The organism is Streptomyces sp. NPDC020996, from assembly GCF_040641355.1.
GTDB lineage: Bacteria > Actinomycetota > Actinomycetes > Streptomycetales > Streptomycetaceae > Streptomyces.
Genome location: NZ_JBFADM010000015.1, coordinates 1 through 115,343, shown reverse-complemented (window position 1 = coordinate 115,343; position 115,343 = coordinate 1). Strand labels below are relative to the sequence as shown.

77 protein-coding genes and 2 pseudogenes (1 of these 79 running past the window's edge) are annotated in these 115,343 nt (G+C 72.1%); 50 read left to right on the top strand and 29 right to left on the bottom strand.

Annotation, left to right across the window (positions count from 1 at the left end; genetic code table 11):
• On the top strand, positions 1-2 hold a 2-nt sliver of the coding sequence (rpsI, locus tag AB0G63_RS13865; protein ID WP_030173946.1) for a 30S ribosomal protein S9. Its footprint begins 511 nt before the window's first position; only 2 of the gene's 513 nt are visible here; its start codon lies beyond the left edge, outside the window; only part of the stop codon is in view: it crosses the left edge, with 2 bases visible at positions 1-2.
• Between the two features lie 184 nt (positions 3-186).
• Complete coding sequence (glmM, locus tag AB0G63_RS13860; protein WP_360749204.1) at positions 187-1,545, top strand: phosphoglucosamine mutase; 1,359 nt, start codon at positions 187-189, stop codon at positions 1,543-1,545.
• A 37-nt stretch (positions 1,546-1,582) separates the two neighbouring features.
• Here the strand turns inward: glmM and AB0G63_RS13855 are convergent, their stop codons facing one another.
• Together AB0G63_RS13855 and coaA are read right to left on the bottom strand one after the other, a co-directional pair.
• Positions 1,583-2,530 carry a DUF389 domain-containing protein gene (locus AB0G63_RS13855; protein ID WP_360749201.1) on the bottom strand — a complete coding sequence of 316 codons (948 nt, stop codon included), beginning with the start codon at positions 2,528-2,530 and terminating at the stop codon, positions 1,583-1,585.
• Between the two features lie 16 nt (positions 2,531-2,546).
• Positions 2,547-3,515, bottom strand: coding sequence for a type I pantothenate kinase (gene coaA / locus AB0G63_RS13850; RefSeq protein WP_360749198.1), 969 nt, complete (start codon positions 3,513-3,515; stop codon positions 2,547-2,549).
• A gap of 312 nt (positions 3,516-3,827) precedes the next feature.
• Here coaA and glmS point away from each other — a divergent pair, with 312 nt between their 5' ends.
• On the top strand, positions 3,828-5,675 hold the full coding sequence (gene glmS, locus AB0G63_RS13845) for a glutamine--fructose-6-phosphate transaminase (isomerizing) (protein WP_360749195.1): 1,848 nt from the start codon (positions 3,828-3,830) through the stop codon (positions 5,673-5,675).
• Here the strand turns inward: glmS and AB0G63_RS13840 are convergent.
• Together AB0G63_RS13840 and AB0G63_RS13835 are read right to left on the bottom strand one after the other, a co-directional pair.
• Complete coding sequence (locus AB0G63_RS13840; RefSeq protein ID WP_360749192.1) at positions 5,636-5,860, bottom strand: DUF397 domain-containing protein; 225 nt, start codon at positions 5,858-5,860, stop codon at positions 5,636-5,638. The two genes, glmS and AB0G63_RS13840, sit on opposite strands and share 40 nt — an antisense overlap.
• 7 nt (positions 5,861-5,867) lie before the next feature.
• Entirely contained in the window at positions 5,868-6,719 is an 852-nt protein-coding gene (locus tag AB0G63_RS13835) for a helix-turn-helix transcriptional regulator (RefSeq protein ID WP_360749190.1), read from the bottom strand.
• 225 nt (positions 6,720-6,944) lie between these two features.
• Between AB0G63_RS13835 and AB0G63_RS13830 the strand changes: the two genes are divergently transcribed.
• The 8 genes from AB0G63_RS13830 to AB0G63_RS13795 all read left to right on the top strand — a co-directional run bounded on the left by AB0G63_RS13830 (position 6,945) and on the right by AB0G63_RS13795 (position 14,243).
• Complete coding sequence (locus AB0G63_RS13830; protein WP_360749187.1) at positions 6,945-7,352, top strand: ATP-binding protein; 408 nt, start codon at positions 6,945-6,947, stop codon at positions 7,350-7,352.
• Positions 7,353-7,432: 80 nt separating this feature from the next.
• The gene (locus tag AB0G63_RS13825; RefSeq protein WP_360749184.1) at positions 7,433-8,362 is read left to right on the top strand and encodes a hypothetical protein; all 930 of its coding nucleotides are present in this window, start codon (positions 7,433-7,435) and stop codon (positions 8,360-8,362) included.
• 25 nt (positions 8,363-8,387) lie between these two features.
• Positions 8,388-8,759, top strand: coding sequence for a holo-ACP synthase (locus AB0G63_RS13820; protein ID WP_324789161.1), 372 nt, complete (start codon positions 8,388-8,390; stop codon positions 8,757-8,759).
• Between the two features lie 58 nt (positions 8,760-8,817).
• Positions 8,818-10,254 (top strand): NAD(P)H-hydrate dehydratase, encoded by a 1,437-nt coding sequence (locus tag AB0G63_RS13815; RefSeq protein ID WP_360749181.1) that lies wholly within the window; start codon positions 8,818-8,820, stop codon positions 10,252-10,254.
• Between the two features lie 479 nt (positions 10,255-10,733).
• Positions 10,734-11,927, top strand: a complete 1,194-nt coding sequence (gene alr, locus AB0G63_RS13810; protein ID WP_360749178.1) for an alanine racemase — start codon at positions 10,734-10,736, stop codon at positions 11,925-11,927.
• Positions 11,928-12,024: 97 nt separating this feature from the next.
• On the top strand, positions 12,025-13,323 hold the full coding sequence (locus AB0G63_RS13805; RefSeq protein ID WP_360749175.1) for an alpha/beta hydrolase: 1,299 nt from the start codon (positions 12,025-12,027) through the stop codon (positions 13,321-13,323).
• Positions 13,289-13,801 carry a tRNA (adenosine(37)-N6)-threonylcarbamoyltransferase complex ATPase subunit type 1 TsaE gene (tsaE, locus tag AB0G63_RS13800; protein WP_360749172.1) on the top strand — a complete coding sequence of 171 codons (513 nt, stop codon included), beginning with the start codon at positions 13,289-13,291 and terminating at the stop codon, positions 13,799-13,801. The genes AB0G63_RS13805 and tsaE overlap by 35 nt, the downstream gene beginning before the upstream one ends.
• Positions 13,802-14,009: 208 nt before the next feature.
• Positions 14,010-14,243 (top strand): hypothetical protein, encoded by a 234-nt coding sequence (locus AB0G63_RS13795; protein ID WP_360749169.1) that lies wholly within the window; start codon positions 14,010-14,012, stop codon positions 14,241-14,243.
• A gap of 184 nt (positions 14,244-14,427) precedes the next feature.
• On the opposite strand, the gene AB0G63_RS13790 is transcribed toward AB0G63_RS13795, so the two are convergent.
• Entirely contained in the window at positions 14,428-14,982 is a 555-nt protein-coding gene (locus AB0G63_RS13790; protein ID WP_360749166.1) for a hypothetical protein, read from the bottom strand.
• 114 nt (positions 14,983-15,096) lie between these two features.
• On the opposite strand from AB0G63_RS13790, the gene tsaB reads away from it, so the two are divergent.
• The 4 genes from tsaB to AB0G63_RS13770 are packed head-to-tail and all read left to right on the top strand — an operon-like array spanning position 15,097 to position 17,636.
• Positions 15,097-15,753 carry a tRNA (adenosine(37)-N6)-threonylcarbamoyltransferase complex dimerization subunit type 1 TsaB gene (tsaB, locus tag AB0G63_RS13785; protein WP_360749163.1) on the top strand — a complete coding sequence of 219 codons (657 nt, stop codon included), beginning with the start codon at positions 15,097-15,099 and terminating at the stop codon, positions 15,751-15,753.
• Complete coding sequence (gene rimI, locus AB0G63_RS13780) at positions 15,750-16,256, top strand: ribosomal protein S18-alanine N-acetyltransferase (RefSeq protein ID WP_360749160.1); 507 nt, start codon at positions 15,750-15,752, stop codon at positions 16,254-16,256. Before tsaB ends, rimI begins: the two co-directional genes overlap by 4 nt.
• Entirely contained in the window at positions 16,249-17,376 is a 1,128-nt protein-coding gene (gene tsaD, locus AB0G63_RS13775) for a tRNA (adenosine(37)-N6)-threonylcarbamoyltransferase complex transferase subunit TsaD (RefSeq protein WP_360749157.1), read from the top strand. Before rimI ends, tsaD begins: the two co-directional genes overlap by 8 nt.
• On the top strand, positions 17,373-17,636 hold the full coding sequence (locus AB0G63_RS13770) for a hypothetical protein (protein WP_360749154.1): 264 nt from the start codon (positions 17,373-17,375) through the stop codon (positions 17,634-17,636). The genes tsaD and AB0G63_RS13770 overlap by 4 nt, the downstream gene beginning before the upstream one ends.
• Positions 17,637-17,749: 113 nt before the next feature.
• On the opposite strand, the gene AB0G63_RS13765 is transcribed toward AB0G63_RS13770, so the two are convergent.
• Positions 17,750-20,056 (bottom strand): glycoside hydrolase family 3 N-terminal domain-containing protein, encoded by a 2,307-nt coding sequence (locus AB0G63_RS13765; protein ID WP_360749151.1) that lies wholly within the window; start codon positions 20,054-20,056, stop codon positions 17,750-17,752.
• Between the two features lie 131 nt (positions 20,057-20,187).
• On the opposite strand from AB0G63_RS13765, the gene AB0G63_RS13760 reads away from it, so the two are divergent.
• From AB0G63_RS13760 to AB0G63_RS13740, 5 genes are all read left to right on the top strand, one after another.
• The gene (locus tag AB0G63_RS13760; RefSeq protein WP_360749148.1) at positions 20,188-21,240 is read left to right on the top strand and encodes a LacI family DNA-binding transcriptional regulator; all 1,053 of its coding nucleotides are present in this window, start codon (positions 20,188-20,190) and stop codon (positions 21,238-21,240) included.
• Positions 21,241-21,353: 113 nt separating this feature from the next.
• Positions 21,354-22,700 (top strand): endo-1,4-beta-xylanase, encoded by a 1,347-nt coding sequence (locus tag AB0G63_RS13755; RefSeq protein ID WP_360749145.1) that lies wholly within the window; start codon positions 21,354-21,356, stop codon positions 22,698-22,700.
• A 93-nt stretch (positions 22,701-22,793) separates the two neighbouring features.
• Complete coding sequence (locus AB0G63_RS13750) at positions 22,794-23,852, top strand: LCP family protein (protein WP_360749142.1); 1,059 nt, start codon at positions 22,794-22,796, stop codon at positions 23,850-23,852.
• Positions 23,853-24,021: 169 nt separating this feature from the next.
• Positions 24,022-24,378: a YciI family protein gene (locus tag AB0G63_RS13745; RefSeq protein ID WP_360749139.1), complete on the top strand. Its 357-nt coding sequence runs from the start codon at positions 24,022-24,024 to the stop codon at positions 24,376-24,378.
• Positions 24,379-24,500: 122 nt separating this feature from the next.
• The gene (locus tag AB0G63_RS13740; RefSeq protein ID WP_360749281.1) at positions 24,501-25,733 is read left to right on the top strand and encodes an RNA polymerase sigma factor; all 1,233 of its coding nucleotides are present in this window, start codon (positions 24,501-24,503) and stop codon (positions 25,731-25,733) included.
• A gap of 4 nt (positions 25,734-25,737) precedes the next feature.
• On the opposite strand, the gene AB0G63_RS13735 is transcribed toward AB0G63_RS13740, so the two are convergent.
• Positions 25,738-26,913, bottom strand: a complete 1,176-nt coding sequence (locus AB0G63_RS13735) for a class I SAM-dependent methyltransferase (protein WP_360749136.1) — start codon at positions 26,911-26,913, stop codon at positions 25,738-25,740.
• Positions 26,914-27,003: 90 nt separating this feature from the next.
• Here AB0G63_RS13735 and AB0G63_RS13730 point away from each other — a divergent pair, with 90 nt between their 5' ends.
• From AB0G63_RS13730 to groL, 5 genes and pseudogenes are all read left to right on the top strand, one after another.
• Positions 27,004-27,945: a polysaccharide deacetylase family protein gene (locus tag AB0G63_RS13730; RefSeq protein WP_360749133.1), complete on the top strand. Its 942-nt coding sequence runs from the start codon at positions 27,004-27,006 to the stop codon at positions 27,943-27,945.
• Positions 27,942-28,055, top strand: a pseudogene (locus AB0G63_RS13725) (polysaccharide deacetylase family protein); the annotation flags it as partial. The gene AB0G63_RS13730 and the pseudogene AB0G63_RS13725, both read left to right, overlap by 4 nt.
• 585 nt (positions 28,056-28,640) lie before the next feature.
• Positions 28,641-29,348 carry a polysaccharide deacetylase family protein gene (locus AB0G63_RS13720; RefSeq protein ID WP_360749278.1) on the top strand — a complete coding sequence of 236 codons (708 nt, stop codon included), beginning with the start codon at positions 28,641-28,643 and terminating at the stop codon, positions 29,346-29,348.
• 312 nt (positions 29,349-29,660) lie between these two features.
• Positions 29,661-29,969 (top strand): co-chaperone GroES, encoded by a 309-nt coding sequence (gene groES / locus AB0G63_RS13715; RefSeq protein ID WP_055493212.1) that lies wholly within the window; start codon positions 29,661-29,663, stop codon positions 29,967-29,969.
• Positions 29,970-30,085: 116 nt separating this feature from the next.
• Complete coding sequence (gene groL / locus AB0G63_RS13710; protein WP_360749129.1) at positions 30,086-31,711, top strand: chaperonin GroEL; 1,626 nt, start codon at positions 30,086-30,088, stop codon at positions 31,709-31,711.
• Between the two features lie 97 nt (positions 31,712-31,808).
• Here groL and AB0G63_RS13705 read toward each other — a convergent pair whose 3' ends face one another.
• The 8 genes from AB0G63_RS13705 to AB0G63_RS13670 all read right to left on the bottom strand — a co-directional run bounded on the left by AB0G63_RS13705 (position 31,809) and on the right by AB0G63_RS13670 (position 46,153).
• The gene (locus AB0G63_RS13705; RefSeq protein ID WP_360749126.1) at positions 31,809-34,169 is read right to left on the bottom strand and encodes a DEAD/DEAH box helicase; all 2,361 of its coding nucleotides are present in this window, start codon (positions 34,167-34,169) and stop codon (positions 31,809-31,811) included.
• Positions 34,166-35,515: a BREX system ATP-binding protein BrxD gene (gene brxD / locus AB0G63_RS13700; protein ID WP_360749123.1), complete on the bottom strand. Its 1,350-nt coding sequence runs from the start codon at positions 35,513-35,515 to the stop codon at positions 34,166-34,168. The genes AB0G63_RS13705 and brxD overlap by 4 nt, the downstream gene beginning before the upstream one ends.
• On the bottom strand, positions 35,512-38,241 hold the full coding sequence (gene pglZ, locus AB0G63_RS13695) for a BREX-2 system phosphatase PglZ (protein ID WP_360749120.1): 2,730 nt from the start codon (positions 38,239-38,241) through the stop codon (positions 35,512-35,514). The genes brxD and pglZ overlap by 4 nt, the downstream gene beginning before the upstream one ends.
• Positions 38,241-42,146 (bottom strand): hypothetical protein, encoded by a 3,906-nt coding sequence (locus AB0G63_RS13690; RefSeq protein ID WP_360749117.1) that lies wholly within the window; start codon positions 42,144-42,146, stop codon positions 38,241-38,243. The genes pglZ and AB0G63_RS13690 overlap by 1 nt, the downstream gene beginning before the upstream one ends.
• Positions 42,147-42,422: 276 nt before the next feature.
• Positions 42,423-42,893: an ATP-binding protein gene (locus AB0G63_RS13685; protein WP_360749114.1), complete on the bottom strand. Its 471-nt coding sequence runs from the start codon at positions 42,891-42,893 to the stop codon at positions 42,423-42,425.
• Positions 42,894-43,024: 131 nt separating this feature from the next.
• Positions 43,025-43,378 carry a class I SAM-dependent methyltransferase gene (locus AB0G63_RS13680; RefSeq protein WP_360749111.1) on the bottom strand — a complete coding sequence of 118 codons (354 nt, stop codon included), beginning with the start codon at positions 43,376-43,378 and terminating at the stop codon, positions 43,025-43,027.
• A gap of 425 nt (positions 43,379-43,803) precedes the next feature.
• Positions 43,804-44,760, bottom strand: coding sequence for an XRE family transcriptional regulator (locus AB0G63_RS13675; protein ID WP_360749108.1), 957 nt, complete (start codon positions 44,758-44,760; stop codon positions 43,804-43,806).
• A 157-nt stretch (positions 44,761-44,917) separates the two neighbouring features.
• Positions 44,918-46,153 (bottom strand): alpha-lytic protease prodomain-containing protein, encoded by a 1,236-nt coding sequence (locus AB0G63_RS13670; RefSeq protein ID WP_360749105.1) that lies wholly within the window; start codon positions 46,151-46,153, stop codon positions 44,918-44,920.
• Positions 46,154-46,572: 419 nt separating this feature from the next.
• Between AB0G63_RS13670 and AB0G63_RS13665 the strand changes: the two are divergent.
• Positions 46,573-46,797 (top strand): annotated as a pseudogene (locus tag AB0G63_RS13665) (ISAs1 family transposase); the annotation flags it as partial.
• A 130-nt stretch (positions 46,798-46,927) separates the two neighbouring features.
• On the opposite strand, the gene AB0G63_RS13660 reads toward AB0G63_RS13665, so the two are convergent.
• A complete protein-coding gene (locus AB0G63_RS13660) occupies positions 46,928-47,374 on the bottom strand; it encodes a hypothetical protein (protein ID WP_360749102.1) in 447 nt (148 codons plus the stop codon).
• Positions 47,375-47,411: 37 nt separating this feature from the next.
• Positions 47,412-48,509 (bottom strand): hypothetical protein, encoded by a 1,098-nt coding sequence (locus AB0G63_RS13655; protein WP_360749099.1) that lies wholly within the window; start codon positions 48,507-48,509, stop codon positions 47,412-47,414.
• Between the two features lie 245 nt (positions 48,510-48,754).
• On the opposite strand from AB0G63_RS13655, the gene AB0G63_RS13650 reads away from it, so the two are divergent.
• Both AB0G63_RS13650 and AB0G63_RS13645 read left to right on the top strand, forming a co-directional pair.
• Positions 48,755-49,597, top strand: a complete 843-nt coding sequence (locus tag AB0G63_RS13650) for a helix-turn-helix transcriptional regulator (protein ID WP_360749096.1) — start codon at positions 48,755-48,757, stop codon at positions 49,595-49,597.
• A complete protein-coding gene (locus tag AB0G63_RS13645) occupies positions 49,594-49,797 on the top strand; it encodes a DUF397 domain-containing protein (protein ID WP_360749093.1) in 204 nt (67 codons plus the stop codon). The genes AB0G63_RS13650 and AB0G63_RS13645 overlap by 4 nt, the downstream gene beginning before the upstream one ends.
• A gap of 49 nt (positions 49,798-49,846) precedes the next feature.
• On the opposite strand, the gene pglX is transcribed toward AB0G63_RS13645, so the two are convergent.
• Positions 49,847-53,578: a BREX-2 system adenine-specific DNA-methyltransferase PglX gene (pglX, locus tag AB0G63_RS13640; protein ID WP_360749090.1), complete on the bottom strand. Its 3,732-nt coding sequence runs from the start codon at positions 53,576-53,578 to the stop codon at positions 49,847-49,849.
• Between the two features lie 354 nt (positions 53,579-53,932).
• Here pglX and AB0G63_RS13635 point away from each other — a divergent pair, with 354 nt between their 5' ends.
• The gene (locus AB0G63_RS13635; RefSeq protein WP_360749087.1) at positions 53,933-54,373 is read left to right on the top strand and encodes a hypothetical protein; all 441 of its coding nucleotides are present in this window, start codon (positions 53,933-53,935) and stop codon (positions 54,371-54,373) included.
• 3 nt (positions 54,374-54,376) lie between these two features.
• On the opposite strand, the gene AB0G63_RS13630 is transcribed toward AB0G63_RS13635, so the two are convergent.
• On the bottom strand, positions 54,377-56,599 hold the full coding sequence (locus tag AB0G63_RS13630; protein ID WP_360749084.1) for a tetratricopeptide repeat protein: 2,223 nt from the start codon (positions 56,597-56,599) through the stop codon (positions 54,377-54,379).
• Positions 56,600-56,938: 339 nt separating this feature from the next.
• On the opposite strand from AB0G63_RS13630, the gene AB0G63_RS13625 reads away from it, so the two are divergent.
• On the top strand, positions 56,939-59,839 hold the full coding sequence (locus AB0G63_RS13625; protein ID WP_360749081.1) for a putative dsRNA-binding protein: 2,901 nt from the start codon (positions 56,939-56,941) through the stop codon (positions 59,837-59,839).
• 500 nt (positions 59,840-60,339) lie between these two features.
• On the opposite strand, the gene AB0G63_RS13620 is transcribed toward AB0G63_RS13625, so the two are convergent.
• Entirely contained in the window at positions 60,340-61,302 is a 963-nt protein-coding gene (locus AB0G63_RS13620; RefSeq protein WP_360749078.1) for an AAA family ATPase, read from the bottom strand.
• 267 nt (positions 61,303-61,569) lie between these two features.
• The gene (pglW, locus tag AB0G63_RS13615) at positions 61,570-65,982 is read right to left on the bottom strand and encodes a BREX system serine/threonine kinase PglW (protein ID WP_360749075.1); all 4,413 of its coding nucleotides are present in this window, start codon (positions 65,980-65,982) and stop codon (positions 61,570-61,572) included.
• A 442-nt stretch (positions 65,983-66,424) separates the two neighbouring features.
• Here pglW and AB0G63_RS13610 point away from each other — a divergent pair, with 442 nt between their 5' ends.
• Entirely contained in the window at positions 66,425-67,354 is a 930-nt protein-coding gene (locus tag AB0G63_RS13610; RefSeq protein WP_360749072.1) for an AraC family transcriptional regulator, read from the top strand.
• Between the two features lie 190 nt (positions 67,355-67,544).
• Here the strand turns inward: AB0G63_RS13610 and AB0G63_RS13605 are convergent, their stop codons facing one another.
• The 3 genes from AB0G63_RS13605 to AB0G63_RS13595 all read right to left on the bottom strand — a co-directional run bounded on the left by AB0G63_RS13605 (position 67,545) and on the right by AB0G63_RS13595 (position 69,914).
• A complete protein-coding gene (locus tag AB0G63_RS13605) occupies positions 67,545-68,234 on the bottom strand; it encodes an ester cyclase (RefSeq protein WP_360749070.1) in 690 nt (229 codons plus the stop codon).
• A 140-nt stretch (positions 68,235-68,374) separates the two neighbouring features.
• Positions 68,375-69,148 carry an SDR family oxidoreductase gene (locus AB0G63_RS13600; RefSeq protein WP_360749067.1) on the bottom strand — a complete coding sequence of 258 codons (774 nt, stop codon included), beginning with the start codon at positions 69,146-69,148 and terminating at the stop codon, positions 68,375-68,377.
• Between the two features lie 97 nt (positions 69,149-69,245).
• Positions 69,246-69,914, bottom strand: a complete 669-nt coding sequence (locus tag AB0G63_RS13595) for an MOSC domain-containing protein (RefSeq protein ID WP_360749064.1) — start codon at positions 69,912-69,914, stop codon at positions 69,246-69,248.
• A gap of 81 nt (positions 69,915-69,995) precedes the next feature.
• On the opposite strand from AB0G63_RS13595, the gene AB0G63_RS13590 reads away from it, so the two are divergent.
• Entirely contained in the window at positions 69,996-70,892 is an 897-nt protein-coding gene (locus AB0G63_RS13590; protein WP_351893961.1) for a LysR family transcriptional regulator, read from the top strand.
• Positions 70,893-71,102: 210 nt separating this feature from the next.
• Here the strand turns inward: AB0G63_RS13590 and AB0G63_RS13585 are convergent, their stop codons facing one another.
• Positions 71,103-71,432 (bottom strand): WhiB family transcriptional regulator, encoded by a 330-nt coding sequence (locus tag AB0G63_RS13585; protein ID WP_351893959.1) that lies wholly within the window; start codon positions 71,430-71,432, stop codon positions 71,103-71,105.
• A gap of 380 nt (positions 71,433-71,812) precedes the next feature.
• Here AB0G63_RS13585 and AB0G63_RS13580 point away from each other — a divergent pair, with 380 nt between their 5' ends.
• The 4 genes from AB0G63_RS13580 (at position 71,813) to AB0G63_RS13565 (ending at position 76,437) form a co-directional block, all read left to right on the top strand.
• Complete coding sequence (locus tag AB0G63_RS13580) at positions 71,813-72,424, top strand: response regulator transcription factor (protein WP_003948568.1); 612 nt, start codon at positions 71,813-71,815, stop codon at positions 72,422-72,424.
• 505 nt (positions 72,425-72,929) lie between these two features.
• Positions 72,930-73,517, top strand: a complete 588-nt coding sequence (locus tag AB0G63_RS13575; protein ID WP_108013267.1) for a sigma-70 family RNA polymerase sigma factor — start codon at positions 72,930-72,932, stop codon at positions 73,515-73,517.
• Between the two features lie 173 nt (positions 73,518-73,690).
• A complete protein-coding gene (gene guaB / locus AB0G63_RS13570) occupies positions 73,691-75,196 on the top strand; it encodes an IMP dehydrogenase (RefSeq protein WP_360749059.1) in 1,506 nt (501 codons plus the stop codon).
• A gap of 116 nt (positions 75,197-75,312) precedes the next feature.
• The gene (locus AB0G63_RS13565; RefSeq protein WP_360749056.1) at positions 75,313-76,437 is read left to right on the top strand and encodes a GuaB3 family IMP dehydrogenase-related protein; all 1,125 of its coding nucleotides are present in this window, start codon (positions 75,313-75,315) and stop codon (positions 76,435-76,437) included.
• Positions 76,438-76,978: 541 nt separating this feature from the next.
• On the opposite strand, the gene AB0G63_RS13560 is transcribed toward AB0G63_RS13565, so the two are convergent.
• A complete protein-coding gene (locus AB0G63_RS13560) occupies positions 76,979-78,187 on the bottom strand; it encodes a nucleotide sugar dehydrogenase (protein WP_360749053.1) in 1,209 nt (402 codons plus the stop codon).
• A gap of 309 nt (positions 78,188-78,496) precedes the next feature.
• On the opposite strand from AB0G63_RS13560, the gene AB0G63_RS13555 reads away from it, so the two are divergent.
• Positions 78,497-80,203, top strand: a complete 1,707-nt coding sequence (locus AB0G63_RS13555) for a glycerol-3-phosphate dehydrogenase/oxidase (RefSeq protein ID WP_360749050.1) — start codon at positions 78,497-78,499, stop codon at positions 80,201-80,203.
• A 483-nt stretch (positions 80,204-80,686) separates the two neighbouring features.
• Here the strand turns inward: AB0G63_RS13555 and AB0G63_RS13550 are convergent, their stop codons facing one another.
• The gene (locus AB0G63_RS13550; protein ID WP_360749047.1) at positions 80,687-81,730 is read right to left on the bottom strand and encodes a serine hydrolase domain-containing protein; all 1,044 of its coding nucleotides are present in this window, start codon (positions 81,728-81,730) and stop codon (positions 80,687-80,689) included.
• A gap of 241 nt (positions 81,731-81,971) precedes the next feature.
• Between AB0G63_RS13550 and AB0G63_RS13545 the strand changes: the two genes are divergently transcribed.
• The 5 genes from AB0G63_RS13545 to AB0G63_RS13525 all read left to right on the top strand — a co-directional run bounded on the left by AB0G63_RS13545 (position 81,972) and on the right by AB0G63_RS13525 (position 92,278).
• Complete coding sequence (locus AB0G63_RS13545; RefSeq protein ID WP_360749045.1) at positions 81,972-83,987, top strand: serine/threonine-protein kinase; 2,016 nt, start codon at positions 81,972-81,974, stop codon at positions 83,985-83,987.
• 163 nt (positions 83,988-84,150) lie between these two features.
• Positions 84,151-86,766, top strand: a complete 2,616-nt coding sequence (locus AB0G63_RS13540) for a protein kinase (RefSeq protein ID WP_360749042.1) — start codon at positions 84,151-84,153, stop codon at positions 86,764-86,766.
• 162 nt (positions 86,767-86,928) lie between these two features.
• Positions 86,929-88,689, top strand: coding sequence for a protein kinase (locus AB0G63_RS13535; protein ID WP_360749275.1), 1,761 nt, complete (start codon positions 86,929-86,931; stop codon positions 88,687-88,689).
• 72 nt (positions 88,690-88,761) lie between these two features.
• Entirely contained in the window at positions 88,762-90,408 is a 1,647-nt protein-coding gene (locus tag AB0G63_RS13530; RefSeq protein ID WP_360749039.1) for a protein kinase, read from the top strand.
• Positions 90,409-90,529: 121 nt separating this feature from the next.
• Complete coding sequence (locus AB0G63_RS13525; protein ID WP_360749036.1) at positions 90,530-92,278, top strand: serine/threonine-protein kinase; 1,749 nt, start codon at positions 90,530-90,532, stop codon at positions 92,276-92,278.
• A gap of 22 nt (positions 92,279-92,300) precedes the next feature.
• On the opposite strand, the gene AB0G63_RS13520 is transcribed toward AB0G63_RS13525, so the two are convergent.
• Positions 92,301-94,292 (bottom strand): glycosyltransferase, encoded by a 1,992-nt coding sequence (locus AB0G63_RS13520; protein ID WP_360749272.1) that lies wholly within the window; start codon positions 94,290-94,292, stop codon positions 92,301-92,303.
• A gap of 432 nt (positions 94,293-94,724) precedes the next feature.
• Between AB0G63_RS13520 and AB0G63_RS13515 the strand changes: the two genes are divergently transcribed.
• The 8 genes from AB0G63_RS13515 to AB0G63_RS13480 all read left to right on the top strand — a co-directional run bounded on the left by AB0G63_RS13515 (position 94,725) and on the right by AB0G63_RS13480 (position 113,602).
• Positions 94,725-96,269 carry an integrin alpha gene (locus tag AB0G63_RS13515; protein ID WP_360749034.1) on the top strand — a complete coding sequence of 515 codons (1,545 nt, stop codon included), beginning with the start codon at positions 94,725-94,727 and terminating at the stop codon, positions 96,267-96,269.
• Between the two features lie 32 nt (positions 96,270-96,301).
• Positions 96,302-99,937, top strand: coding sequence for a LamG-like jellyroll fold domain-containing protein (locus AB0G63_RS13510; protein WP_360749031.1), 3,636 nt, complete (start codon positions 96,302-96,304; stop codon positions 99,935-99,937).
• A gap of 95 nt (positions 99,938-100,032) precedes the next feature.
• Positions 100,033-106,977: a polymorphic toxin-type HINT domain-containing protein gene (locus AB0G63_RS13505; protein ID WP_360749028.1), complete on the top strand. Its 6,945-nt coding sequence runs from the start codon at positions 100,033-100,035 to the stop codon at positions 106,975-106,977.
• Between the two features lies 1 nt (position 106,978).
• Positions 106,979-107,320, top strand: a complete 342-nt coding sequence (locus AB0G63_RS13500; protein WP_360749025.1) for a hypothetical protein — start codon at positions 106,979-106,981, stop codon at positions 107,318-107,320.
• Between the two features lie 64 nt (positions 107,321-107,384).
• A complete protein-coding gene (locus tag AB0G63_RS13495; RefSeq protein ID WP_360749022.1) occupies positions 107,385-108,164 on the top strand; it encodes a hypothetical protein in 780 nt (259 codons plus the stop codon).
• A 43-nt stretch (positions 108,165-108,207) separates the two neighbouring features.
• A complete protein-coding gene (locus tag AB0G63_RS13490; RefSeq protein WP_360749020.1) occupies positions 108,208-109,992 on the top strand; it encodes a protein kinase in 1,785 nt (594 codons plus the stop codon).
• A gap of 104 nt (positions 109,993-110,096) precedes the next feature.
• Positions 110,097-111,710 (top strand): succinic semialdehyde dehydrogenase, encoded by a 1,614-nt coding sequence (locus tag AB0G63_RS13485; protein ID WP_360749017.1) that lies wholly within the window; start codon positions 110,097-110,099, stop codon positions 111,708-111,710.
• An 83-nt stretch (positions 111,711-111,793) separates the two neighbouring features.
• Complete coding sequence (locus AB0G63_RS13480; protein WP_360749014.1) at positions 111,794-113,602, top strand: GMC family oxidoreductase; 1,809 nt, start codon at positions 111,794-111,796, stop codon at positions 113,600-113,602.
• A 189-nt stretch (positions 113,603-113,791) separates the two neighbouring features.
• Here AB0G63_RS13480 and AB0G63_RS13475 read toward each other — a convergent pair whose 3' ends face one another.
• The gene (locus AB0G63_RS13475) at positions 113,792-114,826 is read right to left on the bottom strand and encodes a cell wall protein (protein ID WP_360749011.1); all 1,035 of its coding nucleotides are present in this window, start codon (positions 114,824-114,826) and stop codon (positions 113,792-113,794) included.
• Between the last annotated feature and the right edge of the window lie 517 nt (positions 114,827-115,343).

Below are 115,343 nucleotides of genomic sequence, written 5' to 3'. Positions count from 1 at the left end.
AAACGCGGCTGCTTCGCAGCTGCCTGCTCGTACGAACGCCCCGGCGGCACGCCACTGTGCTGTCGGGGCGTTCGTTTATCGCCATCGGGGGCGTATAACGGCACAAGATGCTCAACGGCTTGTGTGATCGGATGCTTGTCATCCATCGTCAGGCGCTTCCGAAACTGACGCTTCTCAGGAGGACAAGTGGGACGACTCTTCGGCACGGACGGCGTGCGCGGCGTCGCCAACGCGGACCTGACGGCGGAGATGGCGCTCGGCCTCTCCGTGGCCGCGGCGCACGTACTGGCCGAGGCGGGCACCTTCGAGGGCCACCGCCCGACGGCGGTCGTCGGACGGGACCCGCGCGCGTCCGGGGAGTTCCTGGAGGCGGCCGTGGTCGCGGGCCTGGCGAGCGCGGGCGTGGACGTGCTGCGGGTCGGCGTGCTGCCGACGCCGGCGGTGGCGTACCTGACCGGCGTGCTCGGCGCCGACCTCGGCGTGATGCTCTCCGCCAGCCACAACGCCATGCCCGACAACGGCATCAAGTTCTTCGCGCGCGGCGGCCACAAGCTCGCCGACGACCTGGAGGACCGCATCGAGGCCGTGTACGACGCGCACCGGCACGGTGAGCCCTGGGAGCGGCCCACCGGCGCGGGCGTCGGACGCGTGCGGGACTACGAGGAGGGCTTCGACAAGTACGTCGCCCACCTGGTCGCCGTACTGCCCAACCGCCTCGACGGGCTGAAGATCGTCCTCGACGAGGCGCACGGCGCCGCCGCCCGGGTCTCGCCCGAGGCGTTCTCGCGGGCCGGCGCCGAGGTGATCACGATCGGCGCCGAGCCGGACGGGCTCAACATCAACGACGGCTGCGGCTCCACCCACCTCGACAAGCTGAAGGCGGCCGTCGTCGAGCACGGCGCCGCCCTCGGCATCGCCCACGACGGCGACGCCGACCGCTGCCTCGCCGTCGACCACACCGGCGAGGAGGTGGACGGCGACCAGATCCTGGCCGTGCTCGCGCTGGCGATGCGGGAGCGTTCCGCACTGCGCTCCGGCACCGTCGTCGCGACGGTCATGTCGAACCTCGGCTTCAAGCTGGCGCTGGAGCGGGAGGGGCTGAAGCTCGTCCAGACCGCGGTCGGCGACCGCTATGTGCTGGAGGAGATGAAGCAGCACGGGTACGCGCTCGGCGGCGAGCAGTCCGGGCACGTGATCATCCTGGACCACGCGACGACCGGCGACGGCACGCTGACCGGCCTGATGCTGGCCGCCCGGGTCACGGAGACCGGGCGCTCGCTGAAGGACCTCGCGTCCGTCATGGAGCGGCTGCCGCAGGTGCTGATCAACGTGCCGGACGTGGACAAGTCCCGGGTGAACACGTCGGCGGAACTGGCGGCCGCCGTCGCCGAGGCCGAGCGGGAGCTGGGCGCGACCGGACGGGTGCTGCTGCGCTCGTCGGGGACCGAGCCGCTGGTCCGCGTGATGGTCGAGGCCGCGGACATCGAGCAGGCGCGGTCGGTGGCCGGGCGGCTCGCCGACGCGGTGAAGTCGGCGCTGGGCTAGGAGCCGCGGACCACGTCCCCGCAGGGGGTGCCCGGGGTCACTGCCCCGGGCGCCTGCTGAGACGTTCGCGCTGCTTGCTCCAGAACCACTTCTGGGACAGCAGCGTCAGCGTGCCGGCCATCACGATGCCCAGCAGGTTCAGCAGCAGCTGCTCCGTGGAGCCCCAGGTCTGCTTCGTGTCGCCGTAGCTCAGCGCGATGGCCGCGTTGGCGGCGGCGGGGACGGTGGTGACCGAGATCGCCACGCCCACCAGGGCGCCGGACTTGGCCGAGGTCAGGGAGAGCGTGCCGGCCGCGCCGGCCAGGACCGCCACGATGAAGCTGAAGGCGTCGGGCGCGTAGACGAACTTCGTCTGGGGGCGGTCGCCCTCCAGCATCCCCTTCGAGAACAGGCCGAGCGCGTCCATGAAGAGGCTGAAGCCCACCGTCGCCGCCATCGCCAGGGCGAACCCCACCAGCAGCGCGACCGCGGAGCGCAGCGCGAGGCGCGGGGCCCGCTGCACGATCGAGGTGGAGATGCCGGCCAGCGGGCCGAACTCCGGGCCCACCGCCATGGCGCCCACGATCAGGATGGCGTTGTCCAGCACGACACCGCAGGCCGCGATCATCGTCGCGAGGACGATGAAGGACACGTAGGTGACGGAGAGCGTCGACTCCTCGTGCGTGGCGTCGGTGAGGTGCTCCCACAGGACCGCGTCCGCTGCCTCGCCGGGCGCCTCCTCCTCGGCCTTCTCGGCGCGCTTGGACAGCGACAGGTCGATGTTCTCGACGGCGATCGAGCCCTCGCGGTCCAGGCCCAGCTCCTGCAGCTCGGACAGGAGCCCGTCGCCGGCCTCCCGGGCGACGTCGCACAGCACCACGTCCCCGGCCGGGTTGCGCGCGGCACCCGGCAGCACGACCAGGTGGGCGGTGCCCACCGTCTTCTCTATGAGGCGGACCACGTCGTCGGTCCTCCCGGACGGCGTGATCAGGCGCACATGCAGCATGGCCGCAGCGTAGCGGTCACAGCTTGCGCAGACGCAGGCGCTGCACCTTGTGGTCCGGGCCCTTGCGCAGGACCAGGGTGGCGCGGCCCCGGGTGGGCGCGATGTTCTCGGTGAGGTTCGGCTTGTTGATGGTGCGCCACAGCATGCGGGCGTAGTCCAGGGCCTCCTCCTCCGACACCTGCGTGTACTTGCGGAAGTAGGAGGACGGGTTCTGGAAGGCCGTCTGGCGCAGTTTCCTGAACCGGCTGAGGTACCAGCGCTCGATGTCGTCGGCGCTCGCGTCGACGTACACGCTGAAGTCGAAGTAGTCGGCGAGACCGACCCGGGTGCGGCCGTCGGTGCCGGGCAGGGCGGGCTGCAGGACGTTGAGTCCCTCGACGATCAGGACGTCGGGGCGGCGGACGGTGTACCTCTCGCCCGGGACGATGTCGTAGATCAGGTGGGAGTAGACGGGCGCGGCCACCTCGGCCTTGCCCGCCTTGACGTCGGCGACGAAGCGGGTGAGCGCGCGGCGGTCGTAGGACTCGGGGAAACCTTTCCGCGACATCAGGCCGCGGGCCTGGAGTTCCCTGGTGGGCAGCAGGAAGCCGTCCGTGGTGACGAGTTCGACGCGCGGGTGCTCGGGCCAGCGCGACAGCAGCGCCTGCAGCAGACGGGCGACGGTCGACTTGCCGACCGCCACCGAACCGGCGACCCCTATGACGAAGGGGGTGCCGGACTGGGACCCCTGCTCGCCGAGGAAGGTGTTCAGGGCGCCCCGGAGGCCGTCCGTGGCGCCGACGTAGAGGTTGAGGAGCCTGGACAGCGGAAGGTAGATGTCCCGCACCTCGTCGAGGTCGATGACGTCGCCGAGGCCGCGCAGCTTCTCGACCTCCTCGGCGGTGAGCGGCAGCGGCGTCTTGTCGCGCAGCGCGCTCCACTCGGCTCGGGTGAGGTCGACGTAGGGAGTCGCCTCCGGCCGCTGCCGGTGGGCGCTCCGGGGCATCGAGGGGACCGGAGAGATCACAGTCCATTGTTAACGGAGTTTGAACAACTCGGTGGGTGGGGTCCGTCACGCTGTCCGCGACCACGCTCGCTGCGCGTGGTCGCGTGCGGCGGCGTGGGCGCTCCGTATGACGCCGTGTGCGCGCTCGCACCGCGCCGTGTGCGCGCCCGATAGGACGCCGTGCGTGCGCCTGTAGGACGCCGTGCGTGCGCCCGTATCACTCCGTCAGTGCGCTCGTACGACAGTGGGAATTTCCGATTTCGGGCACGCGACGGCTCTTTTCGCCGGGTGCCGGCCCGTAGGCTGCCGCGCATGTGCGGAATCGTGGGATACGTGGGGGCGCAGTCGGCGCTCGATGTCGTGATGGCCGGACTGCGGCGGCTGGAGTACCGGGGCTACGACTCGGCGGGCGTGGCCGTGGCGGTGGACGGCGGGCTCGCCGCCGCGAAGAAGGCCGGGAAGCTGGTCAACCTGGAGAAGGAGCTGGCCGACCGGCCCCTGCCGACGGGGCAGACGGGCATCGGGCACACCCGCTGGGCCACGCACGGGGGTCCGACGGACGCGAACGCGCACCCGCACCTGGACAACGCGGGCCGCGTCGCCGTCGTCCACAACGGCATCATCGAGAACTTCGCTTCGCTGCGGGCCGAGTTGGCGGAGCGGGGCCACGAACTGGCCTCCGAGACCGACACCGAGGTCGTCGCGCACCTGCTGGCCGAGGAGTTCTCCTCCTGCGCCGACCTCGCGGAGGCGATGCGGCTGGTGTGCCGGCGGCTGGAGGGCGCGTTCACGCTGGTCGCGGTGCACGCCGACGAGCCGGACGTCGTCGTGGGCGCGCGCCGCAACTCCCCGCTCGTGGTGGGCGTCGGCGAGGGCGAGGCGTTCCTCGCCTCGGACGTCGCCGCGTTCATCGCGCACACCCGGTCGGCGATCGAGCTGGGGCAGGACCAGGTGGTGGAGCTGCGCCGGGACGGTGTGACGGTCACCGGCTTCGACGGGCGGCCCGCCGAGGTGCGTTCGTACCACGTCGACTGGGACGCGTCCGCGGCGGAGAAGGGCGGCTACGACTACTTCATGCTCAAGGAGATCGCCGAGCAGCCGAAGGCGGTCGCCGACACGCTGCTGGGGCGCATCGACGCGTCCGGCGCGCTGACCCTGGACGAGGTGCGGATCTCCGCCTCCGAGCTGCGCGAGGTGGACAAGGTCGTCATCGTCGCGTGCGGCACGGCCTTCCACGCCGGGCTGATCGCCAAGTACGCGATCGAGCACTGGACCCGCATCCCGTGCGAGGTGGAGCTGGCGAGCGAGTTCCGCTACCGCGATCCGATCCTGGACGCCCGGTCGCTGGTGATCGCCATCTCGCAGTCCGGCGAGACCATGGACACGCTGATGGCGCTGCGGCACGCCCGTGAGCAGGGCTCCAGGGTGCTGGCGATCTGCAACACCAACGGCTCGACGATCCCGCGCGAGTCGGACGCGGTGCTGTACACGCACGCCGGGCCGGAGGTCGCGGTCGCGTCGACGAAGGCGTTCCTCACCCAGCTCGTGGCGTGCTACCTGGTGGCGCTGTACCTGGGCCAGGTCCGGGGCACCAAGTGGGGCGACGAGATCTCCGCCGTCATCCGGGACCTGTCGCACATCTCCGGCGAGGTGGAGCAGGTGCTGGAGACCATGGAGCCGGTGCGGGAGCTGGCCCGGTCCCTGGCGGACAAGGACACGGTGCTTTTCCTGGGGCGGCACGTGGGCTACCCGGTGGCGCTGGAGGGCGCGCTGAAGCTGAAGGAACTCGCGTACATGCACGCGGAGGGCTTCGCGGCGGGTGAACTGAAGCACGGGCCGATCGCGCTGATCGAGGACGATCTGCCGGTCGTCGTGGTGGTGCCCTCGCCGCGGGGCCGGTCCGTGCTCCACGACAAGATCGTCTCCAACATCCAGGAGATCCGGGCGCGCGGCGCGCGGACGATCGTCATCGCGGAGGAGGGCGACGAGGCGGTGGTCCCCTACGCGGACCATCTCGTCCGCATCCCCGCCACGCCGACCCTGCTCCAGCCGCTGGTGGCCACGGTGCCGTTGCAGGTCTTCGCCTGCGAGCTGGCGACCGCCCGCGGCAACGAGGTGGATCAGCCGCGCAACCTGGCCAAGTCGGTGACGGTGGAGTAGGCGTCGTCCTGCAGCGCGCCCACGAAGGCGGCGAAGGCCTCGGCCGGGAAGGTGAGGGTGGCCCTGGCCGGGGTCTTGGAGTCGCGGACGGATATGCGGGCGGGGCCGGTGGCTATCTCGACGCAGGAGTCGCCGTCGCCGGGGCCTGAGTAGGACGACTTCCGCCAGTTATCGGGCGTGTCCATGGGTGCCTCACAGCTCTTTCGCCAGCCTGTGGATGAAGTCACGCGACCGCTCGGGGGTGAGCGAGACGGCCTCCACCTTACGGAAGAGCGTTCGAAAGGCGTCGAGCTGGGCGGCGGAATCGATGAACGTCGCACCGTGCGGTCCGTCCCGGACGACGGTGTCCAGCCTGGGTACCGATCCTCCCGCATACGTCATGGCGCTCGCGGCGCCGGCGAAGCCCGGCAGGTCGAAGGGGATGACGCGCACGGTGACGTGGTCTGCCTCGGACAGCTCCAGCACGCGCCGGAGCTGGGCTCGCGAGGCAGCGCGGTCGCTGACCATGATGCGCAGTGCCGCTTCGTGAATGACCGCTTCGTACGGCTTGGGCGCGGGGCCTTCCAGGATCACCTTCCGCCGCATGCGGTGCTGGACACGCAACTCCAGTTCCTCGTCGGGAAGCTCGGGAACTCGGTAGGCGTAGACGGCGCGAGCGTAGTCCTCCGTCTGGAGAGGACCGGGGACGTACAGGAACTGAGCCTCCCGCAGGAACGTCGCGTGGTGCTCCAGTTCGGCCAGATCGAGGAACGGCGTGGGCAGGGACCCGCGGTACTCCTCCCACCAGCCGCGCGTCCGGTCGGTCGCCATGGCCGCGAGGGCTTCGACCAACTCGACATCGGAACAGGAGTAGTTCGCGGCAAGGCGACGCAGACGCTGCTCGCTCACACCCGAAGTGCCCGACTCGATCTGGCTGATCTGCACGGAGTTCACCCCGAGCAGTGCCGCTGCCTCGCGTGCGCTGAGGCCTGCCGCCTCGCGGAGCCTGCGAAGTTCGACCGCCAGGCGCATCTGCCGAGCCGTGGGCTCGCGCTTGGTCCCCATCGACGACTCCTTGGCTCAACGTGTTTGCCGGCGCGACTCGTTCGTGGGCAGATTACGCGATCGGCTTGTCGTTTCTTAAATTTAAGGTCAACCGTCGGTGACGCGTCGCACACGCTGCGAAACGCCGGGACACCGGAAGCGCACCGCTTCGTCCTGCCGTGACGGACGCGGCAACGACACCGGAGCCCGATCTCGAACCCCCCTTCCCGTCAACGGAGTCGACCCATGCCCGAAAGCGAACCGTGGGAGTACTGCCTCTACATCCCGAACGACCCCCGCGCCGTCACCGTCAGCCGCCGCACCCTCCGCCTGATCCTCACCCTGCACGGACTGATCCGTCTGGTCGACGTCGCCGAGCTCCTCGCGGCCGAACTCGTCACGAACGCCGTGTCCCACACCAAGGGGCCCGCCGCGCTGAGGGTGCGCTGTGCGGCCGGGGTGCTGCGGATCGGGGCGTGGGACGCCGACCCGGAGCCGCCCGAGCCGCCGCGGCCCCCGGGCCAACCCGCCGACCTGGAGAACGGCCGCGGTCTCGCCCTCGTCCGCGCCTGCGCCGACCTGTGGGGCTGGCATCCGCTGGCCCGGCACGGCAACCGGGGCAAATTCGTGTGGTGCGAACTGGCGGCGGCGTGAACGTTTCCTCGCCGCCCGAAAGGGTGAACGCATTCAGATCGCCCGGACAGCCCATCCCTTGATCCATTTAGGTTGCGCACATGGTCACATCGGCTCACGAGGGCATGCACCGCATCTTCCAGGAGCGGCCCGAGGTACTGGCTCCTGTTTTCGGGGTGCTGGGTTTTCCGTTCTCCGCGAAGGCGACGGTGGATGCTGTCACCACGGACGTGACAGAGGCCCGGCCGCTGGAACGGCGCGTGGACACCGTGCTGCGTATCGGCCCGTCCGATGGCGAGGACTTCCTGCTCGCCATCGAATCGCAGTCGAAGCGAGTTCCCGGCAAGGAGGCGAGCTGGGCGTACTACGTCGCGTTCCTGCGGGCGAAGTACGGTCTTCCCGTGCTGCTCCTGGTGGTCTGCCAGGACAGAGCCACGGCCAAGTGGGCGGCCGGTCCCTTCGACTGCGGCACGCGCGACTGGACGGCTCAGCGGACGTATCCATTGGTGGTCGGCCCGGACAACCTTCCGGTGATCATCGATGCCCGGACCGTGGCGAAGAATCTCCCACTGGCCGTGCTCTCGGCCCTGGCTCACGCCCGAAGCGCCGACTGCGGCGCCATACTGGAGGCGATCAGCAGCGCCCTTCAGGAACTCCAGGAAACGGATCCTGAGACGGCCGGGTACTTCTTCGACTTCTTGGAAATCAACCTGGGGAACACCCCAGCCGGAGAGAAATGGAAGGAAATCATGTCGTTCGTCAGCTACTTCCCCGGCCGCGGGACGGTTCGTGAGACCGCCTACCTGGAAGGCAAGGCCGAGGGGAAGGCCGAAGATCGTGCCTCGCTGATTTTGCGCGTGCTGGAGTTGCACGGCGTCCCCGTCCCCGAGGACGCGCGGGAGCGCATCACCTCGTGTGCCGACCTCGACACGCTCGCCCGCTGGTTCGACCGCTCCCTGACGGCCACGGCGGTCGAGGAGTTGTTCGCCGAGGACCCGGAGGTACCGGCGGCCGGTCCTGAACGGGACTGAGCCGAGCGGATCGTAGAGTGCCCGGGTGAGCATCATCGGGGTCGGTATCGACGTGGCCGAGATCGAGCGGTTCGCGGCGTCGCTGGAGCGTACGCCCGGACTGGCTCGACGGCTGTTCCTGGACGGCGAGTTGCTGCTGCCCGGCGGGGAGCGCAGGGGCGTCGCCTCGCTCGCCGTCCGGTTCGCCGCCAAGGAGGCGCTGGCCAAGGCGCTCGGCGCGCCGGCCGGGCTGCTGTGGACGGACGCCGAGGTCTTCGTCGAGGACAGCGGGCAGCCGAGGCTGCGGGTGAAGGGCACCGTCGCCGCGCGCGCCGCGGATCTGGGGGTGCGGTCCTTCCACGTGTCGCTGAGCCACGACGCGGGAGTCGCGTCGGCCGTGGTGATCGCGGAGGGCTGACCGGCCCACGGACCGGCCCACGTGCGTGTGCGGGCGCTTCCGGGGGAGACTCGACCCCATGCGTACTGCGTACAGCGTGGAGACGGTGAGGGCGGCCGAGCGGGAGCTGATGGCGCGGCTCCCGGACGGGGCGTTGATGCAGCGGGCGGCGGCCGGACTGGCGGCCGCCTGCGCCGACTTGCTGGGGCGGGTCTACGGCAGCCGGGTCGTCGTGCTCGTCGGCAGCGGGGACAACGGAGGTGACGCCCTGTACGCCGGTGCGCGGCTGGCCCGGCGCGGAGCCGGCGTCACGGCCGTGCTGCTCGCGCCCGAGCGGGCGCACGCCGGCGGACTGGCCGCGCTGCGCCGCGCCGGGGGGACCACCGTCCGGCCGGAGGACGCCGAGCCGCTGATCGAACGGGCCGACCTCGTCGTCGACGGCATCGTCGGCATCGGCGGCCAGGGCGGGCTGCGGCCGGACGCAGCGCCGCTGGCCGCCGCCGCCGAGCGGTCGCGGGCGGCCGTCGTCGCCGTCGACCTGCCGAGCGGCGTCGACGTCGACACGGGCGAGGTGCGCGGAGCCGCGGTGCGCGCCGATCTGACGGTCACCTTCGGGACGCACAAGCCGGGACTGCTGATCGACCCCGCCCGCGCGCACGCCGGGTCCGTGCGGCTCGTCGACATCGGGCTCGGCGACGTCCTGCCCGACGAGCCCGAACTGGAGGCGCTGCAACACGCCGACGTGGCCTGCCTGCTGCCGGTGCCGACGGGGGAGAGCGACAAGTACCGGCGCGGGGTCGTCGGCATCGCCGCCGGGTCGGCGCGGTATCCGGGGGCCGCGGTGCTCGCGGTGTCCGGCGCGCTCCGGGGCGGCGCCGGCGCCGTGCGGTACGTGGGCCCGGCCGGGGACGCCGTCATCGCCCGGTTCCCGGAGACGCTCGTGTCGGACCGGGGCCCCAGGCACGCCGGGCGGGTGCAGGCGTGGGTGGTGGGCCCCGGCGCCGGTGACGACGCGTCGGCCGTCGGGGAGGTGCTGTCGGCGGACGTGCCGGTGCTGATCGACGCGGACGGGCTGCGGCTCGCCGACGTCGGCGCCGTACGGGCGCGCACGGCGCCGACGTTGATGACCCCGCACGCGGGAGAGGCCGCCGCGCTGCTCGGCGTGGCCCGGGAGGAGGTCGAGGGCGCGCGGCTGGCCTCCGCCCGCGAACTCGCCGCCCGCTACGACGCCACCGTCCTGCTCAAGGGCTCCACCACACTCGTCGCCGACCCCGGCGGCGGGCCGGTCCGGGTGAACCCGACCGGCACGTCCTGGCTGGCCACCGCCGGGAGCGGCGACGTGCTGTCGGGCCTCGCGGGTTCGCTGCTGGCGTCCGGACTGTCGGCGTCGGACGCCGGGAGCGCGGCCGCCTACCTGCACGGGCTGGCGGGGCGTTTCGCGGCGAACGGGGCACCGGCGGGAGCCCACGACGTGGCCGAGGCGCTGCCGCGGGCGTGGCGGGACGTCTGCCGCTGAGCGGGGTCGTCGAGCTGTTGAGCGGGCCGGTCGAGCCGCTGAGTGGGGCCGTCGGTGCGGGGGCGGCTCGTCGGTGGCCCGTCGGTTCGGGCGTACGGCCCGGTCCACAACCGGGGCCGCCCACCGGGGGCTCGCGCGGGGGCGCACGATATGACCGCGGCGCTGCCGGGGCGTCGCGGGACGCGTGCTGCTCAACGTGTGCCGCTGAGTTGGGCCGTCGGTACGGGGGCGCGGCCCCGTACGGAACCGCGGTCGCCCGCCGGGGGCTCGCGTGGGGCCCGCGACGGGCTGGGGCGTGGCCGGGGGCGTGGCAGGCGTGTGCCGCTGCGCGGGTTCGTGAACCCGCTGAGCGGGCCGGTCGAGCCGCTGAGCGGGGCCGTCGGTGCACGGGGGCACGGGCGGGCCGTGGCGCCGGGTGGCCAGGGTGGCGGCAGGTGTCTGTCGGGTCCGGGCGGGGCCTCTGAGAGACTGGGGGCGCCATGAACGAGACAGCAGCTGCCCCCACCGCGACCCTGCGGGCCCGCGCCGAGATCGACCTCGCTGCCCTGCGGGCCAACGTGCGGGCCCTGCGCGCCGTCGCGTCCGGGGCGGCCGTCATGGCCGTCGTGAAGTCCGACGCGTACGGCCACGGGGCCGTGCCGTGCGCCCGCGCGGCCGTCGAGGCGGGGGCGACCTGGCTCGGCACGGCCACCCCCGAGGAGGCGTTCGCCCTGCGGGCCGCCGGGCTTCCGGGGCGGATCATGTGCTGGCTGTGGACCCCCGGCGGGCCGTGGCAGCAGGCGATCGAGGCCGACGTCGACGTGTCGGTCAGCGCCCGGTGGGCCCTGGCGGAGGTCACCGAGGCCGCCCGGCGGGCCGGCCGGCCCGCGCGCGTGCACCTGAAGGCCGACACCGGCCTCGGCCGCAACGGATGCCAGCCGGGCGCCGACTGGCGCGAACTCGTCGGCGCGGCCCGCCGCGCCGAGCGCGACGGGCTGCTGCGCGTCACCGGCCTGTGGTCCCACTTCGCCTGCGCCGACGAACCCGGACACCCCTCCATCGCCGCGCAGCTCACCCTGTTCGAGGAGATGGCCGCCCACGCCGAGGCGCAGGGCGTGCGGCCCGAGGTGCGGCACATCGCCAACTCGCCGGCCCTGCTCACGCTTCCCGAGAGCCACTTCGACCTGGTCCGCACCGGCATCGCGATGTACGGCATCTCGCCCAGCCCCGAGCTCGGCACCCCGGCCGACTTCGGGCTGCGCCCGGTGATGACGCTGTCGGCGTCCCTCGCCCAGGTCAAGCACGTACCGGGCGGCCACGGCGTCAGCTACGGCCACCACTACGTCACCCCCGGCGACACCACCCTCGGCCTCGTCCCCGTCGGATACGCCGACGGCATCCCGCGGCACGCCTCCGGCACCGGCCCCGTCCTGGTCGGCGGCAAGTGGCGCACGGTCGCGGGGCGGGTGGCGATGGACCAGTTCGTCGTGGACCTCGGGGGAGACGAGCCGGAGGCCGGCGCCGAGGCGGTGCTGTTCGGGCCCGGCGACCGCGGCGAGCCGACCGCCGAGGACTGGGCGCAGGCCGCGGGCACCATCGCGTATGAGATCGTCACCCGCATCGGAACGCGTGTTCCCCGCGTCCACACGCACGTCCGTATGGACGACCATGTGGGCGAGGGCCAGGCGGGGTAACCGCTCGGGGTCCGACGGCGTCACACCATCCGTGGGCGGCACCACCCCGGTGCCGCGCGAGCCATCGAACAGCAGTCCGTCGAAGGGGAGCGGGTACGTGAGCGAGAGCAGTGCGGAGGCCCTCACGGCCGTCGCCTCCGCCGCGCAGGCGACGGCCGCGACAGCCGCGACGGTTGCGACGGCCGCGGCGGTCGCGACCGGCGGGACGGGCGGGACCTGGCGCAGGGTGACCGGCATCGCGGGCGCCGCGATAGGCGTGGCCGCCGCGGGCGCCGCCGCCGGCCTCGCCATCGAACGGCTCACCGTCGGCCGCGACATACGGAGGAAGGCGCGGCTCGCCCTCGACTCCACCGGACCGTACGGCGCGCTGCGCGGCACCCCCGGCAAGGCGTACGCCGACGACGGGACCGAGCTGTACTACGAGGTCGACGACGTCGACCCGGAGGCGGCCCCCGCACTGACCCCGCGCCGCCGCCGGCTGTTCGGGCGCAAGGCGCCCGCCCCGGTCACCGTCGTCTTCTGCCACGGCTACTGCCTCAACCAGGACTCCTGGCACTTCCAGCGCGCGGCCCTGCGCGGCGTGGTGCGGACCGTGCACTGGGACCAGCGCAGCCACGGCCGCTCCGGGCGGGGCGTGCGGCAGGTGCGCGACGGGGTGCCGGTCACCATCGAGCAGCTGGGACAAGACCTGAAGGCCGTCATCGACGCCGCCGTGCCGGAGGGCCCGATCGTGCTGGTCGGGCACTCGATGGGCGGCATGACCGTGATGGCCCTGGCCGACCGGTACCCCGAGCTGATCCGCGACCGGGTCGTCGCGGTCGCCCTCGTCGGCACGTCGTCCGGGCGGCTCGGCGAGGTCAACTTCGGCCTGCCGGTGGCCGGCGTCAACGCCGTGCGGCGGGTGCTGCCCGGAGTGCTGAAGGTGCTGGGGCAGCGGGCCGAGCTGGTGGAGAAGGGGCGGCGGGCCACCGCCGACCTGTTCGCCGGAGTCGTCAAGCGGTACTCGTTCGCCTCCCGGGACGTCGACCCGGCCGTCGCCCGGTTCGCCGAGCGGATGATCGAGGGCACGCCGATCGACGTCGTCGCCGAGTACTACCCGGCGTTCGACGACCACGACAAGACCGAGGCGCTCGCGTTGTTCAGGGACATACCCGTGCTGGTGCTGGCCGGTATCGGCGATCTGGTCACGCCCAGCGAGCACAGCGAGGCCATCGCCGACCTGCTGCCGGACTCCGAACTGGTGCTCGTGCCGGACGCCGGGCACCTGGTGATGCTGGAGCACCCGGAGGTGGTCACCGACCGGCTCGCCGACCTGCTGACCCGTGTGGGAGCCGTGCCCGCAGGGGCTACCGTGGGTGGCTATGGAAGCACCAGCAGCACCGCACGACGCGGCTGAGACCGAGCTGACCGTCACCTCCCCCGAGCAGATGCGGGAACTGGGCCGCAGACTGGCGAAACTGCTGCGCGCCGGTGACCTGGTGATGCTCAACGGCGAACTCGGCGCGGGCAAGACGACCCTCACCCGCGGCCTCGGCGAAGGGCTCGGCGTCCGGGGCGCGGTCACCTCCCCGACCTTCGTGATCGCCCGGGTGCACCCGTCGCTCGCCGACGGCCCGGCGCTGGTCCACGTCGACGCCTACCGGCTGGGCGGCGGGCTGGACGAGATGGAGGACCTCGACCTGGACGTCTCGCTGCCGGAGTCGGTGGTCGTCGTGGAGTGGGGCGAGGGCAAGGTCGAGGAGCTGACCGACGACCGCCTGCACGTCGTCATCCACCGGGCCGTCGGCGACACCGCGGACGAGGTCCGGCACGTGACGGTGACCGGGCTGGGCCGGCGGTGGGCGGCGGCCGACCTGAGCGTGCTGTCGGCCTGACGCGGTCGTTCGTCCCCCGGGATTTCGGCTGCGGCGTATGTCGCCCCCTGGGGCAGGGTGCGGCTGCCGCGCATGTCGCCCCCAGGGGCGGGTTCCGACACGATGTCGGCAAGATGTTGCGTCCGGCGTCCGGTACGTGGTCACATGGTGTCTCCGACGTGGTTAGGTGTACCTAACTACGCTCGCCCCCGGCTCCCAGGAGGCGCTCATGCCGGCCACGGAACGAGACGAGGCGTTGCCGCGCGAGGTGTCCGAGGTGCCGTCGCGCGGCGTGTCCGCGGTGCCCATGTGCGACCTGCTGGCGTCCTGCGCCGCCGCGAAGGTCATCTCCACCCCGCCGCGCGTACCCGACCCCGAGGCGGCCCGGCCGCGCCCCGCGCACCGGGAGACCGGGCACACGGAAGCCGGACACCGGGAAACCGGGCATCGGGACGCCGCCTGAGCTCCCTGGGCGAAGGCCCGGCCCCGGCGGTGCGCTGGGCGGACAGGCCCTGAGCAGGTCGGGCGAAGTCCGCAGCGGTCCGGCAGCGCCCTGAAGGGGCGCGGGGAACCGCGCGACCGGCCACGATGGTGCGGCAGACGCGGACGATCGACGGCAAGACGCGCGCGGCACTTCCGCGGAGCGCTCAGCGGACCACCACGACCGGGCGGCCGATCGTCGCGAACGCCCACATCGCGTCGCCGTCCTCGCGGGACTCGCGGATGCCGCCCGTGCGCACGCCCTCGTCCGGTTTCGCCGTCGCCGGCCCCGCCGGTGTGCTGAACCCGATGGCGACGCCGTCCACGTCGGCGAAGCGGACGACGTGCCGGACGGGGGCGCCGTCGGTGCCGGTGACGGAGTTCGAGCGGGAGGTGACCTCGTAGCTGCCCGGCGCCGGGTCCACCTTGCCGGGCAGGACCAGGAACGTGCGGCGCACCTTGTCGCGCGCGCCGACCAGCCACACCCGGTCGCCGGTCACCGAGTACACGACCCGTGCGCCCGTGCCGGAGTCGACGGGAAGCGCGGTGGGGTCCTTCGGGCCGCGGGCCGGGTGCGTGGGCGCCGCCGACGGCGACGTACCGGCGTGCGGCCCGCCCAGGCCGTCCGGGACGCCCGCGGAGGCCTGGAAGGCGAGGACGCCGACCGTCGCGACGGCCGCCGTGGTGAGCCCGAACACGATTCCTGAGCTGCCGCCTGCCACCGTCGCCCACCTCAGCCGTCGCGTCGTACGTCGTGCTTCCGGGCGACCGTAGCAGCCCCCGTGCGCCCGGACCGGGCGGCCGTGCGCGCGCCGCGGGAGCCGTAGGCTGTTTGCGTGCTCTTGCTCGCTCTGGATACCGCCACCCCCGCCGTGACCGTCGCCCTGCACGACGGAACGGACGTCATCGCCTCCTCGACCCAGGTGGACGCGCGCCGGCACGGAGAGCTGCTGCTGCCGGCCGTCGACCGGCTGCTCGCCGAGGCCGGACTCGAGATCGACGCCGTCACCGGCATCGTCGTCGGCGTCGGACCCGGCCCGTACACCGGGCTGCGGGTCGGCCTGATGACCGCGGACACCTTCGGGCTCGTGCTCGGCGTCCCGGTGCACGGCGTGTGCACGCTCGACGGCCTCGCGTACGCGGCGGACATCGAGGAGGGCCCCTTCGTCGTGGCGACCGACGCCCGGCGCAAGGAGGTCTACTGGGCGACCTACGCCGACTCCCGCACCCGCCTGACCGGCCCGGCCGTCGACCGGCCCGCCGACATCGCCGACCGGGTCGCCGGGCTGCCGGCCGTCGGCGCGGGCGCGCTGCTGTACCCGGACACCTTCCCCCGGGCGCACGAGCCCGAGCACGTGTCGGCCGCCGCCCTGGCCTCGCTGGCCGCCGAGCGGCTCGCCGCCGGGGAGGAACTGTCCGCTCCGCGGCCGCTGTACCTGCGCCGGCCCGACGCCCAGGTCCCCAAGAACTACAAGGTGGTCACCCCCAAGTGACCGGACCCCAGACCCCCCGGCTGCGCGAGATGCGCTGGTGGGACATCGACCCCGTGCTGGAGCTGGAGAAGGACCTGTTCCCCGAGGACGCCTGGTCCCGGGGCATGTTCTGGTCCGAACTGGCCCACGCGCGCGGCCCCGAGGCGACCCGCCGCTACCTCGTCGCCGAGGCCGGCGGCCGGATCGTCGGGTACGCCGGGCTCGCCGCCTCCGGTGATCTCGCCGACGTCCAGACCGTCGCCGTCGCCCGCGACCACCAGGGCACCGGGCTCGGCGGACGCCTGCTGACCGAGCTGCTGCGGGCGGCGACCGCGTTCGAGTGCTCCGAGGTGATGCTGGAGTGCCGGATCGACAACACCCGCGCCCAGAAGCTGTACGAGCGTTTCGGCTTCGAGGCCATCGGGTTCCGGCGGGGCTACTACCAGCCGGGCAACGTCGACGCCCTGGTGATGCGCCTGACCGACCCTTCCACCTCCGTACAAGGAACCGAGATCAATGGCTGACGAACCACTCGTCCTCGGCATCGAGACCTCCTGCGACGAGACCGGCGTCGGCATCGTCCGCGGCACCACCCTGCTGGCCGACGCCGTCGCCTCCAGCGTCGACGAGCACGCCCGCTTCGGCGGCGTCGTGCCGGAGGTGGCCTCCCGCGCGCACCTGGAGGCGATGGTGCCGACCATCGACCGCGCGCTGAAGGACGCCGGGGTCAGCGCCCGCGACCTGGACGGCGTCGCGGTCACCGCGGGCCCGGGGCTGGCGGGCGCCCTGCTGGTCGGCGTCTCGGCGGCGAAGGCGTACGCCTACGCCCTCGGCAAGCCGCTGTACGGCGTCAACCACCTCGCCTCCCACATCTGCGTCGACCAGCTGGAGCACGGCCCGCTGCCGGAGCCGACGATGGCGCTGCTGGTCAGCGGCGGGCACTCGTCGCTGCTGCTGTCGGGCGACATCACCTCCGACGTCCGGCCGCTGGGCGCGACCATCGACGACGCGGCCGGCGAGGCCTTCGACAAGATCGCCCGCGTGCTGGACCTCGGCTTTCCGGGCGGCCCGGTCATCGACCGGTACGCGCGGGAGGGCGACCCGGACGCGATCGCGTTCCCGCGCGGCCTGACCGGCCCGCGCGACCCGGCGTACGACTTCTCCTTCTCCGGCCTCAAGACGGCCGTCGCCCGCTGGATCGAGGCCAAGCGGGCCGCGGGCGAGGAGGTGCCGGTGCGGGACGTGGCGGCCTCCTTCCAGGAGGCGGTCGTCGACGTGCTCACCCGCAAGGCCGTGCGGGCGTGCAAGGACGAGGGCGTGGACCACCTGATGATCGGCGGCGGCGTGGCCGCCAACTCCCGGCTGCGGGCGCTGGCGCAGGCGCGCTGCGAGGCGGCGGGGATCCGGCTCAGGGTGCCGCGGCCGAAGCTGTGCACGGACAACGGGGCGATGGTGGCGGCGCTCGGCGCGGAGATGGTGGCCCGGAACCGGCCGGCGTCCGGCTGGGACCTGTCGGCCGACTCCTCGCTGCCGGTGACGGACCCGCACGTTCCCGGCCGTGACCACGGCCACGGTCATGGCCACGGTCACGGTCACGGTCACGGCCACGTGCATGAGACCGCGCAGGAGAACCTGTACTCGTGACCGTCGCGCTGATGTGGGAGGCGAGGGCCGCCGCGGGGCGCGGCGCGGAACTGCTCGCCTGGGCCCGGGCCCAGGAACTCCCGGGCCGGTCCCGCCCCCTGCGCCGGGAGACCTTCCGCGCGCCGCAGGACCGCGTCCTCGTCATCACCTGGTGGGACGCGGCCCTCGACGCCGACCTTCCCGAACTGCCCGAGCCGGACGCCGAGTTGGTCACCAGGGCGGTGCACCGGTGGCGGTTCGAGTCGGTGGGGGCGGAGTAGGGGCCCGAAGCTCCGGGGCGGACGGGGCAACCCGGGTCACCCGCGGTCACCTCCGGGGCTCCCCGGGGCTCCCCGGGTCACCCCCGGTCACCCGGTCACCCGGTCCCCCCAGGTCACCCCGCCCGTGACACCTCCGTCTCGCAGCGCAGCCGCCGGTCCGCGCCGAGCGGCCGGACCGGGCCGGTCAGCGTGAGGCGTGCCGTGTGGCGGACCTCCGCGCTGGATGCCGCCAGCCGCAGTTCCAGGGCGCCCGGTTCGACCACCCGCGTGCCCGAGCGGTCGGTGAACGCCGACAGGTCCGCGTGGAAGCGGAAGGTGACGCGGGCCGCCGCGCCCGGCTCCAGCTCCAGCCGCCGGTAGCCGATCAGGCGCACGTCCGGCCGGGTCACCGAGGCCACCGGGTCGTGCAGGTACAGCTGCACCACCTCCGCCCCGGCCCGGTCGCCGGTGTTGCGGACCGTCAGCGACAGGTCGTAGGAGCCGTCCGTGCTGATCTCGGGCGCGGTGCCCGCGAAGTCGTCCCAGGCGAACGTCGTGTACGAGCGACCGTGCCCGAAGGCGTACAGCGGGGTCGGGTCCAGGTTGCTGACCTCGCCCGCGAGGCCGAGCGGCGGCTGGAGGTAGGTCCAGGGCTGGCCGCCGGGCTCGCGCGGCACGCTCACCGGAAGGCGGCCCGAGGGGTTGACGCGGCCGGACAGCACTCCGGCCACCGCCGCCCCGCCCTCCTCGCCCGGGAAGAAGGCCTGCACGACGGCGCCCAGCCGGCCGTGCCAGCGGCCCAGGGCGTAGGGCCGGCCGGTCAGCAGCACCAGCACCACGGGCACCCCGGTGGCGACCAGGCGGTCCAGCAGCTCGCCCTGCACGCCCGGCAGCCGCAGGTCGGTCACGTCGCAGCCCTCGCCCGAGGTGCCGCGGCCGAACAGGCCCGCCCGGTCGCCGAGGACCGCCACGCACACGTCGGCCTCCGACGCGCGGGCCACCGCCTCCTCGAAGCCGGAGGCGTCCGGGTCGGACACTCCGCAGCCCTCCGCGAACGTGACCTTGGCGTCGGGGAGTTCGGTGCGCAGCGCGTCCAGCACGGTCGGGATGTCGATGCCCATCGGCACCTCGGGGTGCCGGGGCAGGACGTGCGAGGGGAAGGAGTAGCAGCCGAGCATCGCCAGCGCGTCCGCCGCCCTCGGGCCCACCACCGCGATCCGGGTGTCGGGCGCCAGCGGCAGCAGCCCGTCGGGGTTGTCCAGCAGCACCACCGACTCCTGGGCGAGCCGGCCGGCCAGGTCCCGGTTGGCCGCGGAGTCGAGGTCGAGCGCCGCGGGCGGCTCCGGGTCCCAGTCCTCGTCCAGCAGGCCCAGTTCGCACTTCTGCAGCAGGACCCGGCGGGCCGCCCGGTCCACCAGGGACTCGGGGACCGCGCCCGCCCGGACGGCCTCCAGCAGCGGCCTGCCGTAGCAGTTCAGCGAGGGCAGCTCCACGTCGATCCCGGCGGTCAGGGCCGTGTGCGCCGCCTCGGCGGGGGAGCCCGCGACGCGGTGCAGGGTCTGCAGGAAGGCGATGCCGAAGTAGTCGGCGACCACCGTGCCGGTGAAGCCCCACTCCTCCCGCAGCAGCCCGGTCAGCAGGGCGGGGTCCGCGGAGGCCGGGATGCCGTCGGTGTCGGTGTACGCGGCCATCACCGAGCGGGCCCCGCCCTCGCGCAGCGCCATCTCGAACGGCGGCAGCGTCACGTCGGCGAACTCGCGCACGCCCGCCCGCACCGGAGCGAGGTTGCGGGCGCCGGCCGAGGACGCGTACCCGGCGAAGTGCTTGAGGGTGGCGATGACGCCGGCCGACTCCAGGCCGCGCACGTAGGCGGTGCCGATGGTGCCGACCAGGTAGGGGTCCTCGCCGATGGTCTCCTCCACCCGTCCCCAGCGCGGATCGCGTACGACGTCCAGCACCGGGGCGAGGCCCTGGTGGACGCCGGCCGCCCGCAGGTCGTGCCCGATGCGCCGGGCCATCTCCTCGACCAGGCCGGGGTCGAAGCTGGCGCCCCAGGCCAGCGGGACGGGGTAGGCGGTGGCGCCCCAGGCCGTGAAGCCGGCCAGGCACTCCTCGTGGGCGACGGCCGGGATGCCGAAGCGGCCGGCCGCGGCGATGCGCCGCTGGGCGCTGGCCAGGGCCTGCGCGCCCAGCGCCGGGTCCACCGGGGCGGTGCCGTAGGAGCGCGTGAGCTGGCCCAGGCCGTGGTTGATCAGCTCGTCGTAGTCGTAGTCGGCGGCCATCTGGCTCTGCAGGGGGGCGACTCCGTCGCCGTCCGTGGCGGCGCCCACCCACACCCCGTACAACTGGGCGGTCTTCTCCTCCAGGGTCATCCGGGAGAGGAGGTCGTCGACGCGGGCGGCGGCGGGCAGGGCGGGGTCACGCCAGGGGGCGGTGGTCATGAAACTCCTGCTCTTGTCGAGGCGGGGTGCGGCCCTCTCGCGAATGTTTCGGTAGGTATATCGAATGTTCCGGAACCTAGGCCGGTGACGAAAGGTTCGTCAAGAGGGGGCGCAGGGATACGATCGCCGCCATGACCCCTCCGGAGCCCCAGGAAACGCGGACGGCGGGGCGGTCGGCGCAGAGCGCGACGCTCGCCGAGATCGCCCGTGAGGCCGGCGTGTCCGCGCCGACTGTTTCGAAGGTCCTCAACGGACGTGCGGACGTGGCCCCGGCCACCCGCAGCCGCGTGGAGGAACTGCTGCGCGTCCACGGCTACCGGCGCCGGCGCGCCGAGACCAGCCGCTCGCCCCTGATCGACCTGGTCTTCCACGAGCTGGAGAGCGCCTGGGCGATGGAGGTCATCCGGGGCGTGGAGAACGTCGCCCGGGACGCCGGCCTGAGCGTGGTGCTGAGCGAGAGCGCCGGCCGGCTCACCCCCGGCCGCACCTGGGCCGACCAGGTCGCCGCGCGCCGGCCGCATGGCGTGATCCTGGTGCTGTCCGGTCTCGACGACTCCCAGCGCGCCCTGCTGACCAGCCGCTCCATCCCGTTCGTCGTGGTGGACCCGGCGGGCGACCCGGGCGTCGACGTGCCGTCGATCGGCGCCACCAACTGGCAGGGCGGGCTGGCCGCCACCCGCCACCTGGTCGAGCTCGGCCACACCCGCATCGGCACGATCAGCGGGCCGTCCCGCATCATGTGCAGCCGCGCCCGCGTCGACGGCTACCGGGCGGCCCTGGAGACCGCCGGGCTCCCGGTCGATGCGTCGATGATCGCGCCCGGCGACTTCCGCCACGAGACCGGCTACCGGCAGGGGCTGCGGCTGCTGCGCCGCCCGGACCGGCCGACCGCCGTGTTCGCCGGCAACGACCTCCAGGCGCTCGGGCTGTACGAGGCCGCCCGCGAGCTCGGGCTGCGGATCCCGGAGGACCTGAGCGTGGTCGGGTTCGACGACCTGCCGGTCGCCCGCTGGGTGGGCCCGCCGCTGACGACCGTACGGCAGCCGCTGACGGAGATGGCCGAGGCGGCGGCCCGGCTGGTCCTCGACCTCGGCCGCGAGGGCCATGCCCCGGTGGCCACCCGGGTGGAACTCGCGACGAGCCTGGTGGTGCGCAGCAGCACGGCGCCGCCGCCGGAGGTTTGAAGGACCTGTCGACGCGAGAGGAGCCTGTTGCTGTATTGACCGGTGTGGCGAGGCGTCCGACACTCTCCGAAGTCAATCGGTTGCACGGCCGAAACTTTCGGAGGTCCCCCGCAATGAGATCTTTGAGAACGGCTTTATCTCTGGCATCACTGGTCACCGGCGCGCTGATGCTGTTCACGGCGCCCGCGGCGCACGCCGCCGACACCCCGCTGCGCGACCTCGGCGCAGCCAAGGGCAAGATCGTCGGCACGGCGGTCACCGGCTCCAAGCTCACCGGCACCTACGGCGACATCGCGGGCGCCCAGTTCAGCTCGCTCACCCCCGGCAACGCCATGAAGTGGGGGTCGGTCGAGCCGACCCAGGGCAGCTTCAACTGGACCGAGGCCGACCAGATCGTCGCCTTCGCCGAGGCGCACGGCCAGCAGGTGCGCGGCCACACCCTGGTCTGGCACAGCCAGAACCCGAGCTGGCTGACGAACGGCTCCTGGACCACCGCCCAGCTCAGCAGCCTGCTGCAGAACCACATCAGCACCGAGGTCGGCCGCTACAAGGGACGGATCGCCGCCTGGGACGTCGTCAACGAGCCCTTCAACGAGGACGGCACCTACCGCTCCACCCTCTGGTACAACGGCCTCGGCGCCGACTACATCGCCAACGCCCTCACCTGGGCGCACGCCGCCGACCCGGCCGCCAAGCTGTACATCAACGACTACAACGTCGAGGGCGTCAACGCGAAGTCCACCGCCCTGTACAACCTGGTGAAGTCGCTGAAGGACCGCGGCGTGCCGATCGACGGCGTCGGGCTCCAGGCCCATCTGATCCTCGGCCAGGTCCCCTCGACGCTCCAGCAGAACATCCAGCGCTTCGCCGACCTCGGCGTCGACGTGGCGATCACCGAGCTGGACGTGCGCATGGCCCTCCCGGCGGACAGCGCCAAGCTCGCCCAGCAGGCCGCCGACTACAAGTCGGTCGTCGCCGCCTGCGTGGCCGTCGCCCGCTGCGTCAACGTCACCGTCTGGGGCTTCGCCGACTCCGACTCCTGGGTGCCGGGCACGTTCCCCGGCTACGGGGCGGCGACCCCGTACGACGACAACTACGCGCCCAAGCCCGCGTACTACGGCATCGCGGAGGCGCTCGGCGGCACGACCACCCCGCCGCCGTCCACGGACGGCTGCAAGGCGGCGTACAGCGTGACCAACCAGTGGAGCACCGGGTTCACGGGAGAGGTGCGGATCACCTGCACCGGGGCGTCCCTGTCGTCCTGGAAGGTGAACTGGACGTACGGCGCGGGCCAGCAGGTCACCCAGGCGTGGAACGCCACCTGCACCCAGTCCGGGGCGGCGGTGACATGCGCCAACGCCTCCTACAACGGCACGGTCCCGGACGGCGGTTCGGTGACCTTCGGGTTCAACGGGTCCTGGAGCGGCAGCAATCCGGTGCCCACGGTGACACTGGGCTGAGCGGAGGCTGAGAAGCATGAGATTCTCCGAAGAAAACCCTCCCGCAGCGTTCCTCTAACCGTCCCCTAATCCTGCGGACCTACCGTCCTGCCCGTGACCGGACACGAGAACGCCGACGCGGGCGGAACCGGAGGCCGACGGCCGAGAGCGCTGAAGGCCGTCGGCCTCACCCTGGCCGCCACGCTCGTGCTGGGCGTCGCGGCGGCGGGCTGGGCGTACCTGCACCTCGACGACAACATCAAGAGCGTCGACATCGACAGCGCGCTCGGCGGCAGCCGGCCGGCCAGGGCCGTGGTGAACCCGTCCCCCTCCGGGTCCGCCTCCGCCGCCGCCTCGCCGCTGCCCAGCGGCGCGCTGAACATCCTGGTCCTCGGTTCGGACTCGCGCAGCGGCAAGGAGAACCGGGAACTCGGCGGGGGCAGCAGCTCCGGCGCCCGGTCCGACACGGCGATGGTCGTGCACCTCGACGCCGGCCGTACCCGCGCCACCGTCGTCAGCATCCCACGCGACACGCTCGTCACCCGCCCGTCGTGTCCGCTCCGCGGCGGCGGGTCCACGGCGGTGGCCTACCACTCGATGTTCAACAGCGCCTTCTCGCTCGGCGGGCCGGTGTGCGCGGTGAAGACGGCCGAGTCGCTCACCAACGTCCGCATGGACCACTACATCGAGATCGACTTCGCCGGCTTCGCGAAGCTGGTGGACGCGCTCGGCGGCGTCACGGTCACCACGGACGAGGACATCGACGACCAGGACAGCCACCTGACCCTCCAGGCCGGCACCCATCACCTGAACGGGAAGCAGGCCCTCGCGCTCGCCCGCACCCGGCACGGCATAGGCAACGGCAGCGACCTGGGCCGCATAGGGCTCCAGCAGAAACTGGTGAAGGCCCTGCTGGAGCGGATCTCCTCCGTCGACCTGCTCACCGACCCCGGCAGGCTCTACACGGTGGCCGAGGCGGTGACCGGCAGCCTGACCACCGACACCGGCCTGGACTCGCTGAGCGAACTGGCCGACCTCGGCAGCAGCCTGCGGAACCTGACGGCGGACGACGTGCGGACGGTGACGATGCCGGTGGCCACCGCGCCGTCGGACCCCAACCGGGTGGTGGCCCGGCAGCCGGCGGCCCGAGACCTGTGGGCGTCGCTGCGCTGACCGCCGTTACGGCCTCCGCGCGCGGGCCGGAAAAAATCTTCGAAGAAGTCCGGCGCGCCTGTCGATCCGGCCGTCGTTCGTTCGACGCACTGGGTGAGAGGCCGGAGACGAAGGAACCCGAAGGAACCCGAAGGAACCGGCCCACAGACCGAACGACCGAAGGGTCACCATGCCCCGCTTCATGTCACTGGTCCGGATCGACGAGAACTCCGCGCCCGCCGGGGGCCCCAGCCCGGAGCTGATGCAGCGGATGGGAGAGCTGATCGAGGAGATCACCAAGGCCGGGGTGATGCTGGACACCGCCGGGCTGACGCCGTCGGCGCAGGGCACCCGGGTGCACTGGGACGGCCGGAACACCTCCGTCACCGACGGACCCTTCACCGAGTCCAAGGAGGTCATCGGCGGTTACGCGATCATGCAGTGCAAGGACAAGGCCGAGGCGCTGGAGTGGGCCTCGCGGTTCCTCAAGGTCCATGGCGAGGAGTGGCAGGTGACCTGCGAGGTGCGCGAGATCGCGGAGGGCTGATTCCTCCTGGCCTCCGGCCGCCGCGGGGTGTTCGATGGTGGGTTGTGACACCGCAGCCCACCGCCGGCCCCCGCCGGGCCGCCGACCCGGACCTCCACCAGGCCGCCGACCCCCGCCAGGCCATCGACACCGTCTTCCGCATCGAGTCCCCGCGGGTCATCGCGGGCGTCGCCCGCATCGTCCGCGACGTCGGCATCGCCGAGGAACTCGCGCAGGACGCGCTGGTCGCCGCGCTGGAGCAGTGGCCGCGGGACGGGGTGCCCGACAACCCGGGCGCCTGGCTCATGACCACCGCCCGGCACCGCGCCGTGGACCTGGTCCGGCGCCGGGAGACCTACGCCCGCAAGCTGCGCGAGATCGGGCGGGACCTGGAGACGACGGCGCCGTTCGAGGAGCCCGCCGACCCCGACGACATCGACGACGACCTGCTGCGGCTGGTGTTCACCGCCTGTCACCCGGTGCTGTCCGCCGAAGCCCGCATCGCGCTGACCCTGCGCCTGCTCGGCGGCCTGACCACGGCCGAGATCGCCCGCGCGTTCCTCACCCCCGAGCCGACGATCGCCCAGCGCATCGTGCGCGCCAAGCGGACGCTGGCCGCCAAGAACGTCGCCTTCGAGGTGCCGTACGGGCCGGAGCGCGCGGCCCGGCTCGGGTCGGTCCTCGACGTCGTCTACCTCGTCTTCAACGAGGGGTACGCCGCCACGGCCGGCGACGACTGGCTGCGCCCCGCCCTGTGCGAGGACGCGCTGCGGCTGGCCCGCGTGCTGTCGCAGCTGATGCCCGGGGAGCCCGAGGTGCACGGCCTGACCGCGCTGCTGGAGTTCCAGGCGTCCCGCACGGCCGCCCGCACCGGCCCGGACGGCGAACCCGTGCTGCTGAAGGACCAGAACCGCCGCCGCTGGAACCGCATGCTCATCGCCCGCGGCATCGCCGCCCTCGACCGCGCCGGGGCCGCCTCCCCGTCCGGCGCCCCGGGCCCCTACGCCCTCCAGGCCGCCATCGCCGCCTGCCACGCGCACGCCCACTCCTACGAGGAGACCGACTGGGCGAGCATCGCCACCCTGTACGGGCTGCTGGCCGCCCGCGCCCCGTCCCCGGTCGTCGAGCTCAACCGCGCGGTGGCCGTGTCCATGGCCGAGGGCCCGGCGAAGGCGCTGGAGATCGTCGACGCTCTCGCCGCCGCGCCCGCCCTGCGCGACTACCACCTGCTGCCCAGCGTCCGCGGTGACCTGCTGGCCCGCCTGGGACGCACGGCGGAGGCGGGCGAGGAACTGGCGCGGGCGGCCGGGCTGACGCGCAACGCCCGCGAGCGGCAGCTGCTGCTGGACCGGCTCCGGTCCCTCCCCGGCGTCTGAGGTCCTACCGCGTTTCCGGCCGCGCGGGCGCCCCGACCAGCATCGTCGGCGCCCCCGCGACCCGGGTCAGGAACACGGTCGCCGCGTTCGGCCCCTGCGGCTTGACCTTCCTGCGCAACTCCTCCGGCTCCACCGCCGACCCGCGCTTCTTCACGGTCAGCGTCCCGACCTCCCGCTCCCGCAGCAGCGCCTTCAGCTTCTTCACGTTGAAGGGCAGTCGGTCGGTGATCTCGTACGGCACGGCGTACGGCGTGGGCCGCAGGCGGTCGGCGGTGACGTAGGCGATGGTCGGGTCGATCAGGCCGCCGTCCAGTTCCTCGGCCACCTCGGCGACCAGGTGGGCGCGGATGACGGCCCCGTCGGGCTCGTACAGGTACCGGCCGACGGCGCGGACCGGGGGATCGGGCAGGCCCCTGCCGTGCAGCGTGCGCGGGCCCGGCAGCAGCGTCGCCCGCACCGCGCCCGGCTCGGTCCCGAACCACAGCACGGCCTCCTTCACGTCCCCGCCGTCGGAGATCCACTCGGCCTCGGCGTCGGCGGGCACCGCCTCGTGCGGGATGCCGGGTGCGACCTTGAGGGCGGCGTGCGGCGCCGTGCGGGCCGCGCCGACCGCCCACGACAGCGGGGGCGAGTAGGCCTCCGGGTCGAAGACGCGGCCGCGTCCGCCGCGCCGGGCGGGGTCGACGAACACGGCGTCCCAGCCGGCCGTGTCCACCTCGGTCACGTCGGCCTGGCGCACCTCGATCAGCTCCGCGAGCCCGAGCGCGTCGGCGTTCGCGCGCGCCGCCGCCGCCGTCACCGGGTCGCGGTCCACGGCGAGCACCCTGATGCCGGCCCGCGCCAGCGCGACCGCGTCCCCGCCGATCCCGCAGCACAGGTCGGCCACCGAGGTCACGCCCAGTTCCCGCAGTCGCCCGGCCCGGTACGCCGCGACGCTCGCCCGGGTCGACTGCTCGACCCCGTTCGGCGTGAAGAACATCCGCCGCGCGTCCGCCGCCCCGAACTTCGCCGCCGCCCGCTGCCGCAGCCGCGCCTGCCCGAGCGCCGCCGACACCAGCTCGGCGGGGTGGTCGCGGCGCAGCCGGGTGGCGACGGCGAGTTCGTCGGCCGGGGCGGTGTCGCGCACCTCTTCGAGGAGGGCGCGGCCTTCGGGGGTGAGGAGGCAGGCGAGGTCGTTCACCGGCTCATTGTGGGCCAGTCGGTGGATGGTGTGCCGCCGGCCGCGGTGTCGGGCCGGGACACGGGACGGGGGCTGCGAGGATCCGGCATCATGCGAGCAGTACGACAAAACGATAAAAACAGGGCATCGTTCGGGGTGCGGTTCCGCTGCGGGGCCGCCCTGCTCGCCGCGGCCGCCATCGCCTCCGGCTGTGCGCAGGGCGACGCCTCCGAGGTGGATTCGGCCGAGGTGACCCCGGCCGCCGGCCAGCCGCCCCTGAAGGCGGCCCCGGCCCGCGCCCTGGAGGCGTACGCCGCGCGGCTGCGCGCCGCCTACGTCGCCCGGGCCGCGGCGGCCAGACGCTGGGGCCTGGCGAAGGTGCCGCTGACCGCCCCGCCGCCGCCCGCGAAGAAGCCGCTGATCACCGCCCGCAAGGGCTTCGAGGTCGACGGTCAGCGCGAACTGGACCTGCCCCCGGTCTTCACCACCGTCCCCACCGAGCAGAAGGTCGTCTTCCTCACCATCGACGACGGCGCCGAGAAGGACCCGGCCTTCCTGCGGATGACGCGCGAGCTGAAGATCCCGTACTCCGCCTTCCTCAGCGACTTCCTGATCCGGAACGACTACGGCTACTTCGGGAAGATGCGGCAGGACGGGGTGACACTGAACAACCACACCCTGAACCACCCCTACCTCCGCGGCCTGTCCTACAACGAGCAGAAGCGCGAGATCTGCGGCATGCAGGACGTGATCGAGGAGCATTACGGCGTCCGCCCCCGCCTCTTCCGCCCGCCCTACGGCAGCTACAACCAGGACACCCTGCGCGCCGCCAAGACCTGCGGCATCCGGTACGCGCCCATCTGGGACGAGGAGGTCTTCGTCGACCACTGGGAGTACCGCGACGACCGCTCGCTGCACCCCGGCGACATCGTCCTGACCCACTTCCGGGGCCGCGGGCAGTGGAAGGGCACCATGCCCGACATGCTCCGCCGCTTCCTGGACAAGGTCACCGCCCAGGGATACGCGGTGGCCCGGCTGGAGGACTACCTGTGAGGCGGCGCCGCCTGGCGGCCGCGGCGCTGGCGGCCACCGTCCTGCTCACCGGCTGCGCCCCGTCCGTCGACCCCATCCAACGGCTCGGCGAGAAGGCGACCCGCCGGATGCGCCCGCACGCCACGGCGACCGCGGGGCAACCGCCGCACGGCACGGCGACCGCCGGCCGGCCGCCGCACGGCACGGGGGACATGTCCGTCAGGCACCGGGCGCACGGCGGGGACGGGGACGGGGTCGCCGGGCAGCGGGCGCGCGGTACGGGGGGCAGGGGTGCCCGGCACCGGCCGTGCGGTGCCGGGGGCGGGGTTGCCGGGCAGTGGCCGCGTGGCGCGGGGGGCGGGGTTGCCGGGCAGTGGCCGCGTGGCGCGGGGGACGAGGGTGCCGGGCGCCGACCCGTCGGCACCGGAGACAGGGCTGCCGGGCGGCCGCCATACGACGGCGGGCATCCGGCCGCCGGTCTTCCGGCCGCCGGTCTTCCGGTCGCCGGGCAGCCGTCGTCCTGCGGCCGCGACCTCGTCGCCGCCCAGCCGTCGTCTCGCGGCCGGGACCTCGCCCCCGGTCGGCGGTCGCCCAGCGGCAGTGATCCCGAGCCTGGTCGGCGGTCGCCCAGCGGCAGTGATCCCGAGCCTGGTCGGCCGTCGTCTCGCGGCAGTGATCCCGAGCCTGGTCGGCCGTCGTCTCGCGGCAGTGATCCCGTGCCTGGTTGGCCGTCGTCTCGCGGCAGCGATCCCGCGCCCGGTCGGCCGTCGCCCCGCCGCCGGGGCCACGCGGTCCCGAACCCGTCCCGGGTTCCGGCCGCCCCCGCGGCGGACCGGGGCCTGCCGCGCGTGGTCTCCCGCGTCCCCACCCGCGACAAGGTCGTCTTCCTCACCTACGACGACGGCGCGGAGACGGACCCCCGCTTCGCCGAGACGGTCCGCGCGCTGCGCCTGCCGGTCAGCATCTTCCTCACCGACCGGGTCGCCGGCCCGGGCTACGCCCACCTCGCGCGTCTGCGGTCGGTCGGCGTGAGTCTGCAGAACCACACCCTCGACCACCTCGCCCTGCGCGGCCTGCCCTACGCCGGCCAGCGCGCCGAGATCTGCGGCCAGCAGGACAAGCTCACCGCCCGCTTCGGCGTCCGCCCCCGCCTCCTCCGCCCGCCCTACGGCACGTACGACACGACGACCCTGCGCGCCGCGGCGGACTGCGGCATCTCGGCGGTCGTGCTGTGGCGGGCGGCGATGACGGCGGACGGCGAACTGACGTACGCGGGCGCCGAGCACCGCCTCGGCCCCGGCGACGTCGTGGCCGTGGCCGCGGGCGAGGGCACGGGACCGACGGTCGGGGAGCGGACGGCGCGGCTGCTGCGGGAGGCACGCGGCCGGGGGCTGAGGGTGGCCCGCCTGGAGGACTACGTCTGACGCCGGCCCCGCCCGGGTCACGCCCACCGGCCGGTCGGGTCGGCCGCCCCCGGTCCGCCGTACGGGCCCTGCGCAGCCCCCGCGTGACCCCGCGCAGCCCCCCGTACGGCACGGAGCCCCGGCCGACGCGCCGCCGGGATTGGCACTCCGCTTGACCGAGTGCTAATCGCGGTCATAGTCTCGGGTCTGGCACTCCCCCCTGGAGAGTGCCAACAACGCGACGGGCAGGTCCGGCACCCGCGACGACGGATCGACCTGGTCGCCACCTCAGACAGTTAACCCCGTGAGATCTCCGAAGGGGGAGGTCGGATCGTGACGACCGCCAGCTCCAAGGTTGCCATCAAGCCGCTCGAGGACCGCATCGTGGTCCAGCCGCTGGACGCCGAGCAGACCACGGCCTCTGGCCTGGTCATTCCGGACACCGCCAAGGAGAAGCCCCAGGAGGGCGTCGTCCTGGCCGTGGGCCCGGGCCGCTTCGAGAACGGCGAGCGTCTCCCGCTCGACGTCAAGACCGGCGACATCGTGCTGTACAGCAAGTACGGCGGCACCGAGGTGAAGTACAACGGCGAGGAGTACCTCGTCCTCTCGGCTCGCGACGTCCTCGCGATCATCGAGAAGTAGTCCCACCTCGAGCATTCCGCTCTTAGCTGCGCCCCTGGCCCCCGCGATCACACAAGAAGCCGGGCGCCCGGGGCGCAGTTTCTTTCACCTAGATTTCCGAGAGGGCTCACGCTGTCATGGCGAAGATCCTGAAGTTCGACGAGGACGCCCGTCGCGCCCTCGAGCGCGGCGTCAACAAGCTTGCCGACACGGTCAAGGTGACGATCGGCCCCAAGGGCCGCAACGTCGTCATCGACAAGAAGTTCGGCGCTCCCACCATCACCAACGACGGTGTCACCATCGCCCGCGAGGTCGAGGTCGAGGACCCGTACGAGAACCTCGGCGCCCAGCTGGTGAAGGAGGTGGCGACCAAGACCAACGACATCGCGGGTGACGGCACCACCACCGCCACCGTGCTGGCCCAGGCCCTGGTCCGCGAGGGTCTGAAGAACGTCGCCGCCGGCGCCTCCCCCGCCGCCCTGAAGAAGGGCATCGACGCTGCCGTCGCCGCCGTCTCCGAGGACCTCCTGTCCTCGGCCCGCCCGATCGCGGAGAAGTCCGACATCGCCGCCGTCGCCGCGCTGTCCGCCCAGGACCAGCAGGTCGGCGAGCTCATCGCCGAGGCGATGGACAAGGTCGGCAAGGACGGCGTCATCACCGTCGAGGAGTCCAACACCTTCGGTCTGGAGCTGGACTTCACCGAGGGCATGGCCTTCGACAAGGGCTACCTGTCGCCGTACTTCGTCACCGACCAGGAGCGCATGGAGGCCGTCCTCGACGACCCCTACATCCTGATCACGCAGGGCAAGATCTCCGCGATCGCCGACCTGCTGCCGCTGCTGGAGAAGGTCATCCAGGCCAACTCCTCCAAGCCGCTGCTGATCATCGCCGAGGACGTCGAGGGCGAGGCCCTGTCGACCCTGGTGGTCAACAAGATCCGTGGCACCTTCAACGCGGTCGCGGTCAAGGCCCCCGGCTTCGGCGACCGCCGCAAGGCGATGCTGCAGGACATGGCGATCCTCACCGGCGCCACGGTCGTCTCCGAGGAGGTCGGCCTCAAGCTCGACCAGGTCGGCCTGGACGTGCTGGGCTCCGCCCGCCGCGTGACGGTCACCAAGGACGACACCACGATCGTCGACGGCGCCGGCAAGTCCGAGGACGTCCACGGCCGCGTCGCCCAGATCAAGGCCGAGATCGAGACCACCGACTCCGACTGGGACCGCGAGAAGCTCCAGGAGCGCCTCGCCAAGCTGGCCGGCGGCGTGTGCGTGATCAAGGTCGGCGCCGCCACCGAGGTGGAGCTGAAGGAGAAGAAGCACCGTCTGGAGGACGCCATCTCCGCGACCCGCGCCGCGGTCGAGGAGGGCATCGTCTCCGGTGGTGGCTCCGCGCTGGTCCACGCCGCCAAGGTCCTCGAGGGCAACCTCGACAAGACCGGCGACGAGGCCACCGGCGTCTCCGTCGTCGCGCGCGCCGTGGTCGAGCCGCTGCGCTGGATCGCGGAGAACGCTGGCCTCGAGGGCTACGTGATCGTCTCCAAGGTCAAGGAGCTGGAGAAGGGCAACGGCTACAACGCCGCCACCGGCGAGTACGGCGACCTGGTCAAGGCCGGCGTCATCGACCCGGTGAAGGTCACCCGCTCCGCCCTGGAGAACGCCGCCTCCATCGCCTCCCTCCTGCTGACGACCGAGACCCTGGTCGTCGAGAAGAAGGAAGAGGAAGAGCCGGCCGCCGCGGGCCACAGCCACGGCCACAGCCACTGAGCCGCATGCTCACAAGAAGGCCCTGCTCCGGTTGACCGGAGCAGGGCCTTCCCCCTTTCCCGCGGCTCCTGGGCGGCTGTTTTCGCGGCGGATCCGGTCAGCCGTCGGTGCGTACCAGGAACCTGACGTTCTCCGCGAGCAGCGCCCGCGCCCCGTACGTGTCCGCCAGACGGGCGGCGAGGGTGGCCTCCGCGAGCCGTGGGGGGAGCGCCTCCGCGAACTTCAGGCCCCGAACAGCGCGCAGGTCCACCTCGGGCAGCGTCACGCCGTTGCCGGCGTCCGCTGCGGCGGCCCGCCAGGTCTGCGGGGTCACGTCGTCACGCAGCCGCACGAACCGGTCGTCGGTGACCCGGTGCGGCAGCACGACGGAGGGGAGGGAGGCGGCCAGTGTGGCGTTCGCCCGGTGTCCGCCCCAGGTCCACCACCGCACGTCGCCGTCCCCCCGGCGGGTGACGACCGTACCGGCCGGGTGCACCACGTCCCGGTGGGCGTCGCGTGCCTCGGCCAGTTTCGCCTGCGCGCGGCGGGTGAGGACGACGGGCGGGTCGGCGCCCAGCAGGACCTCCCGCCCGGCCCGGGTCAGGGTGAACGACCGGACACGGTCCGGGCCGAAGCCGTTCCACCTGGCACGCCCGCCCTCGTCCACGGGCTCGACGAAGCAGCGCCTGCGGCGCCAGTCGATGTACGTCACCAGCCAGCTGCGGCCCGCCAGCAGCAGCTTCCGCGGTCCCTCGACCTCCTCGGTGAGCAGGTCCGGATCGGTGCGGCCGATCTCGGTCCGCCCGCTGAGCACGGTGAACTCGGGTGGGGCCGTGAACGACGCCGTCAGGTTCATGAAGTGGCGGTGCCCGAAACGCCGTTCGGCCTCGGGGCCGATGAACAGCAGGCCGCCGTCCCGGTCCAGGTAACCCTGCTCCACCAGGTGATGCACGATGGGTTCGGCCGCCTTGCCGAAGGTGTCCAGCCCGCCCCACCACTCCTGCCACAGGTTCTCCCCGACCCGGTGTTCCTGCAGGCACAGGGCGAGCACCTGCTGGGCGACCAGGTGCCGTGGTTCGGGAGGCGGGGTCACCGGTTCCACCCAGCCACGCGACCAGGCGAGCAGCAGGGCGGCCGCGGACAGCAGACCGGCGTCGGTGAGGGCGAGGAAGAGGCAGTTGCGGCGGGTCCCGGGGCGACGGCCGGTACGGCCCAGGCGTTGCAGGAACGACGCGACGGTCTGCGGCGCGTCGAGCTGGATCACCCGGTCCAGGTCACCGACGTCGATGCCGAGTTCGAGGGTGCTGGTGGACACGATCACGCAGTCCCGGGCCTCCGCGAAGGCCTGCTCGGCACGCCGTCGTTCGTCCGCCGACAGCGATGCGTGGGACAGGAACGTGGTGACGCCGCGCAGTCTGAGCTGCTCGCCCAGCTCCTCGACGGTACGGCGGCTCTCGCAGAACACCAGGCGCTTCTCGCCCCGGTGCAGGGCGGCGACGACCGTGGCCGCGTTGGCGACGGAGCCGACGTAGTCCAGCTCGATGTCACCCGGCGGAGAAGCCGTGGCGGGCCGGGCTGCTGACGGCCCGGCAGCCGAGGGCCCGGCGGCTGAGGGCTCGGCGGCTGGGGGCCCGGCGGCTGGGGGCCCGGCGGCTGACGGCTCGGCGGCTGACGGCTCGGCGGCTGAGGACCCGGCAGCCGAGGGCCCGGCAGCCGAGAGCCCGGCGGCTGAGGGCTCGGCAGCCGACGGCTCGGCAGCCGAGGGCCCGGCAGCCGAGGGCGGGGCCGCCGCGGTGCCGGATCCGGGGAGCGCCACGCCGGGTGCGACGACCTGCCCGGGCCGTCGGCCCCGCCCCGACCCCTGGAGCCAGTCCAGCAGCTCGTGCGGATTGCCGACGGTGGCCGACAGGCCCACCCTCTGCACCGGCCGCCCGACGATCCGCTGCAGCCGCTCCAGCACGGCGAGCAGATGCCAGCCCCGGTCGTCACCGGCGAAGGCGTGCACCTCGTCGACCACCGCACTGTGCAGACCGGAGAAGAACGTGCGGTGGTCCACGTGGGTGCTGACCAGCATCGCCTCCAGCGACTCCGGCGTGGTGAGGAGCAGGTCCGGCCGCTGGGCCAGGATGCGGCGGCGTCTGCTGGTCGCGATGTCGCCGTGCCACAGCTCCGCGGTGCGGCCCACCCAGCCCGCGTACGTCTCCAGCCTCGGGTGCAGGTTGTTCAGGAGCGCCTTCAGCGGAGTGACGTACAGGATGCCGGTGCCCTTCCAGCCGTGCCGCTGGGCCCGGGTGAGCAGGGGGAACGTGGCGGCCTCGGTCTTGCCTCCGGCGGTGGGGGCCAGCAGTACGGCGTCCTGCCCGGACAGCAGCGGCCCGATCGCCTCCTCCTGCAGCGGGCGCAGCGAGCGCCAGCCGAGCGTGTTGACGATGTGGTGGGTCAGGATCGGGTCCAGCAGGTCCAGCGCGTCGGCGCTCACGGCAGCTCCAGGTCCACGTCCCCGGCGCTCGCCGCGGCGTTGCGTTCCACCTCGTCGAGTTCCGCGGTGTTGACCGTGAGCGTGTAGTGGACGCGGGGGTCGAAGTCGTCGAACGTGTCGATCCGGTCGAGTACGTCGGCCACCAGTTTCCGCAGGTAGAGCCGGGGCGCGATGCCGGCCTTGCCGCCGAGCGAGCCGGTGACGGCGCGTGCCAGTTCGTCGAGGTAGGCGTCGTCGGCCCGTCCGGCGACGCGCTCGGGGTGGCGTGCGGTGGCCTCGTACACCGCGCGTACCTTGCGGCCCAGCTCGCCGAGCGAGGCGAGGTCGAAGCCGGGCAGGCGGAGCTGGACGGCCCGCGGGGAGTCGAAGCGCGGGTCGGTGGTGAAGTCCGTGGCCAGCCGCTGGGCCAGCGGCGCCAGGCGCTGCACGCCCTGCTGACCGTCGTAGAAGGCGGGTGTGCCGGTGATCACGAGGAACAGGCCGGGGAACCGTCCGGCGTCGATCTCGTCGAGGAGCTGGCGCAGGGCGTTCAGGGACTTCTCCCGTACGTCGCCGCGCACCCGCTGCAGGGTCTCCACTTCGTCGAGGACGAGCAGCAGTCCGGGGTGCCCGCAGTCCCGCAGTACGGTCAGCAGGCCCTGCAGGAAGCCCAGTGCGGCGAAGTGGTCCAGGTCGCCCCGCACCCCGGCGGCCCGCTTGGCCGACGCGGCCACGGACCGCTGTCCGCCCAGCCAGGCGATCAGCGCCTCGGCGCGTGCCCCGTCGCCCGCCGCGACCGCCTCGCGGTAGCCGCGCAGGGCGGCGGAGAAGGCGGGGGTGGTGCGGGCCACGTCCGTCAGCCGCAGCTCCAGCAGGGCGTCCACGGCACGGGCGAGCCCGGCCTCGTCGTCCTCATCGGCGTCTCCGGCGCCGATGACCTCTTCCTCCAGGGCGTAGAACCAGGAGTCGATCACCGCGCGCAGTGCGGAGGGCGGATGCGTGGACGTGGTCAGTCGTTCGGTGAGCCGGCGGTAGACGGTCTCCAGGCGGTGCAGCGGGGTCTCCGTCTCGGAGATCTGCACCTCGCTCACGGCCAGACCGCGCTTCTTGGCCCGTTCGGCGAGCCAGCGGGCGAAGAACGTCTTTCCGGAGCCGTACTCGCCGCGCAGCGCGTGGAAGGCGCTGCCGCCGCGGGCGACGGTGGACAGGTCGTCGTCCAGGGCATCGGCGAACCGGTCCAGACCGACGGCGAACAGGCCGAGCCCCTGCTGCGGCACGGTGCCGCGGCGCAGGGCGTCGACGACGTCCCGGGCGCGGGCGGCGCTGATCCCGGCGGCGCCGGGCGGGTGGGGAGCCGGAGTGCTCACGTCGGCGTGCCTTCCGCGAACTGCTGCCGCAGCAGCTCCCTGTCGAGGTGGACGGTGCGCCCGGACTCCACGAGCTGGAGCACCGGGTATCCGTCGATGTTGAGCAGACGTTCGAGCATGGTGACGAAGCGCTGGGGGTTGCGTTCCGACCGGCCGGTGGCCGACTGCGCGGCCGCGGCGACGGCGGCCGGCGACAGCTTGCCGCCCGCTTCGAGCAGCGCGTCGAGTGCCGCGGCCACGGCGGCGTTGCCGGGCGCGTTGCGCACGAACTCGCGCTGCGTCTCGTACGGCTTGCTGCGCACGGTCCGCTCGCCGAGTGTGCCGTGTCCGGGCTGCGGGAACAGCCCTTCGGACTGCGGTTGCCGCCTGCGGGTGTCCCTGCCGCGCGGTACCGCGGCGGGCTGCGGCGGTTCGGCCGTCTCGCCGCCGCGCCACCATGCGGGGGCGGTGTTCTCGGCGGGCAGCGCCGTCCAGCCGGACGGGATCTCGCTGCCGGACGGGACGAACGCCAGGACCGGCACGGTGACCTCGGCGAGTGAGGCGCCTCCGTGGTAGCCCGCCTGACGGGAGGTGTACCGCAGGTCGTCGCGCCAGGCGGCGGTGATCCGCCCGCTGCCCGCCCGCACGCGCGGTCCGGTCAGCTCCACCTCGCCGGGCTGGGCCGGTCCGGTGCGCCAGCGGGCTCCCTGCACGCCGTCGGCCGGTGTGGGGCCCGCCTCGCGCGGGCTGCGGTCGAGGACGTGCCCGTGGTCGGAGACGAGCAGGACCGGCCGGCCCGCGCCGCGGGCGGCGTCGAGCAGGTCGGCCAGTTTGGCGATGTCGGCGGTGCCCCATCGGGCGCGTCCGTTGTCCCGCCCGTCGGCGAGCGCGTCGTCGATGGTGTTGAGGACGACTCCGACGACGGTGTCGTCGTCCTGGAGCGCGCCGAGCAGTTCGGGCGCGAGGCGGTGTCCGGCGGCTCCTTCGTAGCCTCCCTTGTGGAAGAGCCTGGCCGTCCGCCGCCGCTTCTTCCAGAAGGCGGTGAATCCGGCGCGCTCGACGTCCTGGCCGCCTTCGGTGGCGGTTCCGGCGAGCAGGGAGGCCCGGCTGATCCGGGTGACGGTCGGCAGCATGGCGACCGCGGCGAGCCGGCCGGGACGGCGCCCCGCGGGTGCGGTGGGGACGATCTCGGTCCAGTCCCGCCGGTCGAGCCCGGCGGCGAGTTCGGCGGCGACGTCCGCGCTCATCCCGTCCAGGACGAGGATCAGCGGCCGGCCGCCCTCCCGGGCGAGCGGAGCGGCGGCCTTCGTCAGCACGTCCTCGATCAGCAGCGCCCCGTTCGGTGCCTGCTGCGACGCGCTTTCGGCCCAGATGGCGAGGAGCCGGGCGAACCGTTCGTCGAGTTGCCGGCGCCGGTCCCGCACCCGGCCGATGAGCCGGTGGTAGGCCTCCCCGACCGTGCCGTCGCGTGAGGTGTCGCCCTCGGCGAGTATGCCGGTCGCCAGGTCCACCCAGCCGGTGGACTCCATGTGATGGCACACGCTCTGGCCGACCGACTCCAGCGGGGGAAGCGGGGTGTCGAGCCAGCGCAGCAGCCGGACGGCGGTGCGTGCCCGCTCGGTGGACTCCGCGTGGAGCCTGGTGAGCTGGTGGTCCGCGAGGTCGCGCAGCGCGGCCTCGGCGGTGGCGGGGCGGGCGTCGAGCGTGCCGGCGAGGGTCCGCAGCCGGGCCCGGTATCCGGACGGCAGCAGCCGGTCGCCGGTGAGCAGGCCGGTCAGGCGCGCGGTCTCGGCGAGCCGGTCGGCCTGCTCCAGCACGGCCAGCACCCGGGCGCGGGCGTCCGCCCCGGACGGGCCGCCGGCTTCCGCCTGCGCGATCCACCGGGTCAGCACTCCGGTGGCGGCGGCCGCGTACGGCGTCAGCGCGTCGAAGGACCGCAGGGCTCCGCCGAAGAGGGTGCCCAGGGCGAATCCGGCGTCGGCGGCGGCCGGACAGGCGAGGGCCGCCGAGGCGAGCGCGCCCAGCGGCAGCGCGTCGGCGCCGCGGCCGTCGGCGGCGAGTGCGAGCAGGGTCGGCGCCGCGGGCCCGGCCACCTCCTCCAGCCAGACGGTGAGCCCGGCGCGCTCCTGCTGCGGCAGCTCGGCGAAGCGCCGCGGCCCGGCCGGGGTGCGGCTCCAGTCGAAGAGGGTGTCCGCGTCCAGGTCCGGGGAGTCGTCGGCGGCGTCGCCGAGTCCGACGCGGGCGGCGAGCAGGGCGCGTACGGCCCGGTCGCGGGTGAGGACGGAACCCGTCCGCGGCCAGCCGCCGGGCGGTTCGGCCTCCAGGAGCGCGTCGAGCAGCCACGTCTCGCGCACCATACGGGTGTCGAGGTCGCCGGCTCCGAACAGCTGCTTGACGATGTCGGCCCGTTCGACGGCCAGCGGCCGGCGGCGGACCGCGTGTCCGCGCAGGTCCCAGCCGAGCTGGTCGGCGGGAACGGTGCCGGTGACGACGAGGACGCCGTCGCCGTCCGGGCCGGTCTCGGCGAGGTGGCGCCGCCAGGCGTCGGCGATGCCGAGCGGCGAGTCCTGGTCGGTGACGCGGACGCGGCGCGTGCTGCCGTCCACCTGCACGGTGAACTCGCGTTCCTCGTCGCTGCCCGCCCACACGGCGTCGACCAGGACGAGGCGGCGGTCCCCGGCCCCGGGCAGTTCCGTCTCCAGCAGCACTTCGACGGCGCGCCGCCCGGCGGCGGGCCGGGCCGCCATCAGCGGGCCTCCCCGGCGTTCTCGGCCCCCTCCGCGGACTCCACCGGCCGCCAGCTGATCTCCACGGCGGCGTCCGGGTGGGCGGTGAGGTAGGCGCGGATGTCGTCGCGGACACCGGCGAGTTCTCCGGCCAGCAGCTCCTCCAGCGGCGTCGCACCGGCCGCGGCGACGACCCGGCGCCCCGGCCTCGGAGCGCGCGGCGAAGTGCCGGAAGCGTCCGGTGCCTGGGCGGCGGCGGGGCCGGCCTGCGGCACCACCGTGCCGCCCGCTCCCGGCCGCGGGCCCGCGGGGTGGTGGGTCGCCACCTCCGGCTCGCTGACCCGTACGTGCTGCGCGCCCGGCGCGGGCTCCTGCCGGGGCGTGAACGCGGTCTCCACCGCCAGCGCCGCGTTGATGATCGCGTTGGCCTTCTCGCCCGCCTCGCCGAGCACCGGCACCAGCGACCGCTCGAACTCGGAGGCCCGGGCGGTGACGGCGATCTCGTCGAACAGCCGTCGGGCCCGGTCGCCCACGCCGTCCTCACGGCCGGTCAGGCCGCGTACGTTCGTCAGGGCGGGCCAGGCGGCGTCGTCCAGCGCCCGCAGCACCTCGCCGGCGCTGCCCATGGCGGTGTTGAGGTCCCGCTCGGTCGCGGTGAACGAGGCCGACGCCAGCTCGCGCACCAGCGCGGTCGCGTCGCTGCCGTGCCGGGTCAGCCGGGCCAGCAGACCCGCGGCCTCCCGCAGGATCGCGGTACGCGGCGCGGTCTGCCCCTCGGCGTCCAGACCGAGCAGCGCGGCGTGCCGCTCCAGCGACGCCCGCACCCCGGCCACGTCCTTCTCCCAGGACTCCGCCCGGGCGCGGATGCCTTCGGCGAGCCGGTTGACGTTGCGCGCGTACATGGCCGGTTTGGCGGTGACGCCGAACAGCCGGGCCGCCCGGTCCCGGGCCACCGCGTACTCGTCCTCGCCGGGCAGCGGCTGGGACCGCAGCGACCAGCCGGGCCCGATCTCGTGCAGGGCGGGCGCCTCCCGCTCCGGGCCGCCCTGGTACACCCAGGCCCGGTCGTCGAGCAGCGCGTACGCGGCGATGAGGAGGTTCCCGGTGAGCTTGTCGAGCCCGCCGTGGCCGAGGTCCTTGGTGATCCAGGTGCGGATGTCCTCGACGGCGAGGTCGCCGCGCTGCTTGTGCGCGGACGCGGCCTGGTTGATGCGGGTGCGCCAGTCCTGCCGCATGACGAGGGGGCCGTCGTGGACGGTGCCGAGTTCCAGCGGCTCCACGATCCGCTTGACGGTCTTCAGGTGGTGGCTGTCGACGTTCTGGGCGCGCCCGCCCTCGTCCATCGCCCGGGTGATCCACTCCAGGGCCGTGCGCAGCTCGCCCGCCGTCACCGCCTTGCGCTGCCCCTTGGGGTCCGGCCCGAAGTCGGGGTGCTTGGGGTAGAGCGCGGAGAACATGCCGTCGGCCAGGTGCTGCGCGTTCGCCTCGAAGCCCTTGCCGCCCTCCGTGCGGGGCTGCGCGAACTCCGGCTGGAGCGAGAGCACGTGCCGCCCGTCGGGGACTTCCGGGCCGGGGTTGGCGTCGGTGGGCCGGGCCAGCCCGTACACCTCGGCGAGCGCCCCGGTGAGCTGGTCGGTGAGCGTGTCGCGGGCCACTTCGAGCTGCCGCCGGACCTTGGCCCGGTCGTCGGGCGGGAAGGTGCCGGTGTAGTCGGCGAGCCGGTCGCGCTCCAGCAGGAAGGTGATCCGCATGAGCCGGCCGAGCTGTGCCTTGCGCTGGTCGGAGAAGAAGTCGGTGAGCCAGACCAGGGTGGGGGCGGTCAGCCCGTCCTTCCTCAGCTCCTCGACGCGGTGGAAGTCGTCGCTGGGGTAGTGGTCGCCGTCGTCGAAGGGGTAGTCGACGACGAACCGCACGTTGCCGGACGTGGCCGGGGTGAACTGCTCGTCGGGCAGGTCGGCGCGGTCGCGTACGTTGCCGAAGACGAACTCGGCGACGCGCCGGGTGCCGCGCCAGACGATCTCCTTCTCGGCGACGAACTGCCCGTCCCGCACTCCGATGGCGTCCCACAGCCGGTCGCGCAGCCAGACCCGGCGCACGCCCGCCTTGTCCTCCTCGGCGACGGCGTCGAGCAGCGGCTCGATGTCGAGGTCGGACAGGTGCAGCGAGAACACGGGGTCGGCTTCGCCGTCGGAGCGCACCTCGGACGGGAACGCGGCCTGCAGGTCGCGCATGCGGCGTACGACGACGTCGCCTGCGGGCACGGTGCGGGAGCGCACCGAGCCGTGGTTGAGCGCGGCGAGCCGTGCCCCGGTCAGCCGCCGCAGGGCGGGCACGTCGGGGGCGAGGGCGGCCAGCAGCAGCGTCTTGACGAACCGGTCGTCGGCCTGGAAGTCGGTGTGCGTGTCGGAGCCGTACTTGTCGAGCAGGTGGGCGCGCGCCTTGGCGTGGAACTTCACGGCGGCCTCGGACTCGCGCTTCAGTTTGTCGGTGAAGGCGGCGCGGGTGCCGTCGACGAGGACGTCCCACAGGTCGCCCAGCGGGATGAGCCGGCCGACGGCGGCGCCGGCGTTGTGCTGCAGCAGTTGCTGCACGAGTTTGAGGCCGGTGCGTTCGCGCTGGAGCGCGCCGGACAGGGCGACGAGGACGTTGAGCAGCGCCGGGGACAGCGGGTACACGGCCCGGAAGTCGGCCCAGTCGGCCTGGGTGGCGCCGCCGCCGTCCAGCAGGATGTCCTTGACCTGCTGGTTGGAGCGGTCGATGCCGGCGAAGGCGTTCTCCAGCACCGCCTCCTTGCCGGGCAGCGGCTTCAGCACCCGCTCCTTGATGATCTCCGGCAGGTTGCGGTCCTCCAGGTCGACCGTGTCGAACCGCTCGTTGAGGTATTCGAGGGCCTGTTCCATCGCCTTGACGTCGGCGCCGAGCACGTCGGAGCCGACGAGCTGGGACAGGTCGCGCTGACGCGAGATGAACGACACGATCGGCACGGGCCGGTCCGCGTCGCCCGACTCGATCAGCTTCACCAGCTTCTGGATCTCGCTGTTGACGAAGGTACGGTCCCGCATGTGCGCCTGGAGCCACAGCACCAGCTCGTCGAGGAACAGCACCACGCCGTCGTAGTCCAGCGCGCGGGCGTGCCGGCTGATCGCGGCGAGCCCGGTCTCCAGCGGCACGTACTTGGCCGCGTCACCGTGCGCGCTCTCCGCGTACGACCGCATCGGCCCGCTGAGCAGCGCGGACACCAGCCGTTCGCGCCGCTGGTCCCCGGCGGGCGCGGTGAAGGCGTCGTCCAGCTCGCCGGAGGTCCAGGCCCCGCCGGAGCCGATCACCCGCAGTTCGCCGTCCTCGTCGTCCCCGGCCCCGCTGTCGGCCGGGAGCAGCCGGACGAAGGCGTCGTCGCCGAGCTGCTCCCGCATGCGCCGGGCGTCCGCCAGCATGGCGTCGGAGCGGAACACGATCGGGGTGGGCGCCTCCGGGTGCCGCTCGCGCACCGCCCGCACGTACCCGCCGAGCAGGGCCTCGTCCAGGTTGGCGGCGCCCACGAGGTGGTAGGGCACCATCAGGAACCGCTTCCCGCGCAGCCAGTCGTCGTGCTCGGCGACGACCTCCCGCAGCCGGGGCTTGGTCCGCACGGAGGGGTCGTTGTTGAGGACGGCGTGCAGCACGGTCAGGAAGTGGCTCTTACCGGCGCCGAAGGAGCCGTGCAGGTAGGCGGCGTAGGAGGTGTTCTTGCGCACCGCGCCGCGCACCAGGTTCAGCGCCTTGCGGAACTGCTCCTGCAACTGCGGGGTGACGACGTACTCCTCGACGCGCCCGGCGGCCCTGCCGGTGAACCCCTGGGACAGCTCGACCTTGAAGTCGCCGGCGTAGACGTCCTCCTTGATGTCGAGGACGTCCCTCAGTACGACGGTGTCGCCACCCCTGGCCATCAGCCGCTCCCACTCCCCATGGCACGCGCCCGGCCGCCCCCGTGGCCCGGCTTCCTCCGGGGCCCGCGCGGATGAAACCCGTGCCCCGTACAACTCACCCCTATCCTGCCAGCACGGGCGGCACCGCGGAGCGGAGAGTCACCGTCCGAACAGGGATCGTGCTCAACTGTGACGGAGGCCGGCCGCGGGAGGCGGCGGTGTCACAGAGCGCGCAGGGGGCGCGCCGGCTGAACTCCGCGAGGCGTCGGCCCGACTCCCGTCGTGCGGGCGGCTGCCTCATCCCGTCCCTCCCGGGGCGGGCACCACGGCCCAGACCGTCTTGCCGACGCCGCCGGGCCGCGGGGCCGTGCCCCACGCCGTGGCGAGGGCCGCGACGAGGAGGAGCCCCCGGCCGCCGTCCTCCCCGGCTCCGGCATCCCGCGCCTCAGGCAGCCGTTCGCCCCGTGCGTCGCTCACCTCCACGCGTACGCTCCAGCCGTCCTCCCGGCTCAGCCGAAGCTCGGCGTCCCGCCCGGCGACCAGGCCGTGTGTGACGGCGTTGGCCGCCAGTTCCGCGACGATCAGCTCGACGGCGTCGTGGACCGGGCTGCCGTACGGCCACCCCCAGGCGTCCATCTGGCAGGAGGCGAGCCGGCGGGCGAGCCGGGCGCCGCGCGGGGACGCGGTGAAGCGGAAGGAGAGAACCGTCTGGTCGGCGAGCGGGAGCGGCAGCGTGGAACGCCGCGCCTGGCGGGGGGACGTGGTCATGCCCCGAAGATCCCGTGGCGGAACCCCCGCTCACCAGGTACGACACCCCCACGGTGGCGCTCTGTGGGGGCGGCGGGCAGCGCTGTCGGGGTTGTCGGGGTCGCCCCCTGGCAGGCGCGCGCTTGGCCCGGTCAGAGCCTCGCCCGCAGGAGCAGCACGCTCCACGAGACCCCTGGGCGCCGCTGCAGGTCCGGCTGCTGGCGGACCGTCAGTACGTCGAGTCCGGCCCGGCGCGCCAGCCGGATCGTCTCGGACAGGGGAACGTCGAACATACGCCGCCCGGGCGGGACGGGACCGTGCCGAAGGGTGATGAGCACACGCCCCGTCGGAGACAGCAGCGATCGAACGCGCGTCATGGCTGCCTCCCGGTCTCCGTACTCCAGGTGCATCCACACGGCGACGATCAGCACGAGGTCGAAGGGGCCGCGCACGCCGGGGAGTCCGGGCAGCGCGCTGTCGATAGTACGTGCACCGCTTCGCGTCAACTCGATTGGGCTGGCTGCCTCTTCGCCGGCTCATGGGAAACTCGTCACATGGTTCTCAGGCCCGTCGCCCGTGTAGTCGCGCTGACCGCGATCGCCGCTCTTGGTTCGCTCTCGCTGTCCGCCTGCGGTAGCGGGAGGTCTGTTACGGCTCGCGGAGAGCGGCGAGGCGACCGGACGGGAAGGGCGTGACGAGCCCCGGCTCCGCGCGCAGGCCGGCCGGTGGGCAGGGTCATTGCAGTGTGAGACAGGGCCGTTGAGTTGACACACCCCCACCCGGGTCATCACCCACCGGCTGTCCCTGACCGAGGCGCCGACCGGCTACGACCTGTTCAAGAACAAGAGGGACCGCTGCGAGAAGGTCGTCCTCACGCCGTGAGAGCCGGACGGCAGGACCGCGCGCCCTGTGCCGCCGGGACCGGAGGAGGTCAGCCGGGCCACTTCCAGGACATGCCGTACACGCCGGGCGGGCATCGGTGCAGCAGCATGTGCGACGTGTGAGACACGTCGAGGACGGTGCGGCGCTCGGACCGCTTGGGCCCGCCGATCCGCTCCCTCGAGTAGCGGTGACAGCTCGACGGCAGCGCATCGGGGTGGAAACGCAGGTGCAGCAGGAACTCGTGCGGGCTCGTGCGCAGCCGCCGCTCGTAGTGAGCCGGGGATGCCGCCGGTTCGGGGCCGTACCGCAAGGTGTAGGAGATCAGTGCCGTCTCGTCTCGGGCGAGAGGCCGGCCGAACTCCACCTCGGCGACGACGGTCCGCAGCTCGGGCAGCGGCCGCACGGTGCCGAGCCGCCCGCAGTGGGCGGTGAAGGTGGCATGCTCCGCGGCTATCTCGTCGTGCACGACGGTGATGCGGCCCGCCCCGTCGCGCGTCGCCCGCACCACCTGTTTCACGGTGACGGTCCGGAACCGGCGGTGTTCGTCGAACCGCACCGTCTCGTGAATGGTCAGGGCGACGAGGTCGTCGTTGAACCGGGGGAACGTCGGGCCCAGGGCGCGCTCGATGTGGGACTGCCGCCCGAACACCTGCCGTGAGACGTCCGGTCCGGGGGCCCGCCCGGTGGTGCGGCCGCGAGGGCGGCTCGGCCCGATGAGGGATCTCAGGGTGCCCGGCGGAAGGTCGAGAATGGCTTCCAGGGCGTCCACGGCCCTCAGCGAGTGGGCCTGTTCGGGCTGGCTGCGTCCCCGCTGCCAATAACTGAGGGTCGCGAGGCTGATGCTGATGCCCTGCGCGGCCAGTCGCTCGCGCACCCGGTCCAGAGAGAGTCCGCGCCGCTGGACGGCGTCCCGGAAGACGACGGCGAAGGGCGCGGCGGAGCCGGTGGCTGCAGGGTGCGCAGCCGGCTCCGCCGCGCCCTGGTCGGCTTGGTGCGGCCGTCTCATGACACCTCCGCCACGCTGGTCCGCGTCCTGTGGGGCGGGATCATACGCCGCGTGCGCGCGGGCGGGTGGTTCCGGCGGGCCGGGCAGGCACACCGCTGCTCGTGGCGGGGCGGGCCCACCGGGAGCGGGCCCGCCGTGGTGCGTCCGGTGTGAGTGCTCAGTTCGTGTTGAGCGTCAGACCGTAGTAGGACAGCGCGTCGTCGAGGGGCTGGAAGTACGATGAGCCGCTGGAGTTGGTGCCGCCGGAGCACTGCTGGCCCTTGGGGCCGCCCGAGGTCATGCCCTGGGCCTGGTTGCCGGAGATGTAGGCGCCGCCGCTGTCACCGCCCTGCGTGCACACCGACGAGCTCGCCAGACCGGTGACCACGGTGTCGGGGCCGCCGTGCTCGTCGATGTAGGTGACGGAGACGTTGTACGACCTCACCGCGCCGCACGTCCACCCCGTGGTCTGGCCGGACTTGCACAGGGCGGCGCCGGGGGCCGCACGCCTGCTGCCCTTGACCGCGACGCTCGCTCCGGTGCCCCAGGTCCCGACCTGGGTGGCGATGGAGTCGTCCGAGTCGACCTGGGCGATGCCCATGTCGACGCTGCGCTGGCCCAGTGCGTAACGGCTCTGGACACCCTTGGCGAAGTGCGCGGTGCCGTAGTACAGGTCCGTGAGGTCGGCCACGCAGTGACCTGCGCTCACGAGGTACTGGCGTCCCGAGGAGTCGTGGGCGCCGTAGCCGACGGAACAGACCCAGCTGCCGCCGCTGTTGGTCCACGTCATCCTGCTGCCCGGGTAGACGGTCGCCTGGGGGACGAGGCGCTGTCCGTCGTGCAGGATCCGCACCGCGCTGCCGTGGGAGGCCGCGTCCGCGAGGAACGACTTGGCCGCCGCGGACGTGCGGCCGGGGGCGACGTGCACGGTGACGGTGTCGCTGGGCAGGTCCACCGACCACGAGGTGACGCCGTCGGGGGCCTCGCGCAGGGCCCGGGCGTCGAGGGACGCCTTGATCCGGTCCAGGGCGCGCTCGCCGCGCTGTGGCACGCGCGCCGCCAGGCCGTGGTCTCTGACCTTGGCGGCCGCGGCGGAGGAGACGTTCACCGTCAGCGTGCCGTCGGGGGTGAACCATGCGCCGTCCGTCGCCACACCCGCGCGGCCGAGTGCGGTCAGTTCGTTCTGCTGGGCGGCCTGGTGGTCGAGCCGGGCCACGGCGGCGTCCTCGCTGACGCCGAGGGACCGGGCCAGGGCGGCGACCATCGCCGGCGCGTAGCGGGGTGCGGTGGGAGCGGGCGTGGCCTCGGCGGCGCCCGTGGCGACGGCGGCCGTCAGCAGGGTGCCGATCGCGGTGGCCACCAGGGATATACGGGAAACGCGCACAACTATCCTCTCTGCATGGGCATGACACATCCGCCGGTGGGGTGGCCCTCAGGGCCTCAAGGAGACGCCGGACGAGCCGTCGGCGGTACGTGCCATGCCGTTCCGGCGGCGTATGGGGGAGCGCCGCCGTCACGAACTCTGGCCCGGACGGCCCGTGTTGTTCAAGGCGCGTTCGGTGTCCCGTTTTCCACAGAGGTGCGCATAACTGTTGAGCACAATGGTGATCGCGGGTCAGGTCATCAACTCGCGGAGAAAGAAAACGCGCTCGCGCTCGAGTGCGCGGAACAGACTGCGCGGAGCCGTTGTCGGCGCCCGGTCTTTCTGCGCTGCGGCTGCGGCTGCGGCTGCGTCTGCGGCTGCGAGCTGGGGGCTCTCGGATCGAGCGCGTCTACCTGATCACCAGCCAGAGCGTCTTCGACGCCACCCGCGCCGAACTCGCCATCTGGATCAGAGGCCACTGGGGCATCGAGAACCTCCTGCACCACGTCCGCGACCGCACATTCCGCGAGGACGACTCCGAGGTCCGCACCGGCACCCTGCCCCGCGCCATGGCCTCCCTGCGCAACCTCGCCGTCAGTGTCTTCCGCCAGGACGGTCAGACCAGCATTGCCGCCGCCCTCCGCCACACCGGCCGCGACTACCACCGGCCCCTACGAGCCCTAGGTCTCACGTGACGAACCCGGACAAACAGATCTCGATCATGCGATGACCCTGGGCCGGTGGGTGGCCGGCGTGCTGGAACCGGCGCTTGCCACCGGAACCCCGCGTCCGGCGTACGCACCGCCTCTGCTGCCCCCCGTCACCTCATACCCGGTCCTCGTCGCCGGCTTGGGCGAGGATCCTCCGCAGGACCGGCAGGTCGGCCGCCTCGTCGCGGCGCAGCCTCCCGCGCTTGTCCGCGTCGAGGTCGGAGGGCCGGACCACGACCAGCCGCAGCCCGTGGGCGGGTATCTCGGTCTCACGGCGCGCGTCGTACAGGGCGCGCTGCTCGCCCCGGTGGACACCGCTCACGGTGAGCCGGTCCGGCTTGTCGAAGTGCGGCACCGGCCGGTCGTGATGGAGTTCCCGGTACTCGACCACCAGCCGGTGGCCGGGCCAGTACGCCTCGACCGGCAGCCTGACCCGCCTGCCTCCGGCTCCCGGGTCCCCGAGCAGCCAGTCGAACCGGTGCTGTGTCAGGGCCGTTTCGGCGAGGATCCGGTTGCACAGGCCGATGACGTACGCCTCGTCGCTGTCGTCTCTCGCTCCCATGGCGCGCATCCTGCCAGCGGCCGCTGACAACGGGGAGTCACGCGGGGACCGGTGGCAGCGGTGCGGGCGGTGCGTGTCGACTACGTTCGGCCGACGGGGTGTTGAGGCAGTGACGGCACAGTGTCTCGTCACCGACCGGCCGGAACAGCGTCGGTTGCAGGTGGTCGCCCGCGCACTCGCGGGTGCCCGTCAGGCGGGCGGAAAGGCGCGGGGACGGATGGGGGCCGGGCTGCCCGGCGTCGGGGATGTGCGGGAGTGACACGGCGGCTGCTGGCGCCGGTGCGGGCGGTGCCGGGGGCGGTACGTCGCGCAGGAGGTGCCGCAGCAGGCCGCCGGGCCGGCGGACGGGGGTGCCGTCGTCGGGCAGGCCGCGCAGGATGTGCAGGCGGACGGCGGCGGGCGGGTGGCCGGCGGCCAGCCAGCGGGCGGTGAGGTCCGTCAGCTCGGCGTGCATCGCGCGCGGGATGTGCCGCAGGTCGGGAGAGAGGGCGGGAAAGGCATCGACGACGGCGCGGGCTTCGTCGAGGTGGGGGAGTGGGGGATCGGGCCGTTGGCTTCCGTGGTCGTGGCCTACCGCTTCCTGGGCCTGCGCGGCTTGCGGGGCCGGCGAGGGGTGCGGGGCTTCGGGGGCTTGGGCGGCTTCGGCGGCATCGGGTGCGTCCTCGGGGGGTCTGGGGGGTTGGTTGGAGGTGTTCCCACGGGTGTTGCGGTGGGGAAGACCGTCGGTGAGCCGACCAGTCCGCTCACCGACGATCGGATTCGGGGCACTCGGCGCGACCTGCGGCGATACGGGCATCCGGGCGAGGAGCCTGGCGGCTTCCCCAGGGCTCAACGGTACGTTGGAGACGAGCTGTTGGGTTACCCAGTGACCGCCGGGCCCCTGGACGCGCCGCTCGTGCACGAACCCCTCGTCCTTGAGCTGGCGCTTGGCCCGGGTGAAGGCGCAGCCTCCGATGCGGGCGCGCTCGGCGGTCCGGGAGAGTGATTCGCGGGCGCCCTCGGGGAGGGAGAGCTGCCAGGTCAGGAGGCGGACGGCGTCGGAGGACAGCCGGGGGTGCCGGATGAGGTCGTGGGAGAACTGCGTGAAGGCGCGCGGGGGCGCGATAAAGTGCCGGTAAATCACGGTGGAGTCCACTTCCACTGGTGGTTCAGGCCCTCGCGGACGGTTGCAGCCGTCGCGGGGGCCGTTTTGTGTGGTGCGCTGAGGTGACGGTAGCGCACGCAAAGTGTTCGCGTGAGCGCTATCCGTGAAGAACGGTTCCTGCGGGGGCCTGTCACTCGTACGAGCCAACTTGTCCCTGTTCGGGCGCCCTTGACGCACGGGTGTTCCTAGTCTGCGGAGACGGTGGACGGTCGATCCGGCGGCGGGAGGCGAGGGACGTGGACGTGGGTGCGGACTCGGGCGTGGGTGGCGCGGAACCTGACTCCAGCGGGGATTTCCTGCGCTGCTTCGGCCGCCAGATGAAGCTGCTGCGGGAGGCGGCCGGGCTGACGCAGGCGCAGTTGGGCGAGCGGGTCGGTTACGGCGAGGCACAGATCGCGGCGGTGGAGCAGGGGCGGCGCATCCCGAAGCCGGAACTGATCGACGCGGTGGACCGGGCGGTGGGGGCGCGGGGTGTGCTGGCGGCGATGAAGGAGGAGGTGGCGAAGGCTCGGTATCCGTCGTTCTTCCGGCGGTTCGTGAGCCTTGAGGCGGAGGCCGCAGAGCTGCATGCCTACGACACGCACCTGGTGAACGGCCTGTTGCAGTCCGACGAGTACATGCGTGCCGTGTTCAGCATGTGGCGGCCGTTGTTGGACCCGGAGACCATCGAACAGCGCGTAGCCGCACGGGTGGAACGGCGGAAGCTGTTCTCCCGGCGCCCAGCGCCGCTGCTGAGCTTCGTCATTGAGGAACCGGTGCTTCGGCGACCTGTTGGAGGGGGCGAGGTATTTCGTGGCCAGCTTGAGCAGTTGCTCCTCTACGGGCACGAACGCAACGTGGAGATCCAGGTGATGCCGTCCGACCGCGACGAGCATGCGGGCCTGGGCGGCCCATTTACGTTGATCCGTCTCCAAGACCAGCGCAGGATGGGGTACATGGAGGTGCAGGAGGCGAGCGTCCTGTACACCGCACCCACGAAGGTCAGTCCCCTGGAAGCGACATACGGCGTTCTCCGAGCGCAGGCGCTCACTCCCCGGGATTCGTTGGCCTTCATCGAGAAGCTGTTGGGAGAGCTATGAAGGCACGCAGTCCCGAGCCCGCCGACGGCCTGAGCTGGTACAAGAGCAGCTACAGCTCAGGTAGCGGCGGTCAGTGTGTGGAGGTTGCCGACGCCGGCACGGCGATGCTGGTCCGCGACTCCAAGCGGCTGGGAGACGCGGTCGTCCGTGTCGGTGCTGAGTCGTGGACGGCTTTCGTGCGGATGGCCGCGCGCGGCTGATGTGTGGTGAGGGAGGGGCGGCCGGTTGTCCGGCCGCCCCTCCCTCATGTCATTCGCTCTTCTTCCGCCCCCGGGTCTTCTTCTCGGGGCGCCAGTTGGTCAGGTCGGCGTCGGACAGGCCCCGGTCAGTGCGGCCGGAGTCGAGGGCGGCCTGGAACTCCTCGGCAGGGTTGCCCTCCCACTCCTCGTCGTACTCGTCGTACCACTGGTGTACCCAGGGCATGACCTCGCGCAGTCCGGCGAGCAGCGGGACGAACCGGGGGTCGTCCTTGGCCCAACCGCCGCTCTCGACGCGGTTGGTGAGGAGTCCGACGATGGCTTCGGCCTGCTCGCGGTGGTTCCAGCCGGCCCAGCCGAGGAGGAGGGAGGGGTCGGAGTCGAGGGAGGCCCCGGGGTAGGAGATGAAGCGCTCCTTGGGGACGTCGAGCTTGTCGCGGTTCGACCAGTAGGAGTGCTTGAGGAAGTCGGCGCTGGCGTACTTGGGCGGCACCTTGATGTCGAGTCGCTGCCCGGTCCGGTCTTCCTCGCGCTGCTGCTCCCAGACCTTCTCCCATTGGGCCCGCTTGCGCAGACCGGAGTCCTTGTAGCGGAGGGCGGCGAGGTACGGCACGTGCTCGGGCTCGATGACGGCGGTCAGTACGGTGGCGAGGGAGGCGTCGCGCTTGCCGAGGTGGTCGGCGGCGTACAGCTCGGCCACGGCCTGCACGTCCGCGTCGTGGCGGAGGGCGTCGGCGAGCTGGTTGACGGTGAGCGGACGCGGCACGGTGAACCCGTCCCGCTCCTCGAACCACAGCTCCTCGCGCTCGGCGGCGTCGAGCAGCCAGTTCCGCAGAGCGGCGGCCTCGCGCTTCTCCCAGGGCTCGACGGACCAACGGCGCTTGTACTCAGGGCGCTCGATGAGGCGGATGTCCTTCTTGGCCTCGATGAGGTCGATCCGGGCCTGGACGACCTTCCGGTAGGCCTCGGGCCAGTGGGCGGGGATCTCCGTAACGGGTGTGGAGCTGTGCCGCTCGAACCAGGCAGTCTCGCCTTCCCCGGCGGTCACCTTCCGCGCGAGCACGATCTCAAACGCCCTCTGGCCGAGGGCGACTTCGGGTACTTCGGTGATGGTCGTCCGGGTAACCTCTTCGGCTGTGAGCAACCCGTACGCGCCGTAGACGGTCCAGTCCAACTCCTCTTGGAGCCCGATCATGCGGGAGCGGATCTTCTCCTGTGCGCGGCGGGCTTCGTCGAGGGCTTCGCGGTTGGGGACGGCGGCGCGGGTGAGCGCGGAGGGCGCGTGCAGGGCCGACTCCTGGGCGAGCGTGTCGAGTTCGCGCCCGAGGGAGACGGGGAACTGCTTCGGAAGGGGAAGCTCTGCGAGCCTGGTCCCACTGAAGGCATAACGGTTCTCCCACGCCTCATCCTGGACACCGCGACCGATGCCGCTCCCGCCCTTGACATGGCTGACCTGCTTCATCCAGAAGCAAACAGACGAGGAATTCAACAGCCCCAACAGTTCCAGGTGCTGTTTCTCGGTGGCCTCCTTCGGCAACTTGATAACTGGCGCCGTCTGCTTGAATACCTTACCGCCTCGGTCAATCGCGAAGTGGTTGTGCGTGGCAACTTCGCCGTAGGTAATGGACAAGGGGATTCGGTAGCGCTTCGCGAAGAACATACTGTGGTCGAACCATCGCAGTCCGCGCTCTCCAGGGGTCTGACCGAAGTCCAATCGCTCGCGGAGGACTGTGCGATTGGGCCAGAGAAAGCTATTCTCGCGTGGGATCAGGTCTCGTGCATCCCCGCGCACGCTGGCAGGTGCAATTGTCGTGTAGGGAAAGAAGGTGGCCGTCGCCGGGTGAATGCCGTACTCACGGACATCCTCGCCTAGGACTACGGGGACCGTGCCGGCTGACAGTCGTTGTGTGACAGCAGTGGACGGCGGCATGTAATAGGCCTCGTCGAGACCTGTGTGCGTCGTTCGCCCCACTTCCTCGATTGTGTCCTTCAGGCGATCCGTAGACTCCTCAAGTCTGGCTAGCACGATGGGAGCACCGCCACCAGACAGTGACCATGGGAATGCTCGAAGGCGGCTCTGGTTCGAGTCTTCGACGGATACCCATTCCGACTCACTCCCTGCAACACCCGCTTGCGCCACAATCGCCCGCCAAACAAGCCCCTTCTCCGGATCCTCCGGCTGACCGGGCTCCCCTCGAACCCCCAAAACGGCCCGCACCGCCTCACTCTGCCGCGGCACCTGATTCCGCCCCGCCAGAATCACCGTCGGCGTCCCGTGCCCCGGAATATAAGCCCCGGACGTATCGATCACGTGCGTCAACTGGACCCTCGGGAAGAACTCCTCGATCAGCTTCTTCCCGAACTCCCGCTTCATGAAGGAATTCGCGGTGATCTGCCCGGTGAACCCGCCGTCCCGATGGTCACCGCCCGCCCGCACCGCCAGTTCGAAGATGCGCTGGGCGAACGGCACCGACAGCGCGTACTGGCGGTAGCAGGCGTCGTACGCGGCCTTGTAGTTCTTGTTCTCGTTCGCGTCCTTGACCGTGATGTACGGCGGATTCCCCACCACCACGTGGTACGACCCCCGCCCGAGCAGGTCCACCTCCCGGGCGTACAGGTCCACGTCCTCCGTGCGGTAGTAGAAGGGCTCGTTCTCCGCGAACAGCGTGTCCAGCGCCTCCGTCACCGTCTCCGCGCCCCGCCCGTGCAGCAGCGAGTCCGCCACCGCCACCCGGATCGGCAGCTCGGGCGCCGCGCTCAACTCCCGCACCCCGCACGCCTCCAGCGCGGCCACCAGGAGCCGGAAGCGGGCGATGGCCACCGCGAACGGGTTCTTGTCGGCGCCGTGGACGGACTCCAGGGCGCGCCGGACCAGTACCCACTGCTCGGTGCCGGGCTCGGCGTCCCGCCACTTGGCCAGCAGGCGCCGGAAGAGGCCCAGCAGGAAGTGCCCGGAGCCGCACGCCGGGTCGATGGAGCGCAGCCCCCGCACGACCTCCGTGCCGTCCGGGCCGTCGGCCCACAGCTCGCCGCCCCAGCCGTCGGGCCGGTGCTTCCAGGCCGGCGTGAGGCCGAACTCCTCCACGGCCGGTTCCAGCGTCAGGTCGAGGATGAACTCCTCGACGAACACCGGGGTCTGGAGCAGCGCGTAGGTCTTCCGGGCGTGCTCGGACAGGTCCTGGTAGAGGTCGCCCAGGAACCGGGTGTCCAGCGCGGGGTCGGTGAAGTCGTGGACGATCTCGCCGTCGGCGCCGCGCTGCCGCCAGAACGCCAGCAGGGCGGACGCGGCCTCGTAGGAGGGCTCCACCTCGTACAGCGGATTGTGCGCGCGGTCGAACAGCCCGGCGGCGGTCGGGTGCGCGGCGGCGAGCGCGTCGAAGGCCTCGAACAGCCAGTCGCGGTCGTTCTTCTGCGGGTGGCGGCGGAAGAAGTCGTCGTGCCGGTCCTGCGCCTCCGCCAGCCGCTCGCCGGGGCCCGCCAGCCACGGGTCGGGGATCAGGCCGTTGTCCTCGGCGAACCGGACGAACACGCACGCCAGCACCCACGCGGCGGCGATCTGCACGACCCGCTCGTCCCGCCACGTCTCGTACATCGCGGCCGTACGCTCCGCGGCGAGGGCGCGGTCGTACTCGGCGCGCAGCGCGGCCCGGAACTCCGGCTCGCTGTCGGTCCGCTCCCGCAGGTCGTCCTCCAGCAGGCGGGCCTGCGCCTGGAGGTCCTTCAGCAGCCGCACCCGGTCCAGTGCGGCCCCCGGCCCCCGCGTCCCCTCCGCCGTCACCGCCACAGCCGTACCTCTCATCCTGCTCGCCGGCCCCGCGACCACCGCGGACGCGCACCGATTCACCTGCGAACCCCCCGGGCCCACCGCCCCATCCTGCCAGGCGGGACCGCGCCGCCTCACCGATCGCTTCCGCCGCATCCGCTCACGATGCGTTCACCAGCGGTCACGCCGGTTGGACGATCACCGGCGTCACCCGTCCCGGCGGTGCGGTGCCCTGGCCGGACAGGCGTGGGTCCTGCGACGAGCACCGGCGACTTCCGGGCTGCGGTGGAGTTGTCCGGTTCGCTCCCGGACGGCCGGGGAATGGCCCTAGCGTGTGGGTGGGGTCCGGACGGATGACAGGGGTGGGGGAGCGCGATGGAGCCGATTTCGATGGTCCTGCTGGCGGCGCTGGCCGGCGGCGCCGGGGGCGAGGCGGGCAAGCAGGCGTGGTCCGGGCTGAGAGAGCTGGTGCGCCGCCCGTTCCACCGTGCCGACGACGCGCCCGCGGCCTCATCCGGAGAAGCGGAACTGGCGGCGCTGGAAGAGGCACCCGGACCGGAGCCGGCGAACGCGCTCAGCACCGCCCTGGCGGTCCGGGCGGCCCTGGACGCGCAGTTCCGCACCGCCCTCCAGCAGTGGCACGAGCAGGGCAAGCTGGTCCGGATCGGCGACAGCGAGGAGAACAACATCATCAGCGGCGGCACCTTCCACGCCCCGGTGCTGCAGGCCCGGCACATCTCCGGGACCTCCTTCACCACCGCACCGCCCCCGCCGCCGCCGTCCACCCCGCCCGGTACGGCGGCCCCGCAGGACTGACCGTCACGCTCCCGGACGCCGGCGGAACCGCCCGAAAGGCCGCCGCCGGCTGCCGGTCCCGGCCGGGGCATGTGGTGGGGTGCCGGGTGGTGGCGGCAGGGCCCGCGCGCCGTGCGCCGGGGCCAGCCGGGCCGCCTCCTCCGTCCGGCCGAGGGCCGTGTACGCCGTGACCAGGTTGTCGACGACCTCGGCCCGGAGGCCGTCGTCCCCCACCTCCTCGGCCAGGCCGACGGCCTCGCACAGAACCTCGACGGCCCGGTCCCGGTAGCCGAGGCTCCACGTCGCGCAACCGTAGACGTTCAGTGTCGAGGCCAGCCGCACCAGGTTCTCGTGCTTGCGGAAGTGCTCGCTCGCCCGGTTGAGATGGACCAGGGCCATCGCCGGGTCGCCCAGAGCGAACAGGGCCGAGCCCTGGCACAGCAGCGCCTCCGCCTCGGAGATCTCGTCCCTCAGCGGCATCCAGAAGCATCTCGCGGCCTCCTCGCTGAACTTCGCGGCCTCCTCGAACCGCCCCAGCCGCAGCAGAACGTCACCGAGGTCCTTCAGGGCGTGCGCCCTGCTGGTCATCGCCCCGCCGCCCTCCTCCTCCAGCCGGTCCACGGCGCTGCGGAGGATCTCGACGGCTTCCGTGTAACGGCCCTGGCGGGCGAGTGCCGTGCCGAGGTGGCTGAGCGCGGCGTTCTCGCGGAACCTCTCACGCACCTTCCGGAAGCACTTCACCGCGCGGCGCGCCGCGTCGGCCGCCTCCTCCAGGCGGCCCTCCTCCTGGAGGGCGAGGCCGAGGAGGTCCCAGGCCATGCCCGTCAGCTCCACCTCGCCGAGGCCCTTCCCGGCCACCACCGCCCTCTCCAGAAGAGCGGTCCACTGGGGAAGGACACGGCGCAGCCGCAGGTAGCCGCCCAGTACGACGGGCAGCGTGACCGAGAGCCCGTAGTGTCCGTCCGCCTGGGCCCGGGCAGTCGCGGCCAGCAGGTTGGCGTACTCGTCGTCCAGCCACTTGATGCCGGCGCTCTCGTTGCCCAGGAAGCGGGTCAGCGGGTCGTCGTTGCTCATCGCGACGAGGTCGTTGAGGTTGAGTGCGGCGGCAGCGGCCGTCTCCACGTAGTAGGCGTTCAGCCGTTGCTCCGCCGCGGCGAGTTCCCCGGCCGCGTCGGCCGCCGCCCGCTCCTCGGCGAACAGGCGGACCAGGTCGTGGAAGCCCCAGCGGCCCCACCGCGGAGCCTCGATCAGGTGCGCCCGGGCCAGCGACTCGAGCAGCCGGTCGGCCACCGCGTCCGCCAGTCGGCCGGCTGCCTCGGTGGAGATGTCCGGGCCCGGATTGAGCGCCAACAACCGGAACAGCCGCGCCTGTTCGGGGGGCAGCCGCTGGTAGGAGAGGTCGAAGGCGGCCCGGACGGTGCGCTCGTCCCGCGACAGGGCGTCGAGGCGGCGATGCGCCTCGGCCAGTTCGGCGGCGAACTCGGACAGCGGCTTGACGGGGAGGTCGGCCAGCAGGGCCGCCGAGATCCTCAGCGCGAGCGGCAGGTGGCCGCACAGGTCGGCCGTCCGCTCGGCGGAGGCGCGGTCGCCGTCCACCCTCCCGTCGTCCCGGCCGAGCACCCGCCGCACGAGCTCGACCGCCGCGTCCGTGTCGAGGGGACGCAGCACCATCCTGGCCTCGCCGAGCACCAGTTTGTGGCGCGAGGTCACCAGCGCGGCGTGGTAGTCGTCGGCGGGCAGCAGCGGTTCGGCCTGCTCCTCGCCCGACGTGTCGTCCACCACGACGAGCAGACGCCGTTCCTGCTCGGCGTAGGCCGCCAGCACCGAGCGGTAGAGCCTGGTCAGCTCCTGCTCGTCGTTCGGGATGTGCTCGGGCGGTATCGCCAGCGCGCGCAGCACCTGGGCGAGGGCCTGCTGCGGCGAGAGCCGGTTGCGCTCGTCGTAACTGTGCAGCTCGACGAAGAGCACTCCACCGGGGAACCGGCCCTCGTCCTTCCAGGCCCGCCAGGCGGCCTCCACGGCCAGCGCGGTCTTGCCGACTCCGGGCATCCCGACGACCGTCACCACCGGGGACCGCTCCAGGTCCCCGACGATCGTGGCGAGTTCGTCGCCCCGGCCGGAGAACACCCGGCCGCGCCTGGGCAGCCCGCTCAACGCGGGGGTGATCTCCCGCGGGAGGGTGATCTCCACCCGCTGCCCCATCACGACCGCGCCGAAGAATATTCCGCCGCTGATGTGGTTCCCCACTCGGATCCCCCCTGCCCCGCAGCCACGCTAGGGCAGCGTGAGGGCAGCGCGCGACCGTTTCGGCGAGTGCCGCGGGCGGTCAGCACAGCGGCAGGACATGGCAGCGCGATGAGCGCGCGAGGCCGGTCCGCCGAGTCTCGCTGAAACCTCCCCGAACCGGTCGGCAGAGACATACGCTCACCTGGGGATTCCGCCGGCCTGGCTGAGACGTGGCCGTGCACGGCGGAACGAAGGGGAACTTCGGGCCGGGGGACAGCGCGTCCGCGCGAGGCCGGGGAGCGGGCAGACGCCGCCCGTCGGCACGCCGGACGCGCCGTGCGGCCCGGGACCGGGAGGGGCATGAACCGCTGGGTCGGCATCGTGTCGCTGCGGGACACCGCGGCGCCGACACCCGTACACCGGATCGCGCTGGCCATCGACGCCGCGCGGAAACGCACGTCGTACAGCCTCGGCGGCCGGCAGGTGCCGTACGAGCGGATGCGAGCCGCGCTGCGGCGGGTCGGCCAGCGCTACGCGGCCGACTCGCAGTGGGACAGGTGGTCGTACTGCATGGACCTGGCCGGCGACTTCTTCGACGGCGGCGGGTACGTCGGCGAGCTGCCCCGCTGGCTGACCGGCGAACTGCGGGCCGTACTCGACGCCGACGCCGCACCGGCCGGCAGACGCGCCCGGCAGCACAAGCCAGAGGCCACGCGGGCCGAGAGCCGCAGATCCGGGTCGTCACGGCCGCCCAAGAAGGCCAAGCCCGCCGCACCCGCCCGCACGGCGCCCGCCCGCCCCGACCGCACGGGGCGCCGGCCGGCGCCGGAGCCGCCGCCGCGGCCGTACGTCCGCGTCCAGCGGCAGCGCGCCGTGCGGGACGTCGTCCCCGCGCCGCTGACGCAGCCGCCCGCAGCTCTGGTGGGCACGTTCGGAGACGTGGTGCGTGCCGCGATCAGGGACGCCGTAGGGGAATGGGACGCCGGGCCGGAGACGGTGGCCTGGCTCGGGCTGGCGGCATCGCACCGCAGCCACCTCTACGAGAGCGGGCTGGCCGGGACCACCGTGACACAGCACGTCCTGGCCATGCTGGACAAGCTCGGCCGGAGCACCCTCGACGTGATCCTCGTCGACGCCTACGTCGCGGATCACGAACCGGAGAAGGTCGGTGTCCAGTCGAGTGAGCACCACCGGCGCTCGGCGGCCGCCCGGAGGGCCCTCGGCACCTGGGCGGCCGGGCGCGGCCTCGTCCGCATGGGGGCCGGTGAGGCCCAGCAGCCGGCACCCTCCGTCGCGGAAGGCGTCGCCAAGCAGATTCTCGGCGTGCTCAGCCTCACCGGCGCACACGACACCGCCCGGCGGCTGGTCGATACCGTCTGCGCCGGTATCGACCGCGCTCCGGACGACGTCGGCGGCGCGGACCCCACCACCGCCGCACAGACCCTCTTCGACCGGGACGGGCTCACCTACGACTACGCCGAGCAGGGACCCGACCACAACAAGACGTTCGTCGCCACCGCCCGGCTCCGCGACGGCCGCACCGCACCCGGCAGCGGGCCGTCGAAGAAGGCCGCGCGGGCCGCGGCCGCCCGTGCCCTCCTGCGCGGCCACGCGCAGGCGGCGGCGCCCCGCGGCGGGCAGGCCGCCACCCCACGGATCGCGGCGCCGCCGCAGCCCTACCGCAACGCCCCGCTGAGGTACCGGGACGCCTTCGCCGACCTGACGGCCATGTTCGAACTCGACGGCCGGCGCGCCGCGGGACTGCTCGCCCAGGCCCTCACCCACGCGTCGTACGTCTACGAGAACCAGGAGGAGGCCGCCGCCCACCGGCAGCGCGACAACCACCTGCTCGCCCACCACGGCTCCGTGGTCCTCAACCACCTGGCCCGGCACACCAGGACACGCCAGGTCCTGGCCCGGGGACTCGTGCCCGACGAGGACGAGGCCCGCATCCACACCCCCGCCAACGAGGACACCACCCGGCTCGGCACCGCCCTCGTTCTGAGCGAGGCCGTACTCACCGGCCGTGGGGAGACCGGGCAACGACCCGGCACCGTCGCCGACGCCGCCCAGGCCGTCGTCGCCACCGCCTGGCGGATCCACGGACCACGAATGCTGCACCGCAGACCCGTCCTCCTCGACGACTGGCTCGCCGGGCTCCAGCACCAGCACGACCCGGTCACGGCCCTCAACCAGCTCATGGTCGCCTTCGGGATGACGTACGCCTTCGAACACGAACTCACCGGCCCGGACCACCTGCAGACCTTCACCTCCACCCTCGTACTGCACGACGCACGGGGCCGCGTCCACCGGTGGACCGCCCAGCCGGACAGACCCTGCTCCAAGTCGGACGCGGACAAGGTGACCGCCCGCGACGTCCTCGACATCCTCTCCGCGCCCGCCGAGGACCTCGTCGACGCGCTTCTCCCGGCCGAACGGGACCTGCTGCGCTACCTGCTGCGCGCCCAGTTCGACGGACTCGGGCCGACGAACGCCCGCCAGCGCGCCCGGATGGCCGGCGGCGGCCTGCTCGGCACCGACCTGCTCGCCACCGGAGACCTCGACGCCTTCCGCGCCTGGGCCGCACGCGTCGGCTCTCTGCTCGGCCCCGCGGACACCGCCGTACCCGACACGCTGCGCGAGCTGTACCGGCAGATCGTCCACGACACGCGCTCCGGTCCCAGCTCCCTCCTGCGCCGCATGGCAGCCGACCAGGGAACCGACCACACGGCGACGGTCCGTCGCAACGCGGCCGAGACGGTACGACGTGCCGCCCGCACCCGCCCGTGGGGTGCCTCCGTCCGGGACGTCGTTCAGGACTGGTGGCGTGACCAGGCGCCACGGACCGGGGTCACGGTCCGGGACGACATGCGTCAGGAGAGCTTCCTGCCCCTCGCGGCCCAACTCGCCGCGCTGCGCGAAACACTGGGCTGGTGCGGTGAGGCGGCCGAGGCGGCGAACACTCCGATCGACGTCGAACTGACCATCCAGGACGGCACCCTGCACACCTGGATCGGCCTGCACGGCGTGGACGCCAGGACGACCTGCGACGACTTCGCCCGCCTCCTGTCCCGCACCCTGCCCTGCACCGACTGCCTCGTCGACGACGACCACGTGCTGCTGAGGCTGCACGGCAGGCCCGACACGGAGTCCCTGCCACCGCTCGCGGAAGCCGGCGTGGACGCCTACCTGAGCGGGGGCGAAACCCGCCGGCCACCCGTCACGGCGCTTCGGGAAGAACCAGAGGAAGAGGCCACGTGACCGGCCTCCGCAACGGTGTTCCCTTGTCGATGACGGTGTGGCACAGCGGGCCTGGCAGATCGTTGCGGCCCGTGGTAGCAGCGGGCGACCATCGCTTCGCGGATCTCCTCCAGGTCCTGCTCGACCGCGCGGGGCCGGATCTCGTCTGCGCGCCGGTCGGCGGCGTACGGGTCCTTGGTGGCCACCTCCGCCGACCGCGCCGTGAACTCGCGGCAGGATTCGAACCCGCCCACACGGCTCCGGAGGTCACTTGGTAGTCGGGCAACACGGCAGCTCACGGCCCTGCATCTGGCAGATCAGGCGGGACAAGTCGGGGCTGATCCAGGATGCGGGCGGGAAAGGAGCCGCGCGAGACCAGCGGCAACTGACCGTTCGGTCCGGAGATCTTGAGCTGCCTGCCCTGGTGAGCCGCGAAAGCCGGTTCCGTGTTCTTCGCGCCGCAGACCACCAGAACCGGCGGCAGCGGGTCCCGGTGTGCGGGCCTGCGGCGGAGTGTGGACTCACGCCTCGGGGTCTTCCGCCCGTCCGGTTTCGGCTGTCTCGCCACCCGCTCCCCCTCGCCCGGCAATCGCCAGCACCAAACTGTCGTCGATCGCCGGCACCGCGCCGTAACTTCCGCTCAGATAGCGCCGCCCCCGGTTCTCCTCCGAGCGTGGCCGGAAATCGGACAACGGGTAGAGCGAGGTCTCCCCGAACTCGTTCTTCGACGCGAACCAGATCTGGTCACGCTTGAGGATGTCCTCACCCGCCTTCCGGCCGAGCAGGCTCGCATCATGGCTGGTGAAGAGAAGCTGAGCCCCGTGCGGATTGCGTTCCGGGTCCTGGAAGAGACCGACGATGAAGGCGCTCAGCCGGGGGTGCAGACTGCTGTCGAGCTCGTCGACGACGAAGGTACCGCCGCTGCGCGTCACGCGTTCCAGGGCGAGAGCGTATTCCACGATCACTCTTGTGCCGAGGGACTCGGCGGAGAGAGGCAGCTCGAATGACCCGCTCCTGCCCGTGTGCTGTAGCCAGAGCTCGTGATGCCTTACGGAACGAGGTCCGGGCGGTGCGTCGTAGATCGGCTCGCCTGTCTTGATGTCCAGGGAGAGTTGCCAGGATCCCGCATCCGCCAGGACACCCTTGTCCACCACTTCGATCCGGAAGTCCTCGATGCCGAGGTCGGCAGCGCGTAGCAGATCCCGAAGATGCGGAACCTGTCTGCCGATGTTCAACCGCTGGGCCAGATGCCCGGCGAGCCAGTGCGGGTCACGAAAGGCCGTACCAGTCGCGGGGCCGCCAAATACCAAGTCGCGGCGGAACCATTGATACACGGGTTCGACTGCTGTGAGGGCTGCTTTGGCGCGCGCAGCCATGGAAATGAAGAGCGCGTTCGGCGCCGTCACCTCCGCCACCGTGTGCAGTGCCTTGGCGTCGCGTTGCGAGCTGCCGACGCGGAACGCCTCGCCGTCCCGTTCGAACACCACCCGTTTGCGGCAGCGCGTCCACCACGTTCGACTTGCCTGCCGCGTTGGACCCGAAGATGCCCGCCACCGGCACCGCCTGCCACGACGTCCCCGGAGGCCGGTCGCCGTCATACACCGGATGGAGCTGCCACTCCAGCTCGTCCCTGATCGACCTGTGGTTTGACACCCGGAAGTTGAGAAGCATGCGCACCCCCTTCCGGAAGCTCCTGCCAGGCTAGTCTCACCCGATTCTGTGCAAGTGAATCGCCAAGCCGAATCGGGCAATCAGGAGGGTGAACCGGCCGGCTGAAGGCTCTTCAGGAAGAGTCCGTCCAGCACCTCCCACTCGCTGGCCCGGTCCACCACCTCCACCGTGCGGCCGTCCAGCGTGGGCGTGGCCCGCGCGTCCTCGGCCGGCAGCAGCAGCCACAGGCCGTGCGGGGTGTCCGCGGGCCGCCGCGCCGACTGCTGCAGAGCCGCCAGCAGCTCCCTGCCGCCCGCCTCCCAGTACCGGGCGATCAGCCCGGCCTCGTGGACCAGCAGGACGGTGCGCGGACCGGACCGCTCCGCGAGGTCCAGCACCCGCTGGCGGACCCGCTCGGCCGCCAGCCGCGTGTACGAGGCGAGCGCCGCGCCCAGCGTGCCGGTCGCCGCGTACTTGGCGTCCGCCTTCAGCAGCGCCTGCCAGCGCACCGACTGTTCCTCGGCCAGCTCCTTCAACGCGTCCAGGAACAGCCCGCCCAGCGACACGGCGGTGACCTCGTACCGCTCCGCCAGGGCCGGCGCGACCCCCGGCAGCTCCGCCCCCCTCAACGTGAGCGCCAGGAACCCACCCCGCCGCCGCGCGTCCGCCAGCCGGGCGGACAGCACCTCGCGCGGGTCCCGGCCCTCCGCGATGCTGCCCTGCGCGGCGGCGTACAGCGAGCCGGTGCTGGTCAGCACCGAGGAAGACAACGCCGGCCGGCTGGCCGTGCCGTCCTTCGGCCGCTGCGGGACGAAACGCCGCCGCTCCTGATCGTGGACCAGCGGGAACCCGGCCTCGGTCAGCGCCTCGCCCAGCTCGACGTACGTCGCCTCGTCCAGCACGGCCAGGCCCGGGAACCGGGCCCGGACCCGGGACAGCAGGTCCGCGGTGGTGATCCCGGTCTCCGGGCGGACCCCCGCCGGCGCCTGCGAGATGCGCAGGGCACGCGCCAGCGACAGACCGAGCGGGAACAGCTCCAGCCGCGGGGACACCGCGACGTCCTGCGCCATCGAGGCGGCCAGCTCCACCAGCCGGGTGTCGGCGAGCGGGGGCATGCCGTCCGGGGCGGGCACCGCGCGCAGCTCCCGCAATACGGTCGTCCGGCCGGGCAACGGGTCACGCCCGGCCAGTTCGGCCGCCCGCAGGCCCAACTCGGCCGCGTAGTCGGCGAGTTCCGCAGGCGTCGGCTCGTCGGCGCCCGGCTGGTCCTCCAGCGCGACGACGACCCGGCCGACTCGGCGCTGCACGGCGAGGCGGGCCGGCGGCTCTCCTTCGGTGCCGGGCTGTGCTTCGTCGGGGCGTTTGCGGATCTCCGTCTCGACGGCCGCCCGCACCACCGCCAGCGCCTTGGCCTGGGCCTCGGCCGGATCCTCGGTTCCGGCGCCGTGCCGGGCCCGCAGCTCCGACGCCAGTTCCCCGGCCGTCGAGACCCGGTCCCGGTCGGTCAGGATCGCCACCAGTTCGTCGCGGACCTTGCCCAGCCACGGCAGCCCCGCCCACTGCTCCACCGCGACCTGCACGTTCTGCGACACGGTCGGCTGGCTGATGCCCAGCGCCTGCGCTATCGCACTCTGCGCCGGCCACGGCTCCAGCGCCTCACCGGCCTCCAGCGCGCCCGGCAGTTGCAGCGTCGCACGGACGACGTCGGAGCGGGGCCGCGTACGGCGCTTGCCCTCCGGCGGCGTCAGACGCGCCGCCAGGGTGTCGACGGACTCCAGCACCTCCTCCGGCGCGTCCGGGGCGAGCGTCAGCGGCCTCTGCACGGTCGCGCGCCGGCGCAGCGCCTGCGTCCACTGCCGGTGGCGGCGGTTCAGCTCCTTGCGGATCGCGTTGCCGGCGCCGCGCGCCCGCGCGATGTGGTGCGGCGGAATGTTGAGCAACTGCTCGACCGTGTGGGCCTTGAGGCTCTCGGCCACCGCCACGGCCCGCGGGGAAAGGCCCGCGGCGGCGAGCGGAGTCCGAAGACCCGCGGCCTCGGCGGCCTGCTCCCGCGCGTCCTCCAGATCCTCCGCGCTCATGCCGACCGTCGCGGGAGTGGTGGCCGGACGCGCAGCGTCCGCGGTGCGGAAGACCTGCCGCCACGCCTCCTGCAACTGCCCCAGGCTGTCGTAGCGCTGCTCCACGTCCCGGTGCAGGGCCCGTTCGAAGAAGCCCTTCAGGCCCTCGCTGAGGGCGGAGGGGAACAGCTCGGCCGACACGTGCAGCTCAGCGTCGGGCACCATACGCGGATCGCCCTGGCCGTCGCCCCACACCGGCCGCTCCCCGGACGCCATCTCGTGCAGGGTGACGGCGGCGGCGTACCACTCGGCGTGGTCGTCGTACCGCGAACGGCCGGCGCTGCCGAGGAACGGATCCAGATACGCCCGCGTGCCCGCGTGCAGGTCCTGGTCCGGGGCGTCGGCCAGGGAGAAGTCGAACAGCATGAGCTGCCAGGAGCCGTCGCTGCGCTTGAACAGGCCCAGGTTGTCGGGCTTGACGTCCCGGTGCCGCACCCCGCGCGCCGCCAGCGTGTCCAGCGCGTCGAACAGGTCGTTGCCGAAACGCTCCAACTGGTCGTAGCCCAGCGGGCCCTGGTCGCGCAGCCGCGAGCCGAGACTGACCGGCTCACGGTCGTCGGCCGCGCGGAATCCGCCCGCGTACTCGATCTCCAGGATCGTGTGGCCCGCGAATTCGCGCGGTTCGGCGAGCAGTTTCACGATGCGCCCGCCGCCCACCTCCTTCAGCGCCTTCGCCTCCGCCAGGAGCCGGGCGTCCTTCTCCTGGTCCAGAGCGACCTTGAAGACACGGAGGGAGTCGTCGCCACCGCCGTCGGCGGTGCGGCGGACCAGCAGCGCGCGGGCCGTCGCACCGGTGCCGAGCACACGGACCACCGTCCAGGCGCCGTCCAGGGGCTGCCCCGGCTGCACCGTGAGGGGATCGGCCTCCGGCCGGCCGGACGGCTGCGGGGCCGCCGCGTCCGTCTCCGCGGCGGCCAGCAGGTCCAGGAACTCGTCGACGGATGCCGGACGGTCCCGCACATCGGCTGCCGTGGCCCGGAACACCAGGGCGTCCAGGGCGGCCGACACGGAGTCCGAGACGGCATAGGGGTGCAGCCCCTTGTCGCCCTGCAGCCGCTCCAGGAGGGAACTGCGGCGATCGGCGGGCGGGCGGCCGGTGAGCAGCAGGTAGGTGAGCGCGCCCAGGCCGAACACGTCCAGGTCGACGGGATCGGCGAACTCCTGGTCGGTCTCCGGCGCCAGGTACACCTGCGCCGTGTCCGCGATCAGGCCCGTGTCCAGGGGCGTGTCACCCAGCGAATGGAGGGTGGTCTCGAAGTCACGGGCCGCGGTCTGCCAGTCGGCGATGCGCAGCACCGGGTCGCTGCCGTCCTCGCGGGCCGAGACGTAGACCGACCGCGCCGACAGCGCACGGTGGTAGAGGGACCGGTTGTGCGCGTAGCGCACCGCCTCGGCGAGCTGACGGACCAGATCGAGGCGGACCAGCGGGGTGAGCAGACCGCCGTACGCGTCGAGGTAGGCGTCCAGCCGCAGGTCGGACTCCCGGTGGCGGAACAGGATGGCCGGTCCGCCCTGGTGCTCGCGGATCTGCACCGCCTGCACGATGCCGCGATGGTTGATGCCCTGGAGCACCTGGTACTCGCGGCGGGCCGCACGGTCCAGCTTCGCCCGCTGCTCGTCCGACGCGGCGGCGCCGGCCAGGTATATACGGACACGGCCGCTCTCCTGCACCAGCCCGTCGTCCCGCACGGCCAGCCGGTCCTCCCAGCCGGGACCCGCGTCCAGGGCCCGGGGGGCGAGCTTCCAGTCGTCGCCGAAACGCAGGTGGGCCGTCGAGTGGCTGATGCCCATCCGCTGCATGAGCTGTTCCAGACGCTGGCTGATCACCGGTGTGATCCGCCAGCTCTCCCGCTCCGGCGGACGGCCCAGCAGGTCGTCCCAGACCTTCGGCAGACCGCTCGCCCCGTCGTTGCGGCCGTAGACGGAGGTGCGCTGGAACTCGTCCAGCTCACTGACCAGACCCGGGTCGTGGAGGAAGACGGCGGGCTTGATGAAGGGGACCTGCCGCGGATCCATGCCGAGCGCGCGAGCCGCCCGCTCCAGCTGACCCTTCAGCTCCTTGGCCTTCAGATCGGTCAGGTGCAGCGGATTGCGGAGGGTGCGAACCCGGTCACCGTGGAACTGCCAGGTGTCACCGTGATTGACGACGCGCCCGGGATGCCCCTTCAGCTCGAGCAGGTACAGCCCACCGGGCACGGCGATCAGCACGTCGCACTCGTTGATGCGCCCGGAAGCACCCGTGAACTGGAACGTCGCCCACGCCCGATAGGGCTCCGTCTTCGGCATCAGCGCCCGGAGGTGGTCCAGACCCTCCTGCTCCCACCGGAAGCCCGATCGCCGCGGCTGGAACCAGCGCTCCCGCGGAGCAGGCTCTGTCGGCTTGGGAACAGCGGGCACCGAGCACCTCCGGACGGAAACGGCACTGAACGACAGGGAGGGCCCCGGCCAGAGACACACGGAGCCGGCTCCACTGGGACAGACCGAGAATCCTAGTCGGCGCCTCCGACAATCCGTCCGTGCCGGTACGGGACAGACAAGGCCCCTGCCCTGCGGATCACTTCCGCCGGAGCGGGGGCTTGCCCATATCCGGCGCCCGGCTCACCCGGCTCACCCGGCTCACCCGGCTCACCCGGCTCACCCGGCTCACCCGGCTCAGACGGTGGTGCGGGTCACCGGGATCCAGAGCTGTGCGCCGGACTGCGCCGCGTCGTGCTCGGACAGGCGTTCGTGAAGATCTTCTCGGATGGCATACCCGCCCGACCGGAGCGGGCACAGGATGTCGGGTGCGGCAGGGTCGGTCCTTCCTAACGTTGGTGATCGAAAGGGAAGGAGGCCGGAGTTGCTGGATCGGCTGAACCAGGCGATGGAGCACATCGAGGATCACCTCGACCAGCACATCGAGGCGTCCGCGTTGGCCCGGATCACGGTCACGTCCGAGTACCACTTCAGGCGGCTGTTCTCGTCGTTGGCGGGGATGCCGCTGTCGGAGTACGTCAGACGCCGGCGGCTCACCGTCGCGGGGGCGGAGGTACTGGCCGGGGAACCGACCTTGCTGGAGATCGCCGTCCGCTACGGCTACAGCTCGGGGGAGGCATTCGCCCGGGCGTTCCGCGCCGTGCACGGCGTCGGTCCGGGCGAGGCCAGGCGTACCGGCGCGGCCCTGAACTCGCAGCCCCGGCTGTCCTTCCGCCTCACCGTCGAAGGGAACAGCACCATGCGATACCGCATCGTGGAGAAGGAAGCATTCCGGGTCGTCGGCAAGAGGGCCCGGGTCCCGTTGATCTACCACGGCGCCAACCCGCACATCGCCGAGCACATCCGGAGCATCCCGCCGGAGACGATGCAGCGGATCGCCGGTCTCTCGGACCAGGAACCGGAAGGCGTGGTATCGGCGACCGTGCGCCTGTCGGACGGCTTCGAGGAGGGCAGCGAACTCGACTACTACCACGCCGTGGCGACGACGGCAGCCGAGCTGCCCGAGGACCTCGACGTGCTGGACTGCCCGGCGGGCACCTGGGCCGTGTTCGAGAACACCGGGCCGTTCCCGCAGGCGCTCCAGCAGATGTGGGCCGATGTGGCCGCCCAATGGATCCCGTCCAATCCGTACGAGTACCGTCCGGGACCCGAGATCCTGCGCACTCACCCGACTCAGCACGACCCGGCGCAGTCCGACTCGCAGCTGTGGATCCCGGTGACCCGCACCACGGTCAAGCCGACGATCGGTGGATCGGAAGGAAACGGCCCGGCCGGCGCCGACAACGACCGCTGATCGGAAGGACGCGACCCGGCCGGCGCCGACAACGACCGCTGATCGGAAGGACGCGACCCGGCCGGCGCCGACAACGACCGCTGATCGGAAGGACGCGACCCGGCCGGCGCCGACAACGACCGCCCGGGACGGACGACGCCCCCGCTCCGGCTGCAGCAATGCACCGGGCGGGGGCGTCCCCCTTCGCGGGCTACTCCCCGAGTACCCCCAACTGCTCCAGCAGTCCCGCACGGTCGTAACTCCACCAGCTCTCGCTGATCCGTCCGTCCCGGAACCGGTGCCACGTCGTGCCGGTCATGGTCACCTGCTGCCCGGTGGCCGTGATCCCCAGGAATTCGCCCTTGTGGGTGCCGTGCCAGGACCAGCGCGTGCACACCCGGTCGCCCTGCGCGATCTGGTCCTCGACCGTGAAGGAGAACTCGAAGGCCCGGCGCCATCCGGCGTACTCCTCGCGCGCCGCCCGCGGCCCGGTCTCCCGCGGGTTCGCGGGATCGTGGCCGGCGTAGTCGTCCGTGAACCGCTCGAACAGCGTCTCCGCGTCGGCCCGCCCGGCCTCGGCGAAGAACCGCCGCGCCGTCGCGAGGTCGAGCTGCTCGTCCCGGACGACGTCCAGACCGGTGAACGTCGGCACGTCCTCGCAGAGGGCGACCATCTCCTGGAAGATCCGGCCGGTCTCCGGGAGCCCCGAACTCCGCATCGCCTCGTCGTACGACGGGAACTCCACGATCTCGACGAAGTGCGACGCGTCCGACCGGTCCTTGCCGATCAGCGCGTGCGTCGCGGTCCGCTCGCCCCCGGTCTTCTCGACCCACGCGTCCATCAGCCGGTTCATCTCGTCGAACCGGCTGGTCCGGCAGTCGATGAGCTGTACGAAGGTCATGGCGCCGCCTCCGGCCCCTGGGCCCGGCCCGGTCGGACAGCACCATTCTTCCCACCGGTCGCCACGGCCGCTACCGGGCGGTCGCTGCCGGGCGGCCGCTACCGGGCGGCCGTAACCGGGCGGCCGCTACCGGGCGGCCGCTACTGGGGTCCGTACTTCCGACCGGTCTTGGAGGAGATCCCGCCCAGCAGCGCCCGGGGCGTCACCTTCACCAGGCCCATCAGCGCCTTGTAACGCGGATCGGGGATCGACAGCGACTTCCCGTGCGCCAGGTCCGCCAGCGCCGCCGCGACGAGTTTGTCCGCGTCCAGCCACATCCAGTTCGGGATGTTGTCCGTGCCCATCCCGGCCCGCTGGTGGAACTCCGTGCGCACGAAGCCGGGGCACAGCGCCATCAGCCGTACGCCGCTGCCCGCCAGGTCCTTCGCAGCGCCCTGCGTGAACTGCACGACCCATGCCTTCGACGCCCCGTACGTCCCGCGCGGCACGAAGGCGGCCACCGAGGCGACGTTGACCACGCCGCCGCGCCCCCGCTCCCGCATCGCCTCCGCCGCCGCCGACGTCAGCCGCAGCACCGCCTCGCAGTGCACCTTCAGCATCCTCAGCTCGTCCGCCATCGACACGTCGAGATAGCGGCCCTTGTTACCGAAGCCGGCGTTGTTGACCAGCAGGTCGACGGGGTTCTTGCGGTCGGACAGCCGGGCGGCCACCGCCTCGATGCCGTCGTCCGTGGCGAGGTCCGCGGTCAGGACCTCCGCCTCGATGCCGTGCCGGTCGTGCAGTTCGGTCGCCTGCTCGCGCAGCCGCTCGGTGTCGCGCGCCACGAGCACCAGGTCGTGCCCGTCGGCCGCCAGCCGACGTGCGAACGCGGCGCCGATGCCCGCGGTCGCTCCAGTGATCAGAGCCGTTGTCATGGCCCAAGCGTAGTTACCCGGACCGCGCGAGTCCGCTGTCTGCACAGGTCCCGGCGGTGGTGAAGCACCCGCGAAGAAGGCGACAACTGACGGGCCATCAGTTCGTGTGTCGCGCGGTGTACTTCCGTGCCGCCTCCGCCGACTCCGGGTGCAGCGCGTCCACGGCCGCCAACAGCCTTGGCAGCAAAGCCCGTTCCGTCGTCATCGCGCGGAACTGCAGGGCCACCGTCACGTCGTGTCCGGGCCGGTGCACGATCTCGACCGGGTCGCCGGCGCGGATCTCGCCGGGTTGTATCACCCGCAGATACGCACCCGGCGCACCCTTGAGTGTGAACCGCTTCACCCACCCCTTCTCACCCATATGGCCCTGAAAGGTGCGGCACGGTATCCGCCCGCAGGTCACCTCCAGCACCACCTCCGGTCCGATCTGCCAGCGCTCGCCGATCAGCGCGCCGGACACGTCCAGGCCCAGGGTGGTGAGGTTCTCGCCGAACGCGCCGTTCGCCGGCGGCCGCGCCAGCTCGCGCTCCCAGCCGTCGAGGTCCTCGCGCGCCACCGCGTACACCGCCTGGTGGTCACCGCCGTGGTGGCGCGTGTCGCACACCGCGTCCCCGGCGATCCCGCTCGCCCCCACGCCCTTCGGTCCCGGCGCGGCCACCCGCACCGGCCCGTCCGCGGGCCGCTTGTCGATGCCGGTCAGCCCCTGCGGCTGGTCCGTGTAGGGCACGGGGCGCGCGCGGCCGACGTTGACGGACAGAAGCTTCATGACCGCACGGTAGGGGACGGGCGGTCAAAGCGTCGACGCATTATTCGGCGCCCGGCCAAAGGACCGCTTATCCTCGGCGGTGTGCTCGAGGCTCGTCATCTGCGTGTACTGCGCGCCGTCGCCACCACCGGCTCCTTCTCCGCCGCGGGGCGCGCACTGGGCTGCACCCAGCCCGCCGTCAGCCAGCAGATCAAGGCCCTGGAGGCGTCGGTCGGCACTCCGCTGCTGGTCCGCAGCGGACGCGAGATGCGGCTGACCGAGGCCGGAGAGGCGCTCGTCCGGCACGCGGGCGGCATCCTCGCCGGGCTCACCGCCGCCGAGGAGGAGGTCGCCGCGATCGCCGGGCTGCGCGCCGGGCGCGTGCGGCTGGTGTCCTTCCCCAGCGGCAGCTCCACCCTCGTCCCGACGGCGCTCGCCGCCCTGCGCGCCGCGCATCCCGGCACCCGGGTCTTCCTGGAGGAGGCCGAGCCGCCGAAGTCGGTCGAACTGCTGCGCCAGGGCGACTGCGACATCGCGCTCGCCTTCCGGTACGAGGGCGCGCCGGGCGCGGAGGAGTGGGACGACCTCGTCGTACGGCCGCTGCTGACCGACCGGCTCGTCGGTCTGGTGCCGGAGCGGCACCGGCTCGCGGGCGCGGAGTCCGTCGGCATCGGCGAACTCGCCGCGGAGCCGTGGATCGCCGGCTGTCCGCGCTGCCGCGGGCAGTTGGTCGAGGTGTGCGAGAGCGCAGGATTCACCCCGCGCATCGACTTCGCCACCGACGACTATCCGGCGGTCGTCGGCCTGGTCGGCGCCGGCCTCGGCGTGGCCGTGCTGCCACAGCTCGCGCTGGAGGCCGTACGGCCCCGGCACGCGCGCGTGCTGACGCTGGAGCCGGCGGTGCGGCGGGAGATCGTCGCGCTGACGCTGCCGGACCTGGCGCAGGTGCCGGCGGTGGCGGCCACGCTGGACCAGCTCGCGCACGCGGCCGTCAGGTAGCCGGGGATCCGGTAGCCGGCCGTCCAGTAGCCGGCCGTCCGGTAGCCGGCCGTCCGGTAGCCGGGGGCCCGGTAGTAGGGGTGGGGCAGCGGGGGCCCGGTAGTAGGGGCGGGACAGTCGGGGATTCCGGTGGCCGGGGCGAGCCACCGGGGGCAAAAGGATGGGCACGCGTTCGCGTACCCATCGTGCCTTCCTTGAAGAAACGTTCCTTCAGTTGTTCGAGACGCTGTCCCCGCCGGTCGCCGACGCCGATACCAGCCGGTTGCGCGCCCTTCCCATGAGTTCTTCGCGCTCGTCCTCGGTCAGGCCGCCCCACACGCCGTACGGCTCGCGCACGGCCAGCGCGTGCGCCGCGCACTGTGCGCGGACGGGGCACCTCATACAGACCTCCTTGGCCGAGTTCTCACGAGCGCTCCGGGCCGCACCGCGCTCACCCTCCGGGTGGAAGAAGAGCGAGCTGTCCACTCCACGGCAGGCGGCCAGGAGCTGCCAGTCCCACAGGTCCGCGTTCGGTCCGGGAAGGCGGGAGAAATCTGCCATTACATGACCCCTTGTAGCCGTTCTGAGCGGATACGGTGGCGATGACCGCACAACTACGATCTAAGGAGATGAAAATATGACTCATTGCGAATCTAGCCTCAGACACCTGTAGATGGGAAGAAAAGGGTCCGAATGGGGCATGGCGTGTGGTGAAACGTGGTGAGTCCCCCGCGCATGTCTCCACCGTGTCCGGCCCCTCACGTAGAGTGCCGAAGATGGCACACGGCCCCGTAACTCTTTCGAGTGACCGTCGTTGAGAAGGCGGAGGCGGTTGGCACCGCAAGTGCTCGGGCAGGCGTCCGAGCGGGTCGACCGCACAGGTGACGATTCGTACCAGCCTGGAGGCTCAAGGTGACGTGCATCAGCTGCGGAGGGCGGCCATGACATCCGTCCTCGTCTGCGACGACTCCCCGCTCGCCCGAGAGGCGCTCCGCCGCGCGGTCGCGACCGTGCCCGGCGTCGAGCGCGTGACGACCGCGGCCAACGGCGAGGAAGTCCTCCGCCGCTGGGGCGCCGACCGCTCGGACCTGATCCTGATGGACGTGCGCATGCCCGGACTGGGCGGCGTCGAGACCGTGCGCCGGCTGCTGTCCGCCGACCCCGGCGCGCGCATCATCATGCTCACCGTGGCCGAGGACCTGGACGGCGTGGCCCTCGCGGTCGCCGCCGGCGCCCGGGGCTACCTGCACAAGGACGCCTCGCGCGCGGAGCTGCGCGCCACCGTCACGCAGGCCCTCGCCGACCCGACCTGGCGTCTGGCCCCCCGCCGGCTGCGCTCCGCCGAGATGGGCGCCGCGCCCACGCTCACCGCGCGTGAGATCCAGGTGCTGGAAGGCATGAGCCACGGCCGGTCCAACGCGGAGATCGGCCGTGAGCTGTTCCTCTCCGAGGACACCGTCAAGACGCACGCGCGCCGGCTGTTCAAGAAGCTCGGCGCCTCGGACCGGGCACACGCCGTGGCGCTCGGCTTCCGGTGGGGCCTGGTCCGCTAGGGACACTCCGTGCGCGGACACCTCTTGCGCAGATGCGCCGTGCGCGGACACCCCTTGCGCAGATGCGCCGTGCGCGGACACCCCTTGCGCAGACATGCCGTGCCCAGACTCGCCGTGCGCGGACACCCCGTGCCCGGACACCCCGTGCCCGGACACCCCGTCCGCGGACACGCCGTGCGTGGACACGCCGTGCGCAGCAGCGGGGCCCACGGACACCCCCGCCTGCCGTCGGGTGGGCGGGGCGAGGCGAGTCGCGGGGGGTCCGGACGTGCGGCACGCGCCCGCACCTCCTCGAATCCGCTGCGCGGAGGCGACCGCCGGGTGCCCGCTGCTCGTTTCGGCGCGGATGCCGCATCCTTGAGATGTGGAGTCTTCCGGGGACGAGTCGGTCGAGCGGAAGGGGAGGGCGCAGGGGATGAGTGCCGGCGCACCTGCTCATAACGCTTCGGTGCACAACATCGGGCGCGGTGCCGCGGACCGCAAGGCCGCAAGGCACCATGGACCGATGCGCGAGGACGAGGCGGCGGGCGCCGCGGGGGCGATCGGTGCGCTCGTCCACCGTGCCGTCGACGGGGACGAGCAGGCCACGCACGACCTGCTCGCCCATGTCCACCCGCTGGCCCTGCGCTACTGCCGCACCCGGCTGTCCCGGCTGCCCGGCGACGCGCGCCACTTCGTCGAGGACCTCGCGCAGGAAGTCTGCGTCGCCGTCCTCCTCGCCCTGCCGCGCTACAAGGACACCGGGCGTCCCTTCGAGGCGTTCGTCTTCGCCATCGCCGCCCACAAGGTCGCCGACCTGCAGCGCGCGGCCATGCGGCACCCCGGTTCGACGGCCGTCCCGTCCGACGAGATGCCGGAGCGCCCGGACGACTCGCTGGGCCCCGAGGAGCGGGCGCTGCTCAGCAGCGACGCCGAATGGGCCAAGAAACTGCTGGCCAACCTGCCCGAGAATCAGCGGGAGCTGCTGCTGCTGCGCATCGCGGTGGGTCTCACGGCCGAGGAGACCGGCCAGATGTTGGGAATGTCACCCGGGGCCGTGCGCGTCGCGCAGCACCGGGCGCTGAGCCGGCTGCGCGCGCTCGCCGAGCAGTAGGCGCCCCTCAGTTGAACAGGCGGTGCGCCGCTTCCGTAGGAACATGCGAGCCAGTTCCGTAGGAACATACGAACATCCGAAGCCCGCACAGGCCTAAAACCGTGGAATGGGACAGCCGCGCTTCCCGTTAGCATGGACATCCGCACCGAGCAAGGCCATTTGGGGAAGGTGTCATGACTGCCAACGTCGACGGAGTGCCCGGAAAATTCGCGACACTCGGGCTGACCTACGACGACGTGCTGCTGCTGCCGGGCCCGTCGGACATGGCACCCGACGAGATCGACACCGCCTCGTACGTCTCCAAGAACGTGCGGGTGAACATCCCGCTGCTGTCCGCCGCCATGGACAAGGTCACCGAGTCGCGCATGGCGATCGCGATGGCCCGCCAGGGCGGCGTCGGCGTCCTGCACCGCAACCTCTCCATCGAGGACCAGGCCAACCAGGTCGACCTGGTGAAGCGCTCGGAGTCCGGCATGGTGGCCGACCCGATCACGGTGCACCCGGACGCCACCCTCGCCGAGGCCGACGCGCTGTGCGCCAAGTTCCGCATCAGCGGCGTGCCCGTCACCGACGGGAACAAGAAGCTGCTCGGCATCGTCACCAACCGCGACATGGCCTTCGAGAACGACCGCACGCGCCAGGTCCGCGAGGTCATGACGCCGATGCCGCTGGTCACCGGCAAGGTCGGCATCTCCGGCGTCGAGGCCATGGAGCTGCTGCGCAAGCACAAGATCGAGAAGCTGCCGCTGGTCGACGACGAGGGCGTCCTCAAGGGCCTGATCACCGTCAAGGACTTCGTCAAGGCGGAGAAGTACCCGAACGCCGCCAAGGACGCCGAGGGCCGGCTGCTGGTCGGCGCCGCGGTCGGCGTGGCCGGTGACGCCTTCGAGCGCGCCCAGGCGCTGATCGAGGCGGGCGTCGACTTCATCGTCGTCGACACCGCGCACGGCCACTCCCGGCTGGTCGGCGACATGATCGCCAAGATCAAGTCGAACTCCTCCGTCGACGTCATCGGCGGCAACGTCGCCACCCGCGACGGCGCCCAGGCCCTCGTCGACGCGGGCGCCGACGCCATCAAGGTCGGCGTCGGCCCCGGCTCCATCTGCACCACCCGCGTCGTCGCCGGCATCGGCGTCCCGCAGGTCACGGCCATCTACGAGGCCGCGCTCGCCGCGAAGGACGCCGGCGTGCCGGTCATCGGCGACGGCGGCCTGCAGTACTCCGGCGACATCGCCAAGGCCCTGGTCGCGGGTGCCGACACGGTGATGCTGGGCTCGCTGCTCGCGGGCTGCGAGGAGTCGCCGGGCGAGCTGCTGTTCATCAACGGCAAGCAGTTCAAGTCCTACCGCGGCATGGGCTCGCTGGGCGCCATGCAGTCCCGCGGCGACCGCAAGTCGTTCTCCAAGGACCGCTACTTCCAGGAGGGCGTCGCCTCCGACGAGCAGCTGATCCCCGAGGGCATCGAGGGCCAGGTGCCCTACCGCGGCCCGCTCTCCTCGGTCGTGCACCAGCTGGTCGGCGGCCTGCGCCAGTCGATGTTCTACGTCGGCGGCCGGACGGTCCCGGAGCTGCAGGCCAGGGGCAAGTTCGTGCGGATCACCTCGGCGGGTCTGAAGGAGAGCCACCCGCACGACATCCAGATGACGGTCGAGGCGCCGAACTACGGCAGCAGGGCGTGACGCACGCGCACGCGTGAGGCACACCGAGGGCGGTCCCGGAACATCCGGGGCCGCCCTTGTCGTGCCCGTCGGCGATACTGGAAGACGCTGCAACGCATCAGGGAAAGGCCACAGACGTGACTGAGATCGAGATCGGGCGCGGCAAGCGCGGCCGCCGGGCGTACGCCTTCGACGACATCGCCGTCGTCCCCAGCCGCCGTACGCGGGACCCGAAGGAGGTCTCGATCGCCTGGCAGATCGACGCCTACCGCTTCGAGCTGCCCTTCCTGGCCGCCCCCATGGACTCGGTCGTCTCGCCGGCCACCGCGATCCGCATCGGCGAACTCGGCGGCCTGGGCGTGCTCAACCTCGAGGGCCTGTGGACGCGGTACGAGAACCCGCAGCCGCTGCTCGACGAGATCGCCGGGCTGGACTCCGACGCGGCGACCCGCCGCCTGCAGGAGATCTACGCGGCCCCCATCAAGGAGGAGCTGATCGGCGCGCGCATCAAGGAGGTGCGCGACTCGGGCGTGGTCACCGCGGCCGCGCTCTCCCCGCAGCGCACCGCGCAGTTCTCCAAGGCGGTCGTCGACGCGGGCGTGGACATCTTCGTCATCCGCGGCACCACGGTCTCGGCGGAGCACGTCTCCAGCGCGGCCGAGCCGCTGAACCTGAAGCAGTTCATCTACGAACTCGACGTGCCGGTGATCGTCGGCGGCTGCGCCACGTACACGGCGGCCCTGCACCTGATGCGCTCGGGCGCCGCGGGCGTACTGGTCGGCTTCGGCGGCGGGGCCGCGCACACCACGCGCAACGTGCTGGGCATCCAGGTCCCGATGGCGACGGCGGTCGCGGACGTGGCCGCCGCCCGCCGTGACTACATGGACGAGTCCGGCGGCCGGTACGTGCACGTGATCGCGGACGGCGGCGTCGGCTGGTCCGGCGACCTGCCCAAGGCGATCGCCTGCGGCGCCGACGCGGTGATGATGGGCTCCCCGCTGGCCCGCGCGACGGACGCGCCGGGCCAGGGCCACCACTGGGGCATGGAGGCGGTCAACGAGGAGCTGCCGCGCGGCAAGAAGGTCGACCTGGGCACGGTCGGCACCATCGAGGAGGTCCTGACGGGCCCGTCGCACACCCCCGACGGCTCGATGAACTTCTTCGGCGCGCTGCGGCGGGCCATGGCCACGACCGGCTACAGCGAGCTGAAGGAGTTCCAGCGGGTCGAGGTGACGGTGGCGGACTCCCAGCACAGGCGGTAGGCCGCACGGCACGCCCGAAAGGGCCCGGACCACGTTTCGGTCCGGGCCCTTTTTGCGCGCCTGGGGGCGAGTGGGGCGCGTTTGCGATGTAGGGGGCGCACGGTTGCGTTCAGGGCGAATGCGTGCTGAACGGGTCGTATGAGGCGATAGTGTCCGTGTCCGGCGACCCAGTCGTGTGGGGCGCCCCCTTCCAAGGACAAGGTTCCGGACCCCGGCCCTCGGGGCCCGGCCCGACATCCGACGTGCTGCCTACCGGGTCTCTGGGCGGCGTCGTGGAAGGGGCCCCCATGGGCCGCCACCGCAAGCCGACCCTCTGGGACCGATACCGTCTTCGGATGGTGCAGTGCCGGAGGAGGTGGATCTTGCGGCTTTTCGGATGGTGAGCGGCCGTCCCTATACACAGTAGGGACGGACACTCCGTGATCCATCCGGGAGCCTGCCGCAGTACCCGCTGCGGTGGGCTCCGCCTGTTCACAGGCTAGCGGCGCGGTGACCGGCATGCCAGCGGCCCCGGACGCGCGGCCGTCCGCGCGCGCCCCCTTCACAACCGGTGCGCCGCCCCCGTGGGCGTCGCCCCCCGCGTGTCCAGCAGCAGCTGCGCCTTCACCGACAGGCCCTGCAGGTCGTACGTGCGGTGCTGCTGGAGCAGGATCGTCAGGTCGGCGTCGGCCGCGGCCTCGTAGAGGGAGTCCGCGCGCGGGACCGGGCGGTCGAGGACGTTCCAGGACGGGACGTGCGGGTCGTGGTAGCTGACGAGGGCGCCGAGCTCCATCAGGCGCACGGCGACCTCCCGGGCGGGGGTGGCCTGCTGGTCGGCGAGGTCGGGCTTGTAGGTGACGCCCAGCAGCAGCACGCGCGCGCCCCGGGCCGACTTGCCGTGCTCGTTGAGGAGGGCGGCGGCGCGCTGGACGACGTAACGGGGCATCTGGGTGTTCACCTGCTGGGCGAGTTCGACCATGCGCAGGGGGCGGCCCGCGTGCCCGGCCAGGTCCTGCGGGACGGCGTGGCCGCCGACGCCGGGCCCGGGGCGGAAGGTGTGGAAGCCGAACGGCTTGGTCTCCGCGCAGCGCACGACGTCCCACAGGTCGACGCCCAGGTCGTGGCAGAGCACGGCCATCTCGTTGACCAGGGCGATGTTGACGTGCCGGAAGTTGGTCTCCAGCAGCTGCACGGTCTCCGCCTCGCGGGGGCCACGCGCGCGTACCACCTTGTCGGTGAGGCGGCCGTAGAACGCGGCGGCCGACTCGGTGCAGGCGGGGGTCAGGCCGCCGATCACCTTGGGGGTGTTGGCCGGGGTGTGGTCGCGGTTGCCGGGATCCACCCGGGTGGGTGAATAGGCGAGGTGGAAGTCGCGGCCGGCGCGCAGCCCGGAGCCCTCTTCGAGGAGCGGGCGCAGGAAGTCCTCGGTGGTGCCGGGGGGCACGGGCGACTCCAGGATCACGGTGGTGTGCGGGCGCAGGCGCGCCGCCAGCACCCGGGCCGCCGCCTCGACCTGGCCGAGGTCGAGTCCGCCGTCCGCGCCGCGCGGGGTCGGCGCGCAGATGACGGCGGTGCGGACGCGACCCAGTTCGGCGGGGCCGGAGGCGTGCCGGAAGCCTCCCGCGAGCATCCGGCGCAGCTCGGCGGGGCTGAGCGAGCCGGCTTCGGGTCCGGTGCGGTAGCCGAGTGTGGGGATGCCGGCGGCGACGGCCGCCTGGGCCAGGGGCAGGCCGTAGGGGCCGAGTCCGATGACGGCGAGATCTGCGGGCATGGCGTGGGCCGTCCTTCCCAGTAACCGACGCGGGACAGGTGCGCAAGCCCTGAGGGCAGAACGGGCGAGCGCAATGTCAGACTAGGAGTAAATATGACCGATATACGGCATTGGTCGTCTGTGTTTTCCGGCGGGCCGCGGGCCGTGAAGGTTGTCCACAGGCTGGGGGTGAGCGGTTGTCCACAGGCTGGGGCGAGTGGTGGCTGAAGCCGGGCGAGCCGGTCAGAATTTGGGCATGAGGGTAAGGAACCGGGCTTCGCCCACCGGGTGCGGCCTGCGCGACCGATAGCGGGAGAGCGGGAGGCAGCGGTGAGGACAGCGACTCTGGGACCGGCACAGCGCGCCGGGTCACTGGCGGCGATGACCGAGCGGGAACTGGACGTACTGGTGGTGGGCGGCGGCGTGGTCGGCGCGGGCACCGCCCTGGACGCCGTGACCCGCGGCCTGTCCACGGGCCTGGTCGAGGCGCGCGACTGGGCCTCGGGCACGTCCAGCAGGTCCAGCAAGCTGATCCACGGCGGCCTGCGCTACCTGGAGATGCTCGACTTCACGCTCGTCCGCGAGGCGCTGAAGGAACGCGGACTGCTGCTGGAGCGCCTCGCCCCGCACCTGGTGAAGCCGGTGCCGTTCCTGTATCCCCTGCAACGCCATGGCTGGGAGCGCCTGTACGCCGGGTCGGGTGTCGCGCTCTACGACGCCATGTCGATGACCCGCGGCCACGACCGGGGCCTGCCGATGCACCGTCACCTGAGCCGCCGTCACGCTCTCCGGGTGGCACCGGCGCTGAAGGCGTCCGCCCTCGTCGGGGCGCTCCAGTACTACGACGCCCAGGTCGACGACGCCCGCTTCGTGACGACGCTGGTGCGCACCGCCGCGTCGTACGGCGCGAAGGTCGCCAACCGCGCGCGCGTGACGGGCTTCCTGCGCGAGGGCGAACGGGTCGTCGGCGCGCGCGTGCTGGACGTCGAGGCGGGCGGCGAGTACGAGGTGCGCGCCCAGCAGATAGTCAACGCCACGGGCGTGTGGACCGACGACACACAGGCCATGGTGGGGGAGCGCGGCCAGTTCCACGTCCGGGCCTCCAAGGGCATCCACCTCGTCGTGCCCAAGGACCGCATCCACTCCTCGACCGGGCTGATCCTGCGCACCGAGAAGTCGGTGCTGTTCGTCATCCCGTGGGGCCGGCACTGGATCATCGGCACCACGGACACCGACTGGGACCTCGACAAGGCACACCCGGCCGCGTCCAGCGCGGACATCGACTACCTGCTGGAGCACGTCAACTCGGTGCTCGCGATACCGCTCACGCGCGACGACGTGGAGGGCGTGTACGCCGGTCTGCGCCCGCTGCTCGCGGGCGAGTCGGAGGCCACCAGCAAGCTGTCGCGGGAGCACACCGTGGCGCACCCGGTGCCGGGGCTGGTGGTGGTGGCCGGCGGCAAGTACACCACCTACCGGGTGATGGCCAAGGACGCGGTGGACGCGGCGGTGCACGGCCTCGACCTGCGGGTCGCCGAGAGCGTGACGGAGGACGTCCCGCTGCTGGGGGCGGAGGGCTACCGGGCGCTGTGGAACGCGCGGGCGCGGATCGCCGCCCGGACCGGCCTGCACGTGGCGCGCGTGGAGCACCTGTTGAACAGGTTCGGCACCATGGCGGAGGAGGTCTTCGACCTCGTCGCCGCCGACGCCTCCCTGGGCCGGCCCCTGCAGGGCGCCGACGACTATCTGCGCGCCGAGGTCGTGTACGCCGCCTCGCACGAGGGCGCCCGGCACCTGGACGACGTGCTGACCCGGCGCACCCGCATCTCGATAGAGACGTTCGACCGGGGCACGCGCTGCGCCCGTGAGGCCGCCGAACTGATGGCGCCGGTGCTCGGCTGGGACAAGGACCACGTCGAACGCGAGGTCGAGCACTACGAGAAGCGGGTGGAGGCCGAGCGGGAGTCGCAGCGGCAGCCGGACGACCTGACGGCGGACGCGGCGCGGCTGGGGGCGCCGGACATCGTGCCGTTGTGACGGCGGGCGGGGTCGCTGGTGGGGCGGCGCGGCAGGCGGTCCCTGCGGTCCCCCGGCGGTCCCTGTGGTCCCTGTGGCTCGGGTGGTCCTCGCGGGTCCGGTGGTCCCTGTGGCTCGGGTGGTCCTCGCGGGTCCGGCGGTCCCTGCGGCTCGGGGTCCCTGTGGCTCGGGTGGTCCTCGCGGCTCGGGTGGTCCTCGCGGCTCGGGTGGTCCTCGCGGCTCGGGTGGTCCTTGTGGCTCCGGTGGTCCTCGCGGGTCCGGTGGTCCCTGCGGCTCGGGGTCCCTGTGGCTCGGGTGGTCCTCGCGGGTCCGGCGGTCCGTGCGGCTCGGGGTCCCTGTGGCTCGGGTGGTCCTCGCGGGTCCGGCGGTTCTGCGGCTCGGGTGGTCCCTGGGGCTCGGGCTGTCCCGGCGGATCGTGGTGACTGTCCGGCTTCACTCGAACGAGTGGCGCGAGGTGGGATCTCCGTTCGGGGCCCGGTCGTTCTACGGGGTGCGAGGGCAGAACTCGGCGGCGAGCAGGCGGGGCTCCAGGCCGGGATCCGCGATCGACGTCGTGTTCACGTGGAAGGTGAGGACGCGACGGCCGTCGACGGTGGCCGCGGTGCGCACGTAGCTGCCGGTGATGCGCCCGTTGTGCCCCCACACCGTGACGCCGCACGGCAGCCTCGCGGGGAACAGGCCCATGCCGTACGCGCCGTGTGCGGCACGGGTGTCGAGCATCTCGTGCAGGGCACGCGCCGGCAGCAGCTCGCCGCCGAGCAGCGCCGCGTAGAAGCGGTTCAGGTCGGCGAGCGTGGTCACCAACTCGCCCGCGGCGCCGGCCACTCGCGGGTCGATGTCGGTGACGTCGGTCCCGTCGGCGTCGTAGGCGCGGCCGTGCGGGGAGGGAAGAGTGGCGCGGGAACCGGGAAAGGAGGTGCCGGTCAGACCCAGCGGAGCGATGATCCGGCGTTCGGCCTCGGCGGCGTAGGAGCGGCCGGTGACCCGCTCGACGACCAGGCCGAGCAGGACGTAGTTGGTGTTGGAGTAGGCGAAGCGGCCGCGAGCGGCCGGGGGATGGGTGAGCGCGATGTGCAATGCCTGACGCGGGGAGACGGGGACGACGCCCCCGGTGTCCCGGGTGAAGTCGTACAGGCCGCTGGTGTGGGTGAGCAGGGCGCGCAGGGTCAGCGCGCGGCCGTCGTTGCCCGCTCCGCGCACCACGCCCGGCAGGTGCCGCTCCACGGTGTCGGACAGGGACAGCCGGTGCTGCGCGGCCAGTTGCAGGACGACCGTCGCGAGGAAGGTCTTCGTGATGCTGCCGGCGCGGAAGTGGTCGGCGCGGGCGATGCCCCGGCCGACCCCGTCGTAGCGGGTACCGGTCTCCTCCTGGGCGAGCAGGGCCGCGGCGGGGGTTCCGCCCCGGGTGACCAGCAGCGGGAGGACGGCGTCCGTCGCCGGTACCGAAGGTGCGGAGGAGGCGGCCGGGGCCAGGGCGAGCAGGGCGACGGCCAGCGGTACGGCCAGTAGTGTCCGAATCGGTGGCATCGCAGGGGTCCTTCCCTTGTCGCGGCCCATCATCCAGGGTGGCTGAAATGGCACTTCACCGGGTCCGGGCCCGCGGCGGCCGGGGCGCGGGGGCGTCCGGAGCCGGGTGCACCGAGTGTCCGGAACCATACGGGCCGGGTGCGCCGGGGCCGACAGGACGCCATAAGCACCCTGGGCGTCGGGCACTTGTCGGGTGAGGGACAATGGAGGCTCTGTCAGGGCGGGTTGCATGAGGGGACGCATGTCGGAGGCGGAGCGGGCGGGCACATCCCGTCAGGACACTCGTCAGGACAACAGCGAGCGTCTTCTCGCCGGGCGGTACCGGCTGGGAAAGGTGCTCGGCCGCGGCGGCATGGGCACGGTGTGGCGCGCCGAGGACGAGACCCTGGGCCGGACGGTCGCCGTCAAGGAACTGCGGTTCCCGGCGAACATCGACGAAGAGGAGAAGCGCCGCCTCATCACGCGCACGCTGCGCGAGGCGAAGGCGATCGCGCGGATCCGCAACAACAGCGCCGTGACGGTCTTCGACGTGGTCGACGAGGACGACCGGCCGTGGATCGTGATGGAACTCGTCGAGGGCAAGTCGCTCGCCGAGGTCATCCGGGAGGACGGCCTGCTGGAGCCGAAGCGGGCCGCCGAGGTCGGCCTCGCCGTCCTCGACGTGCTCAGGTCGGCGCACCGCGAAGGCATCCTGCACCGCGACGTCAAGCCGTCCAACGTGCTGCTGGAGTCCGGGACCGACCGGGTCGTGCTCACCGACTTCGGCATCGCCCAGGTCGAGGGCGACCCGTCCATCACCTCGACGGGCATGCTCGTCGGCGCGCCCTCCTACATCTCCCCGGAGCGCGCCCGCGGGCACAAGCCGGGCCCCGCGGCCGACCTGTGGTCGCTCGGCGGGCTGCTGTACGCGGCGGTCGAGGGCGTCCCGCCGTACGACAAGGGCTCCGCGATCGCGACCCTCACCGCGGTGATGACCGAGCCGCTGGAGGAACCGAAGAACGCCGGGCCGCTGCGGGACGTCATCTACGGCCTGCTCACCAAGGACCCCGCGCAGCGGCTCGACGACGCTGGTGCGCGGGCGATGCTGAACGCCGTCATCCACGCGCCCGGCCCGGAGGCGGACCCGTCCGAGCCGGCCGACGCGACGAAGGTCGTGCCGCTGCCCGAGCAGCCCGACCGGCGGCGCGGGGCGCTGCGTTCGGTGCGGAAGGCCGGCCTGGTCACCGGAGCGGCCGCTGACGCCGCCAAGACCCGCGGCAAGCGGGAAGGCGGCACCGCGGACGAGGGAGCACCTGCCGCCTCGGCGTCGCCGGCCGCCGCGAAGCCCTCCCCGGCCGCTTCGGCGACTGCCGCCCCGTCCGCCGCGGCGGCCTCACAGGGGGGACCGAACGCGGCGGCGCAGGGGGACAACACGCGCTCCGGCGGGCAGAGTTCGGGCTGGCCCGTGATGACCCCGCCGGATCTGCCGCCGCGGCCGGCGCCCCGGGCGCCGCTCACCGACGTGGTGCCGAGGCGGACGCTGGTCATCCTCGCGGTGGCCGTGGCGCTCGCCGTGCTCGGCACCGTGCTGGCCTTCACCCTCGGCGGGGACGACGACAAGGGCTCGCAGGGCGCCGGGAACGGCGCGGGCAAGACCGCCGCGAGCGCGAGTGCCGGCCCCGACACCAAGGAGGACAAGGGCGACGGGACCCGTACGGACGGGTCCGCGACGCCCTCCTCCGCGTCGGCGTCCCCGACGTCCGGCGACTCCGGCGCGAGCGCGTCCAACTCGAGCGGTACGGGCACGGGTGGCGCGGCCACCGGCGGTTCGTCCGGTGACGGCGGCGCGGCCGAGTCGACGTACCACGGGAGCCAGGGGTACTCGATCGGTCTGCCCGAAGGCTGGAAGTACCAGTCGACGGGGGCCGCGGGAGACCGGTTCACCGGGCCCGACGGGCAGAAGCTCCTCATAGGCTGGACGTCCACGCCCAAGAGCGACCCGGTGGCCGACTGGAAGAACCAGGAGCGCTACATGACGCGCTCTCAGTACCACAGGATCCGCATAGAGAAGGTGGACTACCGCGGCTGGAACACGGCCGACTGGGAATTCACCTATCAGGAGAGCGGGACGAAGTACCGGACCATCGACCGGGGGTTCGTGGTCAACGACCATCTCGGACACGCGCTGATGTACACCGCGAAAGCCGCGAAGTGGGACACCGGCCTGCGTAAGGACACCTGGAAGACCCTCGCGAAGACGTTCGAACCCAAGTCGTGACGCTCGCGTCCCGTGTTCGGGGCGCGAGATCTGACATCCCCTCTCTGCGGGTTGCCTCCGGCACGTATCGTGAAGGCTTGCGGACCGTACGCAGCCGGGCGGAGTCACGGAACGGGACGCGAGGCGAACGGATCTGACCAACCGGACGGCCGGGGGAGGCAACGTGGACGACTACGCGGGACGGGTTCTCGCCGACCGTTACCGTCTGCCGCTACCGCCCTCGGACGAGTACGAACTCACCGAGACCCGGGCCTTCGACACCTACAGCGGGCAGGAAGTCCTCGTCCGCCAGGTCCCGTTGCCGGAGATCGTCGAGGCGGAGGTGCTCGACGCGGAGGGGCTGCCCGACGGTTTCACAGCGCGTGACCGGGGGACGCGGCGCACCCCGGGCCGCGGCGGGCCGCGGCGGCCCACCGATCCGGCCGTACGGCGGGCGGTCGAGGCCGCGCAGGCCGCCGCCCGGATCCCCGACCACCCGCGGCTGGACCAGGTCTTCGACGTGTTCGCCGAGGGCGGTTCGCTGTGGATCGTCAGCGAGCTGGTGGCCGCGCGGCCGCTCGCCGCCCTGCTCGCCGAGAAGCCGCTGACGCCGTACCGGGCGGCCGAGGTCGCCTCCGACGTCCTGATGGCGCTGCGGGTGCTGCACGCCCACGGCTGGGTGCACCGGAACATCACCGCCCGGACCGTACTCGTCTGCGACGACGGCCGGGTCATGCTGACCGGCCTCGCGGTGGGCGCCGCCGAGGAGGCGCTGTGCGGCTACGACCCGGTGCCGGCGCCGGACGACGACGAGCACACCGGGCCGGGCGCGGCGCAGCCCGGCGGCGCGGGGGCGGCCGACGGCCACGGCGGCCCCGGGGGTTCCGGAGGTCCTGCTGGTCCCGGTGGTCCCGGCGGTCCCGGCGGCCCGGGCGGGGCGTTCGCCGGGGATCCGGAGGCCGCGCGGCGGGCCGCGATCGAGGCACGGGCCGCCGGCGGACTGCCCGCGGCCACGGCCACGGCCGGCGGCGGCACCGCGAACGGCGCCTCGGGCGCCCTCGCGCGCGGCGCGCTCGAAACGGGCGGAGACATCAGAGCCGCCCGCGCCGGGGCCATCGCCGCCTACCGGGCGGGCGCCCGGGCGGCGGCCCGCGTCCAGGAGACGCAGCAGGCCGGACGGACGGCTCTGCCCGGAGCCCACCCCGCCTCCGAGAGCGGCGCGGTGACCCAGGAGGGCAACCCGGCACCGCAGCCCGGCACCACGACACCTCCGGGCCAGATAGCCGACCCCTACGGCGTGGGCGGCAAGCCCTGGCACGGCGCGTCTCCCCGCACCACGGCGGGCCCCGGACCGGCGGCAGGGGCACTCCCCCCGGCCGTCGGCACCTCGACGGGCCACACCCCTGGCGCCCCCGGCACCCCTGGCGCCCCCGGCACCCCCGGAGCTTCCGGCACCCCCGACAGCCATGCGGCTCCCGCCGCCCAGCCGACGGGCCGCTGGGACGACCTGGTGGCTGGCACCCCCGTCCGCCACCGCGGCCCGGCCACCGCACTCGCCGCCGAACGGGCCCGGCAGGCGCGGATGGCGGTCGTGGGTCCGGTGACCGAGCGGTGGGCGCCGGAGCAGGCCGGGCCCGTGCACGAGAACTGGCAGCTCGCACCGCCCATCGGGCCTGCGACCGACCTGTGGGGGCTCGGGGCGCTCCTGTTCAGAGCCGTGCAGGGGCACGCGCCGTACCCGGAGGAGTCGACGGCCGAACTGGTGCAGATGGTGTGCGCCGAACCGCCCGCCTTCGCCGAGGAGTGCGGGCCGCTCAGGCCGGTCGTGGAGTCGTTGCTGCGCCAGGACCCGACCGAGCGCCTGGACTTCGAGGAACTGGGGGGCTGGCTGCGGTCGCTGGTGCGGTCCGCGCCCGAACCGGACGCCGGCACCCACGTCGTCCCGGCGCCGCCCGTCGACGTCAGCCGGCTCCCGGTCGTGCGGCGGCGGGGCGAGCTGGTGCGCAGACGGCGCGCCGGACTGCCCGCGACCACTCCGCACGGGCGGCACAAGCGGTCCCGGCAGGAGGCGCGTTCGCCGCGCCGGCTCGGCCGCACCCTGCTGGTGCTGATCCTGCTCCTGCTGGCCGGGGCGGTCGCCTACGCCGTGATGTTCATGCCGAAGGCCGGCGACCACGGCGCGGCGAGCGGCGACCGCACCGGAGTGGCGGGCCAAGCCGGCCCGGCGCCCGAGCAGTCGGACAGCGCGAGCAGCGAGCCGCGGCCCGACCAGACCTCGCCCGGGTCCGAGCCCAGCGCGTCGAAGTCGGCCGCCGCCACCGAGACCCAGACCACCGGCCCCGACGTCGCCGACGGCTTCACCCTGCGCACCGACCCGGAGGGCTTCCAGGTCGCCGTGGCCAAGGGCTGGTCCCGCACGCCCAAGAACAACTGGAACCAGGTGGTCTACGCGCACGGCGACTTCGAGCTCATCGTCGTGCCCGGCCGGGACGGGGCGGGCACCTACGGCAGCGACCCGATGGCCTACCAGCGGGACAAGGAACACGAGTTGCAGCCCTACCGCAGCTCCAGCTGGGCCACCGCCACCGGTCTGCGGACCATCGAGGTGGGCGGACGGACCATGGCCGAAGGGCAGTTCACCTGGACGGACGACGCGGGGCACGACCTCTTCGTACGCAACCTCGCGATCCTGGTGAACGGCCGCTACCACGTCGTACAGGTCCGCGGACCGGAGTCGGAACGGGACGAGGTGACGCGGCTGTTCGAGCAGGCGTCGGCCACGTACCGGGTCACCCGCTGACCCCGCCCCCCGACGGTCCGTGACGGGCCCGAACGGTTGCTCTCCGAAGCCGGGAGCGACAACCGTCACAGTGCGGTCTCCGTGGCGTGCCGCCGCTTCCCGCGACGCGGGCCGATCCTTAGTCTGACTTTGTCAAGACCATTGCGGGGGCACGTGAATCAGATGCAGGGCCAGCTCGTCGCGGGCCGCTACCGGCTCGCCGACTCGATCGGTACCGGCGGCATGGGCCGCGTGTGGCGTGCCCACGACGAGGTGCTGCACCGGGCCGTCGCCATCAAGGAGCTGACGGCCGCGCTCTACGTCTCCGAGAGCGACCGGGAGCGCCTGCTCGCCCGCACCCGGGCCGAGGCCCGTGCCGCCGCGCGGATCAACCACTCCGCCGTCGTCACCGTGCACGACGTGCTCGAGCACGACGGCCGCCCGTGGATCGTGATGGAGCTGGTCGAGGGGCACTCGCTGGCCGAGGCGGTCCGGCAGCACGGCCGGTTCGAGCCCACCGAGGCCGCCCGCATCGGCCTGTGGGTGCTGCGCGCGCTGCGCGCCGCGCACGCAGCAGGCGTCCTGCACCGCGACGTCAAGCCCGGCAACGTCCTCCTCGGACACGACGGGCGTGTCCTGCTCACCGACTTCGGCATAGCCCAGATCGAGGGCGACACCACCATCACGCGCACCGGGGAGGTCGTCGGCTCGGTCGACTACCTCGCCCCCGAGCGCGTCCGCGGACACGATCCCGGTCCGTCCTCCGACCTGTGGGCGCTCGGCGCCACGCTCTACACGGCCGTCGAGGGCAGGTCGCCGTTCCGGCGCACCTCGCCGCTGTCCACCATGCAGGCGGTCGTCGAGGAGGCGGCCGACGAGCCGCAGCACGCCGGCCCGCTCGGGCCCGTCATCGCCGCGCTGCTGCACAAGGACCCCGCCGCGCGCCCCGGCGCCGACGCGGCCGAGCAGCTGCTCGCCGAGGCCGCCGAGGGGCGCCGGCCCGACGCGGCGCAGGCGTTCGTGCCCACGCAGGCCACGCAGGCCGGACCCGTCCGCCGCGCCCCGGAGCCGCGCACCGGGCCGCACCCGGCCACCGCCACGCCGTACCCCCAGGTCACCGGACCGACGGCCATCCGACTCCCGACGGCCGGACCCCCGACGGCCGGACCCACGGTCACCGGACCCACGGTCACCGGACCCACCGCGGCCGGACCCACGCAGGCCGGCCCCGCGCACCGCACGCCCACGCCGCCCGAACGCCGGCGCCTGCGCCTGCGCACCTTCGCGCTCGCGCTGGCCCTGGCCGCGATCGTCGGCGCGGGCACCGTCGTGGCGCTGCAGAAGTGGGAGGCGGGACGGCAGAGCGGCACAGCCGGGGGAACCGCGTCGCCGACGCCAACCCCCTCCCCGACCGCGACGAACACGCTCACCGGCCAGCCCGGGGGAATCGTTCCCGCCACGTGGAAGCGCTACGACGACCCGTGGGGTTTCAGCGTCTACCTGCCCCCCGGCTGGAAGCGGCAGGTCGTCGAATTCGAAGGCGACCCGAGTCAGGCCGACCCCGACCTGAGACAGGTCGACTACACGCCCGACGGCGGCGAGCACTTCCTCCGCATCGCCGTCGACACCTCGCCCGACTTCAACGACGCCTACTCGCACCAGTCCGACCTGGAGCAGCAACTGCAGCGGCTGGTCGACTACAACGTCATACGGCTCCAGCAGAACGTCTACCGCGACCGCAGCGGCTCCATCTGGGAGTACACCTGGACCGCGCAGCCCAAGGACACGCCGTTCCCCGGCCCGCGGCGCGCCGTCGAGGAGGCGTACATGTCCCGGAACGGCGCCGAGTACGTGCTCTACATGTCCTCGCCGGCGGCGGACTGGGCGCGCACCAGCAAGCAGTTCACGGCGGTGCTGCGGGGCTGGCAGGAACAGACGCCCTGATCCGGCCGGACTGACGGAGTTGGCCGGTCGGCGTCCCGGAGCCGGTCCGTCCGGTGCGGCATGATGGGGCGCATGGGGACCGAGGGGGAAGGCGTCCGCGTCATCGCGGGCCGTTACCGGCTCGAGGCCAGGCTCGGACGCGGCGGCATGGGCGTGGTGTGGCGGGCGACCGACCAGTTGCTCGGCCGGCAGGTGGCGGTCAAGGAGATACCCCTCGATCTCGACGAGACGCTCTCCGCCGAGGAGGTCCGCCGCCAGCGCGACCGCACCCTGCGCGAGGCGCGCGCCGTGGCCCAGCTGCGCCATCCGCACATCGTCGTCGTCCACGACGTCGTCGAGGAGAACGAACGCCCCTACCTGGTAATGGAGTTGATCGACGGCGGCTCGCTGGCCGACCGCATCTCCGCGCGCGGGCCGCTCGACGCCGCCGAGGTCGCGCGCATCGGCGCCGACCTGCTCAGCGCGTTGCGCACCGCGCACGAGGCCGGCGTGCTGCACCGGGACGTCAAGCCCGCCAACGTCCTGCTGGAGTCCGGCACCGACCGGGTCGTCCTCACCGACTTCGGCATCGCCCAGGTCGCGGGGGCCACCACCCTCACCGAGACGGGCTCCTTCGTCGGCTCGCCCGAGTACACCGCGCCGGAACGGATGTCCGGGGCCGGCACCGGGCCGGCGTCCGACCTGTGGTCGCTGGGCGCGCTGCTGTGCACGGCGCTGAGCGGCAGGTCGCCGTTCCGGCGCGACTCGTTGGGCGGCATCCTGCACGCGGTCGTGTTCGACGAGATCCGCCCGCCCCCGCAGGCCGAGCCGCTGCTGCCCGTCGTACGCGGCCTGCTGGAACGCGACCCCGGCCGGCGGCTGGACGCGGACCGGGCGGAGCGGATGCTGCGCGAGTTCCACGACACCGGCCGCACCCCGCGGCTCCCGCCCGGCCACCTCCCGCAGCCCTCCCGCGGCCACACCCCCACCCGGCCGGACGTCCTCCACCCGCACGCGCCGTCGTCCCCCACCGCACAGACGAGGACCTCGAAGCGGGGCGTGCTGGTCGCCGCGCTGCTCGTCGCCGCGATGGCCGGGGCGGGCGTGTCCGCGGCGGCGCTGCTGACGGACGGCGGCGACGGCGGCGGCCGTACGCCGGTGAGCCCGGCGCCCGGGACGTCGGCCGGCGCGTCACGGGGGACCTCGGCCGGCGTGTCGCCGGGGACCTCTGCGAGCGCGTCGGCGTCGCCGGGCACCCCGGCGGCCACCGTCTCCCGAGCCGACCGCACGCTTCCGTCGGCCCCTTCCGGCTACCGCCTCGCCGACGACCCGGCCGGCTTCGCCCTCGCCGTGCCGGAGGGCTTCACCCGCAGCCCGCAGGGGGAACGGATCTTCTACACGTCGCCCGGCGACACCTTCCGCATCGGCGTGCGGGTCGCCGACCCCGAACCGGGCGGCCCCACGGCGGTGATGCGCCGCGCGGCCGCCGACGGCCCCGAGAACAACCCCGGTTACCGCGACGGCCGGGTCAGCGAGACCCGCCACCACGGACGCCCGGCCGCGCTCTGGGAGTTCACCTGGAACGGCTTCACACAGGCGGAAGGCGCCCGGCACACCTACGACCTGTGCTGGGAGGAGGACGGGCGGTTGTACGACGTGTGGGTGTCGGCGCCGGTCGGCAAGGTGCGGGAGGCGAAGGAGTACTTCGACGTCGCCGTCGACACGTTCACGCGTACCTGACCGCGTTCGAGCGGCCGGACGGGGCGCGCCGGGACAGGGGCGCGCCCGGAAAGTCACGGGTCTGTGACCGGTGGGCCGGCGGTGTGGATGCGAGGCCGCGCGGCGCGATATGGATGGACGCATGAGCAGCAACGGGGGCCCCGGTCGTGAGTCCGACGACACGACGAGTTTTGTACTGCAACCGCCGAAGCAGCCACATGCGAACCCACACCCGGACCCGCGTCCGGACCCGCATCCGAACTCGCACGTGAGCCCGCACGCGGACCACTACGGGAGCCCGCACCCGGCGCCCACCCGGATCGTCCCGCCGCAGGCGCAGTCCGCACATGCCGCGCAGCCTGCCCATGCCGCCCACTCCGCGCAGGCCCCGCAGATCCCGCAGGCCCCGCAGGACCCGGGCGCCGGGCGGCTGATCGCCGGTCGCTACCGGCTGTTGAGCAAGCTCGGGCACGGCGGCATGGGCACCGTGTGGCACGCCAAGGACGAGACGGTCGACCGCGAGGTCGCCGTCAAGGAGCCCCGCGTCCCCGACCACCTTTCCGAGCGCGAACGCGCCAACGCCTTCGAGCGGATGCGCCGCGAGGCACGCGCCGCCGCCCGTCTCGACCATCCCGCGGTGGTCAACGTCCACGACGTGGCCGTGGTCGACGGGCAGCCGTGGATCGTCATGGAGCTGGTGCAGGGCCGCTCGCTCGGCAGCGCCCTGCAGGAGGGCACGCTGGACGCGCGCGAGGCGGCCCGCGTGGGCCTGGAGGTGCTCGGCGCGCTGGAGGCCGCGCACGCCGCGGGCATCCTGCACCGGGACGTCAAGCCCGACAACGTCCTGCTGGGCCGTCACGACCGGGTGGTGCTGACCGACTTCGGCATCGCGCAGATCGAGGGCGAGACCAACCTGACGGACACCGGCGGCTTCGTCGGCTCGCCCGAGTACATCGCCCCGGAGCGGGTGCTGGGGCAGCGCCCCGGCCCGGCCTCCGACCTGTGGTCGCTGGGCGTGGTGCTGTACGCGGCGACGGAGGGCGTCTCGCCGTTCCGCCGCAGCAACACGCCGGCCACCCTGCAGTCCGTCCTGAACGCCACCCCCGCGCCGCCCGCCTCGGCGTCGGGCCCGCTCGCCGAGGCCATCAACGGCCTGCTGCAGAAGGACCCGGCGCGCAGGCCCGGCGCGGACCGGGTGCGGGCGCTGCTGCGGGAGGCCGCGGACCCGCCCGCGCCGCCGCCCACCCAGGCCGTGCGGGTGGTGCGCGGCGGTCTCCGGCTGGGCCGGAAGGCGTGGCTCGGGCTCGGCGCGGGGATCGTCGCGGCCGCGGTGGCGGCGTACCTGCTGATCGCGGACCCGTTCGCGGGGACGCTGCCGACGGGCTGGAAGACGCACGACCTCGGCTCGAAGGCCGGGATGACGGTCGGTGTGCCCGCCTCGTTCACCGCCGACGACCTCTCCGGATCCGACGGCACGGACGCGCAGTTCAGCGACCCCAGCGGAGCGGTGCGGATCTACGTCAACCGCGACGTCAAGGCCGACGACAAGGACAACGGGATTCCCGCGTCCGCGTCGGAGAAGGCGTTCGCGGACTGGGCGAACCTCAAGGACGGCGAGTACGGCTGGGACATCGCCTCCGAGCCCGCGCCGAAGGGGGAGCCGCGGGAAACCACGTACCGGGGCGGCAAGGCCGCGGAGAACCTCATCACCTACACGACCACGGACCCCTCGCACCCCCGCGTGCGCCAGGCCCGGACCCTCTACTACCGCGCCGGCAACGGCGACATGTACTGGATCTGGATCGACTACCCGGGCAAGGGCTACTTCACCGACGAGGGCAAGCGCATCGCGGCGGCGGCCGTGGCGAACTGGCGCATCGACAAGCCCTGACGCGAACGCCCGCCGCTCCGCGTCACCTGCCCGGCCCGGCGAGCCCCCTGACCAGACTGGCCCTCGCCACCAGCAGCGCGAACCGGTCACCGGCGTCCCGAACCGGCTCGGCGTACCAGGGCAGAGCGCGGCGGCGCCACTTGGCCGGGGGCAGGCTCCGGGGTACCGGCGGGAGGGCCAATGCCCAGCTTCCGATGCGCAGTTCGCCGCCCCAGAGGCCGGCGGTGAGTTCCTGGATGGGGACTCGTACGACGAATCGGCCGTCGGCGGCCTGCCGGGCGACGAAGCTCACGGTGCCGCCGCGGTCGTCGTCGAGCACCACCTTCAGAGCGCCGTCCGGATACGCGTCCAGAGCGCACCGCCCGGTGATCTCCAGTTCGGTGGGAGCTCCGGCTGCCCAGCCGATGCCGTCGAGGCTCAGCCTGGGCAGCACCTTGTGCTTGCGTTCACCGAGGTCCAGGGTGAAGTTGCCGTACGGCTTGGTGGCGTAGAGGGTGAGGGAGCGCAGCTCCTCGCCGATGGCGACGATGCGCGTGCTGGGCCCGGCGGAGACGCTCTCGGCCCGCTTCGCGCCGATGCGTACCTCCTTCGAGATCCCCTGGGCTCCCACGGAGAGGTAGAGGTCCCACAGGCCGTCGCCGAGCGGCCCGCCGTCGGCGGCCGTGGTGATGTCGACGGCCGCCTCGAAGCCGGCCAGGTCGTAGGTGAACCGGCCCTCGTCCGCGTCCGCGCCGAGCCCGGGTGTCGCGGTGTGCGTGACCGGGAGCCGGTACTCGGCCGCGGTGTCGCGTTCCCGCAGGATCAGTTCCGTGGTGACGTCTTGTGTCACCACCCGGTGAAGGTAGGCGTGGCCCGCCAAGTGCAGCTCCGTGCCGCGTAATTCCGCCCGGCTGACGTGGTGACGTGTGCCGAGTTGAGCGGTGACGTCGTAGCAGAGGTCGGGGACGGCGTGGACCGGGTCGCGCAGGTAGGGGTAGCGGGCGTAGGCGCGGCCGCCGTCCACCAGGACGGGGGTGGCCGCCTTGCTGCGGGAGATCTCCTTGTCGAACTCGACGACCTCCAGCAGTTCGTCGAGCATCCGGTGCCGTACGAGGTGCAGCCGCAGCCGGGCCATGGCCGAGAGACGGTCGTTCATCCCGTCGTGCCACAACGGGGCGATGATCTCCGATAGCCGTTCGAGGGCCTTCTCCTGCACTTCGCGGGGCTCGTGCACAAGGTGGTCGTTCAGCAGTTGCTGGACGTCCACCGTGAGATGCCGGTGCGCCAGGTGGTCGCGGCCCGGACCAGGCGGTACGCGCTCCAGCAGCAGATCGACCATGCGTGGCAGGAAAAGCAGTCTCGGCTCGGAACCGCCGTTGCGCACCGTGGTGTTGCCGCCGTCCTCCCGCAGGTTGCAGTAGAGGCAGTCGTAGTCGGCGACCACGGAGATACCGGAGGCGTGGAGGTACGCGAGGGCCACGAACGGCTGGTCTTCTCCGATGGGCAGACCGGTGGGGAAGCGCAGGCCATGCTTCTCGATCAGCTTCCGGCGGAACAGCTTCAGCGGGTTGAGCGCCCAGTAGACACGAGACGTGAAGACGTCCGTCTTCGGCTGGCTGCGCTTGAACATCGACTGCGGCAGGTCTCGGCCGCCGATCCCCACCATTTTGCCGAGCACGATGTCGGTGCCGTTCTCCACCGACATCGCGACCATGCGTTCCAGCGCTTCCGGGCCGAGGTGGTCGTCGGCGTCCAGGAAGAACACGAACTCCCCGCGCGCCCGGTCCAGCCCGGCATTGCGCGGGGCCGAGGGCCCGCCGGAGTTCGCCTGGTGGACGACCTGCATCAACCCTGGATACACCTCGTTCAGCCGTGCCAGTTCGGCCGCCGTTCCGTCGGTGGAGCCGTCGTCTACGACGATGATCTCAAGGTTTTCCTGGCCGATGGATTGCTCGGCAGCTGAGGATATGGATTGCGTCAGATAGGGCATTGCGTTGTACGCGGCGATAATCACCGAAACGGTGGGGCCAGGCATTGTCGCGGTCTCCATCTGGTGTTAAAAAATCCTCGCTATCCATGCTGGAACTCGATGTCTCACGAGAATTCCGCCGACTTCAAAGAATGTTCCTGTGAAGCTTGAGAGGGTTGTGAAATTACCATGCTCTTGTCGAGCGCATGGTGTGCCCGACTGGTGAAGTTGCAGGTGAACGGCGTTTTTCGGCCACCCGCAAAGCGGACATAATATTGCATTCTTTTTAGAATCACACTGTCCGGTTCATTGTGCAACGAAAAGAATCAGGTGGGTTAATCCTGTGTGCTTGCCATGTGCAGTCGGTTCGTTGGCGGGGCTTGACGATCTTTGTTCGGGTCACATTTATTTGGTGTCCGTTGGATTCACTGTGGCTGGCCGGGGGCAAGATCGGTCCGGGTCGGATAGGCGGGGTGGGGTATGCGTAGTCGTAAAAAGGTGGCCAGATTACTGGCCGGTGTGGCCGGGATCACCGCATTGGCCGCGGGGGTGGTACCGCTCGAAGCGACCCAGGCCGCCGCCGCCACATGTACCGCGAGTACGTCCACCGACTTCAACGGTGACGGTATCGCCGACACGGTCATCGGTGACCCGAACGCCACGGTCGACGGCGCCGTGGGCGCAGGGCTGGTGCACGTGGTCCTCGGAGGGGGCAAGGGGGTCTCGGAGATCTCCCAGTCGGTCAGTGGTATGAATGCGAGGCCCGAGACCAATGACCACTTTGGCCTGTCACGCGCGTTCTACGACGCCGACGGCGACGGCTGCACCGACCTGGTGGTCGGCGCTCCCTATGAGGACGTAGCCAGCGGTGGAAGGCAACTAGTGGACGCCGGTGCGGTCTATGTGATCCACGGCTCGCCGACCGGCATCGGCGCGGGCTCGACGATCGAGGCCTACACCCAGGCCTCACTTGACGCGACCACCGCCACCGAGGCGTACGACTGGTTCGGATACGCGTTGAAGGCCGGTGATACGGCGGCTGGTTCGCCCTACCTCGTGATCGGTGTCCCAGGTGAGAACGTCACCGACGGCGGAACGACTTACACGGACGCCGGGTGCATCGAGTACGTTCAGGATGCCACCAAGGCCTCCGTGAGTGAGAAGTCCCCAGGTGTGCCCGGCATCGTTGAGACGAACGATCGGTTCGGCTATTCGCTGGCGGGTACGAACCGTTACTTCGCCGTCGGCGGACCGGGGGAGGCGATCGGGGACGAGGAGTTCGCAGGCGGCGTCACGGTCTTCAACCACACCTTCACCGACGGCGTGCCCACCGCGCTCGCCGGGATCGGCCAGGGGACCAGCAGCGACACCGTTCCCGGTGTGGCAGAGGCCGGTGACGCCTTCGGAACCTCCATCTCCATGACGAACTACCGTCCGAGCGGCGAGACGTACAACTCGGATGCGCTTCTGGTGGCGGGCACACCCGGCGAGGACATCGACGGAGTCGTCGACACCGGAAGTGTCACAGTGGTGCGTGTTCAGCCGTCGGGCACGTATTCCCTGGTCGCCGGGATCGACCCCAAGACCGACGGCGTCGACGGTACGGAGACGCAGGGCGACTTCTTCGGGCAGCGCGTGGCCATCGCCAACACCGACACGAGCGTCGTCACCAGCACCGCCACCGTCCGGCTGGCCGTCGGCATCCCGGGCCGGGAGGCGGACACCGTGAAGAACGCGGGCGCCATTCAGATCTTCCGCCCGCTGGACAGCTCGGTCGGTACGAACGACAAGATCCTCACCCTGGGCTCGGGCCTGCCCGGCACCGCGACCGCCCGAGACTATACAGGGGTCTCCCTTACCGCTGGTTCCGCCAACCTCTACGTCGGCGTGCCCTACAGCAAGGCCACCAGCTCTCTGAAGGGCGTGCTGCACGTGCTGCCGTGGACGGACGTGGATGGCACGACCAGCACCGGCACCACCACCTACCTGCCCGGCTCGGGCGGCCTGCCCGACGCGGGTGAGGCGTTCGGAGTGGTCGGATGAGCCGCGAGCCGGGGAAGAGAAGACAGTCCAGGATGAGGACCCGTACCAGCGGTGGACACCGCACGCTCCTCGTGGCCGCGACCATCGCAGCCCTGCTCACCGCGGCCATGAGCGCCGCACCCGCTACCGGACGCCCTTCGGCCACCGTCCGCGCGGCCACCGCCGCGAGCGCCCACGCCGACGTCGGCCCGTCGCTGACCGCGTCCGCAGCCCAGGCCGAGGCCGCACGGTCGGACACCCCGGTGGAGATCCTGAGCCTCCGCGACGAGCGCAGCACCACGGTCGCCAATCCCGACGGCACCTTCACGACCACCGAGTACGTCCAGCCCGTCCGCACCCGCGTCGACGGCGCCTGGACGCCCATCGACACCACTCTCGTCAAGCAGAAGAACGGCAGGTACGCCCCGAGGGCGGCGCTGTCCGCCATGGCCTTCTCCGGCGGCGGCGACACCACGTTCGCGGAGATCGAGAAGGACGGGCGCGCGCTCTCCCTCGACTGGCCGGACAAGCTGCCCGAGCCGGAGATCGACGGCTCGACGGCCACGTACGCCGATGTCCTGCCCGGGGTGGACCTGGACGTCACCGCGACCGCCGAGGGCTTCTCGCACGTGCTCGTGGTCAAGAACGCGAAGGCGGCGGACGACCCCCGGCTGAAGCAGCTTGAGTTGTCCGTCGACACCACCTCGGTGAACCTCGAGGAGAGCGGCGAAGGCGGGCTGACCGCCACCGACACCGGCTCCGGCGGCACCGTCTTCGAGGCGCCGCAGCCGGTGATGTGGGACTCCAGCCACGCCACGGCCGACCAGCCCGCCGGGGACGGGAGCACCCAGACGCCCCCCGAGGGAGCCCGGGTCGCCGATGTCGGCATGGACGTCACGTCCGCAGCCGTGACGCTCACCCCCGACGCCGGTCTGCTCGGCGACGCCGACACGGTCTACCCGGTCTACATCGACCCCGTGGTGAAGACCGCCAACCGCAGCGCCTGGACCATGGTGTCCTCCCACTACTCGACCGCGGAGTTCTGGAAGTTCGACGACGACGAGGGCGTGGGCCTGTGCCCGTCCGACGTGTCGTACCGCTGTTCCAGCTCCGACGACGTCAAGCGCCAGTTCTTCGCCGTTCCGACCGGCGGCTTCGAGGGCAAGGACATCGTCAGCGCCGAGTTCGCGGTGACCCAGGTGTTCACCTACAGCTCCGCCGCCCGCGAGGTCCAGCTCGCCTGGGTCAACAGCACCGGCGCCAGCGCGATCAGCTCGTCCACCAACTGGTCGAACCAGCCCTCCTCCAAGGAGACGATCGGCACCAAGTCACCGACGGAGACGGCCGGCTCCTGCACGTCGACCAACCAGAACGTGCGGTTCACGGTGACCAGCACCGTCCAGAAGGCCGCCGACAACGGCTGGGACACCACCACGTTCCGCCTCAAGGCCGGCAGCGAGTCCGACACGTCGTACTGGAAGCGGTTCTGCGGCAACGCGCACCTCGAAGTCACCTACAACCGGCCGCCGCTGGAGCCCGACACGGACCAGATGAAGATGACGCCGGGCGGCAGCTGCGAGTACGGCAAGGCCACCGAGCACTACGTGACGGAAGCTCCCAAGGTCCGGGTCGTCATCAAGGACTACGACCACGGCGACAACGACGGCCTCCAGGAGAGCCTGCAGGCCCAGTTCAAGGTGTGGTGGACGGACAGCAGCGGGAACACCGTCGTCCACTACGCGCAGACGGGCAAGGTGGGGACGTCCACCGTCACCGGTTCGGGCGGCCAGACCGGCCAGGCGGTCTTCAGCTACACCGTCGGCAGCGATGTCTCGGGCGACGGCGAGGCCGGCTTCTCCGTCCCGCAGAACACGGTCGTCGCCTGGGCCGTCCGCGGTTTCGACCAGCAGTCGTACGGGCCCTGGTCCACCGACGGCGATCAGACCCGCTGCGAGTTCGTCTACGACAAGACGAGGCCCAAGCCGGCGGTGATCTCGTCGCCGGAATACCCCGACGACGAGACCACGCACGTCGGGACGGGTGACTACGGCTCGTTCACCATGGACTCGCCGGACGCCGACGTGGCGGAGTACTTCTACACCTTCAGCGGCCCCATGGTGAGCGAGGAGGACGCCGCCGGTGTCACCGTGCCGGCGGCCAGTGCCGGAGCTCCCGTCACCATCCGCTGGATGCCGCCGGACGAGGGCGCCTACTTCCTCACCGTCACGGCCATCGACGGAGCGGGCAACTCGCAGAAGAACCCGACGACCCACGTGTTCCTCGTCAGCGACGGCCGTGCCCCCGTCGCCGCCTGGACTCTCGGTGACGCCAAGGGCGCCACCCGGGCGGTCGGCAGCAGCGGCACCCCCGACGCCACGGCCGGCTCCGGTGTGACCTTCGGTGTCCAGGGCCCGCTCGGCTCCACCGACACCGCCGTCTCCTTCGACGGCACCGCGAACGCCTACCTCGACGCGGGCGAGCCCGCCGTCGACACCGGCGGGACCTTCTCCGTGAGCGCCTGGGTGATGCTGCCCGCCCTACCCACCGAGAACGTCACCGTCGTCAGCCAGGACGGCACCGCCCAGCCCGGTTTCGAGCTCGGTTACGACGTCGACAGCGCGTCCTGGACCTTCCGCATCCCCGTCAGCGACATGGAGTCGCTCGGCACCTGGAAGGTCTCCGGCGCGGCCGCCGTGCCCGGTAGCTGGACACATCTGATCGGCGTGTACGACGCCGAGTCCGGCAAGATGATGCTGTACGTCAACGGGGTCCTGGTCGCCGACGACGTCCAGGCCCGGCACACGTCCTGGAACGCCACGGGCGCCGTGCAGATCGGCCGGAAGATCGGCCTCGACGGCTACACCGGCAACCTCAAGGGCAGCGTCGCCGACGTCAAGATCCACGATCGCGTGATCCCGCCCGCCGAAGGCCAGGAACTCGGCGGTGTCCAGCCCCACCAACTCGCGTACTGGCAGCTGGACGAGGCGACGTCCGGTGTCTCCCCGGAGACCGGTGGCGGCACGGGACTGACCCTGGGCGGCGGCGCCTCCATCTACGTCCCCGACGAGTCCTGCGACGCCGACCTCGACCCCGACTGCACCCCTCCGGCCGAACCCCTGTGGGGTGACGGCAACCTGACACTCGACGGCACCGACGCCTACGCGGCTCGCGCGGCCGGGCTGCTCTCCTCGCAGGACAGCTTCACGGTGACGGCACGGGCCCGCCTCGCCACGGCGGATCCGGCCTCGGACGAGACCCTGCTGTCGCTGCCCGGCACGAACGGCAGCGCGGCCACGGTGCGGTACTCGGCAGCCGACGACGCGTGGGAACTGGCGGTGACGGACGCGGACTCCGCCTCCCCGGTGACGACCGAACTCCTCGACGCCGGCCATCTGCCGAGCTCCGAGGGCGACGGCGACCACCTGGCGCTGGTCTACAACGCGGTCTTCGGCGATGTGCTCCTGTACGTCAACGGTGTCGCGGTGGCCGATGCCCTCTGGGACAACTCCTGGGACTTCAGCACGACCGGCCTGCAGATCGGACGTGCGCTGACCGGTTCCACCGCGAGTGAGTACTTCGCCGGTGCGGTCGACGAAGTACGCGTGTACCAGGGCCCCCTGGACGCGTCACTGGTGGCGCTCCTGACGGCCATGCCGTCCGGCGCGAGCATCGACGAGACCTCGGCATAGCGCCACGGCGTGCGGGTGGCCGGCCCACGGCCGTCCGCCCGCACGCCTTCCCGCCCCTCAGCCCGCCCGCCCACCCGACTCCTTAGGGAGATGTCATGTCCTCGCCTGCCTGGATCCGGTCCGTCAGACCGGCCTGGCGCAGCGGCCGCCGACGAGCCGCGGTGCTCCTCGGCCTGACCCTGTCGATAGGGCTGCTGCCGCAGTACGCCCCCGCGGCCGACGCCAGCCCGGCCGCTCCGCAGATGCCGACGTACAAGGACGACCCGGTCCAGGGCAAGAACGCCGAGCCCAGGACCGTCAGGAAGAACGACGAGGCGGGGAAGGCAGCGGTCAAGCACGCGGAGGAAGCGCACTGGCCCAAGGCCGGCAGCGCCGAGGTCGACATCTCCGCCAAGGCGGCCAGGGCCGAGGGCCTGCCGCTGACCGTGAAGACGACCGGCGGCAAGAAGGACGCCGGCTCCGTACGCGTCGAGGTCCTCGGACGAAAGGCCGCCCAGGCCGCCGGCGTCGACGGCGTCCTGTTCACCGTGGCGCGGGCCGACGGGGCCACAACCGAAGGCTCCGCCCGAGTCACCCTGGACTACTCGGGCTTCGCCGACGCCTACGGTGGCGACTACGGTGCGCGGCTGCGTCTCGCCCAGTATCCCGCGTGCGTGCTGACCACGCCGCAGAAGAAGTCCTGCGCCACACCCAGGTATCTGAAGAGCGCCAACAACGCGGCGATGCAGACGCTGACGGCGACGGTGCGGGCGGCCGGTGACACCTCCGGTCCGTCCGCCCAGCTCCTCGAGGCGGACACGAGCACCTCCTCCGCCACCGTGGTCGCGGCCACCTCCGGCAGCAGCGGTGACGGCGGGGACTACAAGGCGACCAGCCTCTCCCCGTCCTCGCAGTGGGGCGTCGACACCAGCTCGGGCGCGTTCACCTGGTCGTACCCGCTGACGACCCCGCCGGTCCCCGGGGGCCTGCAGCCGACCGTCGGCCTGAGCTACAACTCCCAGGCGATCGACGGCCAGACGGCGGCGACCAACAACCAGGGCTCGTGGATCGGGCAGGGTTTCTCCTACGACCCCGGCTACATCGAGCGGAGCTACAAGCCGTGCGCCGACGACGGACACGACGACACCAACGGCGATGAGTGCTGGGCGTACGACAACGCCACGCTCGCCCTCACGGGCGGTACCTCCGGACAGCTCATCAAGGACGACACGACCGGCGAGTGGCGGGTCAAGGCCGACGACAACTCGAAGGTCGAGCACCTGACCGGCGCCGTCAACGGGGACGACAACGGCGAGTACTGGAAGATCACGACCGCCGACGGCACCCAGTACTACTTCGGCCTCGACCGACTGCCCGGCTATGCCAACGGGAACGAGGAGACCGACTCCACGTGGACCGTCCCCGTCTACGGCGACGACTCCGGCGAGCCCTGCTACAAGTCCACCCTGGCCGACGCGTACTGCACGCAGGCCTGGCGCTGGAACCTCGACTATGTCGTCGACCCGCACGGCAACGCCATGTCGTACTACTACGGCACGGAGACGAACCACTACACGCAGGGCCTGAAGACGACGGAGAACGGCAAGCCCTACATCCGCGGCGGCTACCTCAAGCGCATCGACTACGGCCAGCGCGCCGGCAAGGTGTACTCCACCAAGCCGGCCGCGCAGGTGGCCTTCACCACGGCCGAGCGCTGCATCGGCGACCTGACCGACTGCGAGCCTTCCGACCTCACGGATTCCACGGCCGCCGACTGGCCGGACGTCCCCTGGGACCAGAACTGCAAGGCCGACAGCAAGTGCCCCGGCCAGAACTCGCCGACCTTCTGGACCCGCAAGAAGCTGACGAAGATCACCACGCAGATCCGCACCGGCGACTCGACGTACAGTCCGGTCGACGAGTGGAGTCTGACCCAGAAGTTCACTGACAACGGCGACGGCTCCAAGTCCCTGTGGCTGAGCAAGATCGACCACACCGGCAAGGTGGGCACGGACGTCTCCCTGCCCTCCATCGAGCTCTATGGCCAGCAGTTGCCGAACCGCGTCGACGAGACCGGAGACAACCTCCAGCCCTTCTACCGCTTCCGGCTCAGCGGGGTGCAGAACGAGACCGGTGGCAAGCTCAGCGTGAACTACGCCGACCCCCAGTGCACCACCAGCAACCTGCCCGCCGAGGACTCCTCCACCAAGCGATGCTTCCCCGTGAAGTGGAATCCGCCGGGTGTGGCGGAGCCGATCCTCGACTGGTTCCACAAGTACGTGGTCGCGTCCGTCAACGAGCAGGACCTGACCGGCGGCAACGCCGACCAGGTCACCTCCTACACCTACCTCGGCGATGCCGGCTGGCGTAAGACCCCGGCCGACGGCATCACCACGTCGGAGCGCCGGACGTGGGGCGACTGGCGAGGTTACGGCAAGGTCCGCGTCGTCACCTCGGACGGCACCAACTCCTCCTCCAACACCAAGACCGAGCACGTCTTCTTCCGCGGCCTCGACGGGGATGTGGACAAGGACGGAAACACCCGTTCGGCGACGGTCACCGACTCCAACGGGGTCTCCTACGACGACTCCGACTGGAAGGCCGGCCAGGAGCTGGAGACGATCACCTACAACGGCTCCGACGTCACGCAGAAGTCGGTGACGGTGCCGTGGACCGCGGTGACGGCGACCCAGACGGAGGACTTCGGCACGCGCAGGGCGCGCTACATCGCGGCGGGCTCCACGGACACGTACACGGCCCTCGCGGTGGGCGGCTGGCAGCACACCAAGTCGACCACCAGCTACGACGACGTGACCGGCCGTGCGACGCAGGTCGACGACGACGGCGAGGTCGGCGTCGCCGACAACCAGTGCACCCGCACCGAGTACGCGGACAGCGCGAGCCTGCACCTGTACACGTACGTGTCACGGGTGGAGAAGGTCGGCGTCGACTGCTCCACCACCCCGGACCGCTCCAAGGACGTCATCTCCGACGACCTGACCTTCTACGACGGCTCGACCGTGCTGGGAGCCGCGCCCACCAAGGGCGACGTGACGACCACCAAGCGGCTGTCCGCGCACGACGGAAAGACGGCCACGTACCAGACGACCGCCGTGACGACGTACGACGACTACGGCCGGCCGCTCGTGGTGAAGGACGCCCAGACCTACACGTCCTCCACCACGTACACCTCGTCGACCACGTACGTGGACACCTACGGGCTGGCCACCAAGTCGACGGTGACCAACATCGACGGCTGGACGACCTCCACGGAGTACGCCCCGCAGTGGGGGGCGCCGAGTGCGAAGGTAGACCAGAACGGCAAGCGCACCGAGCTCGCCTACGACGGACTCGGCCGCCTGACCTCCGTCTGGCTGCCGGACCGTATCGGCAAGACGCCCTCGATCAAGTACGAGTACCTCGTCCGCGGCGACAGCGGTCCCGTCGCCGTCCACACCCAGAAGGTGGAGAAGGACGGCACGTCCTACGGCAGCGAATGGTCGCTGTACGACGGCCTGCTGCGACCGCGCCAGGAGCAGACCGAGGGGCCGGGCGGCAACCGCCTGGTGGCGGACACGCGCTACGACGGCTCGGGCCGCGTGGTCAAGGTCAACGACACCTACCACACCACCGGCGCCCCGTCCGCGACGCTCTTCGTCCCCGTCGACTCCAACCTCGACGCGCAGACAGTGACCGAGTACGACGGCGCGGGCCGCACCACCGCCACGATCTTCAAGGTCAAGGGGCAGGAGAAGTACCGGACGTCGTACGCGTACGGCGGCGACCGTGTCACCACCACCCCGCCCTCCGGCGGAACGAAGACGACGGCCGTGACCGATGCCCGGGGCCGGACGACCACCCGGATCCAGTACCCGGCCGACGGCGATGCGGTCACCACGGCGTACGAGTACACGGACGCGGGCCTGCTGTCGAAGGTCACGGACGACAAGGGCAACGTCTGGAAGTACTTCTACGACCAGCTGGGCCGCAAGAAGACGGCTGTCGACCCGGACACCGGTACCTCGTCCTACACGTACGACGTGCTGGACCGTCCGACCTCGGTGACGGACAGCCGCGGCAACAAGACGTCGACCAAGTACGACGAGCTGGGCCGTGCGGTGTCGACCTGGCAGGGCGAGGTGGACACCGGGACCAAGCTGTCGGTCGCGAAGTACGACACGCTCTACAAGGGCGAGCTGTACGGCACCTACACCTACAAGGACGGCGCGGTCTATTCGTCGCTGCTGTACCCGAAGCTGGACGAGAACAACGACTACCGGCCGACCCTGACCCGGTACGTGGTCTCCAAGACCGCCGAACCGGAACTGGGCGGCACCTACGAGTTCACCACCCAGTACAACGACGACGGGACGGTGCGGGGCCAGGGCCTCCCGGCGGTCGGCGACCTGTCGGCGGAGGCGCTGTCCTACCAGTACGACGGCCTGCAGCGGCCGGTCGGGCTCACCACGTCGCTGGGCGGCCTGAGCTACGTCTCCGACGCGACCTACTCGGCGACGTCGCTTCTGACGGCGCTCCAGCTCACGACCGGTGGTACCGACGACCCGAAGTCGACCCTGTCGTACGAATACGAGCGCGGTACCGAACGCCTGTCCCTCTCGACGGTGAAGGTCGGCGGTGCCTCCACACTGGCGTACGACGCGCGCTACACCTACGACGACGCCGGCAACGTCCTGTCCATCGCGGACACCCCGGGCACCGGCGCGAGCGACGTGCAGTGCTTCGGCTACGACGGTCTGCAGCGCCTGACGGACGCCTGGACATCGTCGGTGCCCTCCGACGAAGCCTCGGGCACGGGCAGTACGGACGCGGCCTGCGCGTCGGGCGCCTCGTCCTCGACGGTCGGCGGTGTGTCCCCGTACTGGACGGAGTACGGCTACGACTCGATCGGCAACCGCACCAGCGAGGTGCGGCACGGGCTCGGCGGGGCCGCGACGTCCACGCGTTCGTACGCCTACGGGGAGGGCTCCGGCCCGAACGGGACGGACTCCGGCCCGCACACGGTCTCGTCGGTGACGCAGACCACCGAGGCGACGAGCACGACTCCGCAGGTCACGTCCCGGGACACGTACACCTACGACGCCTCCGGCAATACCGCGACGCGCGTCCTGGGGGGCGACACCCAGTCCCTGGACTGGGACAAGCAGGGCGAGCTGACCAAGGTCACCAACGCCGACGGGACGGTGACCTCGTACAAGTACGACGCCTCGGGCGAGCGGATCACCAGTGAGACGCCGGACGAGAAGACGCTCTACCTGCCGGGCACGGAGATCCACCTGGACAAGTCGACGAAGGCGGTGACGGCGACCCGTTACTACACCTTCGGCGGCCAGACCATCGCGATGCGGGAGGCGGACGGCGTCCACTTCCTGGTCTCGGACCACCAGGGCACGGCCGAGCTGGCCATCGACGCCAAGACGGGGGAGACCTCCCGCCGGCGCACGGACCCGTTCGGCACCCTGCGGGACGAGTCCACGTCGTCGTCCTCCACTTCCTCGGGCTGGGTCAACGACAAGGGCTTCGTGGGCGGCACCGTCCAGAAGTTCACGGGCCTGACGACACTCGGGGCACGGGAGTACGACTCGGACACGGGCCGCTTCATCTCGGCCGACCCGGTCATCGACTACAGCGACCCGCAGCAGATCAACGGCTACGCGTACGCGAACAACAGCCCGGTCACGTACAGCGACGCCTCGGGTCTGCGGCTGGCCAACTGCGTGGGCGGCTGGAACGAGTGCGGACCAGGAACCTCGAAGAACCGGGGCGCGTGGACGGACAACGCGTCCGGGTTGTCGGGTGGCCAGACTCCGTACGACAGCACGTACACCTACACGCCGGCTCAGGCCAAGGCGGACGAGGCCCGCGCCAAGGAGGACGCCGCCAAGCAGCGGGCCATCGCCATAGCCAAGGAACTCGGCCAGATCATCGCGGACGAACTGGGCCTCACGGACGCGCTTGACTGCTTCACGACGGGAAGCCTGGGATCCTGCGGCTCCACCGCGCTCAATGTGATCACCTCACTGATCGGCGGCGGTCCCGCTGCCCGGCTGGCGGTCAAGTATGGGCTCAGGGTCGACAAGGCCATTGCCGTGGGCAAGCGGATCGTCGGCCTGGGCAAGAAGCTGTGGGCCGAGTTCAAGGGCTGGCGGAGGAGCAAGAAGGCGGCGGAGAAAGTCGAGGCTGCCGCGTCCTGCCTGGTCAACAGTTTCACCCCGGACACCAGGGTGTTGATGGCCGACGGCTCGACGAAGAAAATCAAGGACGTCGACGTCGGCGACAAGGTCCTGGCCACCGACCCCGAGACGGGCGAGACCAAGACCGAGACGGTCACCGCGGAGATCAAGGGCAAGGGCCTGAAGCACCTCGTCAAGATCACCGTAGACATCGACGGCAGGAAGGGCACCAGGACCGCCTCGGTCACCGCCACCGACGGACACCCCTTCTGGGTCCCGCAACTCGGCGAGTGGCTCCAGGCAACGGACCTCCAGTCCGGCACCTGGCTGCGCACCAGCGCGGGAACACGGGTCCAGATCACCGCGGTGAAGCGCTGGACGGCTCTGACAGCGACGGTGCACAACCTGACGGTCAGTGACCTGCATACGTACTATGTGCTGGCGGGTGCCACGCCGGTCCTGGTTCACAACTGCAACCTGGGTGAGTATGCCGACAGTCTGCGTGCTGGCTTCAATAAAACTGATGGCCCCTTCTTTGCGGCGAAATACACATCACCGTCAGGGCGAACCTATTTTGGTCACTCGGGTCATGACCTGACGCCAGCTCCCGGTGGAGAAGTGGATTCTCTCGTGCGGCAGTTCACGCCTGAGGGGGGTCGCTACCATGCGGGATGTGCTGAAACGATGTGCCTCATCCAGGCGGAGGCAGCCGAAGGTGCGGCCGGGATCCGAGGGGGATCGTTCGAAGTGGTAAAGGTGCGGGGATTGAATTCGCCGCCCGGTGGCGCGCACGGCACGCCTGCCAGTCCATGTGCGTTGGTCTGTCAGCCCAGGCTGCAGCATCAGGGAATCAGTTTCGAAGGTGGTTGATGTGGCCAGAGAGTACCTCCAGGTTAATCGATTCGGGTTTGCCGAATACGAAGACATGATTGAGCTCGCCCATGGAGTAGATGCTCCAAGGGTGGTGGGAGTGCTGAGTTCGATCGTGGAGCTGGTTCTCGCAGGGGAAGACGACATGATCGATTCGCTATCGGATGGTGCGCAAGCAGATTTCGTAGTCCCCCTAGGAATGTGCGCGAGGATGCTTTCGAGTGGTGATTATTCGGCGCTGGAGCTGGTCTCTGCCGCCTGCACCGTGAGATATGCCGCCGAATCGCACATGTCTGAGTTCTCGGACGGCCTCGCGCATATGTTGTCTCAGCTGCCACGCTGAATGACGCTAGCGATCGCAAATAGCAGCCCCGTCGAGCTGCGCTCGGCGGGGCTGATTTGCAAGTTTGACGGCAGTACCGGAACCCGTCGTGCGGGCCGAGGAGCCGAACCGGGGCAACCTGATCCAGCTCCGCGCCGCCCTGACCCCGGCCGTCGGGCTCGTGGACCAGGACGTCGAAGCCGTGGCCGAGGAACCGAACCTGCGCATCTTCCGGCGGACGCTGCAAGACGCACGGGTGTTGTACTTCTCCGACAGCTACAAGAGCGTCGCGGCCCAATTGCCGGGCCTGCTGCGTGATGCCGCACAAGCCGTCGCCTACTACGACAGCGGGGACGAGCACCGGCAGGCCCTGCTGGCCCGCGCCGAAGCGCTGCGTCTGGCCGGCACCTACCTCACCCAGGTACGGCAGTACGACATCGCGTACGCCGCCGTGCGCGGCGCCATCATGGACGCCCGTCAGGCCGGAGACATGCTTGCGGCGGGCTCCGGTGTCGGCTGCATGTGCTGGCTGCTGGTGAGGCAGGGAAGGTTGGACGAGGCGGAACAGGTCGCCGCCCAGAGCATGGACGCGGTGGAGCCGAAGATCACCGGGGCCGAGCCGGACCACTACGCGGTGTGGGGCGGCCTGGCGATGGAGGCCGCTGCCGCAGCCGCGAGGAACAACCGTCCCGACGAGGCGAAGGCGTACCGTCAGGCCGCCCGGGTCGCGGCAACCGCGGTCGGGACGGCGCATCGCAACGTCTCCCGGCACTGGTCCGTCTTTAACCGGCGGGTCGTCGCCGTCGTCGGGGCCGGTCACGAACTCCGGGGGCCTGCCGAGGGCGCGGGGTGCGTGGCGGGGTGATGTCGCGTCGACAAGCCTGTGTTCCGCACGGTACTCATGAGGCATGAGCGAAGGCGGGGAACAGGTGCGCGAGGGACGGCTGATCGGTGGCCGCTACCGGCTGGCCGAGCGCATCGGCTCCGGCGGGATGGGCACCGTCTGGCGGGCCTACGACGAGCTCGTGCAGCGTGAAGTCGCCGTCAAGGAACCCCGGTTGCCCGGCGACCCGGAGGGCAACGAACACCGGCGCGCCGCCCACCGCCTCTACCGTGAGGCCCGCGCCGCCGCCCGCGTCGACCATCCCTCCGCCGTCTCGATCCACGACGTCGTCGCCGAGGAGGAGGACGGGCTGCCGTGGATCGTCATGGAGTTGGTGCGGGGCGAGTCGCTGCACCAGAGGCTCGCGCGCGGGCCGGTCGAGGCGCGGGAGGCCGCCCGCATCGGGCTCGCCGTCCTCGGCGCGCTGCGCGCCGCGCATGCCGTCGGCATCGTGCACCGTGACGTCAAGCCCGCCAACGTGCTGCTCGGTCCCCGTGGCCGCGTCGTCCTCACCGACTTCGGTATCGCCCACGTCCAGGGCGAGGAATCCCTCACTGTCAGCGGGGAGTTCGTCGGCTCGCTGGAGTTCGTCGCGCCGGAGCGGATGTCGGGCCGGGGTGCGGGGCCCGCGTCCGATCTGTGGTCCCTGGGCGTGCTGTTGTACGCGGCCGTGGAGGGCCGGTCCCCGTTCCGGCGTACGACGCCGGAATCGACGCTGACCGCGGTCATAGCCGCCGACCCGCCCGAGCCGAAGCAGGCCGGCCCGCTCGGCCCGCTGATCATCCGGCTGCTGGCGAAGGACGCCGAGCGACGGCCCGGCCCGGAGGAGACCGGCGCGGTGCTGGAGGCGGTCGCCGAGGGATGGCCGGTGCCGGTGATCGAGGAGGCGGAGGCCCAGGACGCCGACGGACTCGTGGAGTTCGGCGACGACCAGGGCACCGTACGGCTCGGTTCGGCGACTGGCGGGGCGGCATCCGGGGCGGTCCCGGCCCCCGTCGCCACGCCGGCCTCCGGGACGGCCCCGGCCCCCGTCGCCACCCCGGCCGGGACTCCCCGGACGCCCCCCGACTCCGATCCCGAGACCACAGCTCAAGGAACCAGCCCGACCCGCAGGCGGTCCCTCCTCCGCCACCCCGCCCCCATGGCTCTGCTCGGCGCTCTTCTCGTCGGTGCCGCCTGGTTCGGCGTCTCTTTACTCGGCGACTTGCACAGCGACGCGGTCACCGGGCGCACCGCCACCTACCGTTCCGCTCCTGCGGCCGCGGAGGCGTCCACGTCCGGGGAGACCTCGACGCCGGCCGGTGGCGGCTGGGCCGGGCACCGGGAGAAGGGCATGGACGCCGTCCTGTACCTGCCGGGCGCGTACCGGGTGACCGCACGGGACGGTGGCGGGGGCGGGAGCGACTCGCCCCGGACGGTCGTGTACGCGGCGGGCGGCGCGATCCAGGTCCGCCTCGCCCAGTGGGACAAGGCGCCCGCCTCCCTGAAGGACCAGGCGGAGGAGGCGCACGCCGTCTGGGACTCGCGCTACGGGGACGCGCGGACCCAGTACACCTCCACCACCTTCCGCGGTGACGAGGCCGTACTCGTCGACACCACCTACGGTCTCGATCACACGCCCACCCGGGTCATGGAACTGATCGTCCGCACCGGCGACGACCGGATGTACTGGCTGCGCGTGACCATGCCGAAGGGCACCGCGGCCGAGAAGCAGGGGACGGCCCTCTTCAAGGGCGCACGGGACCGCCTCACCGTCGAAAAAGCTGAACCGGCCCCGGTCCGGCCCACGTCCGGTCCACACAACCCCTGATCAGGGCATTCGTTGCCAGTAGCCACTGGCGGCATGTGTGCAGTCGGTGAAGCCGCGTTACCGACGGGTACCCAAAGTTTCCGTCGCGGCATACCCTGCGCCTCATGACGGACGCGCAGGCCCCGGCCAAGACCGGCACGAATCCTCTCGCCCCCGCCCCCGAGGGCGCCCGCACCGCCGCTCAGGTGGTCACCCCCGAGCTGGTCGCCCGGCTCACCAAGGGCGTGGCCGGCTCCGGGCGCACCGCGAACCACACGCCCTTCACCGGCGAGAAGCTGGCCGACCTGCCGGAGTCCACGCCCGAGGACGTGGCGGGGGCGTTCGAGGCGGCCCGCCGCGCGCAGGCCGTCTGGGAGCAGACCCCGGTACGGCAGCGTGCCGCCGTGCTGCTGCGCTTCCATGACCTCGTCCTCGAACGCCAGGCGGAGGTCCTCGACCTGATCCAGCTGGAGACCGGCAAGGCCCGTCTGCACGCCCACGAGGAGGTGCAGGCGGTCGCCGTCGCGTCCCGCCACTACGGCCGCAAGGCCCCCGCCTACCTGCGGCCCAAGCGGCACGCGGGCGCCATGCCCACGCTGACGAAGGTCACCGAGCTGCGCCACCCGCGCGGCGTCGTCGGCCAGATCGCCCCCTGGAACTACCCCCTGGAGCTGTCGGTCGGCGACGCGCTGCCCGCCTTCGCCGCGGGCAACGCGGTCGTGATGAAGCCGGACACGGAGACCTGCCTGACCGCCCTGTGGGCCCGGGACCTGCTCATCGAGGCCGGCCTGCCCGCCGACGTCTTTCAGGTCGTCATCGGCGACGGCCCGGTCGTCGGCCCGGAGATCGTCCGGCACGCCGACTACGTCTCCTTCACCGGCTCCACCCGCACCGGCCGCGAGGTCGCCCAGGGCGCCGCCGCCCGCCTGGTCGGCGTCTCCCTCGAACTCGGCGGCAAGAACGCCATGCTGGTGCTGGAGGACGCCGACATCGAGAAGGCGGCCGCCGGCGCGGTCCGCGCCTGCTTCTCCTCCGCCGGGCAGCTGTGCATCTCCATCGAGCGGCTCTACGTCCACGAGTCGGTCGCGGACGCCTTCCTGGAGCGCTTCGCCGCCCGCACGAAGGCCATGCGGCTCGGCAGGTCCCTCGCGTACGGCGCCGACATGGGCTCCCTGGTCGGCGAGCGGCAGCTGGAGACCGTCACCCGGCACGTCGAGGAGGCCGTCGCCAAGGGCGCCAAGGTCGTCGCGGGCGGGGTGGCCCGGCCGGACATCGGCCCGTACTTCTTCGAGCCGACCATCCTCGACGGCGTCACGGAGCCGATGTCGGTGTGCACGGAGGAGACCTTCGGCCCGGTCGTGTCGGTCTACCGCTTCCGCACCGAGGAGGAGGCGATCGAGCTCGCCAACGCCACGCCGTACGGCCTGAACTCCTCGGTGTGGACGAAGGACGGCCGGCGCGGCCGCCAGGTCGCCGCCCGGCTGCGCACCGGCACGGTGAACGTCAACGAGGGCTACGCCCCCGCCTACGGCAGCGTCCAGTCCCCGATGGGCGGCATGAAGGACTCCGGCCTCGGCCGCCGCCACGGCTCCGAGGGCATCCTCAAGTACACGGAGGCCCAGACGGTCGCCCAGCAGCGCCTGCTGCCCATGGCACCGTCGCTGGGCATGGACGACGAGAAGTACGCGGCATTCATGAGCAGGAGCCTCAGGCTGATGAAGGCGTTCCGCTTCCGCTAGGGAGCCTCTCGGGGGCCTTCGCCCGAGGGCCCCCGGACAGCACCCGTTCTCAAGTTCTCGACAGTTCTCGACGAGGAGAGCACGTGTCACAGGAGACCTCTGCCCGCACGCAGGACGACGACGCTGCGTACGACTATGACGTCATCGTCGTCGGATCGGGCTTCGGCGGCAGCGTCACCGCCCTCCGCCTGACCGAGAAGGGCTACCGCGTCGGCGTACTGGAGGCCGGCCGCCGCTTCACCCGCGAGGCGCTGCCCAAGAACTCCTGGGACCTGAAGAACTACCTCTGGGCCCCGAAGCTCGGCATGTACGGCATCCAGCGCATCCACCTGCTGGGCAACGTCATGGTGCTCGCCGGGGCGGGCGTCGGCGGCGGCTCCCTCAACTACGCCAACACCCTCTACGTGCCCCCGAAGCCCTTCTTCGAGGACCCGCAGTGGCGCGGCATCACCGACTGGCAGGAGGAGCTCAAGCCGTACTACGACCAGGCCCGGCGCATGCTCGGCGTCCGGCTGAACCCGACCATGACCCCGTCCGACGTGCACCTGAAGGCGGCGGCCGAGCGGATGGGCTACGGCGACACCTTCCACATGGCGCCGGTCGGAGTGTTCTTCGGCGACGGCGAGGACGCGGACGGGAAGGCGAAGGCCAAGCCGGGCGAGCGGGTGCCCGACCCGTACTTCGGCGGCGTGGGCCCGGAGCGCACCGCCTGCACCGAGTGCGGCGAGTGCATGACCGGCTGCCGGCACGGCGCGAAGAACACCCTCAACGAGAACTACCTGTACCTCGCCGAGAAGGCGGGCGCGGTCGTGCACCCGATGACGACGGTGGTGTCCGTCACGGACGACTCGCGCGGCGGGTACGCCGTCGCCACCCTGCCCACCGACGACCGCAAGAAGGGCCGCGGCCGCACCTTCCGGGCCCGCCAGGTCGTCCTCGCCGCCGGCACCTACGGCACCCAGACCCTGCTGCACCGCATGAAGGCGACCGGCCGGCTGCCCCAGATCTCCGACAAGCTGGGCGAGCTGACCCGCACCAACTCCGAGGCGCTGGTCGGCGCGCAGACCGACAGCCGGCGCTACCGCCGGGTGACGGGCGAGCCGAAGGTCGACTTCACCCGCGGAGTCGCCATCACGTCCTCGGTCCACCCGGACGAGAACACCCACATCGAACCGGTCCGCTACGGCAAGGGCTCCAACTCGATGGGCAGCCTGTCGGTCCTCCAGGTGCCGTACGCGGAGGGCTCCTCCAGGGCGCTGGCCTGGCTGCGCAACGCCGCCCGCCACCCGATGCTGGTGCTGCGCTCGCTGTCCAACCGGCGCTGGTCGGAGCGGACCATCATCGGCCTGGTGATGCAGTCGCTGGACAACTCCCTGACCACGTACCTGAAGCCGGGCGGCGTCGGCAAGGGCCTGCTGACGGCACGCCAGGGTCACGGCGCACCCAACCCCTTGCAGATCAAGGCCGCCTCGGAGGGCGCGTCGGCGATCGCGGCGGAGATCAACGGCTTCCCCGGCAGCAACGTCGGCGAGCTGATGGGCACGCCGCTGACCGCCCACTTCCTCGGCGGCTGCGCGATCGGCGCCTCGCGCGAGACGGGCGTCATCGACCCCTACCACCGCCTCTACGGCCACCCCGGCATCTCCGTCGTCGACGGCGCCGCGGTCTCGGCCAACCTGGGCGTGAACCCGTCCCTCACCATCACCGCCCAGGCCGAGCGCGCCATGTCGTTCTGGCCCAACAAGGGCGAGCCGGACCAGCGCCCGCGGCAGGGGGCGGCGTACGAGCGGCTGAAGCCGGTGGAGCCGAAGGCGCCGGCGGTCCCGGCGGAGGCGTTCGCCGCGCTGCGGCTGCCGTTCCTCGGGGTGCCGACGGTGCCGCCGAAGAAGTAACCGACGGGCCGGCTGGCCCACCGCCCAGCCGACGGGCCCACCGGCGGTCGGCGGGGCTGGCCCACCGGCCGACCGGCCGGTGGCCCACCGGCCGGCCCGTCGACGGACATGGAGAAGGACCCGCGCCCCCCTCCGAGCACAGGTCCTTCTCCCGTCTTGCGTCGCGCTGTGGCCTGCGCCGCGCGCCGGTTACGCGGCGCCGGCCCCGTTCCTGCGCCGGCGGGCCGCGACCACCACGCCCGCGCCGAGGAGGACCGCGACGCCGCTCATGAGGCCGACCGTCGGCAGCGCGGAGTTCGCGCCGGTGTCGGCGAGGTTGCCGGTCGGCAGGGCGCTGACGTCGCCCTGCGGCTTCTTCACCGAGTCCTTGCCGCCGTTGTCGCCCGGGGTGGCGGTGCCCGGGTCGGGGTTGGCGGATCCGGCCTTCAGCACGGTGAAGTCGTACTGCGCCCAGCCCTCGGCGATGCAGTCCTGTCCGTCGACGTTGTCGAGGTAGGCGCCGGAGCCGAAGGAGTAGGCGTCACCGGCCGGGGCCTTGGCGTCGATGCCGACGCGCAGGTCGACCGTGCGGCTGGCGCCGGACTTGAGCTCGTCGACGTAGAAGAAGTAGTCGCCGGCCCAGTTCTCGTCGCCGATCCGGTCCCAGGAGCCGGTCTCGGGGTTCTTGAACTCCAGGTCGACGTACGGGCTCAGGTACTTCGACTCGTCCAGCTCGTAGTTCTCCACCTCGGCGTAGAAGGCGACGCCGTCGACGGTCGTCTTCGACTCGTTGGTGACGACCAGCTTGAAGGAGTGGAAGCCGTCGCCCGCCACGATCTTGCCCGGCAGACCCTTGATGTCGGCGGACACCTTCGCTCCGCTGTAGCCGGAGTCGACGTCCTCGCAGAACGGGACGTCCGGGTCGGTCGGGTCCTCGCTCGGCTCGGCCGACCCGGAGGGCTCGGGCTCGCCCGACTCGCTCGCGGACGCGCTGGCGGAGGCGCTCGCGGACGCCGACGAGGACGTGGAATCGCTCGGCGCGGGGTCCGTGCCGGACGGCAGGCCGGTGTCGGACGGGGTCGCGGACGCCGTGTCGCTCGGGGTCTCGGACGGCGAGGCGGATCCGCTCTCGCTGGAGGCGGCCAGGGGCGTGTCCTCCGCGAACGCGACCGGCGCGGACAGCAGCGCTAACGGCGCGATGGCGGCGGTCGCGGCGGCGACCGCCATGGCACGGCGAAGCTTCATGAAGACCTCAAGGGAGTCCGGTGTGGAGGGCTCCGCGTGTGGGGCGCGGGGATGTGGCCCTTGGTTCTGCACGTTGGATCGGCGGCACCCGCGAATGGTTGTCTTCGTATTCACGGGTTTCTTATGTGACCTGGATCACGCGCCGAGTGGGGATCGCATGTCCGACGGGGCTGGGCGGGGCTGGGCGGGGCGGGCGGGCACGCGAAGGGCCCCGCGGAACCGGCCGCGGGGCCCTTCTTCGTCAGCACCGGCGTCAGGGCAGCGCCGGTGCCTCGGGGCGGCGCCGGGGGATTGCGCCGCTTGCTCTCCATGCGCCCCGGGTCGCCGCCCCGGCGCGTCCTGGGCGCACGGGTGGTATCGACCTCTGGCGGTGCGTCAGCACAGTGCAAGACGGTTGGCCGAGGCGGGACTTGGGCTTGCCTCAATACCAGTGACTTAAGGTCGTCGGCTGGTAGGGTGCGTGGCGGGGAGGTGCCGGGATGCCACGGCCGGGTCAGGTGAAGCTGGAGACGGACGA

Coding starts and splice junctions, on each gene's coding strand:
- AB0G63_RS13660 (WP_360749102.1), bottom strand. CDS start 47,374: ATGGGAGCGAGAGACGACAGCGACGAGGCGTACGTCATCGGCCTGTGC.
- AB0G63_RS13840 (WP_360749192.1), bottom strand. CDS start 5,860: ATGGACACGCCCGATAACTGGCGGAAGTCGTCCTACTCAGGCCCCGGC.
- AB0G63_RS13760 (WP_360749148.1), top strand. CDS start 20,188: ATGACCCCTCCGGAGCCCCAGGAAACGCGGACGGCGGGGCGGTCGGCG.
- AB0G63_RS13690 (WP_360749117.1), bottom strand. CDS start 42,146: ATGGCCAGGGGTGGCGACACCGTCGTACTGAGGGACGTCCTCGACATC.
- AB0G63_RS13670 (WP_360749105.1), bottom strand. CDS start 46,153: ATGTGTCATGCCCATGCAGAGAGGATAGTTGTGCGCGTTTCCCGTATA.
- AB0G63_RS13550 (WP_360749047.1), bottom strand. CDS start 81,730: ATGCCACCGATTCGGACACTACTGGCCGTACCGCTGGCCGTCGCCCTG.
- AB0G63_RS13675 (WP_360749108.1), bottom strand. CDS start 44,760: ATGAGACGGCCGCACCAAGCCGACCAGGGCGCGGCGGAGCCGGCTGCG.
- coaA (WP_360749198.1), bottom strand. CDS start 3,515: ATGCCCCGGAGCGCCCACCGGCAGCGGCCGGAGGCGACTCCCTACGTC.
- AB0G63_RS13520 (WP_360749272.1), bottom strand. CDS start 94,292: ATGCCTGGCCCCACCGTTTCGGTGATTATCGCCGCGTACAACGCAATG.
- AB0G63_RS13595 (WP_360749064.1), bottom strand. CDS start 69,914: ATGAAGCTTCTGTCCGTCAACGTCGGCCGCGCGCGCCCCGTGCCCTAC.
- AB0G63_RS13580 (WP_003948568.1), top strand. CDS start 71,813: ATGACATCCGTCCTCGTCTGCGACGACTCCCCGCTCGCCCGAGAGGCG.
- AB0G63_RS13510 (WP_360749031.1), top strand. CDS start 96,302: ATGAGGACCCGTACCAGCGGTGGACACCGCACGCTCCTCGTGGCCGCG.
- AB0G63_RS13600 (WP_360749067.1), bottom strand. CDS start 69,148: ATGACAACGGCTCTGATCACTGGAGCGACCGCGGGCATCGGCGCCGCG.
- AB0G63_RS13560 (WP_360749053.1), bottom strand. CDS start 78,187: ATGCCCGCAGATCTCGCCGTCATCGGACTCGGCCCCTACGGCCTGCCC.
- AB0G63_RS13795 (WP_360749169.1), top strand. CDS start 14,010: ATGCCGGCCACGGAACGAGACGAGGCGTTGCCGCGCGAGGTGTCCGAG.
- AB0G63_RS13585 (WP_351893959.1), bottom strand. CDS start 71,432: ATGGCAGATTTCTCCCGCCTTCCCGGACCGAACGCGGACCTGTGGGAC.
- guaB (WP_360749059.1), top strand. CDS start 73,691: ATGACTGCCAACGTCGACGGAGTGCCCGGAAAATTCGCGACACTCGGG.
- AB0G63_RS13745 (WP_360749139.1), top strand. CDS start 24,022: ATGCCCCGCTTCATGTCACTGGTCCGGATCGACGAGAACTCCGCGCCC.
- AB0G63_RS13475 (WP_360749011.1), bottom strand. CDS start 114,826: ATGAAGCTTCGCCGTGCCATGGCGGTCGCCGCCGCGACCGCCGCCATC.
- pglZ (WP_360749120.1), bottom strand. CDS start 38,241: ATGGCGGCCCGGCCCGCCGCCGGGCGGCGCGCCGTCGAAGTGCTGCTG.
- AB0G63_RS13645 (WP_360749093.1), top strand. CDS start 49,594: ATGAAGGCACGCAGTCCCGAGCCCGCCGACGGCCTGAGCTGGTACAAG.
- AB0G63_RS13815 (WP_360749181.1), top strand. CDS start 8,818: ATGCGTACTGCGTACAGCGTGGAGACGGTGAGGGCGGCCGAGCGGGAG.
- AB0G63_RS13535 (WP_360749275.1), top strand. CDS start 86,929: ATGCAGGGCCAGCTCGTCGCGGGCCGCTACCGGCTCGCCGACTCGATC.
- tsaE (WP_360749172.1), top strand. CDS start 13,289: ATGGAAGCACCAGCAGCACCGCACGACGCGGCTGAGACCGAGCTGACC.
- AB0G63_RS13575 (WP_108013267.1), top strand. CDS start 72,930: ATGCGCGAGGACGAGGCGGCGGGCGCCGCGGGGGCGATCGGTGCGCTC.
- AB0G63_RS13605 (WP_360749070.1), bottom strand. CDS start 68,234: ATGACCTTCGTACAGCTCATCGACTGCCGGACCAGCCGGTTCGACGAG.
- tsaD (WP_360749157.1), top strand. CDS start 16,249: ATGGCTGACGAACCACTCGTCCTCGGCATCGAGACCTCCTGCGACGAG.
- groL (WP_360749129.1), top strand. CDS start 30,086: ATGGCGAAGATCCTGAAGTTCGACGAGGACGCCCGTCGCGCCCTCGAG.
- AB0G63_RS13635 (WP_360749087.1), top strand. CDS start 53,933: ATGGAGCCGATTTCGATGGTCCTGCTGGCGGCGCTGGCCGGCGGCGCC.
- glmS (WP_360749195.1), top strand. CDS start 3,828: ATGTGCGGAATCGTGGGATACGTGGGGGCGCAGTCGGCGCTCGATGTC.
- AB0G63_RS13685 (WP_360749114.1), bottom strand. CDS start 42,893: ATGACCACGTCCCCCCGCCAGGCGCGGCGTTCCACGCTGCCGCTCCCG.
- AB0G63_RS13835 (WP_360749190.1), bottom strand. CDS start 6,719: ATGGGGACCAAGCGCGAGCCCACGGCTCGGCAGATGCGCCTGGCGGTC.
- AB0G63_RS13545 (WP_360749045.1), top strand. CDS start 81,972: ATGTCGGAGGCGGAGCGGGCGGGCACATCCCGTCAGGACACTCGTCAG.
- AB0G63_RS13505 (WP_360749028.1), top strand. CDS start 100,033: ATGTCCTCGCCTGCCTGGATCCGGTCCGTCAGACCGGCCTGGCGCAGC.
- AB0G63_RS13530 (WP_360749039.1), top strand. CDS start 88,762: ATGGGGACCGAGGGGGAAGGCGTCCGCGTCATCGCGGGCCGTTACCGG.
- AB0G63_RS13765 (WP_360749151.1), bottom strand. CDS start 20,056: ATGACCACCGCCCCCTGGCGTGACCCCGCCCTGCCCGCCGCCGCCCGC.
- AB0G63_RS13525 (WP_360749036.1), top strand. CDS start 90,530: ATGAGCAGCAACGGGGGCCCCGGTCGTGAGTCCGACGACACGACGAGT.
- alr (WP_360749178.1), top strand. CDS start 10,734: ATGAACGAGACAGCAGCTGCCCCCACCGCGACCCTGCGGGCCCGCGCC.
- AB0G63_RS13730 (WP_360749133.1), top strand. CDS start 27,004: ATGCGAGCAGTACGACAAAACGATAAAAACAGGGCATCGTTCGGGGTG.
- AB0G63_RS13855 (WP_360749201.1), bottom strand. CDS start 2,530: ATGCTGCATGTGCGCCTGATCACGCCGTCCGGGAGGACCGACGACGTG.
- AB0G63_RS13485 (WP_360749017.1), top strand. CDS start 110,097: ATGACGGACGCGCAGGCCCCGGCCAAGACCGGCACGAATCCTCTCGCC.
- AB0G63_RS13830 (WP_360749187.1), top strand. CDS start 6,945: ATGCCCGAAAGCGAACCGTGGGAGTACTGCCTCTACATCCCGAACGAC.
- AB0G63_RS13625 (WP_360749081.1), top strand. CDS start 56,939: ATGAACCGCTGGGTCGGCATCGTGTCGCTGCGGGACACCGCGGCGCCG.
- AB0G63_RS13755 (WP_360749145.1), top strand. CDS start 21,354: ATGAGATCTTTGAGAACGGCTTTATCTCTGGCATCACTGGTCACCGGC.
- AB0G63_RS13825 (WP_360749184.1), top strand. CDS start 7,433: ATGGTCACATCGGCTCACGAGGGCATGCACCGCATCTTCCAGGAGCGG.
- AB0G63_RS13490 (WP_360749020.1), top strand. CDS start 108,208: ATGAGCGAAGGCGGGGAACAGGTGCGCGAGGGACGGCTGATCGGTGGC.